General features: G+C 43.4%; 61 protein-coding genes. 30 read left to right on the top strand and 31 right to left on the bottom strand.

Features of this window, described 5'->3' with window-relative positions; genetic code table 11:
- Together EO130_RS06925 and EO130_RS06920 are read right to left on the bottom strand one after the other, a co-directional pair.
- Positions 1-6,617, bottom strand: a 6,617-nt coding sequence (locus EO130_RS06925; RefSeq protein WP_127140800.1) for a Kelch repeat-containing protein, incomplete at its 3' end; no start/stop codon positions are given.
- 335 nt (positions 6,618-6,952) lie between these two features.
- Positions 6,953-7,852: a hypothetical protein gene (locus EO130_RS06920; protein WP_127140799.1), complete on the bottom strand. Its 900-nt coding sequence runs from the start codon at positions 7,850-7,852 to the stop codon at positions 6,953-6,955.
- A gap of 198 nt (positions 7,853-8,050) precedes the next feature.
- On the opposite strand from EO130_RS06920, the gene EO130_RS06915 reads away from it, so the two are divergent.
- A complete protein-coding gene (locus EO130_RS06915) occupies positions 8,051-9,424 on the top strand; it encodes an exopolysaccharide biosynthesis polyprenyl glycosylphosphotransferase (protein ID WP_127140798.1) in 1,374 nt (457 codons plus the stop codon).
- A 280-nt stretch (positions 9,425-9,704) separates the two neighbouring features.
- On the opposite strand, the gene EO130_RS06910 is transcribed toward EO130_RS06915, so the two are convergent.
- From EO130_RS06910 to EO130_RS06895, 4 genes are all read right to left on the bottom strand, one after another.
- The gene (locus EO130_RS06910) at positions 9,705-18,731 is read right to left on the bottom strand and encodes a PKD domain-containing protein (RefSeq protein ID WP_127140797.1); all 9,027 of its coding nucleotides are present in this window, start codon (positions 18,729-18,731) and stop codon (positions 9,705-9,707) included.
- Between the two features lie 434 nt (positions 18,732-19,165).
- Positions 19,166-20,029 carry a beta-1,6-N-acetylglucosaminyltransferase gene (locus tag EO130_RS06905; protein WP_127140796.1) on the bottom strand — a complete coding sequence of 288 codons (864 nt, stop codon included), beginning with the start codon at positions 20,027-20,029 and terminating at the stop codon, positions 19,166-19,168.
- Between the two features lie 74 nt (positions 20,030-20,103).
- Positions 20,104-22,488: a GumC family protein gene (locus tag EO130_RS06900; RefSeq protein ID WP_127140795.1), complete on the bottom strand. Its 2,385-nt coding sequence runs from the start codon at positions 22,486-22,488 to the stop codon at positions 20,104-20,106.
- A gap of 24 nt (positions 22,489-22,512) precedes the next feature.
- On the bottom strand, positions 22,513-23,286 hold the full coding sequence (locus EO130_RS06895; RefSeq protein ID WP_127140794.1) for a polysaccharide biosynthesis/export family protein: 774 nt from the start codon (positions 23,284-23,286) through the stop codon (positions 22,513-22,515).
- 513 nt (positions 23,287-23,799) lie between these two features.
- Between EO130_RS06895 and EO130_RS06890 the strand changes: the two genes are divergently transcribed.
- The 12 genes from EO130_RS06890 (at position 23,800) to EO130_RS06835 (ending at position 39,059) form a co-directional block, all read left to right on the top strand.
- A complete protein-coding gene (locus EO130_RS06890; RefSeq protein WP_127140793.1) occupies positions 23,800-25,206 on the top strand; it encodes a nucleotide sugar dehydrogenase in 1,407 nt (468 codons plus the stop codon).
- 86 nt (positions 25,207-25,292) lie between these two features.
- Complete coding sequence (locus EO130_RS06885) at positions 25,293-26,429, top strand: glycosyltransferase family 4 protein (protein WP_127140792.1); 1,137 nt, start codon at positions 25,293-25,295, stop codon at positions 26,427-26,429.
- Entirely contained in the window at positions 26,426-27,451 is a 1,026-nt protein-coding gene (locus EO130_RS06880) for an NAD-dependent epimerase (protein WP_127140791.1), read from the top strand. The genes EO130_RS06885 and EO130_RS06880 overlap by 4 nt, the downstream gene beginning before the upstream one ends.
- A gap of 523 nt (positions 27,452-27,974) precedes the next feature.
- Complete coding sequence (locus EO130_RS06875) at positions 27,975-29,732, top strand: Ig-like domain-containing protein (RefSeq protein WP_127140790.1); 1,758 nt, start codon at positions 27,975-27,977, stop codon at positions 29,730-29,732.
- A gap of 124 nt (positions 29,733-29,856) precedes the next feature.
- Positions 29,857-30,804, top strand: coding sequence for an ATP-grasp fold amidoligase family protein (locus tag EO130_RS06870; RefSeq protein ID WP_127140789.1), 948 nt, complete (start codon positions 29,857-29,859; stop codon positions 30,802-30,804).
- Positions 30,801-31,871, top strand: coding sequence for a glycosyltransferase family 4 protein (locus tag EO130_RS06865; protein ID WP_127140788.1), 1,071 nt, complete (start codon positions 30,801-30,803; stop codon positions 31,869-31,871). The genes EO130_RS06870 and EO130_RS06865 overlap by 4 nt, the downstream gene beginning before the upstream one ends.
- Positions 31,871-33,061 carry an O-antigen ligase family protein gene (locus tag EO130_RS06860; RefSeq protein WP_127140787.1) on the top strand — a complete coding sequence of 397 codons (1,191 nt, stop codon included), beginning with the start codon at positions 31,871-31,873 and terminating at the stop codon, positions 33,059-33,061. The genes EO130_RS06865 and EO130_RS06860 overlap by 1 nt, the downstream gene beginning before the upstream one ends.
- A gap of 6 nt (positions 33,062-33,067) precedes the next feature.
- A complete protein-coding gene (murJ, locus tag EO130_RS06855) occupies positions 33,068-34,408 on the top strand; it encodes a murein biosynthesis integral membrane protein MurJ (protein WP_127140786.1) in 1,341 nt (446 codons plus the stop codon).
- A 171-nt stretch (positions 34,409-34,579) separates the two neighbouring features.
- Entirely contained in the window at positions 34,580-35,701 is a 1,122-nt protein-coding gene (locus tag EO130_RS06850) for a glycosyltransferase (protein WP_127140785.1), read from the top strand.
- A 39-nt stretch (positions 35,702-35,740) separates the two neighbouring features.
- Positions 35,741-36,670, top strand: coding sequence for an ATP-grasp fold amidoligase family protein (locus EO130_RS06845; RefSeq protein WP_127140784.1), 930 nt, complete (start codon positions 35,741-35,743; stop codon positions 36,668-36,670).
- Between the two features lie 74 nt (positions 36,671-36,744).
- Positions 36,745-37,851 (top strand): sugar-transfer associated ATP-grasp domain-containing protein, encoded by a 1,107-nt coding sequence (locus EO130_RS06840; protein ID WP_127140783.1) that lies wholly within the window; start codon positions 36,745-36,747, stop codon positions 37,849-37,851.
- A 56-nt stretch (positions 37,852-37,907) separates the two neighbouring features.
- Positions 37,908-39,059, top strand: a complete 1,152-nt coding sequence (locus EO130_RS06835; RefSeq protein ID WP_127140782.1) for a glycosyltransferase — start codon at positions 37,908-37,910, stop codon at positions 39,057-39,059.
- A gap of 66 nt (positions 39,060-39,125) precedes the next feature.
- Here the strand turns inward: EO130_RS06835 and EO130_RS06830 are convergent, their stop codons facing one another.
- From EO130_RS06830 to EO130_RS06790, 9 genes are all read right to left on the bottom strand, one after another.
- Positions 39,126-40,295, bottom strand: coding sequence for an OmpA family protein (locus EO130_RS06830; RefSeq protein WP_127140781.1), 1,170 nt, complete (start codon positions 40,293-40,295; stop codon positions 39,126-39,128).
- Positions 40,296-40,409: 114 nt separating this feature from the next.
- Positions 40,410-40,871: a hypothetical protein gene (locus EO130_RS06825; protein WP_127140780.1), complete on the bottom strand. Its 462-nt coding sequence runs from the start codon at positions 40,869-40,871 to the stop codon at positions 40,410-40,412.
- 2 nt (positions 40,872-40,873) lie between these two features.
- Positions 40,874-42,016, bottom strand: a complete 1,143-nt coding sequence (bshA, locus tag EO130_RS06820; RefSeq protein ID WP_127140779.1) for an N-acetyl-alpha-D-glucosaminyl L-malate synthase BshA — start codon at positions 42,014-42,016, stop codon at positions 40,874-40,876.
- Positions 42,017-42,045: 29 nt separating this feature from the next.
- On the bottom strand, positions 42,046-44,958 hold the full coding sequence (locus tag EO130_RS06815; RefSeq protein ID WP_127140778.1) for a glycoside hydrolase family 3 N-terminal domain-containing protein: 2,913 nt from the start codon (positions 44,956-44,958) through the stop codon (positions 42,046-42,048).
- A 90-nt stretch (positions 44,959-45,048) separates the two neighbouring features.
- Positions 45,049-45,531 carry an ABC transporter ATPase gene (locus tag EO130_RS06810; RefSeq protein ID WP_127140777.1) on the bottom strand — a complete coding sequence of 161 codons (483 nt, stop codon included), beginning with the start codon at positions 45,529-45,531 and terminating at the stop codon, positions 45,049-45,051.
- A 52-nt stretch (positions 45,532-45,583) separates the two neighbouring features.
- Complete coding sequence (locus EO130_RS06805; protein WP_127140776.1) at positions 45,584-46,375, bottom strand: (Fe-S)-binding protein; 792 nt, start codon at positions 46,373-46,375, stop codon at positions 45,584-45,586.
- Positions 46,376-46,385: 10 nt separating this feature from the next.
- Positions 46,386-47,714: a 4Fe-4S dicluster domain-containing protein gene (locus tag EO130_RS06800; protein WP_127140775.1), complete on the bottom strand. Its 1,329-nt coding sequence runs from the start codon at positions 47,712-47,714 to the stop codon at positions 46,386-46,388.
- Positions 47,714-48,700, bottom strand: coding sequence for an MlaD family protein (locus EO130_RS06795; protein ID WP_127140774.1), 987 nt, complete (start codon positions 48,698-48,700; stop codon positions 47,714-47,716). The genes EO130_RS06800 and EO130_RS06795 overlap by 1 nt, the downstream gene beginning before the upstream one ends.
- A 65-nt stretch (positions 48,701-48,765) precedes the next feature.
- Complete coding sequence (locus EO130_RS06790) at positions 48,766-49,959, bottom strand: N-acetylmuramoyl-L-alanine amidase family protein (protein ID WP_127140773.1); 1,194 nt, start codon at positions 49,957-49,959, stop codon at positions 48,766-48,768.
- 131 nt (positions 49,960-50,090) lie between these two features.
- Between EO130_RS06790 and EO130_RS06785 the strand changes: the two genes are divergently transcribed.
- Both EO130_RS06785 and EO130_RS06780 read left to right on the top strand, forming a co-directional pair.
- Complete coding sequence (locus tag EO130_RS06785) at positions 50,091-52,775, top strand: putative LPS assembly protein LptD (RefSeq protein ID WP_127140772.1); 2,685 nt, start codon at positions 50,091-50,093, stop codon at positions 52,773-52,775.
- A gap of 45 nt (positions 52,776-52,820) precedes the next feature.
- Positions 52,821-53,201 carry a RidA family protein gene (locus EO130_RS06780; protein WP_127140771.1) on the top strand — a complete coding sequence of 127 codons (381 nt, stop codon included), beginning with the start codon at positions 52,821-52,823 and terminating at the stop codon, positions 53,199-53,201.
- Here the strand turns inward: EO130_RS06780 and EO130_RS06775 are convergent.
- From EO130_RS06775 to EO130_RS06760, 4 genes are all read right to left on the bottom strand, one after another.
- A complete protein-coding gene (locus tag EO130_RS06775; RefSeq protein ID WP_127140770.1) occupies positions 53,194-54,045 on the bottom strand; it encodes an N-acetylglucosamine kinase in 852 nt (283 codons plus the stop codon). The genes EO130_RS06780 and EO130_RS06775 overlap by 8 nt on opposite strands.
- A 77-nt stretch (positions 54,046-54,122) precedes the next feature.
- Positions 54,123-55,124 (bottom strand): type I glyceraldehyde-3-phosphate dehydrogenase, encoded by a 1,002-nt coding sequence (gap, locus tag EO130_RS06770; protein ID WP_127140769.1) that lies wholly within the window; start codon positions 55,122-55,124, stop codon positions 54,123-54,125.
- 22 nt (positions 55,125-55,146) lie between these two features.
- Positions 55,147-56,133: a 6-phosphofructokinase gene (gene pfkA, locus EO130_RS06765; protein ID WP_127140768.1), complete on the bottom strand. Its 987-nt coding sequence runs from the start codon at positions 56,131-56,133 to the stop codon at positions 55,147-55,149.
- A gap of 131 nt (positions 56,134-56,264) precedes the next feature.
- A complete protein-coding gene (locus EO130_RS06760) occupies positions 56,265-60,755 on the bottom strand; it encodes a translocation/assembly module TamB domain-containing protein (RefSeq protein WP_470299660.1) in 4,491 nt (1,496 codons plus the stop codon).
- Between the two features lie 48 nt (positions 60,756-60,803).
- Here EO130_RS06760 and tsaD point away from each other — a divergent pair, with 48 nt between their 5' ends.
- The 5 genes from tsaD (at position 60,804) to EO130_RS06735 (ending at position 65,569) form a co-directional block, all read left to right on the top strand.
- Positions 60,804-61,832, top strand: coding sequence for a tRNA (adenosine(37)-N6)-threonylcarbamoyltransferase complex transferase subunit TsaD (gene tsaD, locus EO130_RS06755; RefSeq protein ID WP_127140766.1), 1,029 nt, complete (start codon positions 60,804-60,806; stop codon positions 61,830-61,832).
- Between the two features lie 17 nt (positions 61,833-61,849).
- Positions 61,850-62,557 (top strand): 16S rRNA (uracil(1498)-N(3))-methyltransferase, encoded by a 708-nt coding sequence (locus EO130_RS06750; RefSeq protein ID WP_127140765.1) that lies wholly within the window; start codon positions 61,850-61,852, stop codon positions 62,555-62,557.
- A gap of 65 nt (positions 62,558-62,622) precedes the next feature.
- The gene (locus EO130_RS06745) at positions 62,623-63,273 is read left to right on the top strand and encodes a DUF4159 domain-containing protein (protein WP_127140764.1); all 651 of its coding nucleotides are present in this window, start codon (positions 62,623-62,625) and stop codon (positions 63,271-63,273) included.
- 3 nt (positions 63,274-63,276) lie between these two features.
- Complete coding sequence (locus EO130_RS06740; RefSeq protein WP_127140763.1) at positions 63,277-64,377, top strand: AI-2E family transporter; 1,101 nt, start codon at positions 63,277-63,279, stop codon at positions 64,375-64,377.
- A gap of 7 nt (positions 64,378-64,384) precedes the next feature.
- Entirely contained in the window at positions 64,385-65,569 is a 1,185-nt protein-coding gene (locus EO130_RS06735; protein ID WP_127140762.1) for a class I SAM-dependent methyltransferase, read from the top strand.
- A gap of 54 nt (positions 65,570-65,623) precedes the next feature.
- On the opposite strand, the gene EO130_RS06730 is transcribed toward EO130_RS06735, so the two are convergent.
- From EO130_RS06730 to EO130_RS06720, 3 genes are read right to left on the bottom strand one after another with little or no spacing between them, the layout of a single operon-like run.
- A complete protein-coding gene (locus EO130_RS06730; RefSeq protein ID WP_127140761.1) occupies positions 65,624-66,343 on the bottom strand; it encodes a M15 family metallopeptidase in 720 nt (239 codons plus the stop codon).
- Positions 66,344-66,348: 5 nt separating this feature from the next.
- Entirely contained in the window at positions 66,349-67,068 is a 720-nt protein-coding gene (locus EO130_RS06725; RefSeq protein WP_127140760.1) for a carboxylesterase family protein, read from the bottom strand.
- A 12-nt stretch (positions 67,069-67,080) separates the two neighbouring features.
- On the bottom strand, positions 67,081-67,602 hold the full coding sequence (locus EO130_RS06720) for a 5' nucleotidase, NT5C type (protein ID WP_127140759.1): 522 nt from the start codon (positions 67,600-67,602) through the stop codon (positions 67,081-67,083).
- 208 nt (positions 67,603-67,810) lie between these two features.
- On the opposite strand from EO130_RS06720, the gene EO130_RS06715 reads away from it, so the two are divergent.
- Positions 67,811-68,716 carry an aminotransferase class IV gene (locus tag EO130_RS06715; protein ID WP_127140758.1) on the top strand — a complete coding sequence of 302 codons (906 nt, stop codon included), beginning with the start codon at positions 67,811-67,813 and terminating at the stop codon, positions 68,714-68,716.
- A gap of 2 nt (positions 68,717-68,718) precedes the next feature.
- A complete protein-coding gene (locus EO130_RS06710) occupies positions 68,719-70,008 on the top strand; it encodes a M20/M25/M40 family metallo-hydrolase (protein WP_127140757.1) in 1,290 nt (429 codons plus the stop codon).
- Between the two features lie 89 nt (positions 70,009-70,097).
- Here EO130_RS06710 and EO130_RS06705 read toward each other — a convergent pair whose 3' ends face one another.
- The 3 genes from EO130_RS06705 to EO130_RS06695 form a co-directional block, all read right to left on the bottom strand.
- Positions 70,098-73,433 (bottom strand): VCBS repeat-containing protein, encoded by a 3,336-nt coding sequence (locus EO130_RS06705; protein ID WP_127140756.1) that lies wholly within the window; start codon positions 73,431-73,433, stop codon positions 70,098-70,100.
- Between the two features lie 201 nt (positions 73,434-73,634).
- The gene (locus tag EO130_RS06700) at positions 73,635-75,362 is read right to left on the bottom strand and encodes a RagB/SusD family nutrient uptake outer membrane protein (protein WP_127140755.1); all 1,728 of its coding nucleotides are present in this window, start codon (positions 75,360-75,362) and stop codon (positions 73,635-73,637) included.
- Between the two features lie 4 nt (positions 75,363-75,366).
- Positions 75,367-78,609: a SusC/RagA family TonB-linked outer membrane protein gene (locus EO130_RS06695; protein ID WP_127140754.1), complete on the bottom strand. Its 3,243-nt coding sequence runs from the start codon at positions 78,607-78,609 to the stop codon at positions 75,367-75,369.
- A 568-nt stretch (positions 78,610-79,177) separates the two neighbouring features.
- On the opposite strand from EO130_RS06695, the gene EO130_RS06690 reads away from it, so the two are divergent.
- The 6 genes from EO130_RS06690 to EO130_RS06665 all read left to right on the top strand — a co-directional run bounded on the left by EO130_RS06690 (position 79,178) and on the right by EO130_RS06665 (position 89,191).
- Positions 79,178-79,894: an NUDIX hydrolase gene (locus tag EO130_RS06690; RefSeq protein WP_127140753.1), complete on the top strand. Its 717-nt coding sequence runs from the start codon at positions 79,178-79,180 to the stop codon at positions 79,892-79,894.
- Between the two features lie 62 nt (positions 79,895-79,956).
- Positions 79,957-81,315 (top strand): Gfo/Idh/MocA family protein, encoded by a 1,359-nt coding sequence (locus tag EO130_RS06685; RefSeq protein WP_127140752.1) that lies wholly within the window; start codon positions 79,957-79,959, stop codon positions 81,313-81,315.
- 97 nt (positions 81,316-81,412) lie between these two features.
- Positions 81,413-82,030, top strand: a complete 618-nt coding sequence (locus EO130_RS06680) for a Crp/Fnr family transcriptional regulator (protein ID WP_127140751.1) — start codon at positions 81,413-81,415, stop codon at positions 82,028-82,030.
- A gap of 452 nt (positions 82,031-82,482) precedes the next feature.
- Positions 82,483-83,031: a DUF4347 domain-containing protein gene (locus EO130_RS06675; RefSeq protein ID WP_127140750.1), complete on the top strand. Its 549-nt coding sequence runs from the start codon at positions 82,483-82,485 to the stop codon at positions 83,029-83,031.
- 92 nt (positions 83,032-83,123) lie between these two features.
- Positions 83,124-88,274, top strand: a complete 5,151-nt coding sequence (locus EO130_RS06670; protein WP_127140749.1) for a T9SS type B sorting domain-containing protein — start codon at positions 83,124-83,126, stop codon at positions 88,272-88,274.
- A gap of 26 nt (positions 88,275-88,300) precedes the next feature.
- Positions 88,301-89,191: a PorP/SprF family type IX secretion system membrane protein gene (locus EO130_RS06665; protein ID WP_127140748.1), complete on the top strand. Its 891-nt coding sequence runs from the start codon at positions 88,301-88,303 to the stop codon at positions 89,189-89,191.
- A gap of 191 nt (positions 89,192-89,382) precedes the next feature.
- Here the strand turns inward: EO130_RS06665 and EO130_RS06660 are convergent, their stop codons facing one another.
- The 4 genes from EO130_RS06660 to EO130_RS06645 all read right to left on the bottom strand — a co-directional run bounded on the left by EO130_RS06660 (position 89,383) and on the right by EO130_RS06645 (position 91,997).
- The gene (locus tag EO130_RS06660) at positions 89,383-90,117 is read right to left on the bottom strand and encodes a carbonic anhydrase family protein (protein ID WP_127140747.1); all 735 of its coding nucleotides are present in this window, start codon (positions 90,115-90,117) and stop codon (positions 89,383-89,385) included.
- A gap of 364 nt (positions 90,118-90,481) precedes the next feature.
- A complete protein-coding gene (locus EO130_RS06655) occupies positions 90,482-90,784 on the bottom strand; it encodes a hypothetical protein (protein ID WP_127140746.1) in 303 nt (100 codons plus the stop codon).
- A gap of 18 nt (positions 90,785-90,802) precedes the next feature.
- Positions 90,803-91,597, bottom strand: a complete 795-nt coding sequence (locus EO130_RS06650; RefSeq protein WP_241244313.1) for a sensor histidine kinase — start codon at positions 91,595-91,597, stop codon at positions 90,803-90,805.
- Positions 91,587-91,997, bottom strand: a complete 411-nt coding sequence (locus EO130_RS06645; protein WP_127140744.1) for a GAF domain-containing protein — start codon at positions 91,995-91,997, stop codon at positions 91,587-91,589. Before EO130_RS06645 ends, EO130_RS06650 begins: the two co-directional genes overlap by 11 nt.
- Positions 91,998-92,404: 407 nt before the next feature.
- Between EO130_RS06645 and EO130_RS06640 the strand changes: the two genes are divergently transcribed.
- On the top strand, positions 92,405-93,625 hold the full coding sequence (locus tag EO130_RS06640) for a site-specific integrase (RefSeq protein WP_127140743.1): 1,221 nt from the start codon (positions 92,405-92,407) through the stop codon (positions 93,623-93,625).
- Between the two features lie 501 nt (positions 93,626-94,126).
- Positions 94,127-95,692: a Fic family protein gene (locus tag EO130_RS06635; protein ID WP_127140742.1), complete on the top strand. Its 1,566-nt coding sequence runs from the start codon at positions 94,127-94,129 to the stop codon at positions 95,690-95,692.
- Positions 95,693-96,080: 388 nt separating this feature from the next.
- Here the strand turns inward: EO130_RS06635 and EO130_RS06630 are convergent, their stop codons facing one another.
- Together EO130_RS06630 and EO130_RS06625 are read right to left on the bottom strand one after the other, a co-directional pair.
- Complete coding sequence (locus tag EO130_RS06630) at positions 96,081-97,733, bottom strand: sodium:solute symporter (RefSeq protein ID WP_127140741.1); 1,653 nt, start codon at positions 97,731-97,733, stop codon at positions 96,081-96,083.
- Between the two features lie 29 nt (positions 97,734-97,762).
- The coding region (locus tag EO130_RS06625; protein WP_470299659.1) for an apurinic/apyrimidinic endonuclease family protein at positions 97,763-98,392 on the bottom strand (630 nt) is incomplete at its 5' end.

Here is a 98,392-nt window from a genome sequence, read left to right as displayed (position 1 = left end):
CCACCGTTGTAGGCCGTGGCAGTCAAGGTGTAGTCTCCCAAGGGAAGGTCCTGCGCTTCATAGTTGCCCGATATATCCCCGAACAGTGCGTAAGGTGCCACTCCTTCACGGCGCGAAACGGTCTCTGGGCCTGTTAATTGAAGTAGCACACTACCCGGATTGCCCAAGGTATTCGCCCGAACGTTCAGCGACTGCCCGCCCGTGGGGCCCAGGTCAAGCTGCTGTCCATCGGAAATATTGAAAAGGTCGGTGTCCGTCGATGCATCCACCAAGGTAAGGCTTGTCACGCCCTCGCTGATGGGGCCCGTCACGTTGATGGAAACCGTGTCGGTGTCGGTCTGACCGTTCGCATCGGTAACGGTGAGAACCGCACTGTACGTGCCCGTATTGGCATAGGTATGGACAGGGTCGGCATCCGTCGAGACCGCACTGCCGTCTCCAAAGTTCCATTGGTAACTGCTTATCCCCACATCGTCCACGGAATTGCTCCCCGTAAACTGTACCTCCAACGGGGCGTCGCCAGATGTTATATCGGCAGAAGCATTTGCGGTAGGAACGCCGCTACTTCCAACTTGACCAACGTACCATATGAAATCAACAGTTTCGGTACCTCCAGGATTTCCGTTATCGGTTACGGTAACGGATACGTTATATGGACTATTGTCCGCTGCCCCTGGACCTCCCATACTACCTCCCTTTTGTGATTCGGAAAGGTCTGTGAGATTGTTGGGGTTGTAATTGAAGCCATATTGGTCAACCTTGTACAAGGCAAAACGATCAATGGCATGGCCGGAGGAGCGTTCGGATATTTCCATGGTATAAGTGCCTGGATTCACGAACCATATATAAATTCCATGGGGATCATTATCACTGGTCCTTGCTTGCCAGTCATAGACCTCGGAAGAACCACCACTACGATATATTTTCAAGTAACCGTTACTGCTTGACCCTTCTGGAGTGGTTGCAGTGGTAATTCTTGATGTTCCCCTCGGAAATACGATATCCGTCTGGGAACCTTGGAGGTTTGCAATTATGGCGGCCTCATTACCGGGGTTTCCAGCAGATTCGTCAAAACCAAAGAACCAGACATCGTCGTTGTTCGGAAATCTCAACCAGTTGTCGTTTTCGTCCGTTGAGCTACCTCCCGAATAAAAATTTCTCCAATTGAATCGATACACCCCTGCTTGTGCAATGTTGATTTCATAAGGTATGGTAGACCCGTTCTGACCACTAAAACTGTTGTTATTGGCGATAATACCTATTTCCCCGTCCAAGGTGGTCAAATCCCACCCAGCGGTGCTGCCAGATTCGGCCTCCACAATCACCAATCCGTTTTCTTCGTTGAATGCTGTTCCTCCATCACTTACCATACCGCCGTCAATAGTACCCGAAATAACTCCTGTATTTTCGTCAATGGTCAAGTTGGGTGGTAATCCAGTGGCACTATAACTGAGGGTGTTGGTACTGGTCGCTTGAATTTGTAAGGAAACTATATCTCCCTCATTATTATTTTGATCACCTGGATTGGTCACCGTAAACGTACCATCTGGATTATTGCTAAGCGCTATTATTGTGGTATCTGAGTTACCGTGCTCAATAGTCAAAGTTGCAGTTTTGGTTTCATCAACCCCTGCCAATGAAACGGTAAAGGCATGGGTTTGTCCCGGACCAAGAAATACATTCGTAAGCTCCCCAGAATCAATACTAAAATCCGAGGCGTTGGCACCAGTAATTTCCATAGAGCGAACAAAAATCCCGACGTTTCCATTCACTACAGATAAATCTATTTCTATCGGTTGGGCATCCTCAAAAACAACGCTCTCAGGAGCTTGTAATGTACTGGACTGACTTGGCGTTCCTACGGGGGCATCTATTCCCAAAAACTCCATATTCTTTTGGTTTCCTCCTCCCCTGCTCGGAGATCCTGCCAATATGTGCACCCCTGGGCCAGAAACAATGGCTTGGGTTCCATGTCTTTCATGGTTTAAGTCGGGCAGTCGTGTCCAGGAAGATGAAATTGGGTCATATTCTTCTGTAATCTTCAAGGCGTCATCGGTCAATACACCATATACCACCTCATCTTCAACCTCTCCTCCAATAACAACCAATTTGTCATTAAAATTGACCGTGGCGGCTCCGCCCCTGGGGGTTGGAATATTTTGTGCACTAGGTAAGGTGCTCCAAGTGCCGTTTGTAAAATCATACACATCGACTTCGGCTATGGTAGGTGCCCAAACTCCTCCCGTACCACCAGAAAGTCTTCCCCCAGCAGCATATAGCTTATCGTCAATGATTACCGCTGAAAAATGGTCCCTTGCCCTAGGCGCATCGGTTAACGAAGTCCATGTTCCCGTGGATGGGTCATATACATCAAACCACGGTACGTATCCCCCATCATGTCCATCTGTATTTCCACCTAGGATAAAGAAGTTATCTTGATAGACCACCAATCCGGCGGACCCTCTCCGTCTGTTTTCAGGTATTTCGGGACCTTGAATCCACTCCTGACTTGAAGGGTCAAACATCCAAATAAATTCAGCTGGAACTTCGTTTGGAAAAGCATTGGTCTGAAAAGAACCAATAACCCAGATTAGGCCTTTATACTCGGTAGCTTGGAAATGGTTGAATTCCATTGGAGCTGAGTTGGCGACCGATGTCCATGTATTTGTTGTGTAATCATAAATGTCAATGGTCTGGGAATTTTCACGACCTCCCATGAGATAAAATTTGTCTCCTGCCTGCACAAAGGAATTTTCATGTCGGGCGGTATAGTTAAGGTTTTCACTTTTATCTGTCCAAAAATATTCTCCCTCTATGGTCCATTGAAAGTTTATCGTGGTAGCATCTGAGGTTATGCCATCATTGTCATCAATGGTTATGGTAACCGCATAAGGGCTTCCTTGTGCTGCATTTGCATCAACGGTACCGCCAATTTGCCCATTGGTAGGTTCAATAAAGAGTCCGGGCGGCAAGCCTTCAGCAGTGAAGGTGAGGTTGCCATCACCTCCATTGGCATCTACAATCAAACTTCCATCGAGTTGCTCTCCGAGGTTGTTGGATTGATTTGGAATATCGAACACATAAATAGGGGTATCGTTATCGGCCACATCCAAAATTTCTATTCCATTCACTAGCGGATTTTCTATAGCACCATGCAAAAACTCTATATCAATGACTCCATCACTTACTTTTACAATGCGACTGACCACACCTCCCGTTCCATGTCCGTATGTAGCAGACAGATCAATATCTTTTAAGAGTGGTAAGTCAATTCCTTCTATCAGCACATCAAAAATACGATCTCCTGGCTGGGATGTTCCCGAATAGCCGTTCCCCATATAGAGTCGTATTTCATAGTTACCATTGTTCGGAACAGGAAAAGAATAGGTCATATTCGGAGCTCCGCTTGTTGTATCAAACCGTTCCGTATTGAAGATGCCCAAAGGGGCAACATTCGCATCGACAGTAGAATGCAAATTGGTTATACCCCCCACATAGGTACTATTTGAACCGGGTTCCGACAAAAAGGGAGAGTTATTCGAGGTTTGATCAGCAACCCAGTCCATTCCGTCGTCAATGGAAGTTATTGCAGGGCCACCAGCATTCACCCTATACAATACAATACCTTCTTCTATCACTGTAACTGTGAATGATGTTTCTACAAACAGGGACTCACCATCCGTCGCCCTAACGGTAATCGTACTTTGTGCGGTGGTTGAAGGGAATGAAATAGTCAATGTACTGCCTACTATAGCTGCTCCTATTTCAGGATTGGTATTGTTCGTTACCTCATAATTTAAATTTACCACTCCTTGATTATCATCAAAAACGGTGTTTAAATCAATGATTTCATCAGAAGATCCAACGATTTTTTCCAAATCGGAGATATTCTGTACTACGGTAGGTGAACTTCCACTGATGTTCAAAAAGTCCCAGCTGCCCTCCAGTTCCACTCCTTCGGTATTTGAAGTTCCAATAAGTCCTAGCGCCAAGTCTGTTCCTGGGTTTTGAATGGCTTCCAATATAGTGCCCATTGCGCTCACTTCACCAATTTGCACAGGGCTAGCCCCATCAATTTGATATTCAAAGTTTACGGTTCCGGTCGTTGGGTCTACTATAAAATGAAACAAAATTCCGCTTTCGGGACGATTGGATTCGGCAATACCCACGGAAATTGGTGTTCCGGGAATGTCGTTTATTTCTTGTTGGACAACGAATCCATTGGTATTGACTACAAATTTGATATAATTGGATTGGGTTCCATCCCCAATAAAAAATCCCAGTTCTCCATTGGTTGCTGCCGTATTTCCATAGAGTCGTGAAGCTCCTGTGAATCCGACCATACCTCCAGTAATCCGGAAAATCCCAGTAGATGCATCGACTTGGGCACCATATTGCAGTCCTTTTTCCTGAGTATTGGTGGTTCCTAGAGCGGTTCCTGATGTCATGTGCATCGTAACGATTCCTGGTGCTCCGCCCATAACATCATTAGGGTTGGGGTCATTGGGGTCATCCCGCCTATCGATGTAATTCAACCAGTTCCCGTTTCCTATTCCGCTGTTCATAAATCCGGTGAGTCCCAAACCAAGATAACCTCCCAATCCTTGTTGATAATTAAAAAAGTCATTGGCTACGGGCAGGTTAAAGGCATCACTCCCTCCAGTACTCGGGTCACCTAATTGAAAAGGGTCTTCAATATCCGGAATACCATCGAAGTCATCATCAGTATCGTTCAAATCGGAAACCAGCGTTCCTCCTTGCAAACTATCAAAATCCGATGGTTGGGAACCCCCATTGCAGATATCGGTACCATTGTCAATTTCATCCTGATTGGAATAGCCATCAAAATCGTTATCCGCAGTGGGTTCATAACCTGGACTACCCGGTAAAATACATTCTACAAAATCAAGAGGTTCAAAAACCTGGATATTACCGCTCAAATCGCCGGTCCAAATGGTTCCGGGAAAAATTTCATCGTCATCGGTCGTGGCAATTCCCAAAATATATCCTTTGGTCCCAGACAAAAAGCTTTGGTTCAGGTTTTCCAATTGGCCATTAGCGGTCAGCTGAACCCTTCTGATATTTCCATTGCTGGCTGTTGCCAATAAATCGCCTTGCATGGCGCCATTAAAGTTTGATGCCCGGTATTCTGCAATTCCATTGGTATTTGTTCCCCAAACGGCTATTTCTCCGTCCAAGGGCCCATCGGGATTATCCTCATCTGGTCCACGCCAGTCCCCTTCAACAACATTGGCCAATTCCAAAGGAACAGGAGGCCAATCTGCCGGAAGTGCAATAGCGGGATTACTAGTATATCCACTGCCCGGTGAACTTGGGTCGTATATCTGGGTCCTAAAAACAGCACCCGCATTTCCATCTCCCGGAGCAGTATACAACCCTGCACCTGAGGGATTTGCCCTAACAGGGTTTGGATGTCCTCCATAATACTGCCCAAATACGTAGGAAGATAAGTCCGTAGTCACCAATTGCAGATGGTCTTTATTGTTGATGTGTTCACCGCCAGAATAGGATTGACTTCCTGGCTCGTTGGGATCATAATCGTTATTGACGTTGGCAGTTCCTTCATTTACAGGAAAACCGCCCCATCCCCCATTGGCTCCATTGTCGGTTACATATAGGGCACCCGATTTGGTCACAACTAAATCATAAGCATTCCTATATCCTGGCGAAAGTATTTTAACAGGTCCATTGGGCACCACTTTGGCCTGGTTCAAGCCATCATTACCCCCCCAGGGGTCGTTAACGTCTACACCGTCGTATCCAGGAGTGTCCGGGTCGGTAATGCCATTGGCATTCGGACGTGTGGGATCATCGAGTGTTGGCAAATCGTAGATATATTTTCTTCCATTGTCCAATTGAACAGGTAAACTGTCAATAGCTTCAAGGTCTATGGCCAAAACAGCCGCAGCAAGTGCATACTCAGTAGAAAAAACAAAGTTTACCGAAGGCCCTCCTCCATTAGTATGTCCGCCCTGTGCGACCAATAAATAGGGTTTACCTCCAATAGTAACTAAATCCAATCCATTAGTGGCGTGATTCTCCTCTGATCTAGGCAAGCCTCGAACAATATCCACCACATCCCATGAACTACCGGTCCAGCTGAATCTTGTAATAACCCCCGAATTGGTATCCAGGCCCACATCGCCGTTTCCTCCTCCCGAACCGGCACCGATTCTAACGTCACTGGAGGATACATAAAAGACAGGATTTTGGGCCGATCCTGTAACCACTATTCCAATGGTTTCCCTGTTATTGCACTGAAAAAAACTTCCGCTGCAGGCTGTGCCGTCATCATCATGGTTCACAATGTCTTGAATATCATCCAATACTTCCACATCGGTCACCTGATAATCGTTGGTCCCGTTTCGTTCGATGCTAAAAATGTTCACTTTTCCGTGAAGTGAGGTCACATAGAGTCGGTTATCGGGCCCAAACATCATGCCGGTCACGCCACCGCTTAAATTTTGATTTCCGTTATAATTCAGCAAGGTCTGTGAAAAGCTCACCTGTGCTGATAGTGAAGGTCCATAAATTAATAGGAAAAACAGGCAAAGGAATCCCACGAACCTATGCACTGCGGAGTAGTGTTCTTTCATTTTAGTGTTGGTTTGGTTAACGAAGTACGTTGCGTAAAGCGGAGAGAAATACTCCCCAAATAATCTGATGTTTCATATCCAAATGAACTATTACATGGGGAACGCTACGAAGATATATCACGGGCGTGAGCCTGCATTATCGGAAGGAGGCAATTAGACCAACTACCATAAAGATCGATGAACTTCATATAGAAGCAGAAGCCTATCAATCAATGGTTTAGAGCTTGTAAAGGTATTCGTGTTAAAGTAGTATATTAGGAGGGTTTGGCTTGAATTTAATTCTTGTAGAGGTTAAATATGCAACGCTGCTACGCCAAAGATCAATGGAAAGACTCTTAAACGGATTGTTGGTTTAGAAAATTGGGGTTGTTGCCAATGGGTATGGACAAGTTTTCGTTTACGCTTGCTTTTTCTTCTGTAAACACTTTCTTCTCCTTGACCTTTCTTTTCTTCTCCACCAGAACGCCATTTTCGTTCACATTGATCAAGGTGAGTTCATACTCGAATGATTCTGAATTTTTTACCAAATTGACCAAATAGACGGTCTCGTTCTGGTTCAGGATCCGATCTATAAATTCCATATACTGATCATCATCGGTTCTCAATAGGTCTTCATGAATGTACCAAGAATCCACTTTGGAAATATATTTGTCGCTAAAACGCTTTACGAAATGGTCGCTATTGAGTACCAAAAATTGATTGTTCTCTCCATTTCGTTCTTCGAGAAGCGAAATCATAGACTTCAGTTTTCTTACTTCCAAGGTATTGTTGTATACTAAAACGGAGGAATTCTTAATGTGCTTGGACACTTTTAGCGTAATGTACTTGTAGGTGTATCGGGATATGGCCAATGCGCTAAAACTCAAAATACTGTGTACAATGATAATAGAAAGCGGAACCATCAAATCCTTTTCCATGAACAGCTTTCCATTGACCACCACCAAAATAATGGTCAAAATATTAGCCAAACAAATAGCGTTGAAAATGCTATAGACCTCGCGGACGGTATCATACTTTACGTAGCCTTTATAAATACCGATAAACAGAAAAATCAAAGAGGTAAGCGCAACAATAATGGGCAATTGAATCAACATTCCATGTTTCCAGATATCTGGTAGGATAAGAGAGCACAGAAAGTAGGAAAGTACAAAGGACACACTGGTCAACAGCACATCGATTATAAAAACCAACCGTACGGGGAACATTTTATTGATGCGAAGATTGTTCTTGGTCATAACAAAATGAATGTTAGGTTTACCCAAAAATAGAATTAAAAACCCCAGAAGAAGCCTACCAATAATACTTTTCGTCCAACGTCAAAAAAATCGGGTGTTTGTATATTAAACCCTAAAATTGAACGTTTGTTTATTAGATTTTTACCTTTGGCCTTTGCGCAAAAAACAAATACCGATACCTTATTTGGCCCATAACCTATGAGTACAAAACCTCTACTGAATACTCTTGAACGAAAATCCATCCTATTTTTAGGTGACCTTACCCTAATCGGTCTATCACTTAGAAACTTTGTTTTAAGGGCAGTCGATTACCAGAACGAAGAACCTTTGTTCTATCAAATTGCCATTGTTGGAATCGGGGTGGTCATTTATTTTTTGTTGGCCTATATTTTTGAGACCTATAACTTGGAAAAGGTACCAAAATCAGTAACCTATTCCATTATCCGGATTTTCACCATTACCTTTTTGTTCACGATTTCCATCGTCTTTATCACCACCTTTTTCTTTGCCTTTGCCTATTGGCAATTGTACCTTTTGGTTTTCATGATTTTCTGCCCTATCCAGCTTTCCCTGTGGCGCTTGCTCTTTAATTATATATTCAAATTTGTGCCCACGGTAAAGCGGGTACTTTATATTTATGATGCCTCCACTGAGGATTCATTGCAGAAAAATGTGAACAACATTAATGGTGAGGAGGGCAATGAAACCTACTATAAAGTGGTGTCCACTTATCTCAATTCGGATAATAGCGATCCCATAAGTGAAAACAAATTATTGGAGAACAATATTGATTCATTGATCATCAACACAAGGAGTTATAACCATTTTTCCAAACAAATGGAAAACATGCTCGTAAACTCGCTTTTGGCTGGCAAAGAGGTACTTACCTATACCTCTTTTTATGAAAGTACCTACGAAGCATTGCCCATTGATTCCCACAATGACAGCCTTTATGAAGTCTTGCAGTTGAGCAATAACAAAATCCACTACATCCAAGGAATCGCCAATTTCACCTTCAATTTCTTTTTGACATTTATTTCCGGGCTTGCCTTTTTGTTATCGATTCCGTTTGTTTTTCTGTTGAACCTATTTTTAAATCCAGGGCCGCTCTTTTATACCCAATTAAGGGTGGGCAAACATGGTAAGGAGTATAAAGTGTTCAAATTTAGGTCGATGGTGGTGGATGCTGAGAAAAAAGGTGCCAAAATGGCCACCAAAAACGATGCTAGGGTGACCAAGTTTGGAAAAGTACTCCGTAAGTTCAGGGTGGATGAGCTGCCTCAGGTATGGTCCATTATTCGTGGAGATATGTCCTTTATTGGGCCACGCCCTGAAAGAAAGGTATTTGTGGATAAGCTCAATGAGGTTACGCCCTTTTATAATGTGAGGCACTTGGTGAAGCCCGGCATATCCGGTTGGGCTCAGGTAAAATACAAGTATGGGGAGAATTTGGAGGACTCCATTAGAAAACTGGAATACGACCTCTATTACATCAAGAACAAATCCATTGTACTGGACCTACGGATCATATTCAAAACGCTTTCTACGATTTTGTTTTCCAGAGGTATTTAAGCAACTTAAACGCTCAACCCCTAAAAGTTTAACCACTCAAAGCTGCTTGGTGTTAAATCAACCAGTTAAAAAGGAAACAAGGGCTTTTTGTCATCTAGGCAACCTATTGTCAATATGTTACCTAAATTACCCCGAACAGCCTTTTAAAACGACCGTAAAAACAACCCAATAAACCGTTTTTCGGCCAAAGACTTCCCCTTTGTAACTCTTTGCCTAGAGGGTAAAAACATAAAAAAAGGCCTCCAAATTGGAGGCCTTTTTAGTATTTATAACTCATTTCTTAATTGGAAACCAAGAACTTAATGCCTATTGGGTCTCCACTACTTAATTCAATAGTAGCGTAATACAATCCACTACGCAAGGTAAATATGGGTATTCTGTAGGTCTCAAATTCTGCGTTAAACAGTTGAGCCGGATTGTATGTGCCCACAAGCCTGCCTGTCGAATCATGTAAGTGGATTTTGGTCACCACCACTTCATCCGGCAGGTCACTAAGTTGAATACTGGCAAAATCTTCCGTAATCGGTACTGGGTTCGGAGCGATAATGGCCTTTGTGGAACTAGGCTCATTCGTATTGGGCTCATTTGGCTCAGTGACTTCGATGTTAATAGATGCCGTATTAGTCAACCCTTCACCATCGGTCACAGTAAGTTCGGCGGTATAAGTGCCAGGAGCTGTATAGGTATGGGTTGGGTCCGCTTCCGTGGAAGACGTCTCATCCCCAAAATCCCAAGCATAGCTCACTACAGCAACGTCATCTGTAGAATTGCTTCCGGTAAATGTTACCTCCAAAGGCGCTTCTCCACTTTCTGGTGTTGCGGATACGACTGCGACAGGCGCTTGATTCGTATTTCCTACTTCGGTAACTGTTATGGTTACGGTATCAGTAGCTGTAAGTCCTTCTGCATCGGTTACCGTCAACACGGCCGAATAGGTGCCCACATTGGTATAGGTATGTACAGGGTCTGCCTCAGTGGAAGAGGCCCCATCATCAAAGTTCCAAGCATAGCTTACCACTGCATCATCGTCGGTGGAAGTACTTCCTGTAAAAGTGACCTCCAAGGGCACATTTCCACTCAGCGGGGTAGCCGAAGCCACCGCGTTAGGTGCTTGGTTGCTATTCGGTTCGGATACGATAATCGTTACGGTATCTGTATCGGACAATCCCCCAGCATCGGTCACCGTAAGGCTCACGATATACTCCCCTGGTGTATTAAACGAAAGATTAGGATTCTGATCAGTTGATGTCCTACCATCAGTAAAGTCCCAGAAATAGGATTCGATACCCAAATCATCCGTAGAACCGCCACTGTTAAAGATAACAGCAAGTGGCGCTACACCTTCTGCAGGATTCGCTGTGGCCACTGCCACAGGCGCCTGGTTGCCTCCCTCCTGGGTAACCTGGATAAGTACAGAAGCTGTTGCGGTTGCTCCTTCCGTATCGGTTACCGTAAGTTCGGCGGTATAATTACCGGGCTCGGTATAGGTATGAAGAGGATCTGCCTCTGTGGAGGTATTTCCATCCCCAAAGTCCCACGCATAGGATGCCACTCCGATATTATCGGTTGAACCGCTTCCAGTGAACGAAACCTCCAAAGGTGCCTCCCCAGAATCTGGTGTCGCCGCGATAACAGCAATCGGGTTTTGATTGGTCACTGTAATGGTCACCGTATCCGTGGCTGTCAATCCTCCTCCATCGGTTACGGTTAACACCACCTCGTACACACCTGTTGCGTTAAAGATGTATGAAGGGTTTTGTTCGGTGGACGTACCGCCATCGGCAAAGTCCCAATCGTAGCTAATAATACCTATATCGTCGGAAGAACCACTTCCCGTAAAATCAACCTGCAATGGTGCCACTCCTGATTCTTGAGAGGCTGTAGCAACAGCCACTGGTGGATCATTAGGTTGATTCACCGTGATAGTGATTTCAGCGGTATCCGTCAGTCCTTCGATGTCGGTAACCGTCAAGATCGCGGTATAGATTCCCGGTGTGGTGTACACATGGGTGGGGTCCGTTTCCGCAGACAGGCTACCATCCCCAAAATCCCAGGCATAGCTATCGATATCCAAATCGTCAGAAGAGGTACTACCTGTAAAAATGACTTCCAAAGGAGCTTCGCCCTCTGTAACACTTGCTGTTGCCACGGCAACGGGAGGTACACCCGTACCCGTTACCTCAATGGTTATGCTCTTGGTGTCCGAATTTCCGTCGATATCACCAACAGTAAGGTCTACTTCGTAAGTACCTATACTATTAAAGACGTAGGTGGGGTCTGCATCTGTAGAAGTGGAACCGGGTCCATCCTTAAAGTCCCATAGATAACTGGTTACCCCCACATCATCCAAGGAGTTGCTTCCAGTGAAGTTGACCGTTAAGGGCACTACACCTGTGGTCACATCAGCCTGTGGTGCTGCAATCAACTCACCTGCACTCACGTACCATAAAAAGTCAATGGTCTCATTGCCTACAGGGTCTCCATTATCGGTTACGGTAACGGATACACTATACGGGCTGTTAACAGCTGCGCCGTCGCCTTGGGTTCCTCCTCCTTGGGGAGATTCCGGTGTATTTGTCAAGTTGTCGGGATTATAATTGTAACCATATTCGCCAACCTTGTAAAGAGCAAACCTATCGATAGCATGCCCTGCGGAACGCTCGGATATTTCCATGGTATAGGTACCTGGGTTAACAAACCATACGTATACACCGTGTGCATCATTATCGCTAGTGAGTGCCTGCCAGTCATACACCTCTGATGAACCACCACTTCGGTATATTTTTAGGTAGCCATTGCTACTTTGCCCCTCTGGTGTTGTAGCTAGAGTCTGCCTTGGGGTTCCTCCTGGGAAAACAATACCTGTTTGAGCCCCCTGCAAATTGTCGATAATAGCTTGCTCATTGGTAAAGTTTCCACCTAAATCCTTGGCGCCAAAAAACCATACATCATCATTATTTGGGAAACGCAGCCAATTATCGTTTTCATCCGTTGGACTTCCTCCTGAATAAAAACTTCTCCAATTAAAGCGATAAACACCGGCTTGGGTAATATTTATTTCATACGGGATGGTAGACCCATTTTGACTTCCTAAACTGTTGTTGTTCGCAATAATCCCAGTTTCACCATCCAAAGTAGTAATGTCCCAACCTGTGGTGTCCCCAGATTCTGCCTCCACAATGACCAATCCGTTTTCTTCGTTGAATGCAGTTCCGCCGTCGCTTACAAATCCGTCGTCAATGATTCCTGAGATTACCCCTGTATTTTCATCGATGGTCAAATCTGGTGGCAATCCTGTTGCACTGTAGGTAGTGACGTTGGGGCTGGTCGCTTCAATTTGTAAGGAAACCACATCGTTCTCATAATTAAATTGGTCCCCAGGGTTGGTCACGCCAAAGGTGGCGTCTGGATTATTGGTCAACGCAATGCTTGCCGTATTTGAATTGCCGTAATCAATGGTCAATATAGCGGTTCTATCCGCGCCGGTTCCAGCCAAGGAAATACTCAAGGTATGGGTATCGTTAACACCTATCAAGGCATTGGTCAATTCACCGGATGAAATACTGAAGTCAGCAGCGTTAGCGCCAGAAATTGCCATGGACTTCACAAATAGACCCACATTGCCATCTATGGCTCCAATATCCACATTTACGGTTTCCCCATCATTCACCACAACGGTAGCAGGTACCGAAAGTGTGCTGGCAACGGAAGGGGTACCGACTGGATTGTCTTCCCCTAAAAATTCCATGTTTTTCTGGTTTCCGCCTCCCCTACTCGGCGCTCCAGCCAAAATATGTACCCCATTTCCAGATACAATGGCTTGCGTTCCATGTCGCTCATAATTCATATCGGGCAATCGCTTCCATGAGGATGATACGGGGTCAAATTCCTCCGTTACTTTTAAGGCATCATCAGTTAACACTCCATATACTTCCTCATTCTGTACCTCTCCTCCGATTACCACCAATTTATTGTTAAAGTTGACGGCAGAGGCTCCTCCACGAGTAGTTGGGATATCTTGCCCGCTAGGTAAGGTGCTCCATGTTCCCGCAGCAAAATCATACACATCGACCTGAGAGATAGTAGGTCTCCAAGCGGTCTCACCTCCAGATTGTCTACCAGCAGCCACATATAGTTTGTTTCCTATAACCACGGCAGCAAAGTGATCCCGTGCAATGGGTGCATCGGCCAATGGTGTCCAAGTGCCGGTAGCCGGGTCATACTCATCAAACCATGGGATAAATCCACTGGTGTGTCCTGCTGTGTTTCCGCCCACGATGTAAAACTTATCATTATAGACCACCAATCCGGCAGATCCCCGTCTTCTATTTTCAGGAATCTCGGGACCTTGTATCCACTCTTGACTTACAGGGTTGAATATCCATATAAATTCAGCAGGGACCTCATTGGGGAAGTTATTGGTTTTGAAGGCTCCAATAACCCAAATGAGTCCGTTATATTCCGTGGCCTGAAAATGGTTCAATTCAAAAGGTGCAGAATCTACCAAGGAAGTCCAAGTATTACTGGTGTAGTCATAGATATCAATGGTTCTCGCATTTTCACGACCTCCCATCAAATAAAATTTATCACCAGCCTGTACAAAGGAATTTTCGTGTCTAGCCGTATAGTTTAGATTTTCGTTTTTGTCATTCCACAAATACTGTGAATCGATGGTCCAGGTAAACACTTGACTTGAAGGTGCAGACAAAGGTTTCATGGCAGTGACGACCACCGTGTGAACACCATCGTTATTAGGACCTCCGCTTGCGGCAGCCACAGAGATGGTTCCAGAAATCTCACCCGTGGATGGATTTATGGTTACCCCATCGGGCTGTCCAGCAATATAATAGGTTGCATTTTCACCAGGATCACCTCCGGTAGCGGAAGCATTAATGGTCACATTATTGGTAATCTCATTCGTTCTATCGGTAATGGCCGCCAAGGTAAAGGTTGGGTTGTTGGTATCCACTTTAAATACCTCTATGGCATTCAAGGAAGGGTTTTCTATAGGCCCGTGATTGAACAAGATATTCAATTCCCCATCAGTAACCTCGACTGGATAGGAAAGCATACCTGCTACCTCATGGCCAAAGCGGTCGATAACATCAAAATTGCTTTCCACCACGACACCTTCAATAAGGATATCAAAGATACGGTCCCCTACTTGGTTGGCTTCGTCAAAAGCATTGGCCGTGTATATATTCACCACGTAGTTCCCATTCTCTACATCCATGGTATACTCCATTTCGGGAGCGGCAGCTGGATCATAACGATCCTCTTGGAAAATTTCCGCAAATGTAGCGTTGTCCATATAGGCAGGTATAGAGCTATCCCTATTTTCGTAGATAGTACCAGCGAAATTGGTAATCGTTCCCGTATTTACGGCAAAGTTACCTCCCGTTTGAGGCCCATTTACAGAGTTGTCCTCCCACTTGGGTCCAATATCGGTGGGGCTCACCTGATTACCTCCTGCATTGATTCGAATAGCAAATGTTTCTGTAATAATCCAAGTAAAGTTGATGGAAACAGTATCACTGGTCAGGCCATCGCTGTCGTCAACCGTAACCGTTACATTGTAAGGGCTACCTGCAGGTGCGCTCGCATCAATAGTACCCCCTATTTGTCCGTTGGTCGGTTCTATGACCAATCCAGGAGGCAGTCCTGTTGCGGAATATTGTAGATTTCCGTCACCTCCAAAGGCTTGAACCCCTAAACTACCATTTAACTGCTCTCCAGCATTACCTAACTGATCAGCAATCGGGTTTACATATATAGGCGTATCATTTTCAAAGGCATCCAAAATTTCGATGGCATTGATCAGTGGGTTTTCTATGGCACCGTGTGAAAAACTTATGCTCAACGTACCATCGGTCACTTTTAGGGTATGGGTTATCACCGTTCCAATTTGATGACCATAAGTACCAGAAAGGTCGATATCGTTCAATAAGGGTAAAATAGTACCCTCGATGGCCACATCAAAAATACGTTCACCTGCCTCTGATGTTCCTTGAAAACTATTTCCCATATAGAGACGCACCTCATAGTTACCTGCCTCTGGCACGGGGAATTCATAGGTAAGGTTAGGAAGACCTGGAATCGCATCAAATCGTTCGGTTGCATAAATTTCCAATGGCGTGGTAGATTGGTCTACAGCACCATCTGCTGGCAAGGAAGAGCTCACAAAAACTTGGTCGGTACCCGCAATGGTCAAATAAGGCGAACTGTTGCCCAATTCGTCTGCCGACCATGGCAATCCACCATCAATGGCGGGTAACTCCGGTCCTCCTGCATTGACCCTAAATAGCACCACTGGAGCATCTGTTACGGTTACATTAAAGGTATCCTCCACAAAAAATCCATCTACATCCGTAGCCCTTATAGTGATATCCGTTATCGTCGTAGTGGATGGGAACGATAAGGTCAATTCATTATCATTAACAATGGCTCCAATAGTGGGGTCCGTATTCCCTTGAACACTATAGGTTAGATTGCCATCGCCAAAATCATCCTCAAAAAAGGGATCTAAATCAATGATTTCGTCAGCAGCATCGACTGCCTGGGTAATATCCGGAATTTCTTGGAACAGCGTGGGCTGTTCGCCCAAAACATTCAAGAAATCCCACGTACCTTCCAATTCCACACCAGGGGTATTGGAGGTACCCATAAATCCAACTGCCAAATCTTGATTGGTTTGTTGAATGGCATCAAGAATACTTCCTTGAGCGGTAATGGTTCCGACCGTCAAACGGCCACCGCCATCCAGTTCATATTGTAATGTCACTTCCCCATTGGAAGGGTCGACCACAAAGTAGAAAATCACTTCATTACTTGGGCGGTTTACTTCCGCAATTGGGATATTGATAGGCGACTGGGGCACATCGTTGATTTCTTGAAGGGCAGTGATACCATTTTCGGTAAGCACCATCTTAATGAAGTTACTCTGAGTACCATCTCCGATAAAGTGTCCCAATTCACCGCCTACTGCTGCGGTATTACCGTAAATACGTAAAGGGCCTTCCAAATTGACTAGATTCCCGATTACGGTGAATACACCTGTATTTTGGTCTACCTGCACTCCATATTGATATCCCTTTTCTTGTGTGTTGACTGCTCCATTTGCAGTACCCGAGGTCATGTGGGAGGTCATTAAACCTGGTGCACCACCCAATACGTCGTTGGGGTTGGGGTCGTTCGGGTCGTCCCTTCTATCCAACCAGTCCAAATAGTTAGGATTAGGATCACCATTGTTCATCAGACCTGTCATTCCAAGACCAAAAATACCCCCAAGACCTTGTTGGGTATTGAAAAGGTCATTGTTGACGGGAAGCGAAAACGCATCACTGCCGCCTACGGTGGGGTCACCGATTTGGAATGGGTCGTTTGCATCCAAAATACCATCATTATCATCATCAGGATCGTTTAGGTCGGACACAAATGGGGCTCCTGCCGATTTGTCAAAATCTGAAGGTTGTGAACCTCCATTACAGGGATCAGTACCGTTGTCCAACTCATCTTGATTGGTGTAACCATCACTATCAAAATCCGCCAAGGGATCTCCAGCTGGATTATCGCACTCGATAAAATCAGCGGGTTCCAAAACAATGATAAGTCCATTTAACGTACCTGCCCAGATGGTTCCGGGAAATATTTCCCCATCCCCATTACAGGTGATACCCAAAGCATCTCCTCCAAGCCCACTTGCAAAATTAGGAGTAAAATTCTCCAAGGTTCCATTGGCATTGAGCTCCACGCGGCGTAATGTTCCGGTATTGACACCTGCGATCAAATCTCCTTGCATAATGCCGCCAAAGTTACTGGCGGTATATTCATCGATTCCATTGGTATTGGTTCCCCAAGTAACCACAGGTTGGTCATCAGGCCCTTCCGGATTTGGCAACCCTGGTCCCCTCCAATCACCTTCCACCACATTTGCCGTTTGCACCGGAGGCCAATCTGCTGGCAAGGCAAGCGCGGGATTAGTTGTTGATCCAGGAGTTGACCCATCTGGATCGTATGTTAGCGTTCGAAATACTGGGGTAAGACCACCATCGGGGTCAGTATACAATCCCGCCCCCGTAGGGTTGGCCCTTACTGGGTTGGGGTGTCCACCATAAAAACTCCCGAAAACATAAGATTGAAGATCTGTGGTCACCAATTCCAAGTGATCTAAGTTGTTGATAAACTCACCGTCGGGGGTTGCTGATTGGCTGCCAGGCTCTGCAGGGTCATATGCATTGGTTACATTGGCCGTACCTTCGTTCACGGGAAAACCTCCCCAACCTTGGTTAGCGCCATTATCGGTAACGTATAAAGCTCCACTTTGTGTAACCACCAGGTCGTAAGCGTTTCGGTAGCCGGGCGATAAAATCTGTACCGGTCCCGTAGGGTCTACAATAGCTTGGTTTAGACCATCATTTCCTCCCCAAGGGTCATTTATATCTATCCCATTATAGCCTGGGTCGTCTGGATCTTCGATTCCATTGACGTTGGCCCTTGTCGGGTCGTCCAAGGTGGGCAAATCGTACACATACTTACGACCATTTCCATCAGTTTGCTCTGGCAAACTATTGATGGCATCCAAATTTATGGCCAAGATAGCACCCGATAATGCGTATTCACAGGTGTATACAAAGTTGGTGGATGGACCACCTCCATTGGTATGTCCGCCTTGGGCGACAATCAAATATTCCGTTCCATTGATCGTGGTTACTTCCAAACCATTGGTCGCATGGTTTTCTTCGGAACGAGGCAAACCTCTTACCAAATCGATTACATCCCACGAACTTCCGTTCCAACTCAACCTGGTAATAACACCAGAGTTGGTATCCAAACCTACATCACCATTTCCTCCTCCAGATCCCGCTCCAATTCGGAAATCACTTGAAGACACGTAAATTACTGGGTTCGATGCTGTCCCCACAACTGTTAGCCCAGTTGTCTCCCTACTGGAACAAGCATTCCCAGAACCGCTACATGGTGTCCCATCATCATCATGATTTACAATATTCTTCACCCCGGACAAGGACTCCACTCCGATTACTTCATAATCCGTGGAACTGTTCCGCTGTATGGTATAAATTTTAATCGTACCTGGGTACTCGGCAACATACAATCTACCGTCAGGACCATACATCAACGAGGTAATCCCTGCCGAAACGTTTCCATTAAAATTCAGCTGACTTTGATCAAAATTGATCTGCGCATTTACGTTTGAGTTGAAAGCGCATAGTAAAAAAACAAGGGCTATAAGTGATACCCTAAATGCATTTGAGAAGTAATTTTTTTCCATGGTGTTGAAATAAATCATAGCAATTTTGGCCAGGTTTTTTCTAGCATTCAAAAATAAAAGAATAGTCTGCTGCTGGGGAATTGGAGCATTTTTATTCGATTAAACCAAAAAGTTTCCCGTTCAACGACCATGTACACATCATTGATACCGCTTTCCTTATCTGGACAAAAAATAAATAGGAAATAAAGGGGACGAAATTCAGGTTTACCCACAGCATAGCATGTAGCTAAAACATACTATTCCGGCTATAATTGAGTGAACAAAACCTTACAATATAATTAGTATATAAGCTACAAGAAAGACAGTGCTTACTAGAATTTACCATTAGGGAGATACAGATGAATGGCATGCAATCCCATCAAAACTGCATTCCATCAAAAATAGGTGTACTGCTAAGAACAGCTCTTTATAAACTCTAAAATTTTATGGTGAAATGAATTGGAATGGCTATTTTATTTGGAGATTTCTTGAATGATATTATCCACCAATGCAGCGTCTGTATTCATAGAGAATTTACGACTAAAGAGCGCGTCGGTTGCCAACAGTTCTTCCAATTCCTCGGACGTCCACGTATAAGGTTTTCCCCTGTCCCAGTCAATCAATCGCATATAGCCCATGGGCGACCACGTATCCTTAAATTCGGAGTTCATCAACAAGGTCTGCATAAAAACTTCGTCGTTAAAGAAACCATGATCGAAGTTCGCGGCAATGAATGGTTCCTTACCCACGATATACTTGGCAAAATCATGCGTAATACTGAACCAGGCCTGTCCCCAGTAAAAATCTTTTAATTCACTGTTCCTGAATCGATTAATAAACAGGCAGGTCTGTAGCATGGCAAAAGGATATCTCAGAGATCGAGACCATTTCCTGGGCAACCTTTTGTTGATTTCAATAAAATGGTAGTACTTAAAACGGCTTGCTATTTTCCAGTTTTTTACTTTAGTTACCGACAAAAACTGTTTTCCATCGTGTTCTTTGAAAAAGTTGTGAATATAGTCCTGACTTTTAAGGGGCAGATCTACCCCTGACAACAGGTGATAATAGGCGTACCCCTTGGAAACAGCTGCTTTGAGTAGTCTTAATTCACAATCAATTTGGCTATACCCAGACCAATAAATCGGTTTTCGCTCAATAAAATATACCTTGGAAAATTGGCATTGATTTTTTAATTCTTCTTCTGAAACGGCGTCGAACTTTAAATCCAAATGGAGATAAATATCGTTGCGTTCATCATCCAAACACCGTAGCAACCTACACAACAATTCCGGCTCGTTATGGGCCATAACAAGATAAGCGTGTTTCCTATTTTCCATGTCAGTTGATTGAGATTTGAAATGCTATTGCCCCAAAGGCTGATTGAGTTGAACTATTATGATTGTGTTTTTGGTTAGAATGTCCACCATTTTTTCTTTCTGGCTCCGTATCCATAACCATACTTACCGCCGTAGCCCAGTTCTGAGGATTTTACCCCATTGACAACAAAGGCAAGGTTTTTGATCTTGCCTTCCTTTCTAAGCTTTAAAGGAAACTCGATATCACCCACTGTAGTTTTATCAGCTTTGGTCACATATATCAATAAATTGGCATACTGGCTAATAAGCAAGGTGTCGGTGACCGGCATCATGGGGGCCGTATCAACGATTACATAGTCGTAGACCTGCGAGACCTCGTCCATTAGTTCACCAAACCTATCGCTCATCAATAGCTCGGATGGATTAGGGAGTATTTTACCTGAATGAACGACATCCACCTTGTTCCCATTGATCTCATTGGTATTTACAATATCCTTTAATTGTGTACTCGGATCAAATAGGTACTCCGTCAGTCCTGCGCTCTGTTTAAAATTGGATTTCTGACTTTTTACATCTTCCTCACCGTTGTTGAAGAACAGATAAAACTTAGGGTCCCGTATATCCGCCCCCAAAAGCAGCACCTTTTTGCCGGTACTGGACAAAATCAAGGATAGATTGGTGGAGAAAAAGGTCTTACCCTCGGTGGGAAGGCTTGAACTCACATAAATGATATTTTTTCGGGAACCTTTGGTCGGATCCGTTTTAAGCAGGTAATCCATATTGGTACGGATAATTCGCAAGGCTTCCGAAAGCACCGAACGATCTTCCTTGCCAACCGTTTTTAAGGACTTCCCCTTAAGTCGTGGCAATTCCCCAATAACCGGTACGCCAGCACTGGAGACCAATTTTTCGAGCGTATGTGCACTATGGATTTTGTCGTCCAACACATCCAGTGCGTAGATTACGCCAGCAGGAATCAAAAGTCCTAATAAAAATGATGCTAAATAAATAATGCTTTTTTTCGGAGCTACCGGGAATTTACTTGCAGGAAAAGCGGAATCTACAACTTTTGAATTGGGCGAAGCCGATGCATAAGCGATTTGGGCCTCTTCCCTTTTTTGAAGCAAGTATAGATACAATCCCTCCACAGTTTGCTGCTTACGCGTGATTTCCCTCAAGGCCCTCTCGTTGCGAGGCGCCGAATATATTTTTGAATTAATAGTCGCCAATTGCGAACTTAGGTTGTTTACTCGAAGGTTCAAGTTGTTCGACATACTGTTCAAACTGGACTGCATGCTCTTTTTCAAGTTTTCCAGTTGTTCGTCTATATTGACGATAACAGGGTTCTTCTCATTGGAACTTTTAAGTAGTCGTTCCCGTTCCAACACCAGTTGATTGTAGCGCGCCGTGGTGCTGGTAATGGAAGCATCCGCCAATCCAATGTTCGATGGCAGTATGCCATATCCTTCTTGGCTTTCCAATTCGTCGCTCACGCTATTGGCAATCTGTAATTGAATCTGGGCATTCTGCAATTCCTGTTGGTTGGCAGCACTTACATTGAGATTAATATTGGATTGGGATTGGATATCCGTAAGACCCCTATCCGACTTAAAATCCTGTGCACTTTGGTCAGCTTCCGAAAGGTCGCTATAAATATCGGCAATTCGGTCATCGATAAACGCTGCGGTACGATCGGCAATGGCCTTTTTATCGTTTTTACCATTGGTGTTGTAAATATTGACCAACTCGTTCAAAAAATCCATGGCTTTTTGCTGAACGGGGTCTTGGATGCTCAAATTGATAATGGAGGAAAATTCGTCCGCAATGGATGTGGTCAACTCTTTTTGATAGGCCAAGGTAGCATCATCTATTGGAAGAAGGTCTATTTTCAAGGTTTCGCCGATGTACGGCTTTAACTTTTCACTTTCCTCTGGAAGAATGGTCAACTTCCCTCTAGTGGTTACGATTTCCTCCCCGAAGGTTTTCTTTTGTTGCTCCTCATTCTCCTCGGTCCAATACATGAAATTGGTTTGGGAAAGTGGAGTAATGTAACAACTAAAAACAACATCCCTGACCACGGAGTCCAGCGACATTTTTACGGGAACGGAACCATAGACCTCGGAGTTTTTGACTCTTCCTACATGGGATACTTTTTTGTCCAATCCCAAATTCAAGACCGCTTGTCTCACATTGGTCCTTGAACGCAGTACCTCGATTTCATCCTCTACCTTTTTGGAGCCCCCTGGGAGCAGGTTCAAATCGCTGAATAAGCTGAGTTCCGAAGGCGCACTTTTCTCTTCCACAATTTGGATGGTAGCATTCGCCTGATACTTTGGTGTGGCATACCTTACATATAAATAGGCCACGGCCACGGCAAATACTACTGAAAGCGCAAACCAATACTTGTATTTGAGGTACTTTTCTAACTCAACTTTTAAACTATTTCGTTGCATGTTCGAATTCAGATTGGGGTTTTCCATAAAAACGGAAATTTTAAGTACGATTTAATTTCTGGTAATCAAAAGAACTGTTGAGGTTATTAAAGCGGTAACAATGGACACGGTAATACTGGCCCTATTGTCCAAAGCGGAAGAGGTGATGGCCGACTTGTTCGGCTCCACATACACCACATCGTTTTGCGTTAAATAATATACAGGGGATTCGGCTGCTTTATTGGAGGTCAGGTCGATTCTGTAGTACACTTTGGTCCCATCAAATTCTCGTACCACCAAAACGTTCTTTCGCATACCCTTTATGGTCATATCACTAGCCAATCCCAAAGCTTCAAAAATGGTGATCTGTTCCCCGTTCACCAAATAAGTTCCAGGACGGTTCACTTCTCCAAGTACTGTAACCGTAAAATTCTTTAATCGAATATTAATGATAGGGTCTTTCAAATAGTCCGCTAAACTTTCGGTAAGCTTTACCCTCAGTTCCTCTGGAGTCAATCCTACTACTTTCAATTTACCGATGACGGGGAAATCAATTTCCCCTTCCTTATCGACGAGGTAATCAACTTGTTCAGGTCTAATCCCTGCTTCCTGTGTTCCCCTAAAAAGGTTGAAGGGTGCACTGGCCTCAGGATCTAAGGTGGATACAAAAATGCTGATGAGGTCGTCCACCTTAAAGCGGGTAGACGAGCGGCTTTCCTTTACTTGAGTTTCCAGGCCGGACAACGCAGCGTCTTGAAAGTAGACTACATCCTTTTTTGAGCCACAGGCACTCAGTAAAGCTATTGTAATTGCCAATAGTAAGATTCTTCGAGGTTGAAATTTCATTGTCATTGGTTATTAGTTAGGTGTCCTTTTATCCTTTTGATGTGTTTAAAAACTTTTAGCTATCAAAGAAACCGAATTTTTAAAAAATTATTGGGATTATATCGTGGCCTTGGGATTAAACGTCCAAAATCCACGATTAAAGGTTAGTTTTTCACCAATTCTTAGTTCGCACACTTCACCTACCCCTAAAGTCAAAATAAATTAAAGACCTAAACAATAAAATAATTTCAATTTCTTCCTGTTGTATGTAAACAAAATCGAACGTAAAACTATGTATGAACTTGAATCATTGTGTTTTTATTTCGTTCAATCTATTGAAAAATCGTTTAATGGAACATACCGTTTGGGCAACAAATGGCCAGAAGCTGTTCCAGAACCTTTTTTATGCGGTTTTTCCATGAACATCGAACAATTTGGATAGTTCCCATTCATCCAAAAAAAAGTGACTTTGTCTAAAAACAAACCCAAGTCTCATATTTTTTTTATCATCTTTGAATTCTTTAAAAATTAAAAATGAAAACCATTAAGAATATTTGCTGTATTGGTGCTGGCTATGTTGGAGGTCCCACCATGTCAGTAATTGCATCTAAATGTCCAGAAATTACGGTAAATGTGGTCGACATCAACCAAGCAAGGATTGATTTATGGAACCACGAAGATTTGGACAAACTTCCCGTTTACGAACCCGGCCTCAAGGAAGTAGTGGGTGAAGCAAGGGGAAAGAACCTGTTTTTTTCCACGGATGTCGATAAGGCCATCCACGATGCGGACATGATCTTTATTTCCGTAAACACCCCTACCAAAACCTATGGAAAGGGAAAGGGACAAGCAGCAGATTTAAAATATATCGAGCTATGTGCCAGAAATATCGCCAAAGTAGCGGTAGATGACAAAATTGTGGTAGAAAAATCCACTTTGCCCGTTAGAACGGCACAGGCCCTCAAAAGTATCTTGGACAATACAGGAAATGGGGTACATTTTGAAATATTATCCAACCCGGAATTTCTGGCTGAAGGAACTGCCATTGAGGATTTATTGGATGCCGACCGTATTTTGATCGGTGGGGCAGAAACGCCTTCCGGCCAAGCAGCCAAGGATGCCTTAAGTTGGGTATATGAACACTGGTTGCCCAAAGAACGTATTTTACAGACCAATGTATGGTCGTCAGAGCTATCCAAGCTGGTGGCCAATGCATTTTTGGCACAAAGGGTGTCCTCCATCAACTCGATTTCCGCCCTGTGTGAAAGAACAGATGCCAACGTAGCCGAGGTTTCAAGGGCCATTGGATATGATTCACGTATTGGTTCCCGATTCTTGAACTCGTCCGTAGGGTTTGGGGGTTCCTGTTTTCAAAAAGATATCCTGAATTTGGTATATATCGCCAAAAGCTTTGGACTACAAGAAGTTGCCGATTACTGGGAACAAGTTGTAATCATGAACGACTACCAAAAAAGGCGCTTCGCGGACAATATCATTTCCACCTTGTACAACACGGTTTCCGGCAAAAAAATAGCCTTCTACGGATGGGCCTTTAAAAAGGATACCAATGATACCCGTGAATCGGCCGCCATCTATGTTGCCGACGCACTATTGGAAGAAAACGCCAACATTGTCGTTTATGATCCAAAAGTGACCAAAGAACGTGTTTTTGCCGACTTGGAATACCTTGGGAATAAATCCCGTGAAGAATTGGAACAATTGGTAACCGTGGTAAACGACCCTATGGAAGCCGCCAAGGAAGCGCATGCCATTGCCATTTTGACCGAATGGGATGAATTTAAGACCTATGATTGGCAAAAAATTCATGATTCCATGCTAAAACCGGCCTTTGTGTTTGATGGACGAAGGATTCTGGACCATGAAACCATGGAAGCCATCGGTTTCAAGTTTTACAAAATCGGACAGAGCAGTAAAAAGTAGAAAGTTCAGGGTTCCAATACGTTTGGAACCTTGAATGATTTTAGCCCATACAAATACCTCATCCAAAACACATACCTCACGAGCAAATGAAAATCATCCAGGTCATCACAGTTAGCGAACCTATTGGAGGTGCTCAAATGGTGCTGTACAATAACACGGAGGCGATGGTGAAGAATGGCCACGAAGTATTGGTAATGGTTGGGCAAAAAGGGACATTGACGCGTAAATTGGAAGCCCTGAACGTTCAAGTGATTTGTGTGCCAAGCCTCAAAAGGGAGATTTCGCCCAAAGACGACATGGCTTGCTACAAGGCCATTAAAAATATACTGAAACAGGAGGATCCCGATATTGTGATATCCCATTCCTCCAAAGCTGGTATCCTTTGTAGGTTAGCCTGCCACAAATTGGCCATACCCAATGCTTTTACCGTTCACGGTTGGTCCTTTACCCCAGGGGTAAAAGGATTCAAGCGATACGTGTACCTTGCTTTGGAAAAAGTAATGGGACGGTTTTCGGACCATTTGATTACCGTTTCCCAGTTTGATTTTGATCTCGGCGCCAAAAACAAAATTGTTCCTGCTTCACGAATGCGTGTCATTTATAACGGTAGCCCAGACTTTTTGGTAGCGGATGGCCCAAAGGAAGAAGGACACCTCAACATTTTGATGACCGCACGATTTTCATATCAAAAAGATCATTTGACCCTTTTTAAGGCGCTTCAAACACTTAAGGACGAACCAATACAGGTAGATTTGGTAGGACATGGTGATCTATTTGACCACTTTGTGGACCTAGCTAAAGCAATGGAAATAGACCACCTGATTACGTTTCATGGGGAAAGCAACGATATCCCAACATTTTTGAACAAATCGGATATTTTTGTACTGACCTCACGATTCGAAGGGCTTCCCCTTTCCATATGCGAGGCCATGTCCGTGGGAGTACCCATCATCGCTTCGGATGTTGGGGGGGTGCATGAAATGGTACAGGATGGTCATAATGGTTATTTGATTCCCAAAGAGGACCCCGAATATCTGGCAAAAAAATTATTGGGATTGATACAGGACAGGGATTTGATTAAAAAACTGGGCGAAAATTCCCGAAAAACCTTTCTGGAAACCTTTTCGACCCACCAAATGGCTTCGGCTACGGAACAGTATCTGGAAGAAATTTTGGAGAAAAAATCGGCAAACCAACAAATTACAAAACATATCGGCCAATGAACATCTTAGTAACAGGAGCGGCAGGTTTTATAGGCTACCATTTGTGTGAGCTTTTGATCAAAAACGGACATACAGTGGTTGGTTTGGACAACATCAACGATTATTATGATGTCGGGCTAAAGTACGCCCGTTTGGAACAGTTGGGCATTGCGCGGTCCGGTGCCGAAACCGACCATCAATTGACCCGCAGTTCCCTTCATCAAGACCAAATGCAGTTTATAAAGCTCGATTTGGCAGACCGTGATGCCTTAAACCAACTTTTTGACACCCATACTTTTGATGTAGTCTGTAATCTAGGCGCCCAGGCCGGGGTACGGTACAGTTTGGAAAATCCGGACGCCTATGTACAGAGCAATGTGGTGGGGTTTGCCAATTTGCTGGAATGTTGCCGATATGGCAAGGTAAAGCACTTGGTATATGCCAGCAGCTCCAGCGTTTACGGTTTGAATGAAAAAATACCATTCTCCACCGAGGATACGGTGGATAGGCCCATAAGTATGTATGCTGCCACCAAAAAGAGCAACGAGCTCATGGCCCATACCTATAGCCATTTATACCAATTGCCCACCACAGGTTTGCGTTTCTTTACCGTTTACGGTCCTTGGGGCAGACCGGATATGGCCCTTTTCCTTTTTGTGGACGCCATAAAGAAAGGAGAGCCCATCAATGTGTTCAATTATGGGAATATGGCACGGGATTTTACCTATGTGGACGATATTGTTGGCGGAATGTCCAAGATAATTGAAACCCCTGTAGCGGAAAGCAAACGAAAGGACGAGCTATACAAGATCTACAATATTGGCAACAATAAGCAGGTAAAGCTTACGGCCTTTATCGACGCCATCGAATCCTCACTGCAAACTGAAGCCAAACGAAATCTAATGCCCATACAGCCCGGTGATGTGGAAAGCACTTGGGCCGATGTAAATGAGTTGATACAGGACTACGATTATACCCCAAACACACCCATTGAAAAGGGGGTACAGGAGTTTGTCGACTGGTACAATGCATTTTACAAATAGACCGCACCCAAACCTAAGCCAAGGGTTCCAAAATTACTAAGGAAGCACTCATCTTGGTTCACTTTTCCCTTGTGGTATTGCCGCAGTGTGTGGTATGGGAACCTATTCCCTTTCCTGCTGCCCTATTCACAGCGTTCGCCGTGTCATATTACGGTTGTTGTTGCGCGGCATACATCTTTCCTATCGCACCTCCCTCCTATTTTTATGAATCAGCCAAACCATCCAACGAGCTGAGACTGTTAAAAAAAGTAGGCCAATGTTAAAAAAAGATGTAATTCATCGATAATCGGGAAACCCCACATCCAAAAAAAGGAACTCCCCGTATTAGTCTTGTCGTGAAGGTAGTTTGACCGATTTAGCTTCATTTTCAACGATTTTTTTAAAGTAATCAGAAAATCAGCAAGTTGAAAAGTGTATTTCATCGAAAAAAAACGAATTTTCATCGACAAAACATACGATTGATTTAGATTTGTTTTCCAAGTCGGAAACAATAAACTTTAACCCACTTAACCCCAGTATTCAAATGGCGCCCCACAAAACCATTTCGTACGTGAGCACTTTATTGTTGTTAATTACCCTAGCTTTCACTTCTTGCAGTAAGGACAGTGATTTATTCGATGCGACCGTTGAAAGTCAAATCGAAGAGGAAAAGGATAAACAATTGGACGAAAACGGACAATTGATTCCGTCCGTCTCCTTCGAGGCCATGGACGACGAATTCACCATTTCCGGAAATGTTGGATCCTCTACGCTTGATGTCTTGAAGAACGATAATGTCCAGGACACGGAAAGCTTTCAAATTGTGGAGGTATCCGAACCTACCGAAGGTACCCTTACCATTAATGCGGACAATACCTTAACCTACACCCCCCACCCGGACGCTGCCAACAAAGCAGGGGACAATGGTGTGGTTTCGGATAATTTTACCTATACCCTACAAGCCAGCAAAGGTGGAAACACGGGCAATAAAACTGCCACCGTGGTGGTGAATACCCAATATGGTGATATGGATATGGGTGCATTAAAAGCGTTTCCAGGCGCCAAGGGTTTTGGGCAAAATACTGTAGGTGGACGAGGTGGAAGGATAATTCATGTGACCACCCTTAATGAAACTGGTCCAGGCAGTTTGGTGGAAGCCATGCATGCAAGTGGTCCCAGAATTATTGTTTTTGATGTTGCTGGAGAAATCAATTGGACTTCTGAACGTGCAATTACCAACCCATATTGTACTATTGCGGGACAAACGGCTCCCAGTCCTGGTATAACCATTCGTGGTGGGGCCTTGCGAATTTCTGCTTCCGAAGTAATTGTTAGGTATTTAAGAATTCGACCTGGTAATTCAGTTGAAAACGACGCGGTTCGAATTCTAAATAGAAAATCAAATTCTGTTTTGGAAAATGTAATTATTGACCATGTGAGTATGGGCTGGGCTAATGATGAAATCTTCGCTGTGGGAGGAAACTCCTCGGGTGCAGTCAATGCCCCTGTAAGAAATATTACACTTCAGAACTCGATTATTCATGAAAATTTGGACGGATACAATTATGCTGCCCTTTTAGGGCGAAATGTTCATAATATGTCCGTCATACAGAATTATTGGGCCAACAACGGAAATCGGGTTCCGGAGCATACTTATGCCGATGGTAGCTCGTTTGAATTTGTAAACAATGTACTTTATAACTACAACAGAGCTGTAACTGTAAGCTATGGTGCATCGATATTTGACTCTGTTGGAAATGTATTCAAACCAGATAGTGATTATCCTCCAGGTCAAGCAAATCATGTTTATCAATTGAACAGATATGAAAATCCCAATGGTTTAGTTAGTGAAGGTATCGTTTGGGAGGATGATAATATCGAAATTGGTTCTTACAATAATCCATATGGTATGACTAACGGTAATTGGATAGAGAATGGAGCAAATGGAAGAGGACTGCCTAATAGCCCTTATACTCCTATTCCCAGTGAGCAAGTTGTAGATATTGTATTAAATGACGTTGGTCCTAGCGTGCTATTTCCAGATGCCGTAGATGCTCGATTACTTGGTGATTGGATTGATCAAAATGGAGTTCAAGGGATTACCGATATTTCTGCTGTAGGCGGATTTCCAAACTTGGTTTCAGTTGAACATCCAACGACATATGACAGCGATAATGATGGTATGGCGGATGCATGGGAGATAATAACTTATGGAAATTTAAGTTCGAAAGCGTCTGATGATAATGACGGAAATGGATACACAAATATTGAAGAGTTCGTTTATGCCCTAACTCTAAAATAGTATCAAAAGTCAACTTACATTACCCGTTGTTAATTTAATCTGAATATCGAGTAATTTGCTGCTTTGAACAACTTTTTTGTGTACTGTTTGAAAAACAACAATCTTTGCTTTTCAAAACCATTGGATGAAAAGTTTTTTAAGGCGTTTTTTTCAAACAAGCGAGATTGGATATTCGTTGTTGTCCCCTTTTGCAAGGATATACTACTTTTTCCTTCATAAGAGATACCTTTCACCGGAAAAATTTACCCGAAAACGTTTCAAAAAGAATTTAGGTTACGATCTGGATTTGGACAATCCAAAAACCCTAAATGAAAAAATCAATTGGTTAAAACTCAATTATAGTAATCCAATTGGAAGTACATTAGCTGACAAATATGAGGTCAGGAAATATATTGATGAGAAAATCGGGAATAAGTACTTAATTCCTTTAGCTTTTGTTACTTCAAACCCAAAGGATATCTTTCCCGAAAATCTTCCAGATTATCCAATGATTATAAAGACCAACCACGATAGTTCGGGAGGAATTGTGGTGAAGGATAAAAATGCAACCATAAATTGGAAAGAAATTCAACTAAGACTGCGCAAAAACATGTCCCAGAACTACTATTGGGACAATAGAGAGCCTGTTTACAAAGACATAAAACCACTGATCATTGTTGAAAAGCTTCTAGATGATGGCACTGGCGGTTTCCCTTCGGACTATAAGCTGCATTGCTTTAATGGCAATGTAGAAATGATAAGCGTAGATGTGGGAAGAGGGTCTAAAGAACACTTTCGAAATTGGTACAATAAAGAATGGGAAAAACAGCCTTACCAATGGTCGAAAATGCTCAAGAATTCCTCAGATGTTAATTCTCGTGATATTGAAAAACCCAAGTGTTTGGATGAAATGATTTCGCTCTCTGAAGAATTATCTAAGGATTTCAAGTATTTGAGGGTAGACTGGTATCTGATTGACAATAAACTTTATTTTGGCGAGTTAACCTTATACCACATAGGAGGAACAGGTCCGTTCAGACCCGATTCATGGGATGCCAAACTCGGTGAAAAATTAAACATTTTAGACCAATGAGAATAGACTTCAGCATTGATAGGTTGAGTGGTGGTGGCGCGGAAAGGGTTATGGTTACTGTTGCCAATGCCCTAGCAGAACATCATGAAGTAAGATTGATTACATTCAACAATGGTGATCAATATTCAGTCTCAGATAATGTTCGAAGGATAAAACTTCATGAAGGCTCCATTAAAAACCATAAACTAAGGTCTATTGTCAACCTGTTTAGGTTTTACAAAAAACAGGGGCCTAAGCCGGATATCTTAATTTCCTTCATGCCACCTAATGGTTTTATTGCCATAATCGTTGGCCTTTTGTTGAAAATCAATGTTATTGTTTCTGAACATATCAATCATACATTCAACAGAAAAAGCAATAAGGATATTTTCATTCAAAAATATCTATACCGATTTGCTGGGTTTATTACCGTTTTAACATCATATGACGTTGAATACTATACAAAAATGGGTGCAAAAGTTGTCGTAATGCCTAACCCAATTTCAGTACCTGACAGAACAAAACCATTTGAGGAAAGAGAAAAAACAATTTTATTGGTAGGTTCATTGGACCGCTACCACCAAAAGGGTTTTGATGCCTTCTTACCCGCGGTGGCCCCAATTTTGAAAGAACATCCTGATTGGACCCTTCGGATTTTAGGTGGTGGATCAATAGGTTTGCCTTATCTCCAGAATATTGCCCAAGGCTTAGGAATTGAAAATCATATCAAATTTGAGGGATTCTGCCCCAATGTTTTTGAAATTATGCAGAATTCCCAAATATTCGTATTGCCCTCAAGGCACGAAGGTCTACCAATGGGGCTGATGGAAGCATTAAGTAATGGGATGTCATGTGTAGCGTACGATTGCGTATCTGGACCGAGTGAACTGATTGAGCATAGGTCAAACGGATTGCTGGTGGAAAATCAAAATCCCGAGGCCATGCAGGAAAACCTAAAGCTATTACTTGAAAATGAATCCCTACGATTGGATTTAGCCACAAGGGCTCCTGAAAGTATGAAAAAGTTTAGCTTATCGGAGATTATTAGTAAGTGGGAAACTTTATTTAAAGAATTAAGTACAGATTAATGGAACCTAAACCCGAGGTATTGCCCATACTGCGCTATGCGATTTTAGCACTTATTTTATGGAACTTTCCGGCGTTTACCCAAATTTACATCAATGACACCCTATCCTCGTTGTTGAGCTACGCATCCTATGGATTAATATTAGCCTACGTAATTCTTAACAAGAAAACAGGGAACAGTTATGAAATGCTCATCTTCGGAGGGTTATATTTTTTGATTGGGATTCTTGTAAGTCAAGCCTATATTAAAGATCTATATTCTTTTTACGTAACCGTGGTTAAGTATTTCATCATAATTTGGGGGGGCTATGAAGTCGTAAAAAGAACTAGCCAAAAAGAGCTTTGGTTCTTTTTATTGATTGGTGCTTTGTCCATTTTGGGCAATATCTTTCTTTTTCAAAACCCAATTGCCGATTATGGTCGTTATAGTGGTTTTTATTTGGATGCCAACAACGCAGGGTTAGTCTGTTTAATGGGCTTTGCGCTAAGCTTTACCATTCTAAAATCACTTCAACTTTTTGGAAAACTGTCATTTACTGGATTAGGTCTAATCACCTTGTCCCGGACTTATATGGTGACTTGGCTATTGTTGAACTTGATGTCCATTCGGTTAAGCGTGAAAAATGCCAAGATGCTACTAATTGGCTTTGGTGTTCTGGTTTTATTGGTGACCTTTAATGAGTTCCTCCCTGTTAAAAACGAGCGTTTGGAGCAGATAGGGGCTTTGATAAATGGTGGTCAACAAAATAATGTTCAGGCATTAAATGAAGACTCCCGAACTGAGACATGGGCTCGATATTATGACGCCTTATTTGAAAATCCTGTATTTGGTAATGGTTATCGCTCTTTCCTAGCCTATGGGGTTGTTCAATCCCGTTGGGGAGTCCACAATACGTATTTATTGATTTGGGGAGAAAGTGGGATCATTCCGCTTCTTTTTTTCCTTGGTTTTCTGACCAAATTATTTTTGAGGGGCTATCAACAATTTCAAGAAAAACCTCATGGTCTGTTAATGCTTTGTGGAATGGCTCTTTTCTTTATGACCAACCATAACTTTATGACCAACGAGTACGCTATTTTTATACTAATGTGGGTTTCCATTCAAGTGAAAAAATCACCCTACACTGAAAAATTTGGTCGCTTTTCCTTAGACGAAAAACAAGTAAAGCTCGCTACCACCGAACAAGAATAGACAACCATGCCAAAAGATAAAAAGAACTGGCGCTCCATTCTGACCAAGATTTGGAAAAAATATCAAAGCCAACTGCTATCCAATATGATATCGGTGGCCGTGGTTGCTCTTTTGGTTAAAGGAGTAGGTTTTTTTAAGGAAATCTTGATTGCAGACAAGTACGGAGTTTCTGAACTTTTGGACACCTATCTCATAGCTGCACTAATACCAACATTTGTTCAAAATGTTTTTTTGAATTCCTACAGCAGTGTTTTTATCCCAAATTACGTTTTGGAAAAAAAACTTGGGCAAGGCATTGGAACTTTTCAGAGCTCCAGTTTCATTATTACAATAGGAATAGCCTTTGTGATGATGGTAATCACTTATCTGGGCATTGACGTTTACTTAGAGATTCTTTTTCCTGGTCATGAGCCCCGTTACTATGAGTTGATTAAAATTCAGCTGTGGATTATCCTTCCTTGTATGCTTTTTTGGGCTTTGTCCTCACTAATTTCAGGTATACTGCGGGTAGAGAATGAGTACTTCTATTCTTCATTGAACGCAGTTTTTGTTCCTGCTTCCACCATTGTTCTGCTTTTCTTTTTTCAAGAAACATTTCAAGAAAAAACCTTGGCTATTGGAATGTTAATTGGTAGTGTCATCAGTTGCGTATATCTAGTTATTCTGGGTTTTAAAAAACAGATTTTTGAGATTGGCAAGCCTAGTTTTAAAGGAGAAAACCTTCAGGTGATGATCAAACAGGTTCCTGCCAAAATATCTTCCAGTTTAATCCACGGGCTTAACCCAATTGTTGATCAATACTATTCAGCTCGGTTAACGGTTGGGGCCCTCGCTACCCTTAATTATGGAACAAAAATTACCGTAGTGGTGATTGGCCTAGTTACTATACCAATAAGTAATACCCTTTTGCCTTATTTTTCCGAAAAAGCAGTGGAGGGACGAAAGATACTTTATAATCATTTACATAGGGTATTGGGGGCAGGATTAGGTCTAATGAGTGCGGTGACCATCGTACTAATTCTCTTATCCAAATTCATAATAACAATTGTTTTTGAACGAGGCACATTTACAAGTGCCAATACAGAAGAAGTTTATGTAATTCAACAACTTTACCTCATTCAGTTGCCGTTTTATGTTTCTGCAATTGTAATGAACCGCTATCTAAATGCTATAAACAAGAATAACTTTCTGGTGATATCCTCAATGGTAAATCTGGTAATGAATATCATATTGAATTATGTGTTTCTAGAATGGCTTGGAATCAAAGGAATTGCACTGGCCACCTCAGCAGTTTATTTTGTGAATGCCCTAATTATTTATTTGTACATCCGAAAGCTAAAAAGGTGAACTTGAGTCAAACGGATTTGCTAAGAATTATTTTTAAATACACTAAAGGGAGATGAAATTAGAGACTGTTGATAATTAATACCAAAAAGCAAAGTAATAGGCAAACATAGAGATAATAGGAAAATCAAATAAACGTTTACCTACTGAAACCCAATCAGACTAATAGCTAACATGACCCAAAAAAAAATAAAAATCTTCTTTTGTATTCCCAATTTAAGTGCTGGTGGTGCCGAAAGGGTAATGGTATTTTTGGCAAAAAATCTTTCCTCAGAACTATTCTCGGTTAAATTGATTGTACTTGGTTTTGAAAAAGACACTGTTTATTCCACCAGTGGTATAGATGTCTGCTATCTAAATGAGGAAAAAGCGCAAAACGCATTTGTAAAAATCTATCAACTCATTAAAGAGTACAAACCTGATATTTTGTTTGGAACCTTGACACATATTAATCAAATTGTTGGTCTCCTCTCCTATTTATTTCCAAAAATGGTATGTGTTACAAGACAAACTTTCATCATTAGTGAAGCCAAAAAAAGTGTAAAGCAACAAAATTGGTTCGTTAGAACCAAAAATGAAATTCTTAGAAAACTGGCCCACAAACGAATCGATTATACCATTTGTCAGTCAAATGACATGAAAAATGATATGTTGGATTCTGGGGTGTATGATTTCAGGAAACTAGTGGTATTGAACAATCCCGTTTCAAACGAAATACGGACAAAAAAAGAAATATCACCTAAGAAACCAATCAAGTTCATTACCGTAGGTCGTCTGAACAAGCAAAAAGGTTATGATCGCATTATAACCTGTTTATCAAAAATCAATGTTAACTTTACCTACACTATAATTGGGGACGGACCAAGAAAGGAAAGTTTGTTTGGTTTGGCTGAAAATTTGGGTGTTTTAGAAAGAATAAATCATATTCCCTTTTCAAATGAGGTATATCAGCATCTTTCCGAGCACCATATATACCTGCAAGGCTCTTTATATGAGGGGTTCCCCAATGCGCTATTGGAAAGCTTGGGTGTTGGCACTCCTGCCATAGTTTACGAAGCACCTGGCGGGATGAATGAAATTATGATTGACGGTGAAAACGGATATCTGGTGAAAAATGATGCCGATTTTGTTGAAAAGCTTCAACTATTGGTCATGGAACTTGACAGCTTCCCCCCTAGTCAAGTATCAAAACATGTTTTAAAAAATTTTGGTTCGAAAAAGATTATTTCGGATTATGAAAACTTCTTTACCTGGATTACAAGGGAAAAAAAGGGAGAACTTCCAAGGAACATATAATTTAACATATCTCTCACCAACCAACTAAAACCAAGATATATGAAACAAAAGATCAGAAATTTATATCTCAATACCAGTCTTGGCTATGTGGTGTTGCATCCTTTCTTTTTATTATATGAATATGGATTGCAGATGATTCCCGACAAAACCTTGGTCAAACGTAAATTCCAATCCAGCATGGGGCGTGAACTGGATTTGGAAAATCCGCGTACCCTTAACGAAAAAATAAATTTTCTAAAGATTTACGAGCGCCATCCTTTACTCCCCATAGCGGCAGATAAATATAAGGTGCGTGAGTATATCCAAAAAACCATAGGCGAGGAGTATCTCATTCCTTTGGTGCTGCATACCAAAAATCCAGAAGACATTGCACCGGAAAATCTTCCGGATTATCCCGTCATCATCAAAACCAACCATAATAGTTCTGGGGGAATCATTGTTAAGGATAAAAGCAGCATCGATTGGAAGGCCAAAAGAAAGCTTTTGGCAAAACTGTTGCGGGAAAATCATTATTATAGTACGCGGGAATGGCAATACAAGGACATAGAGCCGAGAATAGTAGTGGAAAAATTGCTGACCGATACCAAAGGTAACATTCCCGACGATTACAAACTACATTGCTTTAATGGAAAGCTGGTATTCACCCAAGTCGACCTGGACCGACATACAGACCATAAAAGAAACCTGTATGACGTGGAATGGAACCGAATTCCCTGCAAATGGATCTATGAAAACGGAGATGAGGTCACACAACCGGACAACTACCTAAAAATGAAAGATCTGGCAGAGAAAATAGCCCAAGATTTTACCTATGTTCGGGTAGATTTTTACAGTATTGGAGCGTCTATTTTCTTTGGCGAACTGACCTTTCATTCCGATTCTGGTTTTGGAAAATTTTCACCAGAGTCTTATGATCATCAACTTGGCGGAATGCTAAATGTTGAACATATAAGAACAAACTTGAATTAAAGCCTGTTGAATAATTGATACACTTTATTACTTGAATCTCAAAAAAATGATGCTTACCCTCTAAAAGTTATCGTATGTCAACCTCAAAACGCATTTTCTTTACCATCAATTCCAAAATTAGGCTTAAACGTTCGGACTACGTTTACAATAAAAAAATCAACCGATTAATACACAAAACCAAGGTTCCCAGTTTAAGTGCTGCAGCCAAAAGGGAAATTTTAAAGCGGTTTGCGCAGTATGGTTTTTCCAATATATCATTAAAATGGCACCAGTACTATAGTGGCATGCACGGTAGCGTTCACAGCGATTTTGTCCCTGAAAATCTTTTTTATGGGCACATAGAGCCTGCATTGAATCGAGTGCCACTCTATCCGGCATGGGAAGACAAAGCTTCCATGGAAAAATTTGTGGATGAAAGTCTAACCCCGAACACCTTACTTAAAAACTGTAATGGTTTTTATTATATAAAGGATGATATTCTAAGTTTGGAAGAAGCCATCGCGTATTGCTCAAAATTGGACCAATTTGTAATTAAGCCTTCTATGGGGACATGGGGTGGACAGAGCGTTCGAAAAATAGAATTGGAAGGCTCAAAAGACAAAAAGAAGTTATTAAATGAGTTGTTCCAAGAGTATAAAAAAGATTTTGTGATACAAGAAATTCTAACACAATCCCCTGAACTGGCCAAGTTTAACCCAACTTCGATAAATACCATTCGAGTCATGTCCTTTTTCAGACCTTCTGGTGTGGTGGTTCTTTCAAGCCTTTTGCGTATTGGTAAAAAAGGGTTGTTTACAGATAATACCGCAATGGGAGGAGTCGCCTGCGGAGTTGATGTGAATGGTAATCTCAAGAATTTTGGAATTGATGAATTTGGAATCAAAACAACCCAAACAAAAGACGGCATAAAATTGGAGGATTTTACCATCCCACAGTATGAAAAAATCGTTGCAACCATCGAAAAAGTACATCGACAAATGCCTTATTTTAAATTGGTGTCCTGGGATGTTACGGTGAATGACAAGTCTGAGGTTAAAATAATCGAGTTCAATACATTCGGCCAGGGCATTAATTTACACCAAATTACCAATGGGCCCTTATTTAGGGAATATTTCGATGAAATCATGGAAATTGCCAAAAGCTATGATAAAGTAGCGGATGTAATGAGTTATCCCGGGTAACCCCTGCTACAACAATCGCAAATAATTACAGAAAAGCACAATTGCTACCCAAAAGTATGAACCAACCACAAAAAAAAATAGCCATATTCATCAACTCCTTGGCGGGAGGTGGAGCGGAGCGGGTTACTTCTTACCTACTCCCCTATTTGGTAAATAAAGGACATGCGGTGGTGTTGGTGCTTACCGAGGAGGAGCTGGCCTATCCCGTACCCAAAGAGGTACCCATCCATTACCTCGATAGGTCAGGCAAAAATGAATCGGGAGTTGCCAAACTGCTCAAACTCCCATGGCTCGCATATCGATACGCCCAGTTTTTGCGAAATGAAAACATTACGCATTCCTTCAGTCTCTTAACACGGCCCTGTTACATCAACATCATGGCGCGCTGGTTCACCAGTCATCCCTATAAACTTATGGTCAGTGAACGTAATTTTCCGAGCATGCAGTACGGGGGCGATCATTTACAGGCCAGGATCAATTACTTTTTGGTAAAACGCTTGTACCCAAAGGCAGACCTTGTGGTGAGCAACGCTAAAGCGAGTGCCCAAGATCTAGTGGATAATTTTGGGGTGGCCAAAGAAAGGACTAGGACCATTTACAATCCCATCGATATCGATAAAATCCAGCAGATGGAAGCGATACAGGACTTCTTTGACCCCAATTATGTCAATGCCGTAAGTATTGGTCGTCTGGTCCCCGAAAAAAATCATACTTTTTTGTTGGATGCCGTATTGCCCTTTAACCATCTCCGCCTCTATATTTTTGGAGAAGGGGAGCTTCGAAAATCACTGGAGGAGAAAATTCAAGGATTGGGATTGGAAAACCGCATTTTTTTGATGGGCTTTGAGAGCAACCCCTTCCAATACCTTAAAGCTGCGGATTTTTTTCTATTTGGTTCCCTCAACGAAGGGTTCCCAAATGTGCTTATGGAAGCCATGTGTTGCGGGCTGCCCATTGTAAGCACCAATTGCAAATCCGGCCCCGACGAAATGATGGAACTCAAAGAGGCCAAAACCGATGATATCATGTTTACAGATTATGGAATTCTTACTCCAGTAAATGATGTAGCCTGTATGCAGAAAGCATTGGAGTATGTATTGGAACATCCCGAATTTTTGCAAGCCTGCAAGCCCAACCTGTTGCAACGTATTCAAGATTTTAGACGAGAACCCATATTGGAAGCCTATCACCAGTTGATTACTTCTTAACGGCCATCCCTTCAAATAAAAAAGCCATGTTGAAAAACATGGCTTTTGTAATATGTTGTTTTCTTTCTAGTACTTCACTATCTCAAAATCCGACCTCCTATTTTTCGAATGTTGCTCTTCCGTACAGCGAACACCGTCGGAGCATTCATTCACCAATCGGGTCTCCCCAAATGCCTCGTGGCTTATCCTATCTGCTGCAATTCCTTTGGACAACACATATTCCACTGTGCGTTCGGCACGACGCTCCGAAAGCCATTGGTTATACGTTTCGGTGCCCCTTGAATCAGTGTGGGCCGTAATCCTGATTTCCAATCCGGGTTCATCATTCATAATGGCCACCAATTGATCTAGCAACTCTTTATCGTTTGAAGTCAAATACGAGGAGTTCAGTTTGAAATACACATTCCCCAATGCATTGATCTTGTTTTGGAGGGCTGCCCTTCTAGCGTCTTCGGCATCTTTTTTGGCCTTTTCGGCAGCGGCCAGTTCAGCGGCTTCCTTTTCCCTTTGCAAACGTTCGGCCAGCAAGCGGGCCTCTTCCTCTGCCTTGGCAATGGAATCCTGTACCCGTTGTTGCTCTTCTTCCATTTCTTTTAGCAGGGCCAGTTTCTCCACACCTTTTCTGGAGAGGCCTTTTTCCACTTCAAATCGGTAGGCAACCCCTAAGGCATGTTGAATATGGTTGGTGCCATTTTCGGCATTCATAGCCCATTTACCGGTAGAATTGAAATCGAGCCCCCAATGATCGGAGAACCAAGTCCTAAAACCTAAAACGGCATTGTAGGTGCCTCTTCCTTGATTATTGGCATCAGTGTAACCTGCTCCTATCCCAACATAAGGGTCAAAAAAGCCGGTTTCCCCTAAAATCATGTTCAAATCATAGCTTACGCGAAAATCCAGACCCCAATAGTCCACATCGGCCGGATTGACCACATTATCCACAATTTTTCCTTCTTTATAGCGGTTGTGGGAACCAATGGCTTCCAAACCAATTCCGTTTTTAAAATACCTTCCGATACTAACTCTAGAAGGATACGGGACCATATTCCAAGCCCTATCAATATCCAAAAGCTTCCCGAACTCATCTCCCGAATCATCTACCGCATTGGTTCCAACGGTTACCAACCAGTAACTTTGTACTATACTGTCCTTTTTGGTCAACTCTAGGTCTTGGGCAAAGGTCAAGGCGGAGAAAATAAGGGCCATGACCAATAAAATGGGTCTTACACTATTCATTTGTATTGATTTGAGGTTATCGACTTCAAATCTATACCAAGCTTTTCAAATGGGGAACTTTGTACTTTTAAGTGCTATAATTTTCGATAAGAAGTAAAAAAGATTCGGAAAACACTATTTCTCAACCCTTTGGAAATGTAGGGTTTTATCGACCAATGGCATTTTGTACAGATAAAATGGAAAGTACATCGGCTGGATGGATACCCCTTCCTCCTGCTGAACGTCCCATACGTCCACGGCAATCCAAGTTTCCGTTTCGTTCTGACGTAGTTGGGACAAGGCTACTTCCTTTTTGCCCTGTTGTTCCCCCAAACAGACCAATACCAGCATGTCTTTGGTGAAATCCACCATGGGGACGGGCAATCCGGGCTTACGGGTTTTGTTGATCTCCCGATAGAATTTATTCAATGTTTTGAAGTCCCTAATCTCCCGGATTTGAAAGGTATCAATCGTGGTAAAGTTATCATGGTCCAGCAAAACCAGTCCTTCAATGGCATCACCCATTGTCGAGTGAGCTTCTTTTTGGGCCTTGCAGGAAATTAGGCCAATCAACGCTATGAGAAAAAGGTGCCTCAAGGTTAAAAAGTGTTTTTAAAACGGGATTTAAAAGCCTTTTCATAAAGATCTTCGTATAAGGGCAGAATATGTACAATATCGAACTTGGAAGCTACATTGTACGCGTTTTCCTTGAATTTATCCAGAGTGGCATCATCCTTCAAAATTTCGATGGCTTTGGCAGACATGGTATCCACATCGCCCACATTGGCCAAATATCCAGATACCCCATCGATGTTCACCTCTGGGATTCCACCCGTATTGCTCGAAATAATCGCCACTTTATTGATCATGGCTTCCAAAGCGGCCAGACCAAAACTTTCCGTTTCTGATGGTAGCAGGAACAGATCTGAGAAGCAAAGAATCCGATCAATCTCATTACTATTTCCCAAAAACAGCACCTTATCCTTAATGCCCAGAGAATCGCAGAGATCCTCCGCTTTTTCCTTTTCGGGGCCCTCTCCTACCATAATCAGTTTTGCCGGGATTTCTTGCTGAATGCGATGGAATATTTTTATGACATCGGGAATCCGCTTTACCTTTCTAAAATTACTGATATGGGTAATGATGCGCTCGTCGTCTTTGGCCATCATGGAGCGTTGGCAATCGGTAAATGCCTTTCGATATTTAGTGGTCTCTATAAAGTTGGGAATGACCTCGATTTCCTTTTCAATATCGAAAATTTTCAAAGTCTCGTTTTTCAAAGCTTCCGATACCGAGGTCACCACATCCGATTTGTTGATGCTGAAAGTAACTGCTGGTTTATAAAAGGGGTGCTTGCCCACCAAAGTGATATCGGTCCCGTGCAAGGTGGTGATCATTGGAATAAAGATTCCATACTCCTGAAGCATTTTCTTTGCCATATAGCCCGCATAGGCATGTGGAATGGCATAATGCACGTGCAACAGTTCTATATCATACAGTTTAATGGTATCCACCAACTTACTGGAAAGGGCCAGTTCATACGGTTGATAGTGGAACAAGGGGTATTCGGGTACGTGCACTTCATGAAAATGGATGTTGTTGCCCAAAAGCTCCAAACGAACGGGCTGACGGTAGGTAATAAAATGTACTTCGTGTCCCCGCTCTGCAAGGGCAATACCCAATTCCGTGGCTACAACACCACTACCGCCAAAAGTTGGGTAACACACTATCGCTATTTTCATAAAAACAAATCTACGGCAATATTCTGTACCTAGTTAATAATGGAATCATAAATGGCCTGCTGTATCCGCGTCCTCAGACCAGATTTGATCAGTAAGGTATTGGTCGCTGAAGGATACGTCCTGTTGGACAAAAACACGTAAACAATTTCCTCTTCGGGATCGGCCCAAGTATAAGTTCCGGTAAATCCACTATGCCCAAAGCTGTTTCTGGAAACACACCCACAGGTAGGTCCTTTCTCCTCCAATTGGGGTTTATCAAAACCCACACCGCGTCTTACATTCTTATTACAGAAATAACAGGTGTTGAACCGTTTTACCGTACGGGCATTAAAAAACCGTTCCCCGCCATAATAACCGCCCTGTAAATACATTTGCATGATCTTCGCCACCTCGTTCGCCGTGCTAAAAAGTCCGGCATGACCACCAACACCGCCCTGCATGGCCGCCCCCATATCGTGAACGTAGCCTTGAACAATCTGGTATCGATAATAGTCGTCGTCTTCGGTGGGAACTATCGCTTCTTTCGGGAATTTTTTTAATGGGTTGAACAAGGTCCGCTGTAATCCCAAAGGCCGGTACAGAAATTCATCCACCAATTCATCAATCGGCCGTTGGTACGTTTTTTCAATATATTCCTTAAATACATAATAGCCAACATCACTGTATCGATACCGGTTTGATTTGAGACTTTGCCTACCAATTTTATCATAAATAGAATCCTTGTACGATCGGGTAAGGTATAGATGTTCGGCTACTTTGTAAGGAAAAGCCTCGGAAGGATTCTGACGGTAAAACTCATTGGAAGGCTTTCGATCCTTGTTAAGGGTGTCCAGATAAAAGGCAATCCACGAAGGCAGACGGCCATAGTGGGACAAGGCCTTTAGAACGGTAACATCCTTAAGCTCCGTATCGGCATATTCCGGTATCAAGTCCTTAAAGGTGTCATTAAGTGCAATTTTCCCCTCCTCCTCCATTTTCATGATCATGGGCAAAGTGGAAAGAATCTTGGTCAATGAAGCCAAATCATAAATAGACTCGGAGGTGATACTATCGGATGATTTATAGGTGGGCTTCCCAAAATTCTTGTTGTAAATGACCTTTCCCCTTCTAGCGACCAAGACTTGTGCGCCAGGAAACATCAGCGAATCCAAGCCGTGCCCTACCAACGTATCCACCTCGGCCAGTAGTTCCGAGCTCATTCCCACACGTTCGGGTATGCTGTAGCCCAAGCGTTGAATGGGCTCTAAATCAATGCCTGTGCCCACAGGATACTCGGCATGAGCGGAAACAGGTAGTTTTCCCGATGCCCCAACGGCTCCAAAAATAACCTCCGCCACCTTCTCTTGAGCGATTTCACTGTTCTGGTAACCTACCACTACACCATCTATGGTATCGAAATTGAGTATGTCCAAAAGCGCATAGGGTTTGGTAAAAACGGACAGTATGGTGTTACTGGTCCGCATTCTGGATATCTCCTCCAACCAGAACAATTCGTTTTTGGAAAATTTATGCCCCTTCCAAGGGTTTTCATTGCTCTTATGAAACCCGATGATGACCAGATTGAAATCCTTTAATCGCTCTTTGTATTCCGAAATGTCCTTGGCGGCAATCGGGGTCACTTTGTGATAGTTGTTCAAAGCGTTCACGAACGAAATTCCCTCATCATCCCCAAAGTGCACATAGGCAATCTCTTTGTTGTCCAATTTTTTAATGGGCATCAAGGAAAAATTATTCTTCGCTACGGTGATGGCTGCTTCAATGGCCTCTTCATAAATGACATTGTTTTCAACACCATTAAGATCTTCTACCAGATGCTCTATATCCACAGGCTTGAAATTGTTCAAGCCTGCTTTGTACTTGGCCATCAATATTTTTTTGACGGATTTCGACAATCGGTCCTCAGTAATGATACCCTTATTGTAGGCCTCTATAAACTTTTCCTTGGCCCGCATCACATTTTCGGGCATCAACAATAAGTCGTTTCCGGCCAGAAAAGCCTGCAGTTCCACTTCTCCTTGTGGCGCAAATTGGGAAACGGCCTTCATATTAAGGGCATCGGTTATTACCAAACCTTTAAAACCCATCTGATTTTGCAATACATCTGTCACAATAGCTTTGGATAAGGTAGATGGGTGCCCTTCCCGTGATTCCAAAGCAGGCACATCCAAATGGGCTACCATTATGGAGCTTAAGCCCGCTTCCATGGTTTTTTTAAAGGGATACAATTCCAAAGTGTCCAACCGCTCCAACGAAGAAGTGATGATCGGCAGCGATTTATGGGAATCGGTAGCCGTATCGCCATGACCTGGAAAATGCTTGCCACTGGTCAGCACTCCTGCTCTCTCCATCCCCCGCACAAAAGCACGTCCTTTTTGGGCCACATTTTTAGGGTCTTCCCCAAAAGAGCGGTTGCCAATGATGGGATTCTGAGGGTTGTTGTTCACATCCAAATCGGGTGCGAAATTGATATGTACACCAAGCCGTTTGGCATGTTTCCCAATCTGATATCCCACCTTTTCTATAATAGTGCTATCCTGAATAGCTCCCAAGGTCATGTTCCAAGGAAAGGCATACGTGGAGTCCAACCGCATGGCCATGCCCCATTCCGCATCCGAGCCAATCAATAGCGGTACTTTGGCCGCAGATTGGTAGGCATTGGTCAATTGTGCCTGTTGTATCGGACCGCCCACGGAAAAGATAACCCCACCAATACCTTGGTCCTCCACGAGGGTTTTTATCCTATCGGTTGCCGTTTTACCTTGATTGGACGCCACGCTCACCATAAAGAGCTGTCCAATACGTTCCTGCAAGGACATATTTTGGAATTGGTTTTCCACCCACGCCATTTGTGCCACAGAGTCTTTGACCAATAAGGGATTGGACTGCCCAAGGGCTTGTAAACAGAAAAGTAGTAAAAGAGGGAGTTGGAGGTTTATCCGCATAAATATCTTGTCTAAAACCTGAACTTATTGCTGATAAAAATATTGCATTTCATCGAGGAATGCATGCATATTAAGATAATTTAAGATAGCCTACACAAATCGGGAGTGCCAGCTTTCACTGGCAGGCACTTCCCAGTTTTCGAGGTATTCCTGCTTGGTGGCCACCAAATTATTGAACACGATGGTATTGGCAGAAACCGATTTGGCCTTGGCCAGCTTCTTGAAATCCGTGAGTGGCTTGTAAGCGATAAACTCCCCTTGTTTGAAGGAAACGTTCATGCGGTCCAATAGCTGAACTTGGTATTTCTTTTCCAAGCTTTGAATGTAGTGAACAGAGGCATCAATGGAACATCCTGAAGCGCTTACATTCGTTTGGTCCAGACCGATAACGATAAATCTTTTGTACCGGATTTCAAAACCTGCATGCAAGTGACTACCGTGGGCCGTCCATTCCGTTAGAAATTCGGTGAGACTCTCCTCCAATTCCTGCAATTCTTCCTGGGTAAAACTTCGGTCTGCCTGATAAATCCAAATACGGGCGTTGTCTGGCAATTCATTAAAATCTACTAGCATATTTTTTATCTGTTAGGTCCTTCTTTTTGACCTGATGTTTTCTGTGTATTTCTTACAACCCTTGCGAATTGGCCAACACCTCGGCCACGTCCAAAACAGTCACACTATCTTCCTTTTCATGTACTTTGATACCATCGGTCATCATGGTATTGCAGTATGGGCAACCTGTTGCAATGATCTGTGCCTGAGTCTCAAGTGCATCCTTGGTTCGCATCACATTGATGTCCATATCACCCTTTTCGGGTTCCTTGAACATTTGTGCTCCGCCTGCTCCGCAGCAAAGGGCTGTTTTTTTAAACCGTTTCATCTCCACCACATCGGCCTTGGTCTTGGAAAGCAGTTCACGGGGAGCATCAAAAACGGAATTGGCACGACCCAAATAGCAGGGATCGTGAAAAGTGATACGTTTCCCCTTGTAGCCATCACCATCCATAGTTAAGCGTCCGTTATCGATAAGCTCCTTTAAGTATTGTGTATGGTGCAGTACCTCATAATTCCCGCCCAATCCAGGATATTCATTTTTAAAAGTATTGAAGGAATGTGGGTCACAGGTAACGATGCGCTTGATTTCATAACCATTCAAAAGCTCGATGTTCATCATGGCCTGCATCTGAAACAAAAACTCGTTGCCAGCACGTTTGGCCACATCACCTGTGGAACTTTCCTCTGTGCCCAGCACGGCAAAATCGACCTTGGCCTTGTTCAATAATTTAACAAAGGCGCGGGTGATCTTTTTGGCTCGGTCATCATAACTTCCAGCAGAGCCCACCCAAAACAATATTTCGGGCTGTTTGCCTTCTGCCATAAACTCCTGCATGGTTTTTACCTTCAATTGCTCGCTCATACTACTCGTTTTATTCGTTTACCCAATTCAACCGGTCCATTTGATTGTAGGGCCAAGGGGCTCCGTTGTTTTCTATGTTGGACATCATATTGTTCAGCTCCATTGGGGCAGCGGACTGCTCCATCACCAAATATCTTCGCATTTCCACAATTATGGATAAGGGGTCTATGCTCACTGGACATGCTTCCACGCAAGCGTTGCAGGTGGTACAGGCCCAAAGTTCCTCTCGGGTAATGTAATCGTCCAATAACTGTTTGCCATCGGGAACAAACTCGCCCTTATTGGCGTCCATATTCTTGCCCACCTCCTCCAAACGGTCGCGGGTATCCATCATAATTTTACGGGGCGACAGTTTTTTACCAGTCTGATTGGCCGGGCATTCGGAAGTACATCGACCACATTCGGTACAGGTGTATGCATTGAGCAATTGCACCCAATTCAGATCCATCACATCGGAGGCTCCAAATTTTTCTGGTTCCTCGGCAGTGTCTTCTTCGGCAGGTGCCGCAAAGGGGTCCGCATCGGGGTCCATCATCAATTTGACTTCCTTGGTAACGGATGCTAGGTTATTGAACTGTCCCTGTGGCTTTATTCTACCATAATAGGTGTTCGGAAATGCCAAAAGAATATGTAAATGCTTTGAATAATAGAGATAGTTCAAGAAGGCCAAAATGCCCAAAATATGAAGCCACCATGCTGTTCTTTCCACCAAAATCAGCGAAGATTCGGAAAGCCCTTCCATCAGTGGAAGCAAAAACTGGCTTACGGGAAAGGCCCCCGCCTTGTTATAGTGTTCGGCCCCTATTTGCTGCAATTGAAAATCGGCGGCATTCATGGTCAAGAACAAAAACATCAGCACCAATTCGATATACAGAATCAAGTTCCCATCGGTTTTGGGCCATCCTTTCATTTCAGGTTTGATGAAACGTTGGATTCGGATAATATTCCGTCGCACCCAAAAAACGATGACGGCCACAATCACCAGTAGAGCCAATATTTCAAAGGAAGCTATCAAGAAGTTGTACACTGAACCCAAGGGAGAGAACAGTCGATGTGTTCCCAAAAGTCCATCGAGGATAATTTCGAGCACCTCAATATTGATGATGATAAAACCGACATAGACGATTACGTGCATGATTCCTGCTATGGGCCTAACGACCATCTTGGTCTGCCCCAAAGCAATTCTAGCCATGTTTTTCCAGCGCTGCGCTTTGTTATCGCTTACGTCGACATCTTTGCCCAGTTTAATGTTCCTGGCCAATTTTTTGACATTTCGAACAAAAAAACCAATGCCCACAATAAGGGCCAAGGCAAATAAAATATTGGGCACGTATTCCATTAGTTATTTTCTTTTGGTTCGTTAGGATTTTCCCCTTCTGCAGGGTCATCCTCCGGTAGTGTGTACTCTTTTTGCTTTTTGCCGAACACCGAAACGTTGACATAACGTTTTGGATTCAATCTAAAATCTTGTAACAACAGGTCCAATTCCCTTGAGGCTTCCGCTAGATTGTTGTAAAGGGCATCATCCTTGTGCAGTTTTCCCAAAGAACCCTCTCCTTGCTCTATCTTGGCCAAAATACCGTTCAACTTGCTCACGGTGCCTTGAAACTCTGCCAACGTCCTTCCCAAATCGGCACTGACAAGCGAATCGGATAATTTTGAGAAGTTAGAGGTAATGTGGTTCACGTTCTTTAAGGAACTATCCAACTGGGTTTTATTGTTTTCGAGCAGCACATTCAGATTATCGGCACTGGTCTTAAAGGATTTTACCAATTGGTTCATGGAAACAATGGTCTCCTGTAATTGTTTTTTGGTCGGGTCGTCCAAAATTTGGTTCACATTCATCAACAAGCTGTCAGCATGGGAAACCGCACCTTCCACTTTCATTTGAAGCGGGGTAAGTTTTTGCTGCACCAATTCAGTGAGACCGGGTTTTATTTTTGATTGCAACGTATCTCCCGATTGGGCTTTTGGAGCATCATCGAACACAGGAACAATCTGAAGGCCCTTTCCCCCGATGATACCAGTATCAAATAATTCTGCGATACTGCTTTTGGAAAACTCAAAATCGTTGGTCACGGTCAAGGTCACCAACAATTTGCCAGTACCGTCCTTAAAGCGGATATCTGTAACGTTGCCAACATTAAAACCGTTTATGGAAACCTGGGTTCCCGGCTTTAGTCCCCCTACATCACTGTAAATGGCGTAAAAGGTCTTATTGTTTTCAAAAAGTGGAGAGGATTTTAAGTAGCTAAGCCCAAACAAGAAGGCTGCGATTCCAGCGACTACGATAATCCCAGTTTTGATTTCCCTGGATAGTTTCAAAAGATTCGGTTTATGGTTTAAACAAAATTAGGCATAATTTTTTCAAGAGCGCGTTTGAAGCATGCCTACTTTAAGGCTGCTGAAACTGGCACCCTCACCCCATTCTTGTATGCCACAATATATGATGTGGTATACCCTTTCGCATCAGCGTTTTTCTTCAACTGCTTTGCTTCTTCGTAGGTACTGGCATTACCGTACATATATCGAAACATATTCTTATAAGGCTCTTTGGATAACTGGCCAAGACCCTTAAAGTTTTTGGCATCCAATGGTATGGTTTTTCCACTGGCCATTAATTGTACTTTAAAAATAACCCCTGCGCTTTCCGTTGCCGCCTTGGGCTGTGGGTCGGTCGCTGCAGTCTTTTCCTCGGGTTGCTTTTCCGAAACGGATTTAGGTTGTTCGGTAGTTTCCTTGGGAAGGTTCACCGCTACTTGGGTATCTTCTACCTTTGGAACCTCTGCCACTGGTGCCACTGCATAGCCCATTTCTTCCTTGTAGGCCAAGACAGCGCTTGCAATCGCCGTTCCCATTTCATTTTGACCTTTTTTGGAATTTAAATAGCTTCCTTCGTTTTTATTGGACAAAAAGCCCACCTCGATCAATACACTTGGCATAAAGGTCTGGTGCAGCACAATAAAACCAGCTTGCTTTACTTTTCTATCCTTACGTTTAAGTTTTACGGTGAAATTATCCTGAAGCTTCTTGCCCAAAAGAACGCTCTGGTCCAAGAATTCCTCTTGCATAATGGTCAATCCAATGACGGATTCCGGCGAATTGATATCATACTCCGCATATCGCTGTTCATAATCGTCCTCCAAGTAAATTACGGAGTTTTCCTTTTTGGCCACCTCAAAATTTTGGCGATTGGCATGCAAACCCAATACATAGGTTTCCGCCCCGTAGGCATCGGAATTATGGGCATTGCAATGGACGGACACAAATAGATCCGCATTCGCTTGATTGGCAATTTCGCCCCTTTCGAACAAATCAACAAAAGTATCGTCATCCCGAGTGTAAATGACCTTTATGTCTGGGTGTTTTTTTAATTCTTCCCCAACTTTCAAAACAATGGCGAGGGCAATTTCCTTTTCCAAATACCCATTCCAAATGTTTCCAGGGTCATGTCCGCCATGACCAGCATCCAAGACCACGATAAATTTATCCTTGGGCCCTTCCTCGGTATCATTTTTGTGAAAAGAGGTCAACGGAAAGACCAGCAATAGAAATACTAAAAATGTCAACCGACTTTTATTCATAAGAACTGAGTAATTATTACAGTGTTCGGTATTGGTTAAAAATATCGTAATCACCAATAAGTAGAACAAAAAATATATGTAAGTTTGACCCCAAAACTGAGCCGACCTGTACAAAAATAGGATTTATCACGTTGCAACCAAATAAACATTTTTCACTTTTCCTATTTGTTCTTCTTTGTGGTATCGCTACCTTAAGTGCTCAGGAGGACCCTATTACGCCCTTGCCCATCAAGGCCGTAAAGGATACTATCGTTGCTCCCCTGTTGCCCCCCAACATCCTCAATGATTCCATCAGAACCGATACCACCAGCACAGATACCGTGCCAAAAAAACAGCCTTTACTGCTGGACAAAATCAAATATAAGGCCAAGGATTATGTCAAGCTAAGTCAAAAGGACAATAAAATTTATTTGTACGACGAGGCGGAAATTTACTATCAAGATACGGAACTCAAGGCGGGCGTCATCGTTATGGACTATTTGAAAAATGAGGTCTATGCCGGTCGTATGAAGGATTCTTTGGGCAACTACTCCCAGCTTCCTTTTTTTAAGCAGGGCGACAATGAGGTTCGGCCGGATTCCATCCGCTTTAATTTTGATACCCAAAAAGCGCTCATCTGGAACTCCAGGACCGAACAACAGGCCGGCTTGGGGCAATTGGGAAGCGATGCCATGAAGGTATATGCCGAAAGGACCAAAAAGGAAAATGATTCCGTTTACTTTTTGAACGAAGGCAAGCTTACCACATCCAACGATACGGTGAATCCCGATTATTATATTCGTGTAAGAAAGGCCAAGTTCGTTCCCAAAAAGAAAATCATTGCCGGATACAGTAATATGTACATCGTAGATGTACCCACTCCCATTGCCATGCCATTTGCTTATTTTCCGTTGACCACGGGCAGGGTGGCCGGTATCTTGTTCCCAACCTTTGGTAACGACCCAAGAAGGGGGTATTTTATTCAAAACGGGGGGTATTACCTCCCCATCAGCGATTATGTGGACCTCAGTATTACGGGGGATTACTATACCAACGGCAGTTACGGATTTCAAGGAAGGTCCGTTTATACCAAGCGCTACAAATACAGCGGCAATATCAATATCAGTTATGAAAACTTGGTAACCAGCCAAAAGGGTTTTGATGATTACAGCCGTACGAGCAATTACAATATCCGGATATCGCATTCACAAGACACTAAGGCAAGTCCCAATTCCCGCTTTTCAGCTTCGGTGAATCTTGGGTCCAGTCAGTTCTTTACCAATTCCTTGAACCAGGTAAACCGAAACAATACGCAGACCAACACCTTTGCTTCGTCCATCAGTTATTCGAAGACTTTTCCGGAATATCCTTCGGTGAATACCAGTGTAACACTTAGTCATACGCAAAACTCACGTACGCAGACCATCAATATGTCCTTGCCTACCTTCCAGGCCAGTATGGAGCGTATTTTCCCTTTTGCCAAGCGTGATGAACCCAAGAAGGGCGTTTTCGAAAATATCAACTTCCAATACGATGTAAACGCACAAAACAGTATAACCACCACGGAAGAGGACTTTTTTAAGAGCGGTATGTTCGATGAGGCACGAGTGGGTGCCCGACATCGCATCCCCATCGCTACCAACTTTAAATTGGCCAAGTACCTTAGTGTCAGTTTAAGTGGTAACTACGAAGATGTGTGGGCCTTGGAAACCATTCGCCGTGAGTTTGATGAAGAATCGGGACGGGTAGTAACCGATACTATCCCAGGCTTCGACCGATTCAACCGCTATAGTTTGGGCACCAGCATCGGTACCACCTTATACGGAACTTGGAATTTTGGAGAAGATAAAAAAGTACAGGCCTTACGCCATGTGATGCGTCCTTCCATCAGCTATGGATACACACCTTCCTTTGAACAATTTTATGAATCGTATACGGACGGAGACGGTGAACAAGTGCAGTACACGCCCTTTGAAACCAGTCTTTATGGACGTCCATCGCTAAACCGTGGCAGTTCCATCAGCTTTTCGCTCCAGAACTCACTGGAAGCCAAGGTTCGGGACAAGGATTCCACAGCAACGGAGCCCAGAAAGGTGAAGATTCTGAGCAACCTTACCTTGAACGCCAGCTATAATTTGGAGGCGGATTCCCTAAAACTTAGCCCCATCAGTATGAGCGGAGCTACGGAAATCATTAAAAACGTCCCCATCAACTTTGCTGCGACCTTTGATCCCTATGCCATTGACAACAATGGTAGGCGTATCAATACCCTAAATATCAATAATGGCGGGGGCATTGCACGTTTGACCAGTGCACGTATCAACACCAGCTTTTCCTTAAATAGTGAAATGTTCCAAAAAGGCGGCGTTAAGGAGAAGAGTGATGAGGAAAAGCAATCCGATTTCAGTGAAAACCCCTTTGCTATTGACGATGTTCGTGGAGAACAATCCCAGTTTAATCGCGGTAGGGGCAACAGGGGCAACGACCCCGACCAAGAGCAGCCCTTGTACAACAATAAATTGCCGTGGGACGCACGGTTTACCTATGTGGCCTCCTACAGCAACAATAACCGCCAGAACGAAATTACCAACCACTCCATCATGTTCTCGGGGAACATTTCACTGACCCCAAAATGGGATGTCGGGTTCAATTCCGGGTATGACTTGAAGAACAAAGGATTTGCCGATACCCGTTTTGCGTTTAAACGGGATCTGGGCAGTTTTAATCTTAGTTTTGACTGGACTCCCTTTGGGAGGTTTGAGCGATGGTATTTCTTCATCGGTATAAAAAGCTCCCTGTTGAAAGACATCAAGTGGGAAAACAGAAGTCAACCTTAATCTTAGCACTTTATTTTTTACCTTCACCTGCATAAAATCATATGCATGAAAAAAATCATAAAAACCCCAAAAGCACCAGCTCCCATTGGGCCGTACAACCAAGCCGTATTGATCAAGGATACACTTTACATTTCCGGTCAAATTCCGATTGACCCTGCCACGGGCGAGTTGGTCGAAGGTGATATCCAAAAGGAGACACGCCAATCCATGGAAAACCTAAAAGCGATACTTGAAGAGGCCGGGATGACCTTTGAGCATGTAATCAAGTCCTCCATTTTTATAAAGGACATGAACCAGTTTGCATTGATCAATGAGGTGTACGGAAGCTATTTTGATGAAGCCACTGCTCCCGCTAGGGAAACCATGGAAGTTGCCAATCTTCCGAAATTCGTGAATGTGGAGATTTCGATGATTGCCGTTAAATAGTCTGTCTGTGGAATTCCACCAGACCTTCAATAGGTCTGCGACGGATTACGCCCAAAATCAAATCGTTGCGTTCTATACAAGCCGTTAACTCGTCACGCAAAAAGTGGGCGATGCTCCCTACAAAGCTCACAGGAACTTTGGTGGCTAGTTCGTATTGCATAATGTAGTTGTTCACGAACTGCTGCAATCCTTTCTCGATGACGCCTTTGCAATAGGGGTGCTCCTTATTTTCGATGATAAATCGGGCAAAAGTGGCCAAATAGGTATTTGGATTGGGCTGTTTGTACAAATGCTCCTTGATGACATCAGCATCGAGGTCGTACTCTTTGGCGAACTTCATCCCGAGGTCCTGAGGCATTTTATGGAAATAATAATCCCGGATCAATTTTCGTCCAAAGAAATTTCCACTGCCATCATCCATTAGGATATATCCCAAAGAGGTGACTTTTTGGATGAGTTGGTGGCCATCGTAATAACTGCAATTGGAACCAGTACCCAAAATACATACAATCCCTTGCCTTCCTATCTTGGTGGTGGAATAAATGGCCGCATAGGTATCTTCCCTTACCTCTGCTTTGGCATTGGGAAAGAAATCCTTAAAAATGGCCTTTAAAAAATTCTTCATTCTATCGGTTCCGCATCCGGCCCCGTAGAAATATAACTGACGTACTTTTTCCTTGTTTTTGGAAAGTTCAAAATTGTTGGCCAACCTGTCCTCGATTACTTCCTTGGTCAGTACTTCTGGGCTAAGGCCCAAGGTTTGGGTCACAAACAGTTGCTCCCCCTTTTCGTCCAGGGCAATCCAATCCGATTTGGTGGCACCACTATCCACAATCAAAATCATACGTCGAGATTTTTATAGTAAAATCCTGAAGAGGATGTCCTCCCCTTCAGGATACTTAGTATTATAAAGATAATTAATTACAGGCTTGCTGCGTGTAGGGCCAAGTCGACCAATTTATTGGAGTAACCGGTTTCGTTATCGTACCAGGAAACTACCTTAAAGAATTTGGAATTCAACTCGATCCCTGCATCCGCATCAAAGATGGAAGTTCTTACGTCACCCACAAAATCTTGGGATACCACCAACTCATCGGTGTAGCCCAAAATGCCGGACAATTCTCCTTCAGAAGCTGCTTTCATGGCCTTTTTGATTTCCTCATAAGAAGTTTCCTTGGCCAAACGAACGGTTAAATCCACCACAGAAACATCGGCAGTTGGTACTCTAAATGCCATACCCGTCAATTTGCCTTCCAACGATGGAATTACCTTAGTCACTGCCTTGGCAGCTCCTGTAGCAGCAGGAATAATGTTCAAAAGGGCACTTCTACCGCCCCTGTAATCCTTTTTGGAAGGACCATCTACGGTCAACTGGGTAGCTGTTGTGGCGTGAACCGTGGTCATCAAACCTTCGTCGATACCAAAGGCATCGTCCAATACCTTGGCGATTGGCGCCAAACAGTTCGTGGTACAAGAAGCGTTGGAAATAATGGTGTCGGTAGCTTTCACATCCTTGTGGTTAACCCCCATAACAAACATGGGCGCATCCTTGGATGGAGCAGATATCACTACTTTCTTCGCACCGCCGTCGATGTGGCTCTGTGCCATGTCCAAGGTGGTAAAAATACCTGTACATTCCGCAACGATTTCCGCACCAGCTTCGTCCCATTTCAAGTTTTTGGGATCGCGCTCGGCGGTCACCCTTATTTTTTTTCCATTTACGATCAAGTTACCGTCCTTTACCTCGATGGTACCATCGAATCTTCCGTGTACCGAATCGTATTCCAAAAGGTATGCAAGGTGTTCTACGTCCAATAAGTCGTTGATGGCAACAACATCTACGTTGTCCCTGTTCACGGTGGCCCTAAAGACCAACCTTCCTATTCTACCGAATCCGTTAATTCCTATTTTCAAATGTGACATGTTTACTTTTTTAGTGTTTACATTAAGTTGTCATTATATCCGAAACTCTTATGAGTTCTTCGTCAATCTCTGTATGTGCCTTAATGGCCTCGGCCAACGGGGTTAGTACCAATTTGGTATCCCTGATACCGACCATAAGGTTTGATTTTCCTTCCAGGATACTCTCTACGGCCTTTACGCCCATTCTACTGGCCAATACGCGGTCAAAACAGGTTGGGTTACCCCCACGTTGCATGTGCCCCAGCACAGATACCCTTACATCATAAATAGGAAGGTGTTGCTCCACGTATTCTTTCAATTCAAAAACGTTCTTACCGATTTTATCGCCTTCGGCAACAATAACGATACTGGAAGATTTTCCAGAGGCCTTACTTCGCTTAAGGGAATCCAGCAAGCGCTCAAGACCCAAGTTTTGTTCCGGTATCAATATTTCTTCGGCACCAGCGCCCACACCGGCATTGAGTGCGATATGGCCCACATCCCTACCCATCACCTCAACAAAAAAGAGGCGATTGTGCGAACTGGCGGTATCACGAATTTTATCTATGGCATCCACAACGGTGTTGATGGCAGTATCGAAGCCAATGGTAAAGGACGATCCTAGAATATCGTTGTCGATAGTCCCGGGAATTCCTATCACTGGAAAATTATATTCCTCTGTAAACAGCAGGGCTCCCGTAAAACTTCCATTTCCCCCAATCACCACAAAGGCCTGAATACCTTCCTTGGTCAATTGGTCGTAAGCTTTCTTCCTTCCTTCCTTCGTCCTAAATTCATCGCAACGGGCAGACTTTAGAATGGTTCCTCCCTTATTAATGATGTTGTTCACACTACGTGCATCCAAGGTCTTAAAATCGCCTTCGATCATGCCTTGATAGCCTCTGTAAATCCCAACACATTCAATGTTCAAATATGCACAGGTACGGACAACGGAACGAATTGCGGCATTCATTCCGGGAGAGTCTCCGCCAGAGGTAAAAACGCCAATTTTTTTAATTTCTGAAGCCATTCAAATTTTTAAGAGGTCAAAGCTAGGAAACTTTATCCAAATTTGGAATGTCTTGATAATTTATTTGATTTGAAGGATTTTCTCAAACGTTTTCGTAATAAATTAATACAAAAACATTTAAAAATATAAAATTAATGGATTGAATTGGGAAGATTGACCGGCTTTTGGGCAAAACGAATCAAACTATCCTTTCCCATCACCTGTTCGGGCGGGTTCAAAGCTTCGGGACGCCCCTTTTCTTCTGCCGGTTTTTCCCTTTTGTTGAACACCTTTTGCATGAGTTGCCTAAAACTGTCAAAATCTACCTGATACGATAAACCAACTCCTTGGGTATATCCTTGCCGTTCCGCCAAAAACTGCTGTATCTGGTTTTCGCGATTAAATATTTTGGCGCTCAATGTCCCTTCGTCGTTCAACAGTATCTGAACTTCAACATCACCGGCCACTACGGTTTCCGATACGCCACCTACAGGCACTCCTACCCTTCCGTTGACCAAGATTCGGTCCGAGAGCTGGGTAGACACGGTAACCCCGATCCTGTCCTCCGTGGCAATATCGGCATTGGGGTCGTTATAGCCTTGCTCATACGAAACCCCAAAGTTGAGCTTGTCGTTGTTGCCTGCCAGAATTTGATTGAAGAGTCCGGAGGCGGTTTGAATCAGGTTTCCAGTTACGGCCTGTTGATTGATTCCTCCCGACTGTGGATTTACAAAAGTACCCTGCGCCAATAAGAAGAACGCATTACGCTCCAGAATGGTGGGGTCTTGCAATCGATACTCCAACTCGGACTGTACCACTGAATTGGTCCCGGGAAATTCTATCCCGAAATTGATGTTGGGGCTTTCCAATTCCCCGTCTAATCGTACGACCACCTCGGTCGGAATCCTACCTGTGAAACCTGCATTGTCCAAAAGGGGTGCTGGATTGGCGTTGAGGGAATATACGGCTTCCAGGTTCAATTGTGCGGCCAAAGGATCTTGCTCCCATAAGATGCTACCTCCCGGACGCACCTTGAACTTTTTGTCAATTACCCCTCCGTATTTAAAATTATACTCCCCCGATACCACGACAAAGTCACCGTACATATTGAATTTACCGTTGGTGTTGATCTCAATCAACAAAATACCTTCACCGGTTCCCTTAAGGGAACTCCCTGTAGTTTGGTCCACCACGATCTCCACTTCAGCATCTGGGGTAACGGCAAGGTCAAAGGCCATTTCTAGTCCTTGATACTCTTCCAAGACCCTTTCTTCCTCAAAGGAATTAGTCTCCCCCTTTTCCAAAAAGTTGATGAAGGAGTAGTCCCCAACACTGGTCACGTCGCTCAAGGGTATCTTAAGTGCAGTACCCGCTGCCGTGGTGGCATCCACCGAAATGGTCATCGCATCCATTGGGCCGTAGATACTTCCGCTACCATTAATAAAGCCCGTGCCGTAGTACAGGGATTCTTCATCGTATTCAGTATTCAAAATCATGAAGCGGTTGTTGTTGGTATCCACATCCAATCCCAGATACCAGTCATCAAAACCTGTATGACTAATGGTTCCATCTAAAGTGGCCGAAGTTTTTTCCTTTACATCCGATAGCTGTACGTTTTCAAAATAAAAGGTTTGATCGAACAAACGTACTTGGGAGTACGGCGCAAAATCATAGTCCACGTTTAAGTACGGGATTCCTATTCCCGCATCGTTCAGCTGCAAAAGGCCATTAATAGCGGGATTCTCTACATTGCCCGTGATGGTCGCATCGCCGCTCACCTTTCCCCTGATATTTGATATGATATCCTCGCCCAATGGATTAAAGGGTTCCAGGGCAAAGTCCGTAAAATTGGCTTTGAGGTCCAACTCTTGAACGTTATTGATGTTGGTTACCTTTCCGTTGACGTTCATGAGCTCCTTACCATTGTCATTGAGCCAACTGCTAACCCCGAACTCCGTGAGGTCGTTGTTTCCGTAAATACCTACTTCCAAGTCGCCCATGCGAAGGTCGTTCACACTAAAATCCTCGATTTTAAGACTAGATGTAGGCAAATAGTTACCGTCCTTTTGGAGTATGTTGAGAAAACCGTCGACTTTTCCATTCAATTTTAGACTATCTATGGCCGGGGTAACCTTGTTGAGGGAAACCAGTTTAAATTGTAGGTTCAAATCCTTGTAGGTGGAATCGGCAAATTCCCCTCTCAACCGAATCTGTTCCTCATTGTTGTTGTCCATCACCACATCCTCGATTCGGATGCTGTCCAAAGCACTGTTAAAAATGACCTTGTTTTTGCTGTTTCCGTCTTTGTTAAGCACCCAAGTGTTGCCCTTGAAACTCACATCCGATTTTTTAAGACCGATTACGGACCTATTGTTCTGGTTAAAGGTGTGATAAAAATTCAGATTATAGCTATCGTTGTACTCACTGCCCCCTTTAAATTCTGTTCTAAAGAACAGGGTATCTTTCAGCGTAGTGTTGATCAAGCTAAAATCTTTGATGTCGTAATACACCGTAGACATATCCTGAACGGAGACGAAAGTGTTGAACAACGGGTTCTTGTTATCGATTTTGAGCTCAATATTGTCAAAAGTGTTCCCAAAGGCCTCAATACTTGGGGATTTGAAGGTAAGTTTAAAATCACTTTGGTCGGCCTGGATAGATCCCCGTATAAAGGTATTGGGGTCAAAAGTAAGCTCAGGTACGAATACATCCACAATCTTATTATAAATCTTAAAATTGAAATCCACGTACTGACCCTCCGAAATTTTAAAGGGTTGATAATTGGTATATATGCTGCCGATGGAGTTCTGCACCAATTGTCCCAATTCCTTTACCTTAAAATTGCCGCGCATGTAGCCGGTGATGATGTCAGGCGAGTTGATTTCGATGGTACGAATGGTGTCGCGATCAAAAGTGGAGGTCACATTGAAATCCTCAAAATAATAGGTGTCATTGGCGTTTTGATAGGTAGTGTTGGTAAACTGGAGCTGTCCAGCCATATCGTCCAGATTGTTACCCTCAATATCCATATCCACATGCCCTTTAAAAATGGAAATGCTATCGTTGATAAAATTAAGTTCTTTTAAATCCGCATAATCCACCGCCGCTACAAAATTGAACTTGTTCTCCCGTTGCCCAAAATTGGCCAACCCTTGGAAGTCAAATCTGAAATTTTCGTCATTGCACAACAACACACCATCGAACAGTTGGTTTCTCAAAATACCGGTCACCTTGATCTTGTTGTACTCATAATCGTTGAACTCAAACTTGTACACATCCCCCGATACTTCGGTGTTCAAGCTTTCGGCCACAAACCCCTTCCCTTCCACGTTCATATCCATGGAGGCCAGTCCCAAATTGTCATTTTCAATAAACTCCCCCAAATTAAAATCAATCAAGGAAATAAAACCGATATAGGAGGCGTCCTCAATGGTCTGTACGTTAGTCATTTGAAGGTCTACGTAGCTACTGCCCACGGCAGTGTTCAGGTTCACGGTCACATCAATGGAAGTTTCGGTAATCTCCGTTTCGCCCCTTACCGTAAACTGTCCCAGTTTTTGGACCGATTCGGGAATGTTTCTACCTAAAATTTGTGGCAGAATGCTTCGCAGTTGGTAATAGCTCGAGGTGAGATTATCGATATCCCCACGCAATACAAATGGGGCCTGCTCGCTAAAAATATTATCGAACCTAAAGTCGCCACGGATACCGGTATTGTCTGTAAAAAGAAACAAATCGTCCACTTGCAATTGATTGAGCACTCCACTAAAATTCCCTGTAAAATTGACGATTTTGTCCTGCCCGAATTCATCAAAAAAAGCGTTTACCTCATTCAGTGCCACCTTGGAATCCGTAAAGTTGGCGTCGATATTGACCAAATCAACAAAGTTGGCCAGATCTTCCCGATTGTAATTGAAGACCAAGTTGCCCTTAAGTTCGGATTGTTCGGTATCAATGGAGAGCGAATCAAACCGCATCTGCTCCTTGGTGTATGCAAAGTCTGCGGCAAACTTTTTCAAACGGATGCCTCGCTTGGCCAAAGTAGATAGGTCATCCACCTTTAAAGAAACATCGGGGCCCAAAATCTGAAAATCGGACGCAGAAATCTCGATTTCGGAAAAATTCAGCGTTTCGGGCTTTTCTAAATTTTCATCGATCAACCTGAACTTCCCATTTTGGATATGGATTTCATCCGATGACATAAAAAAGGGTGGTGTTTCAGGGTCGCGTGGTTTACCATCGTCCAATTTGTCCACAAAAACATCCAAATTGGTATCACTTTCCCCTTCGTAGGTTTTCAGATTGAATATCAGACCGTCCAATTCCATCTCACCGAACTCCATTTTATTGTTGGCCATATTTCGTAGGTTCAAAATGGAAGTCGAAACCTTGTGGATGTAGATCAAGGTGTCTTTTTTATAGTCCTCGACATAAACCCCTTTTAGTCCGGCGTTGAGATTAAAAAGTGAAATGCTTACCCGTTCAATTTGAATGTTGGTGCCAAAAGACTCGTTCAACGAATCCGTGGCATATTTTCCCAATCTGGTCTGCACTACAGGTAATGAAAGAATCAATGAAGCCAATACCAGAAGCAGGACAATGGCCAAAAGGAAGCGCAACAGTATTTTTCGAAGTTTTTTGATAGGGTTTTTATGTTTTACCTTTGATGACCAATTTTTGTTCCAAAACCTGTGGAAAAATCAAAAAAATATATTCTTTCAATCGAATCATCCTGTGATGACACATCGGCTGCCGTACTTTGCAATAAAAAAGTACTCAGTAATGTAGTGGCTACGCAGGAAATCCACAAGCAATATGGAGGTGTTGTCCCAGAGTTGGCTTCAAGGGCACATCAACAAAATATCGTTCCCGTGGTCCACCAAGCTTTGGCCAAGGCAAATATCGACAAAAAACAACTATCTGCCATAGCTTTTACAAGAGGTCCAGGACTCATGGGCTCTTTATTGGTTGGAACCTCCTTTGCCAAATCCTTGGCGTTGGGGCTGAACATCCCTTTGATCGAGGTAAACCACATGGAAGCGCATATTTTGGCTCATTTTATTGAGCACGATAACCAAAGTATCCCTTCATTTCCATTTTTGGCCATGACCATCAGCGGTGGGCATACCCAAATTGTAAAGGTTATTGACCATTTCCAAATGGAAGTGCTCGGCCAAACCTTGGATGATGCCGTGGGAGAGGCTTTCGACAAGAGTGCCAAATTGATGGGACTCCCCTATCCTGGCGGGCCACTGATAGACAAATATGCCCAATTGGGCAATCCGCATGCGTATGAATTTCCCAAGCCAAAGGTAGATGGGTTGAATTTCAGTTTTAGCGGGCTAAAGACGAGCATTCTTTATTTTTTGCAACGGGAGACCCGAAAAGACCCTGATTTCATTTCCAAGCACATCAACGATATCTGCGCTTCGGTACAATATACTATTTTGGAAATTTTGATGGAGAAACTCCAAATGGCCGTAAACCAGACGGGTATACATCAAGTGGCTATTGGGGGTGGCGTAGCGGCCAACTCAGGCATTCGACAAAGATTAAAGGATGCCGAAGAAAACTTGGGATGGAGCACCTTTATCCCTAAATTTGAGTATTGCACGGACAATGCGGCCATGATCGGTATTGTGGGTTACCTTAAATATGAAAAAGGTGCATTCTCCGACCAAAGTATCGCCGCCAAGGCTCGTTATGCCATTGGTGGATAAACTATAAAACCTTTGCTATGCAGCTTTTTTACAATGCCGACCTGGACAACAGTGCCAAACAATTTACCTTCCCACCCGATGAGAGCAAACACATTGCAAAGGTCTTACGAAAAACTGAAGGGGACATTGTACACATCACCAACGGAAAGGGTTACCTGTTCGAGGCCGAAATCTTGGAAGCTGACCAAAAAAAGTGCCGCGCACGCATCATTTCCCAGCGAAAGTCCATTCCCAAACGATATAACTTACACATGGCAGTGGCCCCGACCAAAATGAACGACCGGTTTGAATGGTTCCTCGAAAAGGTTACGGAAATAGGCGTGGATGAAATCACTCCTATTATTTGTGACCATTCGGAACGTAAGACCCTCAAGTTGGAACGTATGGAGCGCGTACTCCAAGCGGCCATGAAGCAATCCCTACAGACCATACTTCCAAAAATTAATCCTCCCATATCCTGCAGGGAGTTTTTGGAGTCGCACGAAACGCTTGGCTACAAATTTATCGCCCATTGCCAAAATGGGGATAAAATGGAACTGAAACGCCGGGTAATCGCCGATAACGATGTAACCATTCTTATCGGTCCCGAAGGAGACTTCTCCAAAGGAGAAATCGACCTTTCCAAAGAGAAGGGGTATATTCCAGTATCCCTGGGAAGAAATCGATTACGGACGGAAACCGCAGCCATTGTTGCCTGCACTACCGTGGCCATCATCAACAACTAAAAACAAACACCATCAATTTTACAAAGGAATGTTCTATTTTTGAGGGAAAGGTCAATCGCTTCATCATGAATAAACAAACACTTCTGATATGCCTGCTACTTTGTTGCGCCATATCGGTGGCAAAAGGACAACAAGTGGCCATCCTAAAATATGGCGGCGGCGGCGATTGGTATTCCAACCCTACGGCATTGCCCAACTTGATACAATTCTGCAACACGAACATAGATACCAAAATTGACCCTGAACCAGAAACCGTGGAAGCAGCGAGTGTTTCTATTTTCAAATATCCGTATTTGCATATGACCGGTCACGGAAATGTGTTTTTCAACGAGGAGGAAGTTCAAAACTTACGAATGTATTTGCTTTCGGGAGGGTTTCTCCATATTGACGACAATTATGGCATGGAACCCTATTTGCGAAGGGAATTACAAAAGGTATTTCCTGAAAGGCCTTTGGAGGAGCTGGGTTCAGACCATCCCATATTTAGTCAAAAATTCAAGTTTCCTGATGGATTGCCCAAAATCCATGAACACGATGGAAAACGACCACAGGCTTTTGGTATTTTTGAAAAGGGCAGGCTCGTATTGCTCTACACCTACGAATGTGATCTTGGGGATGGATGGGAAGACCCGGCGGTGCACAACGACCCTGAGGAAATCCGAATCAAAGCACTACAAATGGGCGCCAATATTATGGAGTATGCCTTTAAAAGCTAATCAATGAACGCAAAGATTATCGCAAACGGAATACTACGGGCTGTTGCAATTATAGTAGGCGTTGTCCTCGTGGGATGGTTTTTCTACAAAATCCAATCCGTATTGGTCTATTTGATCATTGCGGCAGTACTTGCACTGTTGGGCAGACCCGTAGTGCTTTTCTTCCGCAGAAGACTCAAGTTTCCCAACACCCTGGCCGTTGTGGGTACCATGGTAGTGATGTTATCCTTATTTTTAGGAATCCTAGCACTCTTTATCCCCTTGGTGGCCGAACAGAGCAAAAACCTTTCCCTTTTGGATATTGAAGCCCTTAAAGGGAATTTGAATACACTCTACATCCAGACCCTGGAATATTTTGGAGCTTCCACGGGAAGCGTCAACCATTTGTTGGACGAATCCAATCTGGAGGAAAATATGCTGCAAGGTCTCGATTTTGGCTTTATTCCCAATTTCTTGAATACCTTGGTCAATACCTTGAGCAATTTTAGCGTCGGTCTTTTCTCGGTGCTCTTTATAACCTTTTTCTTTTTGAAGGACAGCAAACTGATGCAAAATGGCATCCTGACCTTTGTACCCAATAACAAGGAAACCAATTTGGTGGCCTCCATCGACAAGATAAATAATTTGCTTTCCCGATATTTTGCCGGTATCCTTTTGCAACTCTTTATCCTCTTTGTTATTTACACCATTTCATTATTCATCGTGGGTGTGGAAAACGCTATAGTGATTGCGTTTCTTTGCGCCCTGTTCAACATCATCCCGTACATTGGTCCCATTCTTGGTGGAGCGACCATGATTATCCTTACCATGACGAGTTTTATTGATGCGGATTTCAGTACGGTGATCTTACCAAAGGCGTTTTACATTTTTATCGGTTTGACCATAGGCCAACTCATTGATAATTTCTTTTCCCAACCCTTTATTTTTTCAAAAAGTGTAAAGTCCCATCCGCTGGAAATCTTCTTGATCATTATTATCGCAGGATTACTTTTTGGGGTGGTAGGAATGGTCGTTGCCGTACCGGGCTACACCGCAATAAAAGTGATTTTGAAGGAGTTTTTGGCTGAAAATTCTTTTGTGAAGAAATTGACCAAAAACTTGTAGCAACAGTTTGAATAAGCTTATTTTAAATACTGGCGTACAGGATTATATCGATAAAAATTTAGCGTCTGACATCCTGGCAGTTCTGCTGTCCAAGCCATGTTTTGAAGGCATTTCCCAAAAAGAATTGGCCGAACAGATTGAGGCCAAAAAAAAGTGCAGGGATAAACTGCCCACCTGGTTTGAAAAATCGGGAATCTACTACCCTAATAAACTCCACGTTGAGCAAACGAGCTCCGAGGTTACGGCGCGGTACAAAGCTGAACTTGTAAATGGAAAATCGCTCATCGATCTCACGGGAGGCTTCGGTGTAGACTCCTTCTATTTTTCACAAAAAGTGTCCCAGGTGGTCCATTGTGAAATCCATCAAAAACTAAGCGAAATCGCAGCCCACAATTTCAAGGTCTTGGAACGGGAAAATGTAACCTGTAAACCTGTGGATGGTATTGCTTATTTACAGCAGTCGGACCAGAGTTTTGATTGGATTTTCATTGACCCCTCACGGAGAGACGATGCCAAGGGAAAGGTATTTTTGCTGGAAGACTGCCATCCCGATGTTTCCAAATTTCTACCGCTTTTTTTCAAAAAAGCAGCACACCTACTGATCAAGACTTCCCCTTTGCTGGACATCAAACAAGCCATGGAAACCTTGGAGTCCGTGAAAGAAATCCACGTGGTCGCTGTACAGAACGAGGTCAAGGAGCTACTCTTTGTTTTGGAAAAAGGATATGATGGCAAAGTCGCCATCAAAACCAGAAACATTCGCCCCGATCGCACCGAGTCCTTCGATTTTATCTGGGAAGATGAAGCAATGAATACCATCGCATATGAGGAGCCATCCACTTATCTGTACGAGCCCAATGCTGCCATTTTAAAATCGGGCGCCTTCAAAACCATTGGAAAGGAACACCTATTGAAGAAGCTTCATCCACACAGTCATTTGTACACCTCGGGGACACTAGTAGCATTTCCCGGAAGAAGGTTCAAAATTGAACATGTAGTGCCTTATTCCAAAAAGGCATTGAAATCCCTTGAAGTTAGTAAAGCCAATGTCACTACGCGAAACTTCCCACAATCCGTGGCCGAGTTGCGAAAAAAGCACAAAATCAAGGATGGTGGGAATCGCTATATCTTTTTTACCAAAACCCTAAACGACTCATTAATTGTGGTGGATTGCACAAAAGTGGAGGATTGATGTTGATTTCGCCAATCGAAACAATTTCAGATTGAACTAGCTGGTTGATAAAAATCAATCGTTACATTCCCACTTAAAATTGGCCACTCTATCATTGGACGCCGCAGATAGGTTATAGTGCCACCATTCGGTTCTGATCGACCAAAATCCGTGGGCTTCCATGGTCTCTTTTAGTAGCTTTCGGTTGTCGAGTATTTCCTGGGGCAAGTCCATATTATCGTGATAGGCCCGCTTTCCGAAGTAGTCAAAATCAGTTCCCATGTCCAACTCGTTGCCTTCCATATCCACTAGGGTAATATCCACCGCACCACCCTTATTATGGATGGAACCTTTGTCCGGATTGGCTACATATTGGGGATTGGGAACAATTTCCCACATTTTGTACTGTACCGAATTAGGGCGATAGCAATCAAAGAATTTGATTTTGACACCTTTCTGCCTAAAATCGGCATTGGCAGCTATAAGGGCCTTTGCCGTTTTTACGCGGGTATAGCATTCGGCACAATCGTAGACTTTGGCCTTTAAAAAGTTGTTTTCGGTAGCATATCGCATATCATAGGCAAAATCAGCACTAAAGTCGGCCAGGCGAACAAAGGTGGTATCGGCAAGTCCATCGAAGGTTTTCAAAATGGGCTTTTTATGATCAATAGTGTCCACTTCAATGGTATCCATTTTGATTTGAGACAAGGTCTCCGCTTCTTTTGATTCGGTTTCGGGTTTGGGTCGACAGCACACAATCAATGAAAGGGCTAAAACAATTATTGGATATTTCATCAGTATCAATTCTTTCGTTTTTTATTGGCAAGCCAAGTATACAATGAGTCCGTGGTAAAGGCCCTATCCCAGGCATTGTGACCTACACCTTGGTATCTGGTATATCGAACATCGTGACCCATGTCGCGCAATTTCTCCACCATTTTATCGGACTCTTCCACATCAATCACATCGTCTTGATCTCCATGGAACACCCAAATGGGCATTTCTTGGTCTATCCAATGTGCATAAGGCAAGGGTGTCATCCCACAAACCACGGCCATGGCGGCAAATTTTTCGGGGTATTGCGTGGCAAGCTCCCAAGCGGCACTCCCTCCCCTGCTCAGCCCTGATAGATAAATCCTGTTTTTGTCCACTCGGTTTACCGCTGCAACAGAATCGAGCAATTGGACGACTGCGCCTGTATTCCACCATTTTTTGGCATGGGAATTTTGTGGGGCCAGAATCAAAAATGGAAACTGCTTGCCTTCGGCCAACATTTTGGGCGGGTGCGTCTCCTTGGTTTCTTCCAAATCTCCACCCGATTCACCGCCACCATGAAGAAAAAGCAACAGCCCATACGATTCCTCGGTATCAAAATAATCCTCTGGGTAGTACAGATAGTACTTTAAATTTTCCTTGGTTACGGTTTCTAGCTCATCGGCTACCAAATGGGATTGGGCAGCACAGGCTTGAAGCATCATGGTACAGATCAAAAATGCAAGCTTTCCTAGTTTAGTCCCCATTACGTACACAAGTTACAAAAGTTTATCGGCGATATCTCGCCACGTATCGGCCCGCTCAAAGGTATTGACCTCGGTGTTGTGGGGCGAAGTGAACATAATGGACCGACCATCAAAAAAACCAAGGTTTTTACTTCGATCATCAATCAGTACATCACCTTTGAGCACATGCTTGTTACCGCATAATATTCGGTTTTGCCATGGTATAAAGGGGAAGAACTGGTCCAACCAATCAGATTTTTCACGTAAGGACTGCGGAAACTCCATCGCCGCGGATGCGATGTACACTTCGTGCTTCTTGCTCAGCGCTTCCAATACCTCCTGACTGCCTTCAATAACCTTCAAATTCTTAAAAAAACCGTCGCACCTGGTATGATCCTTGACCGATTGTTGATGCTCCTCAGGAACACATTGCCAAAATTCCCTGCCCATACATTCTTCGGCAGTGAACTGGGCATCAAACTCTTGGTTGTAAATATCGATATGGGCTTGATAAGCATCTGCGATAACTTCGTCCATATCCACAAAAATGATCATATACTTTCTTTTTTGGTGAAGTACGGGAAAAGTGGACAAAAATGAAAACCTTCCGAACAAATACCCGTTTTTCTGATTCGATGCGATAGTTGGCTAAAATCATAAAAGTTTCCAAGCAAACTTTGATACCCGAATTTTCAATTGAACGGAATAACGGTTAACTTCACAGTTTTTGAACATCAACTTTTTCACGTTAAGCTGCAAACCTATGCTCCCCCAAGGAAATTTTCCTCCAAAAGTGTTTATCAATGGTGAGATTCGCTCATCCGAGGATGCGCAGATATCCGTATTTGACCGTGGATTCCTGTTCGGGGATGGTATTTACGAAGTAATGATGCAGTTGGAAAACGGGATTTTTTATAAACAAGCCCACCTCGACCGATTACAGGACAACTTGAACAAAATCCATATCGCTTTCCATGTGGAAGAAATTGAACACCATCTGGAAGCATTGCTGAAATCCGCTGGACTAACAGAAAAATCTTGTCTGATCTACATGCAAGTGACACGTGGTATTGCTGCGCGAAAACACGCTTATCCGAAGGAAGCAACTGCAAGTGTGATGATGTATGCGCTGCCTTATGAATTGCCAAGAATTAACCCAAAGCAGATGACCACTATTCTGGAACCCGATGTTCGATGGCATCGTTGCGATATCAAATCAGTCTCCCTGCTGGGAAATATTATGGCGAACGAAGCTGCCATGAACGCAGGTGCCGATGAGGCCGCTTTGGTCAGGGCTGGTTATCTTACCGAAGGTTCCCATACCAATATCTTTTTCGTAAAAGAGGGCAAGGTGATTACCCATCCGGCCGACGAACATATTCTTAATGGGGTTACCCGAATGATTGTGATTCAACTTTGCCTTGAGCTTGGCATACCTGTGGTGGAAAAGCCTGTAGCCCAAAGTGAAATTGAACAAATGGACGAAGCCTTCTTTACGGGCACGACCACACAAGTGGCCGCCATTGCACAACTTGGTAAGCATGTGTATTTTGAAGATAATCAGGTTGGGGCAGTGACCCGTCAACTACAGGAAGCATTTGCCCTGTTAAGGGAAAAAGACACCTCAGATCTAACATTTCAAACCTATATGAACCAACAAACTATTTGACTATGAATAAATTATCACTTTGCCTTGCATGTGCATTCGGATTGTTTTGCACTACGCTGACCAGTCAGGAAATTGAAAAAAAATATACCAAAGAAGTAGACCGCTTGGCCAAAAACAAGAAAGTGGAAGAGGCTTTTGGATATATAAAGGCACAAAAGGATGAGACCACCAAGGATCTCATTACCCTGACCGAGATTTTAGCCCCACCTTTTATGGAAACGGAAAGGGGAAAAGTCTTTGCTCGAATGCTCGAAGAAGCTGGCGTGGACAGTATTTGGACGGATAAGGTGGGCAATGTCATCGGATTGCGAAAAGGAGCTTCCAGTGCTTCGGGTTACGTTGGAGTGGACGCCCATTTGGATGTTGTTTTTCCAGAAGGAACGGATGTGACTGTAAAAAAAGTCGGGGATACCTTAAAAGCTCCCGGTATTGGGGACGATACCCGCGGTTTGGCCATGCTGATCAGTATGCTCAAAGCCATGAACAAGGCGGAAATTAAAACCGAAAAAGATTTACTCATTGTTGGCACCGTTGGCGAGGAGGGACTCGGAGACCTTCGTGGTATGAAGTATATGTTCAACGAATCAGGATTGGATATCGATGCGTGGATTGCCATCGATGGTGGAAGTTTAGGACGAATCAGTAATGCGGGACTGGGTTCCAAGCGTTATAAATTAATGGTCAAGGGGCCAGGAGGTCATTCTTGGGGTGCTTTTGGCTTAGCCAATCCGCATCACGCCTTGGGCAAGGCTATCGATATATTTTCCAAAGCTGCATGGGAATATACATCAACGCATAGTCCAAAAACCAGTTTTAATGTGGGCCGTATTGGGGGCGGAACTTCGGTGAATTCCATTCCCTTTGAGTCGTGGATGGAAGTTGACATGCGGGCCATTGACCCAAAGAACCTCGATGAAATCGAGATTGTTTTTAAGGAATCCGTAGCAAAGGCCATAAAAGAATACAACGCGAGCGGTATTCGTGGCGAAGTTACGTATGAACTCATTAAAATTGGGGATAGACCCTCTGGTGAGTTACCGGCATCGCTTCCGTTGATACAACGAGCCATGGCAGCGACCCAACATTTTGGTGTAAAACCCAGTTTGGGACGTGGTTCCACAAACATCAATATTCCAGTAGCCAAGGGCATTCCCGCGATTTGTATTGGACGTGGTGGGCAAGGAGGCGGTGCACATTCCCTGCATGAGTGGTTTTTGAACGATGAGCCCGGCGACGAATCTATTCAATTAGCACTATTGATTACCCTCTCACAAGCGGGACTCGCCAAGTAAACTCATAAAAAAAGGTTTGTTCAAAGGGAGAACAAACCTTTTTTTTAATCTAAAATCAAGTCTTCAATCTTTTGGGCTTAGCCAAAACGTTATTCCGTTTTGGTGAACACCAACGCCCTTCCCCTATTTTGAGTAACCACGATATAAGGGTTTCCGCCGCCTGCATTTTCTACTTGTACCATATCCTTGGCATCGCCCGTCACTTTAAATCCACTCTCTTCAGCATTTTTAAAGGTAAATCCACCTTTGTCATCTGCCTGTAATATCCCGCCATTAAAGGCGTCATATCTGCCAATAAAGGCCTCGTTGCCGTAGTCGTTTCCAATCATCAACACATCGGGTGCTGCGCTATCGGTGTTGGTTGTGATCATGCATTTGATAGGTGCTGCTTGGGTCTGCCAAGGTAACGTGCCCATTGTAAATTGACCCTTGCCGTTATTTTCAAAGTATGTGGTTTGATCATGATTGGCTACCAACTCATCTACACCATCCAATTCTTCGGGTGTAAACAGTTCGCTTTTGGTGGTCGTGGCAAACTCCCTATAATAATTGAACTTTTTTCGGAAAAGAGGGCTTTGGCTCATTAGGTCACCCCAAAAATTAACAGGATACGGTTTAAAGCCTGTATCTTCAAAATCGGTTTTAAAGTAGGCGAACATCACAGGATCCACGGCACCGTTGTTATCAAAATCCTTGGCCAACATGGTTACTGGTCTTTCCTGTGAAGGCTGGTATAAATTGTTCTTACCCAAATTACCGGCAATTAAATCCACGTCCCCATCATTGTCAAAATCTTGCGCCAGCACACATTCCCACCATCCAGAAAGTTGTTGCATTCCGGTCTGTTCCATTTTTTCAAAAGCAGCACCTTGATTGATAAATACGGTGACCGGCATAAACTCGCCCACCAAGATCAGGTCCTTACGGTCATCGTTGTTGATATCGGTCCATTTTGCATCGGTAATCATACCGGGCTTACGCAGATCTTTGTTGTAGGTCTCGGTTACATCTACAAGTTTGCCTTTCTCATTTTTCAACAGATAGCACTGGTCGGATTTTGGGTACTGTGCAAAAGGTGTTCGGGCACCTACAAATAGGTCGACATAACCATCTCCATCAAAATCCTCAGCTTCGACCACAGAACCACTAGACTTTATATCCGGTATTTGATCTGTTGCCTTCTCGAAAGTTCCGTTCCCTTTATTGACCATCAAATAATCTTGGTAATATGGGGAGTCCATATCAAACTCATTGCTTCCCGAAACCATATAGATATCCAAATCTCCATCGTTTTCCAGATCAAACAGGGTGATACTGGTTTCCTCGTATTTTTTGCTCTCATCATCTTGGAACAGTTCACTTGCCGTAAAATGACCTTCAGCATCCTGTAGATAGATTATGGGTGAATGCCCTGAGGAGCTTCCGATAATGAAATCCTCGAACCCATCGCCGTTGATGTCCCCTTTGGCCAATCGTGGCCCGTTCTGCGTCAACTTATGCGGGAGGGTGGGCTGAAGATAAAAATCGGCTTTATCGGTTTCTTCATGGACGTAGTCCACCCCGATCTGTTCCGAAATTTCCCTGTACATGGGTTTGGTTTGTTTGGGTGCCAAGGGAAAGGCAAGCTTTTGACCGTTTCGGTCTTTGGCCTGTTGATAATCAACTAGTAGCCTTTGATTGGCAGTTACATCCTTGATGATTTGATGCTTTCCATCTGGCCATACCACTTCTACTGCTTGTATATCCGTTTGTGGCCCCAAACCAAAATGGGCCAAACTATGTACCGTGGATAAATAGCCCCTGTTCAGTTGGTGTTCATAGTATTGAAAGGTCCCATCAGCGAATCGAACCGCGACTTTCGTGCCCAATCCGGCCCTATTGGATTTTGGGCCTTTGATGTCCAACTGAAGGTAATTGTTATCCGTAGTTTTTTTACTTTCCAGATTATTACGGAACAAAAAAGCCTCGTCGTTAATATTGTTCACCACATAATCCAGGTCACCATCGGAATCCAAATCGACAAAGGCCGCTCCGTTTGAAAACGAGGGTATACTTAGGCCCCATTCCTCGCCCACGTCCTTAAATTGGCCATTACCCTCATTTCTATAGGCGTAATTCGGAATTTTTACCACGGGAATGGAATCTAAAATTTGTGCTGTACTCAGATATCTTTGGACGTTGAAATTGAAATCCCCAAAATCCAAATCGGTAATGTCCCTTGGGAAACCGTTGGTGATCAATACATCTTTTTGACCGTCATTATCGGCATCCACGAAAAGGGGTGACCAGCTCCAATCGGTCTTGGCAATACCGGCCATAAGACCTATTTCGCTGTAGGGCATATTGGGGCCCTGCCCCATTTGGAGCATGTTCCGCATGTACTGGTAGTCGTAGCCGTAACGATCATTCATTTGGTAATCGTTGTAATTTGTGGACTTGATGGTTGTTTTGAGCCTGTAATTGGTTTCCGCCAACATATCCAGTGTGAGGATGTCGAGGTAACCATCATTATTAAAATCGGCTACGTCGGAACCCATGGAGAATTTACTTTGGTGCTTAACGTAGTCGCTTATTTTGTCCGTAAAGGTGCCATCCCCATTATTGATGTAGAGGATATCATTGCTCAAATAGTCATTGCTCACGTAAATATCAGGCCAGCCATCGTAATTCAAATCAGAAATGGCCACTCCCAGACCATAGCCTTCAATGGTTATACCTGCTTCCATGGTAACCTCGGTAAAGGTATTGTCACCGTTGTTTCTAAATAGTCGGTCGTTGCTCAACGAAGAACCATCCGTGATTTTCTCGCGATAATTGGATGGCAATATGTGGATGTCTACATTATTGAGCACGTAGAGGTCTAAATAGCCATCTTTATTGTAGTCCAAAAAAGCGGCATTCATACTATTGGAGGTATCCGCTATCCCGAATTCCTTGGCCATTTCCTTAAAAACAGGAACCCCATCATCGTCCACCCCTTGGTTAACAAAAAGTATGTTAGCCTTTTCTTCGGGACTTTCATACATGGCGGCACATATGTAGATATCCAAAAGGTCATCATTGTTGATGTCGATTACAGCAACGCCCGTTTTCCATTTATCCGCTGCTGCAACGCCGGATGCTTCGGTAACATCGGTAAATTCAAAATTTCCTTGATTGAGGTATAGTTTATTGGGCACCTGATTTCCAGTAAAAAAGAGATCGGGCTTATCATCATTGTTAAAATCACCAACAGCAACCCCTCCGCCATTAAAGATATACTCGCTCGTTAGGATATTGAAACTATCCGTTTCCACGATTTGATTATTGAAGGTGATACCTGAGTGATCGGATGAAACCTTGGTGAAAAGGGTATCCTTCTTCTTTTCGGAGCAGGAAATCACCATTGTGAGAAGGAGTGCGGCTAAAACGGTTTTTTTGAGCATTGGTGTTGAGAATGTTTTGCAGATTGATTGAGAATAGAATGTAAAAAGAGTTTTGGTCAGCACAAAATGGTAATCGTTTATTAGTTCACAATTAATCGATTATTAATACTTGGGAAGGTCCCTAATTAAAATAGGTTGCCAAAATATTGGCAACCTATTCACTCGAATTAAATTGAATTAAACTAACTCAGACTAATATTATTAGTATCCAGGGTTCTGTGTCAATATTCCACCGCTCAAATCAATTGAGGTCAATGGAATGGGCAGCAAATCAAACTGAGGCTGATATGAATTCATTTTTGGACCAAAATTGTCAATGGTTCGGGTTTCATTAGTCACATATTCTGAAATGACTTGATCAGCGACATCCCATCTTCTTAGGTCGAACAAACGGTGTCCTTCCATTCCTAACTCCACTCTTCTTTCGAAGCGAACGGCCTCACGGGCAAAGTCGGCATCTGGGAAAGAGGCGTACAAACCAACTTGGTAATTGGCTGCAGGACCTCCACCATCAACGGCTTGAACCACGGATGTGTTGGCTGCTCTTTCACGAACTTGGTTTACGTAGTTCAACGCAGTGGCCAAGTCTCCTGTTTCCACAGCAGCTTCCGCAGCCATCAAAAGAACATCTGCATATCGGATAATGTTATAGTTGATACCAGAATGCTGCTGACCCCATGCGCCGGCACCTTGATTGGTTGCCAACTCCTCGGCCTGATACACATTCTTTTTAGGAAGGTATGGTCCAGAAATATCGTTGAATCCTGCACGAATCCATTCCTTACCTACGTGTTCACCAAAACCGTTGTAGTCGATACCACGTCTTCCTACGGTGTAATCCAATCTAGGGTCAACCGGTGTGGTTGTATCTGGTTCAAAGGGCTCATCACTGTTGATACCATAATCATTTTTAAAATCGTTATCATTAAAGGTGTCAAAAAGTGGTAGTCCATTGGCATCCACTTGGAAAGCATTGGCTAAATCAATGGTTGGCTGATAAAATCCACAGCAAGAACCGAATGGTCCACCACCTGGGAAGTTCAAGGTACCTCCTTGGTTACCATTGAACGACTGGCCTGTATCAGCAGCATACTGAATTGCGAACACTGATTCTGGACCATTTTCGCCGGCAGCGTTGAAATTATCCAAATATTCGGTGTTCAAAGCAAATTCGCCACTGTTGATTACAGCGTTGAGCTCGGTTAAAGCATTTGCCCAATCTCCTTGATATAGGTGTGCTTTCCCCATGTAGGCGCGTGCCACAAATGCAGTGGGTCTTCCTGGGTCGGGTTGCTCTGCTCTTGTAGCTGGCAAATTTTCAATGGCAAATTGAAAATCTGATTCTATCTGCTCCCAAGCTGGACCACTATTGGGCTGGTTGAATTCCAACGTTTCATAGTTTTCCACACTTACAATGGAAACATTACCGTACATTTTGGTCAACTCAAAATAGTAGTGACCTCTCAAGAAACGGGCTTCCGCCTCTTGTCCGGTAATTGCTGCTGCATCTGCTGGCAACAAGGCATCCCTGTCGATACCATTGATTACAGAAAGTACAGCATTGGCACGGTTTACACCAGCGTAAAGTGCCGTAAACTTGGCACGGAAGTAATCGTTGGCCGTTTGCCAGTCAAAGGTTTCGATTTGATACAGCTCAATCTGGTCACCGTCGGTACTTCCCTTGTGGGCATCATCAGCGATGACATCGCACCACCAGTTATCACCTCCAACAGCAAAGGCATTTCCTTTGTTGTTGCTTCGCCATCCGTCCAGCATGCCGTAGGCACCTGTCAACAAGAGGTCTACCCCTTGTGGATTGGCCAAAGCGTCGTCACTTAAAGCCCCAATTGCGGGCGTATCTGAAAATTCATCCCCACACGAAAAGGTGACAGAGAGAATTGCCATTAAATAAATAAACTTCTTTTTCATCTTTTTACAATTTTAAATTTACTCCTAACAAAAATATCTGTGGTACGGGAAAAGTATTCTCATCCACACCAAGAGTGAAGGCCGAGTTGGCACCACTTGGAGGAAGAATTTCGGGATCGATGCCGTCGTAGCCAGTTATGGTAAACAAGTTACTAGCATTGGCATAAACACGCAAACTTGCTACGCCCCACTTGTCGGTCAATTGGCTTGGTAGGGTATATCCAACCACCAAGTTTTTCAATCGAACAAAAGAACCATCCTCAACGAACCATGAGCTTGAATTGGTCTCTCCATTCAAGATAGTATAACTCAATGCGGGTTGTGATCCGTTAGGATTTGTGGTCGGGTTAAAGGCATCCAAAACCCTGGTGCTCCTATTTCCGTCAGGGAACGTTGGGAAGTCGGTATAGATTTTGTCAAAGTTGTAGATATCGTTACCTGCAACACCACTAAAGAATACGCTGAAATCCCAATTTTTGTAGTTGGCGCTCAAGTTCAGACCAAAGTTTACGTCTGGTGTTGGATTACCGATGTAGGTACGGTCGTCATCATTAACCACACCGTCGTTGTTCAAATCAACGTAACGGATTCTACCAACACCTGCTGCTGGAGACGCAAAACCTTGGTCAGGTCCTGCAGACACTTCAGCTTCACTTCGGTAAATACCGTCCGCTACACGACCGTAGAAAGAAGAAATCGGTTGTCCTTCCTCGGTTCTTGTAATTGGTCCACCCCTGAAGGATTGTCCGATGAGGAAACCTTCCAAACTGGTCACTTCGTTGGAAACAGTGGACATATTAAAGTCTACACCAAAGTTAAAATCCCGTCCAACAGCTCCTTGGTACGAAATATTCAAATCGATACCAGAGTTTTCCACATTACCACGGTTCACATAAGGTGCTCCGGCATCGATGGCGGTATCACTGATTACTGTTTCATCAGCAACAATCAAATCTTTCGTCGTGATCTTGTAATATTCCAAGGAAAGTGCCAAGGCATTATCAAAAAAGCCCAATTCTGCACCTACGTTAAAGGTTTCACTGGTTTCCCATTGGATGTTGGGATTACCAACACCTGACAGAACTGCTCCTGATCTTAAGTTAGTACCACCGTCGAAAACGTAATCAGCAACTACGTTGTTCAAGTTGTTAATGTTGATACCTGGGTTGTCCACTGGTAATTCTTGGTTACCCAAAAGACCCCAAGAAGCCTTTAATTTTAAACGATTGACCGCTCCCGAGCTTGGGAAGAAGTCCTCGTTACTTAAAACCCAACCACCGCTAAATGCAGGGAAGTAACCACTCTGGTTGTCTCCCAAGAATCTTGAGGAACGGTCACGTCTTAAGGTAGCGCTCACCAAGTACTTATCAGAATACGAGTAGTTCACCGATCCGAAGACAGAGGAAAGCGTGTTTACAAAATCGAAGGTGTTGCCCGGATTCACAATGGGTGCTCCAGAGGCATTATCCAACAAATAGAAATCGGGAGTTTCAAAAAGGAATCCTGTGGCAGAAACCTGAAGACTCTTTCCAGTATTTTCTACTGCTTCTATACCAAGTAACGCATTGATACTATGATCTCCAAAGTTTTTGACATAGTTCAAAGTATTGGTCCAAATCCAGCTTTGGGTCTGTTGGTTCCTTTCGGTCAACGTATTGGTTGATCTTGGCTCGGCAGATTCAGGATCTAGTGCCAAGAAATCTCTTTGACTGAAAATACTGATGTTTCCACCAATACTAGTCTTTAAAGTCAAATTATCGGTGATGGCATAACTGGCATAAACGTCACCAATCAAACGGGTTTCCCTGAAAAAGTCATCCGCATCACGAGTTAAGTTGGCGACAGGGTTAGAGGCATTGGACAATCCATTCGGATTGGCGTATGCTCCAGCGAAACGGCCCAAATTATCACGAACAGGCACCAAGGGGCTTAATCGCAAAGCCAATTGGGTTTGGTTACCTCCCACGTTTTGAGAGTTACTGTAAGAAGCATTTAAGTGCTCTCCAATAGTCAAGCGCTTTCCAATTTTAAATTCTGAGTTCAAACGTATTTGACCTCTTTCAAATCCTGTTTCCAACTGAATACCCTCACGGTTCAAATAACCGAAGGTGGCAGAAAACTTGGAAGTTTCATTACCGTTGGAGAAGGTAGCAGAAATATTCTGGGTAGGTGCGCTTCTAAAAATCTCATCCAACCAATTGGTCCCGCCTGGTCTCACAGGGGCAACTACTTCTTCCCCGGTTCCCAACAAACTTACGCCCAATAATTGGTTCGGTACTTGAGGTTGACCGCCGTTCGGGAAGTATTGTGGGTGCCTAATCGCTGCAGGATCTGTTCCATTACGGATCGCATCATTGGTCAAACTCTGAAAGATAACGTCGCCTAACTGCGATGCATTCAAAATATCCGGCAAACGATTAGCCCTTGAGAAACCAGTAGATACATCTACATTGATAGATAGTTTGTTTTGGTTGTAGTTACCACTTTTAGTGGTTACGATAATAACACCATTGGAAGCCCTAGCACCATAGATAGAGGCAGCACCATCTTTCAACACGTTGATCTGTGCGATGTCCTGTGGGTTAATGGTGTTCAAAATGTTAGGGTCTTGGGTCTGTGCCCCATCAATAATGTACAGCGGGTTGTTGTTGTTAGGTGTTCCCAAACCTCGAATACGAACAATGGGCGCGGCACCTGGGTTACCCGCATTTGTGATACTAACACCCGTTGCACGACCTTCCAAAGCTTCAGCAACGTTTACCAAAGGTTGCTTCACGGCCTCGGAAACATCAACGGATGCAACAGCACCGGTCAAATCGCCTCGAGTCTGTGTACCATAACCGGTTACAACCACCTCATCCAGTGCAGCGGCATCTTCCACCAAGGTTACGTCCACTACAGAATTACCATTTACTGGCACTTCCATGGTTTTAAAACCTACATATGAAAAAATCAAGGTAGCGTCGGAAGGAGCTGTAATCGAATAATTTCCATCGAAATCTGTCTGCGTCCCGTTGGTGGTACCCTTAACTATAACGTTGGTACCAGGTAAAGGAGCTCCCATATTGTCCACAACGGTTCCCGTTATGGTCAATTGGTAAGGGGGTGAAGTAGCCTCACCCAAGTCTGGGGACGCTGCCAATGCAGATACACCCACAAACATCATTGTCATTGACAAAAAGAAGGTCTGAAAAGCCTTTAGGCAATCGGACAACCTTGTCAAAACTTTACATCTGTTTTGATTCATAGATAGTCTATTTAGTTTAGTTAATTTGAATGATTGCGACAGTGCATATTGTCTCAATCATGAACAATAATAGTTAAAATTTTATAATTGACAATATTTTAACACTAAATATTCATATCGCTAAAAATCGATTATCCAGATTGACAATATGCAAATCCTAACAAAACGTTAATACGCCTAAGGTCGCGGCAGCGCTCAGAAAATCTCCGGTGAACCAAAACAAGGAACCGATATAAAAATTGAACAAAAATCTATTGGATTGTTACAACTTCTTCCCTCCTTCTGCTCCAAACGCAAATGTTAAAATTGATTACCCAGATCTATGTGGTAAGCGTATACCGCAAGGTTCATTCCATGCGCATCAACCGAACACCATAATCAAGTCAAAAAATTCTTAGTTCCCGCACTGTTTTCAAATCCTTTATTGAGTGTTGCATTTCCGAAAGTGAATGATTTTGCCCAAAATGATTAACATAGTCCTATCTTATATTGTATCAAATTGCTACAATAAAGGCTTGATTTTTTCAGAATTAACTTTTTTTGATGTACATTTTGCGATGTTTACACTATGTTGCCTTCAGCGGATAAATATTTAGCCAATGTTTCTTTTGATACCGTAATCTTTGGTTTTACGGGCGAAGAACTAAAGATTTTGATACTTGAGTATCAAAATTCTGGGAAGTTTGCCTTGCCCGGTGGCTATATCAGGCGGGATCAAGATTTGCTTGATGCGGTTAAAACAGGTGTGATGAAACGAACTGGTTTAACCAAAATCCATCTAGAGCAATTTCACACCTTTGGAAGGCTTCATCGTTCAGACCCGGACACCACCATCGAGATAGGAAGAGCCTTGGGAATTGAAATGCCCAAGGACCACTGGGTACTGGATAGGTTTATTACTATCGGTTATTATTCCCTTATCGATTATAAGCAAGTACAACCTTCACCAAATAGATATTCGGATTCGATTAACTGGTACAGCATCAACAAGTTGCCCAAATTGATGATGGACCATCAAGAAATTGTCGACAAGGCCTTGGAAGCCATTCGCAATGATTTAGGCAAAAAACCGATTGGCCTCAATCTTTTGCCCGAGAAGTTTACGATGAAAGAACTTCGCAAGGTATACGAAGCTATTTTGAACGAAAAGCTGCGCCGCACCACCTTTCAGCGCAAAATATTGAGCATGGGCATTTTAAAAAGACATGAAAAACTGTACACCGGAGCAGCTAACAAGGCACCCTATTTATACAGTTTTGACAAAGAGAAGGCAGAACAGTATTAATGCCCAACCGTGCTCGGTAATGAATTTTGAACCCTAACAACCCAACCAACAATGCCAACCTGATGACATACTGGGATCGTAGAAGTTTCATAAAAGGTACTAGTGCCGCCCTTGCCCTATCTTCCTTGGGCACCTACGGTATGGATGTTTTGTATTCCGCCAAAAAGTGGAATGTGGGGCTCATTGGCACGGGATGGTATGGCAAGAGCGACTTGTTCAGACTGATTCAAGTCGCCAACGTGGAGGTGGTATCCCTGTGTGATGTGGACCAAAAACAACTGGAAGAAGCCGCCACCTTGGTCTCCATGAGACAAAAATCCGGAAAAAGACCACGACTATACCGTGATTATCGAAAAATGTTGGCGGAGAAAAATCTGGATATCGTACTGATTGGGTCTCCCGATCATTGGCATGCCCTACAGGCCATCGAGTCCATGGAGTCCGGTGCCCATTTGTACCTGCAAAAGCCTATCAGTTTAGATGTCATGGAGGGCGAAGCCATTCTTGACACCGCCAGAAGACTAGGCAGAAAAGTACAGGTGGGAACCCAACGCCGCAGCACTCCACATTTGATCGAGGGCAAAAAAAATATCATCGACGCTGGACTCTTGGGAAAGATATCCCATGTAGAAATGTGCTGCTACTACCATATGCGCTGGAATGCCAATCCGCCGCAACAGCAAGTACCCGACTATTTTGATTATGACCTTTGGTCAGGACCAGCCCCTTTACGGCCCTATTTTGGACTTCCACACAGAAAATGGCGTGCCTTTATGGAGTATGGCAACGGTATTATGGGCGATATGTGCGTTCATATGCTGGACACTGTACGTTGGATGCTTGGACTGGGATGGCCTAAGAAAATTAGCTCTACAGGTGGTATTTATGTGCAAAAGGACTCCATTGCCAACACTCCCGATACTCAGACCGCAATATTTGAATTTGACGAACTCAATTGTGTGTGGCAGCACAGAAGCTGGGGCAACCCAACTGACCCTGAATATCCGTGGGCCTTTTTTATTTATGGAGAAAAAGGCACCTTTAAAGGGAGTGTTTTCAAGTATGAATTTATACCCCACGGAGATGGCAAGACCATACAAAAAGATGTGGTCTACGAACGGGAAAAATATCCAGAGGACCTCATCGAAAAAGATATCGAATTGCATACCGCACCTGCCACAAGAGCTCATATGCTGGATTTATTGGATGCAATCGAAAAGGATAGATTACCTGTTGCCGATGTGGAAGAGGGCCATATTTCAACAGCAAGTTGTATTTTGGCCAATATGGCCATGGCTTTGGAGCGGCCCCTGGTGTACCATCCGGAAAAACGAATTGTTTTAGGTGATACGGAAGCTACATCACTTTTAAAAAGGACTTATCGGGAACCATGGGAGCATCCATCTGATTCACGATTATAAAACAGCATAAAACCATGGAACTCCTTTAGTGTATTATTTTTAGTACGATATATTATCTTTATAGCATAATATAACTTTCAACCAAACCAATACGTAAATGTCTCCCAAAGAGAATTCCGATAAAAACCTATACATTGTTTTCTTCCTCAATTCAATTTACCCCGTCAGTCCAAGTCTCAAAGCATTCTTAATTGATAACATCAAAAGCTGTTCCTTTCAAAAAAATGAATTGATCAGTAAGGCTGGGGAAATATGTAATCGTCTGTACCTTATAAAAAAAGGTATGGTGCGGGGATATTTTATGAGTGAAGGCACGGATATCACTACTTGGATCGATTCAGAGAACGAAGTCTGTACCTCCATCACCGGTTTTTTCCGCAATCAAGAAAGCCAGGAATACATTCAAAGTCTGGAGCATACCCATTGCGACTATCTCGAATACGAGGATTACAAATACTGTCTGAACCACTTTCCTGAAATGCGCCACATCAACAGGATTCTTATGGAAGAATACTACATTTTGGCCGAACACAGGGTCTATTTAGCCCGGATACCCAATGCACGTAAACGTCTGGCATTTTTTATGGACCAAATAAAACCTCAAATTGTTGAACGTATCCCCAGAAAGTACTTGGCTTCCTATTTGGCCATGAGACCGGAAACCTTGTCAAGGCTAATGAAAGAGCAGAGCAAAACGAGCTCCGAAACCCGATAGACCTAAAACCACCTTTTCTTGAGGTAGCACTCTACCCTCATGCCAAAATATTTTTTTTTAGAGTTTCAGGTACTTTATTTCAACAACATTCCTCTCAATATATGTAAGAAAATACCATTAAATTGATTTTTGTCAATTTATGGAACGATTTTTTGAAATAAGGCATATACACCTCCGTTTCTTAAAATGTAAATAAGAAATAGATTACAACTATTGATTATTTTTTGTAAGAAATAATAAGAAATGAATTTCAAAAACAATTTCCAACAATTATGACATAGCTCTACTATTCCAATTCTCTATTCTAGACCTTTTTTAACAATAACGTGATGTAGCAATTGCTACAAATACGAAAAAAATAGCTGCAAATCGCGGCCAGGACGATTCATGTCCACTTTCAAACAAAACTTGAACCCTAAAATTATTTACGAAAACCTAAACGCAATCAACCCATGAAAACAGTCATCAACCTAAAAACCTTAATGAACTTTTTGCTCCTAACCCTTATGGCAATCGGAGTTTCCAAGGCCCAAAGCAGCGATGTGGTGGTAATGGATGCCCAATATTACCAAAAACAGGATATCCTAAGCAGACTCCCATCCAATAGCGACATTTTGGAAATCAACGGAGAAGATAATCCATGGAAAACCATTCGGGAATATGTTCAGCAAAACAGTTCGATACAAACTATTCACTTGTTTGTTAATACCACTTACAATGCCTTTGAACTTGGAGGGATAACCTATGACACCCAACATGTAGCACAAGAATTTGAATTTTCTATGCTCGAAGGCCTATATCAGGGAACCAATTTCCAACTTCTAGTTTACGATTGCAATCTAGGATCTAATCCAGAGGGTCTTGCGCTAATAAAACAAATCAGCGAACGCTCCTATCTCAATATCGGGGTTCCCAATAACTGTAGTTCCATTTTGGATGGCAGTTTGGATTTTGACCACACGACGATGAACCAGACTATCAATAGTTCAATACTTAAATAGAACAACCAACCATGAAACATTTTTTACAAACCTCACTAACACTTTTCACCCTTTTTCTGCTTTGCGGTGCTATTCAGGCCCAAACAGTAGATATGACAGTACAACAGGGACCAAATGTGGATGTAATGGTCACTGTTGGATCAGCAAATTTGGATCTTTCCACTTTTGAGAACGATTTGGAACAGGCCATGTATGCCAAAGGAATCCCACTGGGCAAACTAAGAGTGGAAGCCTTTCAACGGAGTTCCATTTCTTCCGATCAAGCAGATGCCAGCGACATTTTTAACAGCTGGAACAAAATGAATTTCAACGGTACTGAGCCTCCTGTTCACTCCTCTTACACGGGAGATTACTTTTCCTTTGATTCAGGAACCAATCAAATCATCGCAGATTTCGTAAACAGATATAACGGTTACGGCTATGCGATGTACGACCCAACTGGGGATGTAGCCGACGGGACCATATCCGCCACATTCGGACTATCCGGTTCACCCTACACCCATGCGGAAGTTGGGTTTATCTTTAGAAAGGTAGATAACGACAATTTCTACGCTTATATCATCGACAACCACACGTATTGTGGAAACCTAATGAACTACGCCAATGGTGACGGGTTTCCAGCCGAGGCCATCTTAAAAAGAGAAAACGGGGTTACTACCATTTTGGCTGTGAACACCAGTAGCGGACGTTCCGGCTCGGCCACCTACGGATGGGATGCCAACAGGGCCGATATGTTCGCCGCCTTCTACAATGGCCAAAAAATTGATTTTAAAATAGAAATGTCGGGCGACAACATCAAAATCTCGCGTAGAGGTGGTGGCGGCAATGCTGGCACCGACTGGATCCAATCTTTTGACATCACAGATACTTCTTTCCCTTCAGGCAGTTACGGATTCTATGTACATGAACAGCAAAATGCCTATTTCAAGGATATCAATATCGAAAAATTGGAGCTACGTGCCTTCAAGGACGTACTTCGTGAACCACAGTGGAGAAACAGTGCTCTGCGTTTTAACGTCAACTTGGATGATATCGAAGTTGCCGATTTTGATAGTGATCAAGACCTTTCCGAAATTTTGATGCGTACCATCAATGAAGATATCCACTATCTCGGCTGGGGAACCAATGCCAACCAAGCGCAGTTTGAACGTTTTATTCAACAGAACAACGCTCAGGGAACCTTCATCAACCGGGATGCTGGAAGCTGGTCAAGCTGGATGGACGATATGGCGCAATACATTTACGATCAGTATCAATTTGGGACCGTTACCGCAGGGGAATTCTTTATTGCGGGCACCTCGGTCGAAATCGACGTAGACCCCGCCCAGTTAAAATCCAATACGGCCAATGCCAGTTATCCTTCGGGAAGATGGAAGATTACGCATGACGAAACTTATTTTGATAACAACACCGGAAAGGTATCTTGGGACGGACTCTATTTGGAAGATGTACCGGAATTCTATGAAAAACCGGGTAAATACTCTTTCACTTTTGAGGATTTGCCAACCGCGCCCACTACCCTTTTCTTTCACAGGAAACCAGTGGCCAGTTTTACTTATAGTGCGGATACCGGATTCATCAACAACACCTCATACGATTTGGATGGGGGTGCCAATAACGGTATCAACCAATCCGAATGGAAATGGAAGGCCGTAGATGCCACCTCAACCAACGATTGGACCATTGGACAATTTGATAAAAACTCCGTTCCCGATGGAGAATATTTGGTGATGCTGAGGGTTCAGGACCACCAAGGCACTTGGAGCAGTCCAACCAGTATCTACGTTGAAAAAACAGCCAGTTCAGGCGGAGCAACGGATTTGCCCATTGCGCAGTTCAACATCCAACCCGATTTGATCAATACCTATACGGGCAATATGACCATTGGAATTGTGGATAATTCGGTTGACCCCTACGGAAGAACCCTATCCGTACAGGAATGGATCGTTACCCAACGTACCTATGATACCGACGGGAATCCTTCTGACACCCAAATTTATAATGCTGGTACGCCCATGACCGATTTTTCGGCTTACAACAATCTGTCAGCAGATTACATTATAAGCCTACGGACACAGACCAATACAGGGGTTTGGTCCGAACCCTTTTATCGTACCCTGACGATTGTGGATGATAATACCGACCCGACCATCACAGCCAACCCAACCAGTGGAAACTTGGATACCAACACGGATATTCAGTTGGTGTTCCAAGATGAAAATGGTGGCAGCGGCTTTGACGTGCAGCGATTTGCCAAAATCCAAAGTGTCTCTGCACCTACAACCGACCACGCTTCATGGAGTTCTTGGAGCAATAGTCAGTCCAAGACCACGTCCTTCAATACCGGGGGTGCTGGCTGGTACATTCACGCTGAAGTAAAAGACAATGCAGGAAATGTGGGAACCGCAACATTTGGCCCTTATAACATTACCCTAGTGGTTAGTTCCGACGATGATTTGGCTATTTTGGACGAGGATACCGTGTCGGACCCCATCGATGTGCTCTACAACGATGTGTACGATATGGGTGCTACCCCAACAGTGACCATAACCGCCCAAGGAACCAAGGGAAATGCCGTGGTCAACAGCAGTAATCAAGTGATTTACACACCAAATGCCAATGAAAATGGTACCGATACGGTAACCTACGAGTTGGATGACCAAGGACAGAAAGTTACAGCAAACATTACGCTTTCTATTTTACCAGAGGACGACGAGCCAATAGCCAATGACGATAGCTTCAATTTGGATGAAAATGCCACCTTAAACGATGACGTATCCACCAACGATGTGGAAATCGACGGAGATGATTTGGTATACCACATCATTACCAATCCTTCCCATGCAGCAGCATTTACCTTTAATCCAGATGGAACCTTTACCTACGAGCACAATGGTGACGAATCGGCAACGGATAGCTTTACCTATAATTTTGAAGATGCCGTTTCCTTTTCGCAGACCGTGACTGCAACCTTGAACATCACCAACGTGAACGATGTTCCATCAGGAGCCAATAGCACCGTGGAAGTGATTCAGGATGCCGCCTACACCTTTACGACAGCAGACTTTACTTTTACCGATGTGGACCCCAATGATTCCTTTAATGGTATTCAAGTAATATCGTTGCCCGCCAAAGGTATCTTGGAGTACAATGGTTCAGCGGTAGGGGTCAATGATATGATCGATGACATATCCCTATTGACCTACTTAACGGCCATTGGTGAGTACGGAGACAGTTATAGCTCTTTCTCATTCAAAGTGAAGGACAACGATGACGCGGTTAGTGCTTCCAGCTATACCGCAAGTATCAACGCTTCGCAGGACACGGATGGTGATGGAATCCAGGATGATTTGGATGACGACGACGATAACGACGGTACTCCCGATACCGAGGACGCTTTCCCGAAGGATGCTTCCGAAGATACCGATACCGACGGTGACGGAACAGGCGACAATGCCGATGACGATGATGACAACGACGGTACACCCGATTCGGATGATGCTTTCCCTAAAGATGCTTCCGAAAATACCGATACGGACGGTGACGGAACAGGCGACAATGCCGACGAGGACGACGATAACGACGGTACGCCGGACAGCGAAGATGCCTTCCCGAAAGATCCTACCGAGGATACCGATACGGACGGTGACGGAACAGGCGACAATGCCGACGACGACGATGACAACGACGGCACTCCCGATTCTGAGGATGCTTTCCCGAAAGATGCTTCCGAAGATACCGATACGGACGGTGACGGAACTGGCGACAATGCCGACGAGGACGACGATAACGATGGTACGCCGGACAGCGAAGATGCCTTTCCGAAAGATCCTACCGAGGATACCGACACCGATGGTGATGGAACAGGCGACAATGCCGACGAGGACGATGATAACGACGGCACTCCGGACAACGAAGATGCCTTCCCGAAGGATGCTTCCGAAGATACCGATACAGACGGTGACGGAACAGGCGACAATGCCGATGACGATGATGATAACGACGGTACTCCAGACAACGAAGATGCCTTTCCGAAGCACGCTTCCGAAGATACCGATACTGATGGGGACGGAACAGGGGACAATACCGACGAAGATGACGACAATGACGGAACACCTGACAACGAAGATGCCTTCCCGAAAGATGCTTCCGAGGATACCGATACAGACGGCGACGGTACTGGCGACAATACCGATGAGGACGACGATAACGATGGTACTCCGGATACCGAGGATGCCTTCCCGAAGGATGCTTCCGAGGATACCGACACCGATGGTGACGGAACTGGCGACAACGCCGATGGCGACGATGATAACGACGGTACTCCGGATAACGAAGATGCCTTCCCGAAGGATGCTTCCGAAAATACGGACACAGATGGTGACGGAACAGGAGACAACACCGATGGCGACGATGATAACGACGGTACTCCGGATACCGAAGATGCCTTCCCGAAGGATGCTTCCGAGGATACCGACACCGATGGTGACGGAACTGGCGACAACGCCGACGATGATGCAGACAACGATGGTGTGCCAGACGCTGAAGATGCCTTCCCCAACGACCCCAACGAAACCTCCGATGTAGACGGTGATGGTATTGGTGATAACGCAGATATCGATGATGATAACGACGGCGTAACCGATACGGATAACGATGGAGACGGCTTAGGCGACAATGTAGACAATGATGATGACAATGATGGCATCCCTGACAGCGAGGATGATTTCCCAATGGATGCCAGTGAAACTGTGGATACCGATGGAGATGGTATTGGGGACAATGCAGATACTGATGATGACGGGGACGGATACTCCGATGAAGTAGAACTGATGGAAGGGACCGACCCTATCGATGCGTCCAGCAAACCCATGGATACCGATGGCGATGGCATCCCCGATACCATGGATGAAGATGACGACAACGACGGCGTTGCCGATTTCGATGATGCCTTTCCTACGGACGAAGAACCATTATTGGTACCCGCCCAGGCCTTTACGCCTAACGGGGACGGTAACAACGATGCCTGGATCATACCAGGGATAGACAATTACCCGAACAACGTGGTCAAAGTCTACAACCGATGGGGTCACGAAGTGTTTGCCACTAAATCCTACCGTAACAATTGGGAAGGTTTCTATAAAAGTAGGAACGAAAAACTTCCCGCAGGATCTTATCTATACATCATAGACCTTGGCGATGGAAGTGCGCCGTTACAGGGCTGGATATTCATCAACTATTAATACCAACAAAAAACCATACTACAACAATGAGACTTTTCAATAACATAAAATTACTGGCCCTGTTCCTTGTGATCTGCTCTACAGCAAACGCCCAACAGGACCCCAACTATACCTTTTACCGATATAACATGAACATTTACAACCCTGCCTTCGTAGGGAGTTCGGAGGCTGCAGAATTCGCTTTGGGAATTCGCAGCCAATGGGCGGGCATCGAGGGAGCTCCCGAGAGCCAGAGTGGCATCTTCGGGATGCCCGTGGGCAAAAATGTGGGGCTCGGGGCCTCCATTCTAAATGATCGGACATTTATCGAACAACAAACCTGGGTGGCCATTGATGTGTCGTACAACGTGCAGTTGGATGAAGAGCACACCCTTTATTTCGGAATCAAGGGAAGCGCGAACTCCTACGATGCCAACACACAAGGCCTTGTCACCTACGGTGTAGGCCAAGATGGCGCCCTGATGGACTATGAAAGCCGTTTTACCCCAAATGTCGGGGCGGGCGTCTATTTGAAACACGATAGGTATTTTGCTTCCCTCTCGGCACCTAAGCTGTTGACCCCAGACCGTTTACAGGAACGTGATGGAAATGCCTTTCTAGGTGTAGACCGCATGCACGCCTATTTGAGCGGGGGGTACACCTTTTTACTGGGACGGACCCTTGACCTAAAAACGATGGGCATGTTCCGTTATGTGGATGCATCACCTATCTCGGTGGAACTAACCGGCATCCTGGACTTTGGGGAACGCTTTGAGTTTGGGGCCAGTTATCGACATGATGAGAGTATTAGCGGACTGTTCTTGTTCAACATCGGCAATGGATTCAATTTGGGATATGCTTACGAAACTTCTATCCAAAACCCGATTGATGGACTGGACAACAACACCCACGAGCTGTTTATGCGGTTGAAAATGTAAACTGTAATTTGCATAAGAGAAGGGGCTGTCTAAAAAGCTGTTTACCTATCTGTTCGAGCGCAGTCGAGAACTTAAGACACATTGCTAATCAATGGGTTTCGACTGCGCTCAACCTGACAAGGTTCAAATAGTACCGCTTTTAAGACAGCCCCTTTTTATCAAATTTTATAAGGAAATGGTTTCTTTCAAAATCAATCCAAGAAATTAACCACTCCTGTATCCATATCGTAAACCGCTCCACGGATATCTATTTCACCTTTATCGAACATTTCTTTCAAAATGGGGCTACCCTTCTTTATGTTATCAATGGTCTGATATACGTTGTTTTCTGCCACTTCATGAACTAGTAGCCTGTTTTTGGACGTACGTTCCCCTTCGGATTTGGTGGACATTTCAACCGCTGGTTTTATATTTTGTAACATGGCAGTTATATTTCCAAGTTCTACGCCATCTATCGCCGCATGGATGGCGCCACAATTCTCGTGCGCCATCACCAAAATCAATTTGGCTCCCGCTACTTTGGTGGCAAACTCCATACTTCCCAAAATATCGTTGTTCACGAAATTTCCAGCCACGCGTGCAACAAAAATATCGCCTATGCCCTTATCAAAAACATCCTCCACAGGAACTCGACTATCAACGCAGGATAAAACAATGGCCTTGGGATACTGGGCACCAGCTGTTTCACGGATTTGGAAGGAATGGTCCCGTGCGGTCAAATCGCTCCTCACGAAACGCTCATTACCTGCCTGAAACTGCAACAACACATCGTTAGGGGTCAACGCAGCCTGTTCCTCTGCGGTCAACACATCCTCCACAAGTATAGCACTTCTACTAATTTCCACGGTCTCTCCCATTTGAGCTGAAAGTGTGTTGAAGCCCAACAAAGAGAGTACAAAAACGAACGTATTCAAATTATTTTTCATCGGTTGCAAAGTTTTATTTAATCCAGCAAAAATAGATGCAAACCTCGAAATTAATACTATTACTATTCATAAATAATAGTTAAACTAACATATTTAATAGTTTTACTATTATTTTATAGATATTAAATATCCAAGATGAGTAATAGTAGCATCTGAAAAGTGAAATTGAAAACGACTAAAATTCGCTAATGAGTTGATTAGCAACCTTTTTTTGAGCCAGCTATCCAACTAGATAGAGAAACAATTGGTGCCAGAAGAAGCGTTGCTGCCGTCAGCTTACATGGGTTACCGTACGAGAGGAGGCAACCATCAACATTGAATGTTACTGGATTTCGAATTCGACCCTAACCTCACCCTCGGTGGCCTATAATGGATCAAACAAAAAGGCAACGGGAATCATACCGTAGTACTCCATTTTCAGGTCGTCTGAAAAAGAGCCCATATATTTTCTATCCAAGCCTAAAAAACGAATGGCTATGGTATCATTTACAGACCCTTGCACTTTAAACAGAGCAACACCATAGGGCTTAAGGGGCTTTTCGTAAGGAACCAAGGTATCAAAAACCGGTTGCGAAAAATCAGTGATCACGTGTGTCTTACTTCGTTTGCCACAGGAAGAAACCACTAGGGTGCCCAAAACAAACGGAAGGATTCTTTTCAATATCATACGAAAGGGATATACTTCTTACTCCTTTAAAGGTATAACAATGCGTACACTTGTACCCTTACCCTCTTCCGAATCAATGGTAAGCGTTCCTTGAATACTCTCCACCATTTCCATGACCAATTGAAGCCCAAGACCATACCCCTTTTCATAATTGGTGCCGAGGTCATCGAACCAGGCCAATTTATTGAGATTATCCAATCGTTCTTTGGGGATTCCCTTGCCGTTGTCACGAACTTCGATCATTAGGACCCTACCTCCTTCTTTATCCGCAATATCAAGATTAACATGAACAGTTCCTTGGGATGGGGTAAATTTGATGGAATTAGCAATAAGATTCCCTACAATAGGCAACAGTTTTTTTCTCGAAAACTCTAGGTTCCCCATGGCGCCATTAATAACGACGTCAAGGTCAATTTCCTTATTACGAGCAGGAAGGGCGTAAAGGTCCTCCAAATGTTCTTTAAGGCTGGAAAGTGTCAAATGATTTTCTTGTTGCCGAGCTTTTTGTCGCTCCAAAATATCATCGGTCAAATCCATCAATTTTGAAGCAGCACCTTTGATCATTCCCATATATTGTCTAAATTCATCTTCCTCTAAAGGTGCGTTTTCCGTACTTACTGCAAGACCCAGAATACCCCCAACCGGACCTCTCACATCGTGGGCCAATTGGTTGCGCTGCACGATGGACTTATCCAATGTATCTTGGAGTTCATCCATTTTTAATTTGCTCTCCAATTTTTCCACAATCTCATTGGCAACGAGGCGAAGCAACTTTTTCTTTTCCTCTGAAACGGTTTTTTCCTCATGATCCATCACGCAAAGGGCACCGATTTTTTTCTCCGGTCTTCACCTTGAGCGGAATGCCTAAATAATAACGGAATCCGTCATCTGCCTTAACAAAAGGTCTGTCACTGAACCGCTCATCATGTCCCAGATGCGGAATTTCCATGATATGATCGGATTGAATTGTGTATTGACAGATGGAATACTCCAAATCCATTTGGAAGACGTCCAGATTATGCCGGGATACACTCCATTGGGAGTGCTGGTCAAGCAAATTGATAAGGGAAATTTCGGTGCCAGCGATATGCGCTGCAAGTTCTACCAAGCCCTTGAATTCTTCATGGAGGCTTGTGTAATCCAAATCAAACTCGCCTAATTTTTTGATTCGCTCATACACTATTTTAGTGCGCTCTGCATCTGCTAACTTCATAAATCATATTTTACTTAAAATAGTCCAATTAACATCCACTCTTAAGAGGTGTACATTTGTAGTCCATAACGAATATTTAATTCGTCTAGTATACAAATTCAATGTATTTTCCTACAAATTTGGTTTGATTGGCACTTGGGAAAAGTGGACGAAAGAATACTCACCTCACAAAAAAAGCCTTGAAAAGTGTTACTTCCAAGGCCTTTTGTTTCTGGTGATCGCGGAAGGATTCGAACCTTCGACCGTCTGCTTAGAAGCCGCTTTAAGGCCAATTCTTCAAAAGCCAGAAATACATTTATTTTATTGTTTTTCAGTTTGTTACGTTTACTTTGATATCAATTGATATCAAATGAATACGACCTTTTGTTTGCAAATTGTTTGCAAATTTTTTTGCTAACTTGAAGTTAATGAGAACGTATTTGACCCTTTTATTGGACACCAGAAGAGCTAAAAAAGATGGCTCCTACCCTATCATTTTTCGCCTTACCCATCTGCGTAAAACAACATCCATCGCAACCGGGTTTTCAATATCCGAAATATTTTGGGATCATCAAAAATGTTCCATTAAAAGAAACTACACCCGCACAGAATCCATTGCCAGATTAAATACACTTTTATTAAAGGAAGAAGCTCGTGCAAATGATATTCTAAACAAACTTTCTGACCAAGGCAAATTGAACTATTTATCAATTGTGGAAGTCAAAAAAAGAATTACGAGAAATAGTACCTATGAGTCATTTTTTGAATTTGGAAACGCTGTGGTTGAAGATTTAAAAGCCGCTCATAGGTATGGGACCGCTCGGCATTATAAAGGTATATTATCCGTCCTAAAGACATTCAACAAGGGCAAAGATCTTAAGTTCAATGAAGTGAATTACTCTTTCATCAAACGTTTTGAAAAACATCATTTGGCCAAAGGAAATAGTTGGAACGGTTTATCTACTTATCTACGTGGGCTTCGGGCACTCTTCAACAAAGGTATAAAGGCGGGATTAATTGAAAAGGAAGCTTATCCTTTTACAAACTATACCATAAGACAAATTCCAACTGAAAAACGGGCCTTAGAAATCGAAGAAATCAGAAAGATTATCGAACTGGAGATTCCGGAAGACCAAGCTCTGTTTAGATATCGAAATTATTTTATTTGCTCCTTTTTTCTGTATGGAATGAATTTTACGGATATGGCCTACCTCCAAGTGAGTAATATTGTTAACGGCCGTATTAAATTTCGTAGAAAAAAAACCGGGAAGCTATATGACATAAAAATATCCGAGCAACTTACAGAAATCTTGAATATTTATTTAAAAGGAAAGAAAGAAGAGGATTATATATTTCCTGTGATAAAACGAGATGATCCAGCTAAGCAGGAACGTGAGATCAATTGGGAACGACAAAGATATAATCGAGGCTTAAAAAAAATTCAAGAACTATGCGGAATTGAGCAAAAACTCACAACCTATGTTAGCCGACATAGCTTTGCTACGCAAGCCATGCTTCACAACATTCCCTTAGAGGCCATTTCAGCTATGCTTGGGCATAGTAAGCTGAATACAACTCAAATCTATCTCAAATCGTTGCCTACTACTATACTCGATGATTATAATGAACGGTTAATTGAAGCTATCTAAACTTGTTCGATTGTCTACAATCGGAGAGTCGTCATGACTGAACCATCCATATGATTGTATGTTATTGTAAATCAATAACTAGCACTGATGTTTTAAATCCTGCACACCTTATTGCACATTTTTGTATGGATTGAGCATAAGTACATATCCTCAGAGAATAAAAATAGTCAAAACTGCTCAAAAAGTACCAAATATTTTAAAAACGACATCCACGTTATGTAACATCTGGACAATCCTTCCAATTTTTACTATAATCGCCAGAATGTATTTAGCAACCCTGCAGCATAGCACAAATATCTGACTTTCCAATTATTACATCCAAATAGTAGATGGTTCAAATTTTCCATTTTTGTAATCTCGGCTATCCGGCTCATACAAAAATGAGGTAGGTTCAAACATCTTCGTGCTCGTGCCCACTTTTTATACAATTGCCAAATTTGCGCCTATTTTTATTGTACTGCACGTATATTTATGATAACTTGCGCCTATATTTTTTATATAATGTTAAAAAGCGCCCACTTTTCATTTGTTGCACCCGTTTTTAACGGTGTGGTTCTTCCAGAAGAAGGTATCATCTCTGGCTATGCAGCCATTATACATAAGTTAGGGCTCGCTGTCCCATTACCAATACCCTTTACAGTCGTCAGTTTAAAAACTAAACGGATCAAGGACAAAAGTTTCACTTATCTTCCAAAGAGTTATGCAGTGGATGATTCCCTTCAACTCTCGGAAGTGGAGGCATTATATAAGCACCTTGTTTTTGCACTTAAGTATGAAGGTGTAAATCTATTGACTTTCAGCGCTCTTACAACGCATTATACCGAAGATGAACTGACTCAATTAATCAGTATCGAGCCAACCGGCCAATATTCAAGAAGGATATGGTTTTTAGTGGAATGGTTGATGCAAAGGGAACTTTCAGGGATTTCAGACCTAAGCAAAAAGAGTTATGTGGATGTTATCGATACAAAACAACAATTTGGGATAAAGGGCATTCGATCGCCGAGACAAATGGTCAATAATAATTTGCCAGGAACTGTTGACTTCTGTCCATTGATACGAAGAACTGCATTGTTGGAGCAATATATCAATGAAAAACTCTCCAATAAAAACAGCACCTATCTCAAGGGCATTCGGAAAAGTATCCTACAACGGGCAGCTGCATTTTTGTTGTTAAAGGATTCAAAGGCATCCTTCACCATCGAAGGCGAAAGCCCAAAGAGTAAACGTGCCGCACGATGGGGACAAGCTATAGGTCAAGCAGGGATGAAAGATCTTAGTCATCATGAATTTGAACGGCTACAACAACTGGTTATTGAAAACTCACGCTTTATTGACATGGGGTATCGGAAAAAAGGTGGTTTTATAGGAGAACGGGACAGGGATACCTTTTCTCCGGTTCCAGATCATATCTCCGCCAAACACGAGGATATCCAACAACTTATGACAGGATTATTGGAAACCAACCAAAAACTATTGGACAACGAAATGGATGCAGTACTTGCTGCTGCCAGTATTTCGTTCGGTTTTGTATTTATACATCCATTTGCCGACGGAAATGGGCGAATACATCGTTATTTGATCCATCATGTTTTGGCAAAAAAGCAATTTTCGGAACAGGGCTTGATTTTCCCGGTTTCCGCATCCATACTAAGCCATATTGGGGATTATCAAAAAGTATTGGAAGGGTATTCCATCCCGCTATTGGATTTTATTGATTGGAAAGAAACAAGTGACCACAACGTGGAGGTCATAAACGAAACAATAGATTACTATCGTTATTTTGATGTGACCCCACAAGCTGAGTTCTTATACTCTTGTGTCAAGGATACCATTGAGAACATTATTCCAAATGAAGTGAACTATCTCGGCAAATATGAAGAGTTTAAATACTACATTGACAATACCTACGAAATGCCGGATGATATGGTATCATTGTTGGTCCGCTTTTTGGAACAAAACGATGGCTCCTTGTCCAAAAGAGCAAAAAAGAAAGAGTTTGTACAACTCAGTGAAAGTGAAATTAAGGATATCGAACACCGTTATAACCTTATTTTCAATTCTTAAAAAAGTGCCTTAGTAATCAAACCAATCTTATTGGAAACGCCGGACAAAGTATACCAACTTCGCCAGATAAAATTGAGCACCCGCGGGACTAACACAAAAATTTGACTTTCAAACTACTAAGCACAATTAATAGTTAGCTCAAATTTTCCGTTTTTTGTGGCCTTTACCATGCGGCTCATCCGATCATGTAGCATGGTTTCAAAAATGCTATGGGAATACTTGGTGATTACGATCAGGTCCGATTCCAATACACGGGCCCTCTCAAGAGTGTCCCAAGTAACGGATTTGGAAAGGGGTACCTAATCACTTAATACTATAAATTATCTTTATTTAAAGAAGCAAAAAAAAGCCCCTATTAGGGGGCTCTTATCTTATTGAAATGAAGGCATTAACCCGTGAAATAGGAAAGAACGGCAACAACAATAATGACCAACAGCACCGATAGCACGACATCAATGGTACTGTAACTGCCCTTGGACGCCAATCGGTCCTCAGGAGACAAGGTCCCAAAAGAGAGTCCTTTAATCCGAATATAATCGGGAGGTGAGGTGGCCAAGGTAACCCCAGTGCACAAAAGCATCGAAAAAATGAACATGAATATGGCCATGTGGGCGAAATTCACCGTAGCAAATTGGAACAAAAAGCCAGCTGCCTCAGTTCCAGCCGTAATTTGTGGCTGGTAATAAATTTCAGAACCCAAACGCAGAATCAACAAGACTAATCCCGCCAACAAGGTGGTGATGGCCGCCTTCGAATTAACACGCTTCCAGATAATTCCCAATAAAAAAACAGTGGTTACTGGGGGAGCAATGTAAGATTGTACATTTTGAAGATATTGGTACATGACGCCACCTCCAATTTTCTCCATAATAGGAATCCATACAATCCCTAATACCACAATAATTCCGGTAGCAATTTTGCCAATGGTCAATAATTCCCTTTCTGATTTTTCTGGACGTAATTTTTTATATATATCGATAGTAAAAATGGTAGAGCATGAATTGAATACCGAAGCCAAAGAGCTCATCAAGGCAGCCATCAAGCCACCCGCCACCAATCCTTTTAAACCAACTGGCAAGAGCGTTGTTACCAACATTGGAAAAGCCCGGTCAGCACGATCGACATGAAATACCTCTGGGTTTTGAATCGTTAGGGCAAACGCTATGATTCCAGGAATCAGGAAAATCAAAATGGGCATCAACTTCAGATAGGCCCCAAATATGGCACCCCTTCTTCCGATTTTGATATTATTGGCCGCCAAGGTACGCTGTACGATATACTGGTCCGTACACCAATACCATATACCAACGATGGTACCTCCAAAAAGCAGTCCGGTCCAAGGGAAATCGGGATCGCTCATCGGTCGCCACATATTAAAATGATCGGGACTGACCGAAGTGACGGTTTCATGCAGTTGTGCCCATCCCCCTACTTCCTGTAGGCCTAAATAGGTAATCACCAAAGAGCCTAGAATAAGGATGATGGTTTGAAGTGTTTCCGTATATATTACGGCTTTCATCCCGCCGATTACGGTATATATGCCCGTAAACACCACCACACCAATGGCCCCATACCAGAATGGGATGCCCAATAACTCGGAAACCACTATACCACCAGCATAGATGGTCACCGAAACCTTGGTGAGCACATAAGCCACCAAAGAGAAAATGGACAGGAACCATCTAGATCGGCTATCAAAGCGCTTTTCCAAAAATTCAGGCATGGTAAAGGCCCCACTTCGTATGTAAAATGGAAGAAATAACCAGCCGAGCAATAATACAATCCAAGCGTGAAGTTCATAGTGCGCCATTGGAGTGCCCGATTCGAATCCGGTTCCGGCCAGGCCAACAACATGTTCCGAGCCGATATTTGATGCAAAAATAGAGGCTCCGATGACAAACCACCCTACATTCCTACCGGCCAGAAAATAGTCTTCTGTATTCTTGTTTTTTTGGGATACCACCCACACGGCTACACCGATCAGGGCTAAAAAATAGATGCCCAAGACTATCCAATCCGGTCTTTCTAAAACTGATTCCATAAAGTTAGTTTGATAGGTTAACGAAAAGCTTAGATGTACTGATTGATTATATTCTCGAACAATTCTTGCCGCCCGCTGGTCTTTTTAATGTTCGGATGCGCTGTGGCATGGGCGTAAAGGTCTTCCAGTGAAAGCTGGCCTTCCTCAAATGCCTTTCCCGAACCAGCATCAAAGGAAGCATAGCGATTCTTACGTAGGCTAAGATACTTGGAGTTTTCCAAAATATCGTTTGCGGCCAATAAGGCCCTTGCAAAGGCGTCCATTCCCCCGATGTGCGCATGGAAGATGTCCTCGAGGTCGGTGGAGTTCCTCCGTATTTTCGCGTCAAAGTTTATGCCCCCACCTTGGAATCCGCCGGCCTGGAGGATGACCAACATGGCCTGAGCCAGTTCGTAAACGTCCACGGGGAACTGGTCGGTGTCCCAACCGTTCTGGTAATCCCCTCTGTTGGCATCGATACTGCCCAGCATATTGTTGTCCGCGGCCACTTGCAGCTCGTGCTCAAAGGTATGCTGGGCCAAGGTGGCATGGTTGACCTCGATGTTGAGTTTGAAATCGTCCAAAAGGTCATATTTGGTAAGAAAACCGATTACGGTCGCCACATCAAAGTCGTATTGGTGCTTGGTGGGCTCCATGGGCTTTGGTTCGATGAAGAAGGT

The sequence above is a fragment of the Flagellimonas marinaquae genome (genome assembly GCF_003992675.1).
In the GTDB taxonomy this organism is placed as follows: domain Bacteria; phylum Bacteroidota; class Bacteroidia; order Flavobacteriales; family Flavobacteriaceae; genus Flagellimonas; species Flagellimonas marinaquae.
Note: the sequence above shows the minus strand (reverse complement) of the source record. Positions and strands in the feature narration are given on the sequence as shown.

Bases quoted from the DNA above. Each gene is read 5' to 3' on its own strand.
- EO130_RS06700 (WP_127140755.1), bottom strand. From the start codon at position 75,362: ATGAAAAAGAAGTTTATTTATTTAATGGCAATTCTCTCTGTCACCTTT.
- EO130_RS06690 (WP_127140753.1), top strand. From the start codon at position 79,178: ATGTTGCCTTCAGCGGATAAATATTTAGCCAATGTTTCTTTTGATACC.
- EO130_RS06705 (WP_127140756.1), bottom strand. From the start codon at position 73,433: ATGCTCAAAAAAACCGTTTTAGCCGCACTCCTTCTCACAATGGTGATT.
- EO130_RS06720 (WP_127140759.1), bottom strand. From the start codon at position 67,602: ATGATCATTTTTGTGGATATGGACGAAGTTATCGCAGATGCTTATCAA.
- EO130_RS06890 (WP_127140793.1), top strand. From the start codon at position 23,800: ATGAAAACCATTAAGAATATTTGCTGTATTGGTGCTGGCTATGTTGGA.
- EO130_RS06920 (WP_127140799.1), bottom strand. From the start codon at position 7,852: ATGACCAAGAACAATCTTCGCATCAATAAAATGTTCCCCGTACGGTTG.
- EO130_RS06830 (WP_127140781.1), bottom strand. From the start codon at position 40,295: ATGAATAGTGTAAGACCCATTTTATTGGTCATGGCCCTTATTTTCTCC.
- EO130_RS06775 (WP_127140770.1), bottom strand. From the start codon at position 54,045: ATGATTTTGATTGTGGATAGTGGTGCCACCAAATCGGATTGGATTGCC.
- EO130_RS06695 (WP_127140754.1), bottom strand. From the start codon at position 78,609: ATGAATCAAAACAGATGTAAAGTTTTGACAAGGTTGTCCGATTGCCTA.
- EO130_RS06715 (WP_127140758.1), top strand. From the start codon at position 67,811: ATGCTCCCCCAAGGAAATTTTCCTCCAAAAGTGTTTATCAATGGTGAG.
- EO130_RS06670 (WP_127140749.1), top strand. From the start codon at position 83,124: ATGACAGTACAACAGGGACCAAATGTGGATGTAATGGTCACTGTTGGA.
- EO130_RS06655 (WP_127140746.1), bottom strand. From the start codon at position 90,784: ATGATATTGAAAAGAATCCTTCCGTTTGTTTTGGGCACCCTAGTGGTT.
- EO130_RS06645 (WP_127140744.1), bottom strand. From the start codon at position 91,997: ATGAAGTTAGCAGATGCAGAGCGCACTAAAATAGTGTATGAGCGAATC.
- bshA (WP_127140779.1), bottom strand. From the start codon at position 42,016: ATGAAAATAGCGATAGTGTGTTACCCAACTTTTGGCGGTAGTGGTGTT.
- murJ (WP_127140786.1), top strand. From the start codon at position 33,068: ATGCCAAAAGATAAAAAGAACTGGCGCTCCATTCTGACCAAGATTTGG.
- EO130_RS06885 (WP_127140792.1), top strand. From the start codon at position 25,293: ATGAAAATCATCCAGGTCATCACAGTTAGCGAACCTATTGGAGGTGCT.
- EO130_RS06815 (WP_127140778.1), bottom strand. From the start codon at position 44,958: ATGCGGATAAACCTCCAACTCCCTCTTTTACTACTTTTCTGTTTACAA.
- EO130_RS06660 (WP_127140747.1), bottom strand. From the start codon at position 90,117: ATGAAAAATAATTTGAATACGTTCGTTTTTGTACTCTCTTTGTTGGGC.
- EO130_RS06845 (WP_127140784.1), top strand. From the start codon at position 35,741: ATGAAACAAAAGATCAGAAATTTATATCTCAATACCAGTCTTGGCTAT.
- pfkA (WP_127140768.1), bottom strand. From the start codon at position 56,133: ATGGCTTCAGAAATTAAAAAAATTGGCGTTTTTACCTCTGGCGGAGAC.
- EO130_RS06805 (WP_127140776.1), bottom strand. From the start codon at position 46,375: ATGAGCGAGCAATTGAAGGTAAAAACCATGCAGGAGTTTATGGCAGAA.
- EO130_RS06870 (WP_127140789.1), top strand. From the start codon at position 29,857: ATGAAAAGTTTTTTAAGGCGTTTTTTTCAAACAAGCGAGATTGGATAT.
- EO130_RS06685 (WP_127140752.1), top strand. From the start codon at position 79,957: ATGACATACTGGGATCGTAGAAGTTTCATAAAAGGTACTAGTGCCGCC.
- EO130_RS06860 (WP_127140787.1), top strand. From the start codon at position 31,871: ATGGAACCTAAACCCGAGGTATTGCCCATACTGCGCTATGCGATTTTA.
- EO130_RS06880 (WP_127140791.1), top strand. From the start codon at position 26,426: ATGAACATCTTAGTAACAGGAGCGGCAGGTTTTATAGGCTACCATTTG.
- EO130_RS06790 (WP_127140773.1), bottom strand. From the start codon at position 49,959: ATGAATAAAAGTCGGTTGACATTTTTAGTATTTCTATTGCTGGTCTTT.
- EO130_RS06840 (WP_127140783.1), top strand. From the start codon at position 36,745: ATGTCAACCTCAAAACGCATTTTCTTTACCATCAATTCCAAAATTAGG.
- EO130_RS06780 (WP_127140771.1), top strand. From the start codon at position 52,821: ATGAAAAAAATCATAAAAACCCCAAAAGCACCAGCTCCCATTGGGCCG.
- EO130_RS06850 (WP_127140785.1), top strand. From the start codon at position 34,580: ATGACCCAAAAAAAAATAAAAATCTTCTTTTGTATTCCCAATTTAAGT.
- EO130_RS06675 (WP_127140750.1), top strand. From the start codon at position 82,483: ATGAAAACAGTCATCAACCTAAAAACCTTAATGAACTTTTTGCTCCTA.
- EO130_RS06900 (WP_127140795.1), bottom strand. From the start codon at position 22,488: ATGGAAAACCCCAATCTGAATTCGAACATGCAACGAAATAGTTTAAAA.
- EO130_RS06810 (WP_127140777.1), bottom strand. From the start codon at position 45,531: ATGCTAGTAGATTTTAATGAATTGCCAGACAACGCCCGTATTTGGATT.
- EO130_RS06640 (WP_127140743.1), top strand. From the start codon at position 92,405: ATGAGAACGTATTTGACCCTTTTATTGGACACCAGAAGAGCTAAAAAA.
- EO130_RS06895 (WP_127140794.1), bottom strand. From the start codon at position 23,286: ATGAAATTTCAACCTCGAAGAATCTTACTATTGGCAATTACAATAGCT.
- EO130_RS06740 (WP_127140763.1), top strand. From the start codon at position 63,277: ATGAACGCAAAGATTATCGCAAACGGAATACTACGGGCTGTTGCAATT.
- EO130_RS06905 (WP_127140796.1), bottom strand. From the start codon at position 20,029: ATGGAAAATAGGAAACACGCTTATCTTGTTATGGCCCATAACGAGCCG.
- EO130_RS06650 (WP_241244313.1), bottom strand. From the start codon at position 91,597: ATGGATCATGAGGAAAAAACCGTTTCAGAGGAAAAGAAAAAGTTGCTT.
- EO130_RS06725 (WP_127140760.1), bottom strand. From the start codon at position 67,068: ATGGGGACTAAACTAGGAAAGCTTGCATTTTTGATCTGTACCATGATG.
- EO130_RS06910 (WP_127140797.1), bottom strand. From the start codon at position 18,731: ATGATTTATTTCAACACCATGGAAAAAAATTACTTCTCAAATGCATTT.
- EO130_RS06630 (WP_127140741.1), bottom strand. From the start codon at position 97,733: ATGGAATCAGTTTTAGAAAGACCGGATTGGATAGTCTTGGGCATCTAT.
- EO130_RS06635 (WP_127140742.1), top strand. From the start codon at position 94,127: ATGTTAAAAAGCGCCCACTTTTCATTTGTTGCACCCGTTTTTAACGGT.
- EO130_RS06875 (WP_127140790.1), top strand. From the start codon at position 27,975: ATGGCGCCCCACAAAACCATTTCGTACGTGAGCACTTTATTGTTGTTA.
- EO130_RS06730 (WP_127140761.1), bottom strand. From the start codon at position 66,343: ATGAAATATCCAATAATTGTTTTAGCCCTTTCATTGATTGTGTGCTGT.
- EO130_RS06665 (WP_127140748.1), top strand. From the start codon at position 88,301: ATGAGACTTTTCAATAACATAAAATTACTGGCCCTGTTCCTTGTGATC.
- EO130_RS06800 (WP_127140775.1), bottom strand. From the start codon at position 47,714: ATGGAATACGTGCCCAATATTTTATTTGCCTTGGCCCTTATTGTGGGC.
- EO130_RS06865 (WP_127140788.1), top strand. From the start codon at position 30,801: ATGAGAATAGACTTCAGCATTGATAGGTTGAGTGGTGGTGGCGCGGAA.
- gap (WP_127140769.1), bottom strand. From the start codon at position 55,124: ATGTCACATTTGAAAATAGGAATTAACGGATTCGGTAGAATAGGAAGG.
- EO130_RS06915 (WP_127140798.1), top strand. From the start codon at position 8,051: ATGAGTACAAAACCTCTACTGAATACTCTTGAACGAAAATCCATCCTA.
- EO130_RS06710 (WP_127140757.1), top strand. From the start codon at position 68,719: ATGAATAAATTATCACTTTGCCTTGCATGTGCATTCGGATTGTTTTGC.
- EO130_RS06680 (WP_127140751.1), top strand. From the start codon at position 81,413: ATGTCTCCCAAAGAGAATTCCGATAAAAACCTATACATTGTTTTCTTC.
- EO130_RS06835 (WP_127140782.1), top strand. From the start codon at position 37,908: ATGAACCAACCACAAAAAAAAATAGCCATATTCATCAACTCCTTGGCG.
- EO130_RS06750 (WP_127140765.1), top strand. From the start codon at position 61,850: ATGCAGCTTTTTTACAATGCCGACCTGGACAACAGTGCCAAACAATTT.
- EO130_RS06745 (WP_127140764.1), top strand. From the start codon at position 62,623: ATGAATAAACAAACACTTCTGATATGCCTGCTACTTTGTTGCGCCATA.